This is a genomic window from Massilia puerhi, assembly GCF_009861485.1.
Genome location: NZ_WOFW01000001.1, coordinates 227,828 through 343,170, shown reverse-complemented (window position 1 = coordinate 343,170; position 115,343 = coordinate 227,828). Strand labels below are relative to the sequence as shown.

Here is a 115,343-nt window from a genome sequence, read left to right as displayed (position 1 = left end):
CTGCCCGGCTCTTGTCGCCTGCCGTCCCTGACCGCAGGCGATGTTGTAAGCCACGTCCGGCCTCTTGCAGAGCTGGACTAGCGCCTGGGTGCATATGGTTCGCATATGCGTCGCTGGGGCGTGATCAAATATTAAAGGAAATCTAACGTGGCACGTTATATCGGACCAAAAGCAAAACTGTCGCGCCGTGAAGGCACCGACCTGTTCCTCAAGAGCGCACGTCGTTCGCTCGATTCGAAGTGCAAACTGGACGTCAAGCCAGGCCAGCACGGTGTCAAGTCGGGTGCCCGCACCTCGGACTACGGCAACCAGCTGCGCGAGAAGCAAAAAGTCAAGCGCATGTACGGCATCCTGGAACGCCAGTTCCGTCGCTACTTCGCAGAAGCATCGCGTCGCAAGGGCAACACCGGCGAAACCCTGCTGAAGCTGCTGGAAGCGCGCCTGGACAACGTCACCTACCGCATGGGCTTCGGCTCGACCCGCGCTGAAGCGCGTCAGCTGGTGAGCCACAAGGCCTTCACCGTGAACGGCAACGTCGTGAACATCGCGTCGTACCAGGTCAAGACCGGCGACGTCGTCGCTGTGCGCGAAAAAGCCAAGAAGCAAGTGCGTATCGCTGAAGCCCTGTCGCTGGCCGAGCAAGTCGGTTTCCCGAGCTGGGTCTCGGTCGACGCGAAGAAGCTGGAAGGCACCTTCCGTTCGTTCCCAGAGCGTAACGAAATCGCTGCTGACGTCAACGAAGCGCTGATCGTCGAACTGTACTCGCGTTAATCGATGCGCGAGAGGGGCGGCTTGCCGCCCCTGTTGCCATCCCGGCGGGAAGGGCAGTGCGGCCGCAGCAACCTCGGGTTGGCGCCGCAGCGGGCTCAGGCTCCTGTCTTTCCCGCCGCAAGCATCTGTTTTACCGCCTGCCATCGCGCAGGCGTTCTCTTTAAAGCCATCAGCCTTATCGGTGTAACGAGCCGAGGGTATTGAAAAGGACTCATTCATGCAAAATAGTTTGTTGAAGCCACGTATCATCGACGTCGAAGCACTGGGCGCCGGCCACGCGAAAGTCGTCATGGAACCGTTCGAGCGTGGCTATGGCCACACCCTCGGCAACGCCCTGCGCCGCGTGCTGCTGTCGTCGATGGTGGGCTACGCGCCGACCGAAGTGACGATCGCTGGTGTCGTGCATGAATACTCGTCGCTCGATGGCGTCCAGGAAGACGTCGTCGACCTGCTGCTGAACCTGAAGGGCGTGGTCTTCAAGGTCCACAACCGCGACTCCGTCAACCTGACCCTGAAGAAGGAAGGCGAAGGCGCCGTCCTGGCATCGGACATCGACCTGCCGCACGACGTCGAACTGGTCAACCCGGATCACGTGATCGCTCACCTGACCGCCGGCGGCAAGCTGGACATGCAGATCAAGGTCGAAAAAGGCCGCGGCTATGTGCCGGGCAACGTCCGTCGCCTGTCGGAAGACACCAACAAGACCATCGGCCGCATCATCCTGGACGCGTCGTTCTCGCCAGTGCGCCGCGTGTCGTACGCCGTGGAGTCGGCCCGTGTCGAGCAGCGTACCGACCTGGACAAGCTGATCATCAACATCGAAACCAATGGCGTCATTACCCCGGAAGAAGCGATCCGCCAGTCGGCCCGCGTCCTGGTTGACCAGCTGAACGTGTTCGCCGCCCTGGAAGGCACCGAAGCCGCTGCCGAAGCACCATCGCGCGCACCGCTGGTCGATCCGATCCTGCTGCGTCCAGTCGACGACCTGGAACTGACCGTCCGTTCGGCCAACTGCCTGAAAGCAGAAAACATCTACTACATCGGCGACCTGATCCAGCGTTCGGAAAACGAACTGCTCAAGACGCCAAACCTGGGCCGCAAGTCGCTCAACGAAATCAAGGAAGTCCTGGCTTCGCGCGGCCTGACCCTGGGCATGAAGCTGGAAAACTGGCCACCAGCCGGTCTCGAGAAATAAGATAGTCACCCGAAAGTAGACACCTACTTTCGGCTGGAAACAGCCAAAAAGGACTGGCCAAGCCAGATCCTTTTTGGAGGAAAAAGCGTAGTAAAAAAACCTAAACAGAACCGGTCCGCGGACGTGCTCATCAAGAACACGAACGATCGAAGAACTGGATTTGAAAACACCCGAAAGGAAATACCATGCGTCACCGTCACGGCCTTCGTAAACTGAACCGTACCTCGTCCCACCGTCTGGCAATGCTGCGCAACATGACTGTTTCGCTGCTGCGTCACGAAGCCATCAAGACCACCGTCCCAAAAGCCAAGGAACTGCGTCGCGTCATCGAACCGATCCTGACCCTGGGCAAGACCGACACCCTGGCGAACAAGCGCCTGGCCTTCGCTCGCCTGCGCGACCGCGAAATGGTCCTGAAGCTGTTCGCTGAGCTGGGTCCTCGCTACGCAAACCGCAACGGCGGCTACCTGCGTATCCTGAAGATGGGCTTCCGCGTTGGCGACAATGCTCCTATGGCCTACGTCGAACTGCTGGACCGTCCAGAAGTCACTTCGGCTGAAGAAGCACCGACCGCCGAGTGATCGGTAGTCAGACGACTGAAAAACCAGGCTGCCAGCCTGGTTTTTTTTCGACTATTCAAAACGAGTTCCGGCGTGAAACAGTGGTCGGGTGTACCATGCCGGTGCGCTTCACAAACTCTCCGACACCATGCTTCGATTCTCCGTTCGCGGCCTGCTGCAGGCTTGCCTGACGCTGTTCGCCGTCTTCTTCCTGTTCTGTGCAACGCCAGCCCGCGCCCAGCAGGACTTCCTGGACCCCGCCGTCGCCTTCAAGTTCGAGGCGCGCATGGCCGATCCGCAGACCGCCGAGATCACTTACGTCATCGCCCCCGCTTACTACATGTACCGCGAGCGCTTCGCCTTCAAGGCCAGCGGCGCCGGCGTCACGCTGGGCGAACCGCAGATCCCGCCGGGCAAGGTCAAGTACGACCCGACCTTCGAGAAGGATCTCGAGACCCATACCGGCACCCTGACGATCCGGATCCCGGTCGAAGGCAGCGGCCCGTTCACCTTGGTCGCCACCAGCCAGGGCTGCGCCGACGCCGGTCTGTGCTATCCGCCGCAGGAGCACAGCTTCAATCTCGGCGCAGGCGGTGCGCAAGCGGCGTCTGGCCTGCCGATCGGCGCCGGGCAGGGGGGCATGTCGACGCCGCTGGAGTCGGCTCCTGCAGCCCCGGCAGGCGCGCCGCCATCCGATCTGTCGACGATCGCCGGCATCCTCGGCGGCGGCAGCCTGTTGGCCATCGTGCCGGCCTTCATCCTGCTCGGCCTGGGCCTGGCCTTCACGCCGTGCGTATTGCCGATGGTGCCGATCCTGTCCTCGATCATCGTTGGCGAAGGCAAGAACGTGCGCCGTTCGCGCGGCTTCGTACTGTCGCTGACCTACGCGCTGGGCATGGCCATCGTCTACACCCTGCTCGGTATCGCCGCCGGCCTGGCTGGCGAAGGCCTGGCCGCGGCGCTGCAGAACCCCTGGGTGCTGGGCACCTTCGGGCTGCTGATCGTGGCCATGTCGCTGTCGATGTTCGGTTTCTATCAGTTACAACTGCCTAACACCTTGCAGACCCGTTTGACGCAGGCGTCCAACAGCCAGCAGGGCGGCAAGCTGCTTGGCGTGTTCATCATGGGCGCGATTTCAGCCCTGATCGTGGGCCCTTGCGTGGCCGCGCCGCTGGCCGGCGCCCTGGTCTACATCAGCCAGACGCGTGACGTCTTCATCGGCGGCGCGGCGCTGTTTTCGATGGCGGTGGGGATGAGCATCCCGCTGCTGCTGGTGGGGTTGTCGGCCGGTTCGCTGCTGCCGCGCGTGGGGCCGTGGATGGAGTCGGTCAAGCGCCTGTTCGGCGTGCTGATGCTGGCCATGGCGATCTGGCTGGTGTCGCCAGTGCTGCCGCCGGTGGCCGAGATGCTGCTGTGGGCGGCGCTGCTGCTCGGTTACGGGTTTTATCTGCTGCGTCATACCCGCCACTGGGCGGCAATGGCGTTCGGGGCGGCGTTCGCGGTGCTGGGGGCGACGCAGCTGGTCGGCCTGGCCAGCGGCGGCCGAGACGCCTGGGCGCCGCTGGCCCACCTGGGCGGCGCGCCGCAGCACCAGGGGCTGGCGTTCACCCGCGTCAAGACCGTGGACCAGCTCGATGCGGCGCTGGCGGCCAATGCCGGCAAGACCGTGATGCTCGATTTTTATGCCGACTGGTGCGTGTCGTGCATCGAAATGGAAAAATTCACCTTCGTCGATCGGGCGGTGCAGCAAAAGCTGGCCGATACCGTGTTGCTGCAGGTCGATGTGACGGCCAACGATGCCGATGACAAGGCCATGCTCAAGCGCTTTGGCCTGTTCGGGCCGCCGGGGATCATCCTGTTCGATGGGCAGGGCAAGGAAATCGCGGATAGCCGGGTGATTGGCTTCCAGAATGCGGAGAAGTTCCTCGGCTCGTTACAGCGCCTGGAACGGTAGGGTCGGCGGCCTGGCCGCCGACCCGACGATCATGCGTTGGCCCGCTGGCCGTGATGGGCGCGGTGGCCATGATGACGCGGTCCCTTGCGCTGCTGGGACTGCGCATCGAAGGTCTTGCGCTGCTCGGGCGTGAGCTGGGCATAGAACGTGTTCAGCGCGGCCAGGCGCTGCTCCATGCGGGCGGTGCGCTGCTTCTGCAACTCGATCCCTTTCTGCATGCGCTCCGGCGCGCTCAGGCTGGCCCAGGCGGCGCGGTCCGGACGGGCGCCACGCTCACCTTTCTTCTGCGGCGCCTGGCTGGCGACAAACGCGTCCCAGGCCGGCTGCTGCTGTGCATCGAGCTTGAGTGCGTCGCGCAGCTTGGCCTGGCGTTCGGCGCGCTGCCGCTGCATGTTGGCGCGGCGCTCGCCGGCCTTGGCCTGCCACTCGGCCTTCTTGGCCAGGCGCTGCTCGGCGGTCAGGGCCGGACGCGTTTCAGGGGCCGCAGTCTGGGCCTGGGCGCCGAGGGTGGCGCCGAACAGGCCGGCGGCGGTGAGGGCGATCACGAGGTTCTTGCGGAGGGTGTTCATGGTTCTTCCTTTGGTGAGAGTCGGGGTGACGTGCATCCGAATCACTCGCTGCACGGTTCCCATCTTGCGCACAAACTGTAAGCATGAGGTTTCCCCTGTCGCGCACTTTGTATCAATATGTTTCGGGTCTATTCGCTTATACACAGCGATACAAAATGCTTTTCCGGCCTTGTCATAAACTCGGATAATTGCGGTTATGGACAATCCCTCTACGATTCTGATCGTCGACGACGACCGCGACATCCGGACCCTGCTGGCCGACTACCTCGAGTCGAACGGCTACCGGACGCTGGCCGCCGCCGACGGCAACGCGATGTGGAAAGCGCTCGACGAAACGCGTCCCGATCTCGTGGTGCTCGACCTGAACATGCCGGGCGACGACGGCCTTACCCTGTGCCGCAAGTTGCGCGCCACCTCGACCCTGCCGGTCATCATGCTCACCGCCCGCAACGAGCCGCTCGACCGCATCCTTGGCCTGGAGATGGGCGCCGACGACTACCTGCCGAAACCGTTCGAGCCGCGCGAACTGCTGGCGCGCATCCGCAGCGTGCTGCGCCGGTCGCACGCCATGCCATCGAACACCCCGTCCGAGAACGTCCAGCAGATGCGCTTCTCGGGCTGGACCCTGGACCTGACCGCGCGCCACCTGCTCAACCCGGACGGCATCGTGATCATGCTGTCGGGCGCCGAGTTCCGCCTGCTGCGCGTGTTCCTCGAGCATCCGAATCGCGTGCTCAACCGCGACCAGCTGCTCAACCTCACCCAAGGCCGCGACGCCGACCCGTTCGACCGTTCGATCGACATCCAGATCAGCCGCCTGCGCCAGAAGCTGGGCGAAGACGCGCGCATGCCCCAGATCATCAAGACAGTGCGCAACGGCGGCTACGTGCTGGCCGGCCAGGTGGCGGTGGAGCCGGCGGCGTGAAGGATTTCTTCGGGTCGATGACCGGCCGCGTGTTCCTGACCCTGCTGCTGGGGGTGTGGATCTCGGCCGCGCTGACCCAGCTGGGCGCCGACTACCAGCGCCTGCGCGACTGGGAACGCCAGCGCGAGCAGCACCTGTTGGAACGCGCCGAGCAGCTGACCATGGCCACCGAGATCGTGCCGGCCTCGGCGCGCTCGATCTACCTCGAAGTGGCCAACCGCCCGGGCCTGGAGCTCGAAGTGAGCGACACGCTGCCGGCGCCCGGCCCGGCCACGCCGTTCGCGCAGGCCCTGGCCGCGCGCCTGGGCAAGGGCTACAAGGTCGAATCGGTCACCGCCCGTCCGGCCGCCTGCGACAGCGCCCAGCGCCTGCCGATGATGTTCGGCCTGCTCAGCATGGAATACCAGGGCGCCTGCGAATCGCTCAATATCCACCTGCGCGACGGCGCCGAGCTGCGCCTGTCGGTGTTGCCGCCGCGCCAGTCCGCGGCCAGCGACCTCGATTTGCGCAACCTGGTGGCCCTGTTCATGGTCAGCATCGCGGTACTGGCCTACCTGGTGGCGCGCATGACCGCGCGTCCGTTCCGGCAACTGGCGCAGGCCGCGCAAGACCTGGGCCAGGACATCAACCGTCCGCCGCTCGACCTGCTTGGGGCCAGCGAGATCCGCCAGGCCAGCGCCGCCTTCAATGCGATGCAGGCGCGTATCCGCCAGTACATCTTTCAGCGCACGCAGATGCTGGCCGCGATCACCCACGACCTGCAGACGCCGCTCACCCGGATGCGCCTGCGGCTCGAAAAGGTTTCGGACGCCGAGCTGCAGGAACGCCTGATCGGCGACCTGTCGGCGATGCAGGAAATGGTGCGCGAGGGCCTGGTGCTGGCGCGCAGCATGGACACCACCGAGGCGATGCAGATGCTGGACCTCGATTCGCTGCTCGGCTCGGTCGTCGACGACGCCACCGATGCCGGCCAGGAAGTCACGCTCGAAGGGAAAGCCTCGATGGCGGTGCTGGGCCGGCCGCTCGACCTGCGCCGCTGCCTGGTGAACCTGATCGACAACGCGGTCAAGTACGGCCACGATGCGCGGGTGTGCGTCGACCGCATCAACGGCACCGCGCGAATCCGTATCCGCGACAGCGGACCGGGGATTCCGCGCAGCGAACTGGGACGGGTATTCGATCCGTTCTACCGGGTCGAGACCTCGCGCTCGCGCGCGTCGGGCGGCACCGGCCTGGGGCTGACGATCGCGCGCAACGTGACCGAACAGCATGGCGGCAGCATCAGCCTGGCGAACCACCCGGAAGGCGGCCTCGAGGTGACCCTGATGCTGCCGGCCTACTACCCAAACAAGTAAGACGAATCATAAACCGGTAATAACAATGTGGGACAATGCGGCGCCCCTTTCACCGGGGGGCGGCAAGCCACCACGATCAATGATGGAGTCGCCGGAAACGGGCGGCAAGGGACAAGCATGAACAAGAAGAACGCCGGCGTCATCGCCGGAATCGCGGCGCTGGCCGTGGCTGGCGGCTGGTATCTGAACCAGGGCAACGATGCCAAGGCCGAGGGGCCGGGCGGACCGGGCGGCGCGGGCGGCCCGCCGCCGGTGGCCGTCAATGTGATCGCGCCCGAACGGCGCGACGTCGGCGTCGAGCTGTTCGCCAACGGCACCGTGACCCCGGTGAAAACCGTCAACCTGCATCCGCAGACCGTCACCACGATCCGCCAGGTGCATATCCGCGAAGGCCAGTTCGTCAAGCAAGGCCAGCTGATGTTCTCGCTCGACGACCGCGCCGACCTGGCCAATGTGGCGCGCGCCGAAGCCCAGGTGGCGCGCGATTCGGCCACCCTGGCCGACCTCGAGCGCCAGTACAAGCGCAGCCAGGAACTGGTGGCCCAGAACTTCCTGGCCCAGAGCGCCCTCGATTCGCTGCTCAGCCAGGTGGAAGCCCAGCGCGCGCTGGTGCAGTCGAACCAGGCCGCGGCCCGCGCCACCCAGGTCAGCGCCAGCTACACCACGATCCGGGCGCCGATGTCGGGCCGGGTCGGCGCCATCGATGTCCACCCGGGCGCCCTGGTGCAGATGAGCACCTCGCTGACCACCGTCACCCAGCTCGACCCGATCCACGTGTCGTTCACCTTGCCGGAATCGACGCTCGGCGCGCTGCTGGCGGCCCAGAAGCAGGGCAATGTCGAGGTGCGTGTCAATCCGGGCAGCGGCAACCAGGATGCCGCCCCGGTCGTGGGCCGCCTGAGCTTCATCGACAATGCGGTCGATCCGCAGGCCGGCACCATCCGCGTCAAAGGCGAGTTTTCCAACAGCGACACCTCGCTTTGGCCGGGCCAGTATGTGACCGCTAACGTCGTGGTGCAGACCCTGAAGAATGCAGTGGTGATTCCGCAAACGGCCATCATCACGGCCACCAACGGCACCTTCGTGTATGTGCTGGCCGAAGGCAACTCGGCGCGCCAGGTGCCGGTACAGCGCGTGTACGCCTTCGGCGACCGCGCCGCCGTCACCGGCCTGAAGGGCAACGAGCAGGTCATCACCGAAGGCAAGCAGAACCTGCGTCCGGGCGGCAAGGTGCGCCTGGCCGGGCAGGGCGCCACACCAGCGCCGGCGCCGGCCGCGAAACAGGGCGAGCAGGCATGAATCTGTCCGAACTGTGTATCCGCCGTCCGGTGATGGTGGTGCTGCTGTCGCTCAGCCTGGTGCTGGTCGGCATCCTGTCGTATATGCAGATCCCGGTCGCCGCACTGCCCAGCTATAACACGCCGGTCATCAACGTCTCGGCCAACCTGCCCGGCGCCAGCCCGGAAACGATGGCGTCGTCGGTGGCGCTGCCGCTCGAGAAGCAGTTCTCGACCATCGCCGGCATCAAGCTGATCACCTCCAGCAATACCCAGGGCGACACCAATATCACGCTCGAATTCGACAACGATATCGACGTCGACAAGGCGGCGGTGGACGTCCAGGCCGCGCTGCTGGTGGCCCAGCGCCGGCTGCCGCTCGAGATGACCGAATTGCCGGCCTACCGCAAGGTCAACCCGGCCGACGCCCCGATCCTGTTCATGCACCTGACCTCGCCGTCGATGGACTTGTCGGAGCTGAACGATTACGCCGAAAACCTGATCTCGCCGGCGATCTCGACGGTACAGGGCGTGTCGCAGGTCTCGATCAACGGCGGCAAGCGGTTCGCCGTGCGCGTGCGTGCCCGTTCCGACCTGATGAACGCGCGCAATATCTCCATGGACGAGCTGGCAGCCGCCTTGCGCGCCGCCAACTCCAACACGCCGCTCGGCATCCTCGACGGCCCGACCCAGGCGCTGACCATCCAGGGCGGCGGCCAGCTGATGAAAGCGGCCGACTTCGCCGACCTGATCATCGCCACCCGCGACGGCCTGCCGGTACGCCTGCGCGACATCGCCGAGGTGCAGGACAGCTACCAGTCGGTCAAGGCGATGGGCAGCCTCAATGGCGAACGCTCGATCTCGCTGATGGTGCAGCGCCAGCCGAACGCCAACACGGTGCAGGTGGTCGACGCGGTGCGCGCGCTGATCCCGCGCTTCGAAGGCCAACTGCCGGCCTCGATCAAGATCGAACTGGTCAACGACCGTTCGCTGTCGATCCGCGAAGCGATCCACGACGTCAACCTGACGCTGGCCGGCACCGTGCTGCTGGTGATCCTGGTGATCTTCCTGTTCCTGCACCGCGCGGCGGCGACCTTCATCCCGGCGGTGACGGTGCCGATCTCGCTGCTGGGCGCATTGTCGCTGCTCTACTGGTTCGGCTACAGCCTGGATAATATTTCGCTGCTGGGCATCACGCTGGCGGTCGGCCTGGTGGTCGACGACGCGATCGTGGTGCTCGAGAATATCGTGCGCCATATGGAGATGGGCAAGAAGCCGATGGCCGCCGCCCTGATCGGTGCGCGCGAAGTGGGCTTCACCATCATCTCGATCTCGATCTCGCTGGTGGCGGTGTTCATCCCGATCTTCTTCATGCCGGGCGTGATCGGCCTGCTATTCCGTGAATTCGCCGTCGTCGTCGGCCTGGCGGTGCTGGTCTCGGCCCTGGTCTCGCTGACCCTGGTGCCGATGCTGTGCTCGCGCCTGCTCAAGGATGGCGGCCACGTCGAGCCGAAGGACATGTCGTGGATCGGCCGCCGCTTCGAGGCCGGCTTCACCAGACTACGTAATGGCTACGGTAAGACCCTGGACCTGGCGCTGCGCTTCCGCTTCGTGGTGCTGATGCTGGCGCTGGGCACCTTCGTGCTGACCGGCGTGCTGTACACCACCATGCCCAAGGGTTTCTTCCCTGAAGAAGACATCGGCCAGATCCGGGTGACGGTGGAAGCCTCGGAAGACACGTCGTCGATGGCGCTGGCCGAGTTGCAGGGCAAGGTGGTCGACATCGTGCGCGCCAACCCCTATGTGAAAGACACGACCTCGTTCAGCGGCGGCGGCAATGTCGGGCGCATGTTCCTGGTGCTCAAGGACCGCGGCGAACGTCCGCCGATGGACCTGGTCATCGACGACCTGCGCAAGGCCACCCGCGCCGTGCCGGGCGTACAAGTGTTCATGTCGGCCCAGCAAAACCTGCAGCTGGGCGGGCGCCAGAGCAAGGCGCGCTACCAGTACACGCTGCAGAGCGTGTCGGGCGGCGAGATTGGCGGCTGGGCCGAGCAGTTCCTGGAAGGCATGCGCCAGGACGAGCGCTTCCGCGACGTCAACAGCGATTCGCAGAATAAGGCGCTGCAGGCCACGGTCGACATCGACCGCGACAAGGCGGCGCTGCTGGGCGTGACGATGAACGATATCCGCACCGTGATGTACGCCTCGTTCGGCGAACGCCAGGTATCGACCATCTATTCGACCGCCGCCAGCTATTACGTGATCCTGGAAGCGGCCGCGAGCGACCGCTACTATGACGAAGCGCTGTCGCGGGTCTCGGTGCGCAGCAAGAGCGGCGAACTGGTGAAGCTGTCGAGCATCGCCAGCGTGCGCCGCACGGTCGGACCGCTGCAGGTGAACCACCAGGGCCAGTTGCAGGCGATTACCCTGTCGTTCAACCTGGCGCCGGGCGTGTCGCTGGGCGACGCCACCGCCGCCATCGACGACATGGGTCGCGCCATGAAGCTGCCAGCCTCGGTGATCGCGACCTATGGCGGCGACGCCGCCGTGTTCCAGGATACGCAATCGAGCCAGCTGATCCTGATCATCACGGCGATCGGCGTGATCTATGTGCTGCTCGGCGTGCTGTACGAGAGCTATATCCACCCGCTGACCATCCTGGCCGGCCTGCCGTCGGCCGCCGTCGGCGCCCTGATCACCCTGTGGATCTTCGACAAGGACCTGACCCTGATCGCCATGATCGGCATCCTGATGCTGATCGGTATCGTCAAGAAGAACGCGATCATGATGATCGACTTCGCGCTCGACGCCCAGCGCAACCTCGGCATGAGCCCGCAAGAGGCGATCCGCGAGGCCTGCATCCTGCGTTTCCGTCCGATCCTGATGACGACCCTGGCCGCGCTGATGGGCGCGCTGCCGATCGCGCTGGGCATCGGCGCCGGCGCCGAGCTGCGCCAGCCGCTGGGCCTGGCGGTGTGCGGCGGCCTGATCTTCTCGCAGGTGATTACCCTGTACATCACGCCGGTGATCTACCTGTACCTGGACCGCTACAGCGGCACCGGTCCGATGACCGACGAGCAGATCGCCAGGGCGGACCAGGATGCGCCGGCGCATCCGGCCCACCACCCGGCCTGAGCCGGGGAACACGGTAGCGCGCCCGCCGGCCGCCAGTCACGGAAGCGATATGTTCCGATACTGGCGGCCGGAAACATTTGGTAACATCCATCAACCGATGGAACAGGGCGGCCGGGCCGCTAGCGTGATGCGGTTGCGGCGCAAAACGGTTAGACTGCGGCTCTCTGCCGTTTTTTTAGACGTAGCTTCCAGGAAATCGATCCATCTTGCGTGACCATTCCCACACCTACGACCAGGACAGTGAAGTGTGTTCTCACTGCGGGCAGCCCTTGCCGCCCTCGGGGCCGCGCTACGGGCTGGGAATGACGTATGGCCGCAAGGGGCCGAGCCGCTTCGGCGTGGGCGGCACGATCGCGGTCCACCTGTTGCTGGTGCTGCTGTGGTTTTACGAGCCGAAGGAGCCGGAGCAGCGCACGGCGCGGCCGGCTTCCGAAGAGCAGGGCGACAGCCAGGTCGTGTATGTCGCGCCGCTGCAGGAAACCTCGCCGGTCGAGTCCACGCCAAGCCCGACGCCGCGCCCGCTACCGGCGCCGCCCGTGCCGCGCGTGGAGCAGGAGCGCATCATCGTCCAGCGCCTGCCGGACACGATCACCATCCCCAACGAGCGCCCGGCGCCGCCAGCGCCGCCGCAGCCGCAGCGCCAGCAGCCGCCGACCGAAGTCCCGCCCGACATGGACATGGCGGCCTACGTGAAAGCCCAGCGCGAGCGCCGCGGCGCCCCGACCGGCAGCGAAGTGCAGGCCCAGGAAAGCGACGCCGCGCGCGGCACCCGCAACGCGCTGGCCAATATCGCCGCCATCAACGGCCGCGGCACCGACGACAGCAACGAGACCGGCGGCATCTTCTCGGTGACGAACAAGACCTTCAATACGATGGATCTGAAGTTCCGCGGCTGGAACCCGAGCTTCAAGCGGCGCTGGCTGACGGCGGTGACGGTGGAGCAGGGCAGCGAGCGCGATATCGAGACCGCGGTCATCAAGAAAATGATCGAGCTGATCCGGCGTGAGAAGAAGGGCGATTTCGAGTGGGATTCGCACCGGCTGGGGCGGGTTGTAAAGCTGAGCGCAAGGCCGCAGGATACCGATCAGCTGGTGGAATTCTTGTACAAGGAAATGTTCCCGGATTATCGGCCGATTCCAGGCAGGTAATCAGGCTGCAACCGCGTCCTCGCCTTCATCGAGCTCGATTTCGGATTTCCACTTCGATCGTGATTCGGAAACAATGATCCTGGCATGACCGATGCGGTCGAGCGTATTGAGCATGTCCAGCAGGGAGGACACGGTCTTGTCTCCGCTATGTTTGCGTGCAAATAGCATTCTCAGCATCAGATCAATGGCCTTTGGCACCTTGCCACTTTTCTCCCACTTTGCGACGGCCTGCTCGGTGTAACCCACTGCTTGCCCCAGCGATTTTTGTGAAAGTAGTAGCGCGTTTCGGACGTAACGAAACTCGGCGCCGGTCAGCTTGCCCGGTTTGTTGATCAAGGCGTTACAGATAGCAAGAACAAGTCCATCCAGATCGTGAAACGACACGGCCTTGCCATATGGCGTGTTGCGCTCGACGTAGCCGTTTCTCAGCCACACATTGCGCAGGCCACCGTCGGTGAAGCGGTACATGATTTTCCCCTGGAGATGCATTGCTGTGACTACGACCATCGTGGGATCAGCATCGCTGCTTCATCTGAGTCACCTATACAAAATATAGGCTAAGTTGCAGGGTGACACAACAATTTCTCATCCTGTTGAGGTTTGAATCTGCGCCATGTCGCCGGAAAAGCTGAAGCGAGCTCCAAATAAAAATGCCGTTCAGTCTCCACTGAACGGCATGTGTGTCATAACACTGACCTGCCTGGAGCGATCAGCCCGCCTTCAGCTTGCGCGCGATATCCAGCGCAAAATAGGTCAGCACGCCATCGGCGCCAGCGCGCTTGAACGCCATCATCGATTCCATCATGACCTTGTCGTGATCGAGCCAGCCATTCTGTGCCGCCGCCTTGAGCATCGCGTACTCGCCGCTGACCTGGTAGGCGAAGGTCGGCACCTTGAACTCGTCCTTCACGCGACGCACGATGTCCAGGTAGGGCATGCCCGGCTTGACCATCACCATGTCGGCGCCTTCGGCCAGGTCGAGCGCCACTTCGCGCAGGGCCTCGTCGCTGTTGGCCGGGTCCATCTGGTAAGTGTTCTTATCGGCCTTGCCCAGGTTGGCGCTGGAGCCGACCGCGTCGCGGAACGGGCCATAGAAGGCGGATGCATACTTGGCCGAATAGGCCATGATGCGGGCATGGATGTGACCCTGGGCCTCGAAGGCATTGCGGATCGCGCCAATGCGGCCATCCATCATGTCCGACGGCGCCACGATGTCGACGCCGGCCTCGGCGTGGGTGAGCGCCTGCTTGACCAGCATCTCGATCGTCTTGTCGTTGACGATGTAGCCATTCTCGTCCGGCAAGCCATCCTGGCCGTGGGTGGTGTACGGGTCGAGCGCGACGTCGGTGATCACGCCCAGCTCCGGAAAATGCTTCTTCAGTTCGCGCACCACGCGCGGCACCAGCCCATCCGGATTGGTCGCCTCGATGCCGTCATAGGTCTTGACCGACTGGTCGACCAGCGGGAACAGCGCCATCGCAGGGATGCCCAGCTGCACGCACTCTTCGGCAACCTTGAGCAGCAAGTCGAGCGAGACGCGCTCGACGCCCGGCATCGACGCTACCTGCTGGCGCTGGTTCTGCCCCTCGAGTACGAACACCGGGTAGATCAGGTCGGCCGAGGTGATGGTGTTTTCGCGCATCATGGCGCGCGTGAACGGGTCACGGCGCATGCGGCGCGGGCGGGCCGCCGGATAGGCGGAAGCGATAGTGGTCATCTTGAACGTCCTTGCAAAATCAGGCGGAAGGATGATCGTCGTCAGCCGACGGCGCAACGCCTCCATCGACGCCGCTGTCTTCCCCTGCTGCTTCTTCAGATTCTTCCTCGTCACCGTCAGTCAAGCCGGCCAGTTCCAGGATCTTGGCGTCCGCCTCGTCGATGCCGATGCGCTTGAGCGCCGAGAACAGCTGCACCGTGAACGGGAAGCCATTGCCGTCTTCATCCACGTAGCTGTCGAGCACGCCGCGCGCTTCGCGCAGGGCATTGGTCGATTCGTTGCGGTTGAGCTTATCGGCCTTGGTCAGGATGCAGTGAATTGGTTTGCCGGTCGGGGCGAACCATTCCAGCATCTGCACGTCGAGGTCGGTGAACGGACGGCGCGAATCCATGATCAGGATCAGGGCTGCCAACTGGTCACGGCGCTGGACGTAGTCGCCCAGCAGCTTTTGCCAGTGCAGCTTGGCCGTGCCCGAGACTTCGGCATAGCCATAGCCCGGCAGGTCGACCAGCAGCGCTTCGATCTCGTCGACGCGCACGGCGTCCTTGCGGTGCTGGCCCACATGGGCGCCGCCGATCGAGAAGTAATTGATGTGCTGGGTACGACCGGGCGTCTTGGAAGCGAAGGCCAGACCCTTTTGGTTGGTCAGGATATTGATCGCCGTGGATTTGCCGGCGTTCGAGCGTCCGGCGAAGGCGATTTCCGGCACTTGCGTGTCGGGCAAATCGCGCAACTGATTAACGGTCGTGAAGAACCGGGCTTGCCATAATCTGGACATTGGGGAGAGGGATAAGAGGCTACGAAATGGCGTTTGGGAAACAAAGCTATTGTACAATAAGGGGTTGATTGCTGCTCCGCCGCCGGCGGTCACGATCTAGAGGCGCTGCACTGAACTTTCCAACTTTTTCAAGGTGCGTTTATGAATCGCTTGTCGTCCCCCCTGCTCACAACACTGTTGGTCACATCACTCACTGTGTTCGGGGGATTACCGACGGCGATGGCGGCGTCCGCGGTAGCGACCGCCGCCGCCCCCGCACCAGCGGTCAAAGCCGATCCAGCCAAGGGCGGAACCTTGTACGAAAACGGCGACCCGGCACGCGGCCTGCCATCGTGCCTGTCGTGCCACGGCGCGGCCGGCAATTCGTCGATCGCGATCAATCCCAAGTTGTCCGGCCAGTTTGCCACGTATACGCATAAGCAGTTGGTCGATTTCACGACCGTACACCGCCAGCAGCCGATCATGACGACCTACGCCAAGATGCTGACGGAGCAGGAAAAGAAGGATATCTCGGCCTGGCTGGCCACGCAGGTGCACAAGCCAGGCGCGGCGAAGAATAAGGAGACCGTCGAACTGGGTCGCAAGATCTATCGCGGCGGGATCGCGGAAAAAGGCGTGGCAGCCTGTGCCAGCTGTCATGGCGCCACCGCCAACGGTATCCCGGCGCAATACCCGCGCCTGGCCGGCCAGCACCAGGATTACACCACCGCCCAGCTCGAGGCATTCAAGACCGGCACGCGCGCCAACAGCCCGCAGATGACGGTGCTGTCGCAGCGCATGTCGCCGGAAGAGATGCGCGCCGTGGCCGACTATATCGCCGGCCTGCGCTAACGTTCCTGTCAGCGCAAGGCATGGGCATGAGATGAACGGAAAGAGGGCGGCAGCGACGAGCTGGCGCCCTTTTTCCACGCGCAGACTCCTGCTCCGCGCAAGATGAAAGTTGTAGGTTATGAGTACCACCGGAATTGAACTGAATACCCGCCGCCGCTGGCTGGCCGAGGCGGTCGAGCTGATCTCGTCGATGCGTTTCGCGATCAGCCTGCTCACCATTATCTCGATCGCCTCCGTCATCGGCACCGTGCTCAAGCAGAACGAGCCGATGCCCAATTACGTGAACCAGTTCGGGCCGTTCTGGTTCGAGATCTTCGGCAAGCTCGGCCTGTACAACGTCTACTCGAGCTGGTGGTTCCTGGTGATCCTGGTGGTCCTGATCGTCTCGACCGCCCTGTGCGTGGTGCGCAATACGCCCAAGATGCTGCGCGATATGCGCAGCTGGCGCGAGAACGTGCGGGTCGAGTCGCTGCGCAATTTCCACCACAAGGCCGACTGGCAGGCGCCGCTATCGCGCGCGGCACTGGCCGAGCAGAGCGCGCTGCGCCTGCGCCACGCCGGCTACGCCACGAAAATCGTCGACAAGGACGGGGCGGTCCTGGTCTCGGCCAAGAAGGGCGCCGGCAACAAGTTCGGCTATATCTTCGCCCACAGCTCGATCATCGTGATCCTGCTGGGCGGCATGCTGGACTCGGAACTCCCGGTACGCGCTCAACAATGGTTCTTTGGCAAGACGCCGTTCACCGGCAGCGGCGTGATCGCCGACATCCCGGCCCAGCACCGCCTGGGCACGGGCAACCCTAGCTTTCGCGGCAATACCGCGATCGCCGAGGGCCAGACCAGCCACACCGCGATCCTGAACCAGCCATCTGGCGTGCTGGTGCAGGAATTGCCGTTCGGGATCGAGCTCAAGAAATTCCACATCGAGTTCTATTCGACCGGCATGCCCAAGCTGTTCGCCAGCGACGTCGTGGTGCACGACCTGGAAAACGGCCACAAATTCGAATCGACCATCAAGGTCAACCACCCGCTGATCTACAAGGGCATCGCCGTTTACCAGTCGAGCTTTGACGATGGCGGCAGCAAGCTCAAGTTGACCGGTTTCCCGATGACGGGAGCGCGCGCCAGCAGCTTCGCGATCGAGGGCGTGGTCAACGGTGAAACCGAACTGAAATTCGGCAAGGACACCTATTCGGTCGAGTGGTCGGGTTTCCGTCCCTTCAACGTCGAGAACATCGCCCAGGGCAACGATGCGCGCGCGGTGAGCAAGAATACCGGCTTCAATGCGCAATTGTCGGCCACCCTGGGCAAGGCCTCGGGCGCGGCGGCCGACCTGGACGCCGACAAGGACTTGAAGAACGTCGGCCCCAGCGTGCAATACAAGCTGCGCGACCATACCGGCCAGGCGCGCGAATACATGAACTACATGCAGCCGCTGACCCTCGACGGGGCGCAGGTCTACCTGGCCGGCGTGCGCTCGAATCCATCCGAGAACTTCAGCTTCCTGCGCATCCCGGTGGACGAGCGCCACGGCGTGGGCGACTGGATGCGCCTGCGCGCGGCCTTGTCCGATCCAGCCTTGCGCGCCGAAGCCGCCGCCCGCTACGCCGGCCGCGCACTGGGCGCGCAGCAGGGCGAGGGCGGTGCGCTGGCCGGCCAATTGAAGGATTCGGCGGCGCGCACGCTCGATATCTTCTCTGGCAGCAATGGCCGAGGCGGCTTCATCGGCGTGGCCCGTTTCTTGGAGCAAATTCCCCAGGCCGAACAGGAGAAGGCCGCCGGCATCTTCATGAAGATGCTCAACGGCGCATTATGGGAGTTGTGGCAGGTGGCGCGCGAAAAGCATGGCGACGCCGCGGCCGAGCCGCTCGAAGCCAACGGCCGCTTCCTGCAACTGGCCACCAATGCCTTGTCGGACAGTTTCCTGTATGGCGCGCCGGTGTATTTGCAGCTGGACGAATTCGTCGAGGTAAAAGCCTCAGTGCTTCAGATGACTCGCTCGCCGGGCAAGAATGTGGTCTACTTCGGCTGCCTGCTACTGACCCTGGGCGTGTTCGCGATGTTTTATATCCGCGAACGGCGCGTCTGGATCTGGATTCGTGACGTAGATGGTGGTGCCGAGGCCCTGATGGCGATGAGCACCCAGCGCAAGACGCTCGATTTCGAGCGCGAATACGAAGACTTGTCGGTCAAGCTGCCGCAACCGGCGTAAGCTGGCGACGATCTGGAGGAAATGATGGAATTGTCCCAAACCAAAACCGGCGCTGCGGCGCGCTCGACCGATCAATACCAGGAAAAGGTCGGCTACTTCCGGCGCCTGACCGTGGGCGACTGGCTGTACGCCCTGGCCCTGTGCGCGGCGGCCCTGTATGCCCAGCTGCAGTACGGCCACTTCATGGACATCTATGAAGAGGTGATCCTGATCTGTACCGCCCCGGTGTTCGCACTGCTGGGCTGGTACTGGAAGCCGATGCGCTGGCTGGTGCCGCTGGTCGGCGTGGTCTCGCTGGCCGCGATCTCGATGTACAACGGCAACCTGGCGGCAGCCGAGCAGAAGTTCTTCCTGAAATACATGCTGTCGAGCGGCTCGGCCATCCTGTGGATGAGCGCGCTGTTCATGTTCTCGACCGTGTTCTACTGGGTCGGCCTGTTCAGCCGCGGCAAGTTCGGCGGCGGCGTCGGCGCCAACCTGTGCTGGGCCGCGGTCGTGATCGGCTCGGTCGGCATGATGGTGCGCTGGTACGAGAGCTACCTGATCGGGCCGGACGTCGGCCACATTCCGGTGTCGAACCTGTACGAAGTGTTCATCCTGTTCGCGATCATCACCGCGCTGTTCCACCTGTACTACGAAGAACACTACGCCACCCGCCAGCTGGGCCCGTTCGTGATGCTGATCATCGCCGCCGCGGTCGCCTTCCTGCTGTGGTACACGGTGTCGCGCGACGCCGCCCAGATCCAGCCGCTGGTCCCGGCGCTGCAGAGCTGGTGGATGAAGATCCACGTGCCGGCCAACTTCATCGGCTACGGCACCTTCGCCCTGGCGGCGATGGTGGGCAGCGCCTACCTGCTCAAGTCGCACGGCATCCTGGCCGACCGCCTGCCGCCGCTCGAGGTGCTCGACGACGTGATGTACAAGTCGATCTCGGTCGGGTTCGCGTTCTTTACCGTCGCCACCATCCTGGGCGCCCTGTGGGCGGCCGAAGCTTGGGGCGGCTACTGGTCTTGGGATCCGAAAGAAACCTGGGCCCTCATCGTCTGGCTCAACTACGCGGCCTGGCTGCACATGCGCCTGATGACCGGCCTGCGCGGCCGCGTGGCGGCCTGGTGGGCGCTGGTGGGCTTGCTGGTGACCACCTTCGCCTTCCTGGGCGTGAATATGTTCCTGTCGGGCTTGCACTCCTACGGCGAGCTGTAAGGCTGTGTGGGCGGCCTAACGCAGGCTTAAGGGAACTTCGTGTAATGTGAAGACTCTTAAGCTCGCGGGGCCTGCCATGCTGTTCAAACGTCATCCCAACGGACTCGATCTTCCGTTTCCGTCCGAAATCACGCCGCAAGAGGTCTATACCGGGCGGCGCCAATTCATCGCCCGCATGGCGGCCACGGTGGCAGTCGGCAGTGGCGTGTGGGAAATGGCCAACCGCGAAGCCTTGGCCCAGACCGCCGGCCAGAAACTGGCGGCGCGCGCCAACGTGGCCCTGTCGACCGACGAGAAGCAGACCCCGTTCAAGGACGCCGCCGGCTACAACAACTTCTATGAATTCGGCCTCGACAAGGGCGACCCGGCCGAGAATGCGCACACCCTGGTCACGCGGCCGTGGACCGTGCGCATCGAGGGCGAAGTCAAGAAACCGCTCACGCTCGATATCGATAGCCTGCTCAAGCTGGCGCCGCTCGAAGAGCGCATCTACCGCTTGCGCTGCGTCGAAGGCTGGTCGATGGTCATTCCCTGGGTTGGCTATTCGCTGTCGAACCTGCTCAAGCAGGTCGAGCCGACCGGCAACGCCAAGTTCGTCGAATTCACCACCCTGGCCGACCGCAAGCAGATGCCCGGCCTGCGTAGCGGCGTGCTCGACTGGCCCTATGTCGAGGGCTTGCGCATCGACGAAGCCATGCATCCCCTCACCCTGCTCACGATGGGCATGTATGGCCAGGTGCTGCCCAACCAGAACGGCGCACCGGTGCGCCTGATCGTGCCCTGGAAATACGGTTTCAAATCGGCCAAGTCGATCGTTCGGATCCGCCTGGTGTCGCGCCAGCCGCGCACCGCCTGGAACGATTCGGCGCCGCGCGAATACGGTTTTTATTCGAATGTGAACCCGAACGTCGACCATCCGCGCTGGTCGCAGGCGAGCGAGCGCCGCATCGGCGAGACCGGCCTGTTCCAGCCGAAGAAAAAAACCCTGATGTTCAACGGCTACGACCAGGTCGCGTCGCTGTACACCGGCATGGACCTGAAGCGCTATTACTGATGGCCTTGCAGTTGTCGAACACCCAGCTCAAGTGGCTCAAGGTCGCCGTCTTCGTGCTGGCGCTGCTGCCCTTCGCGCGCCTGGTGTGGGGCACGGCCAGCGGCGCCTTCACCGATCCGGTGGCCGAAATCACCGGCATCAGCGGCGAGTGGGCCTTGTACTTCCTGTGCATCACGCTGGCGGTCACGCCGCTGCGGCGCCTCTCGGGCTGGAACTGGCTGGTGAAATTGCGGCGCATGGTCGGGCTGTTCACCTTCTTCTATGCGTTCGTGCACTTCGTCGCCTTCCTGTGGTTCGACCATTTCTTCGACGTGGGGGAGATGCTGGCCGACGTGGTGAAACGGCCGTTCATCCTGGTCGGTTTCATTGCTTTCGTGCTCCTGATCCCGCTCGCGGCGACGTCGACCAACGCCATGATCAAGCGCCTGGGCGGCAAGCGCTGGCAGTGGCTGCACCGGCTGATCTACGCGATCGGGCCGCTGGCGATCCTGCATTACTGGTGGATGAAAGAGGGCAAGAGCGACTTCGCGCAGCCGATCCTGTTCGGCGCCATCGTGGCCACCTTGCTGGCGCTGCGCGTGTTCTGGCACTTCAGGCGCAAACCGCAGGCAGTACGCGCCTGAAAATGAACAGGCCCGCATCGCGCGGGCCTGTGTTTATTGGATCATCGTCTCGAGCGCGAACACCTCGGCCGGCGTTTCGCGCCGCCGTACCAGGTGAGTCACATCGCCATCGACGATCACCTCGGCCGCCCGGCCACGGGTATTGTAGTTCGACGCCATCGTCATGCCATAGGCGCCGGCCGTCATGATGGCCAGCAGGTCGCCCGGCGCGAGCGCCAGTTCACGCTCGCGCGCCAGCCAGTCACCCGACTCGCACACCGGGCCGACGATATCCCACACCAGTTTTTCGCCATCGCGTGGCACCACCGCCTGCACGCCCATCCAGGCCTGGTACAGGGTCGGACGCATCAAGTCGTTCATGGCGGCGTCGACGATGCAGAAGTTCTTTTCACTGCCCGGCTTCAAGAACTCGGTTTTGGTCAACAGCACGCCGGCGTTGGCCACGATCGAGCGGCCCGGCTCGAAGATCACCTTGACCGCCTGGCCGCCATGTTTCTCGGCGCGCCAGGCGTCGATGCGCTTGAACAGGCGACCCAGGTAGTCGCCCACCGGCACTGGCGGCTTGTCGCCGGCCACGCCGTAGTCGACGCCGATGCCGCCGCCGATGTCGAGGTGGTGCAGGTGGATGCCCTCGGCATGCAGGGTGTCGATCAGTTCGATCAGCTTGTCGAGCGCCTCGAGCAGCGGAGCGTCGTCCAGCAGTTGCGAACCGATATGGCAGTCGATGCCGACCACGTCCAGGTTGGGCAGGGAAGCCGCAGCGCGGTAGGTGTCGAGCGCATCGTCGAAGGCCACGCCGAACTTGTTGGCTTTCAGGCCAGTTGCGATATACGGGTGGGTCTTGGCGTCCACGTTCGGGTTCACGCGCAGCGAGACCGGGGCGCGCATGCCGAGCTTGGCGGCGACGTCATTGAGCCGGTGCAGCTCGGGGATCGATTCGACGTTGAAGCACAAAATGCCTTTTTCCAGGGCCAGCTGCATCTCTTCGACGGTCTTGCCGACGCCCGAGAAAATGGTCTTGCCCGGATCGCCGCCGGCGGCGATCACGCGCAGCAGTTCGCCGCCCGAGACGATGTCGAAGCCCGCCCCCTGGCGCGCCAGCAGGTCGAGCACGGCCAGGTTCGAGTTGGCCTTCATCGCGTAGCAGACCAGGGCGTCGCGGCCCTGGCAGGCGTCGTGGTAGGCGCTGAAGTTCTCGAGCAGGGCGGCCTTCGAGTAGACGTAGGTCGGCGTGCCGAATTGTTCCGCGATGGCGGACAGCGAAACGTTCTCGGCGTGCAGGACGCCGTCTTTGTGCGAGAAATGTGACATCAGCGGTGCGGTGCGGGCGTGGAGGTGTTGTTCGAAGGGACGGGCTGGAGGGGCTGTTCGACCGGCACCGGCGCAGGCCGGTTTGGCGGCGTCGGCATGTACAGGTCGCCGGTCTGGCCGCAGCCGGACAGGGCGCAGGCAAGCAAAACGGCGCCCGGGAAAAGCGCGAGAGAGGACTTCACGATTAGAATCACGGTTTGATTAGCGAATTTTGGAGTGTAGCATGACCGAAACCGAATTTTTGGACCTTGCCGACCTGACCCTCAAGCAGATCGAGGAAGCCTTCGACCGCCTCAACGACGAGGACGTGATCGATGTCGAATGCAAGCGTAGCGGCAACGTGCTCGAGATCGAGTTCATCGACAACGGCTCCAAGATCATCGTCAACAGCCAGGCGCCGCTGCAAGAGATGTGGGTGGCGGCGCGTTCGGGTGGCTTCCACTACAAGCGCGTGGGCGACCAGTGGCGCAATACGCGCGATGACAGCGAGTTCTTCGCGTCGCTGTCGAAGTATGCGGGTGAGCAGGGCGGGGCGGCGGTGTCGCTGACCTGACGGGGCAATCCCCCCAAATCACAAAGGCGGCCATTGGCCGCCTTTGTCGTTGATCACTACCCGGATCAGAACAACTCGTTCCTCACCGCATCGCGCTCTTTCTGCTGCTCGGGCGCCGGTGGCGGCCCCACGTCGAGCGCCTCGACCCCGCTGCCCGGCGGCGTCTCGGCATAGTAGTAATCCGCGCCATATTGCACCAGCCCGGCCGGCACCTCGCGCTCGACATTCGGCTCGCCCTTGAGCGCCTTTTGCATGTAGCCGATCCAGATCGGCAGCGCCAGGCCGCCGCCGGTCTCGCGCGCGCCCAGGTTGCGCGGCTTGTCGTAGCCCATCCAGGCGATGCCCACCACCTTCGGCTGGTAGCCGGCGAACCAGGCGTCGATCGAATCGTTGGTGGTACCGGTCTTGCCGGCCAGGTCGGTGCGCTTGAGCGCCATCGCCTTGGCCGCGGTGCCGTAGCGCACCACGTCCTTGAGCATGCTGTCCATCAGGAAGGCGTTGCGGGCGTCGATCACGCGATTGGCCTCGTCGCCGGCGCGCGCTGGACGCGCCTCGGACAGCACCTTGCCGTCGCTGTCGGTGACCTTCGAGATCAGGTAGGGGCTGATGCGGTAGCCGCCGTTGGCGAATACCGCATAGGCGCCGGCCATCTGCAGCGGGGTGGTGGCGCCGGCGCCCAGGGCCAGCGTCAGGTAGGCCGGATTACGTTCCGGCTCGAAGCCGAAGCGGGCCGCGTATTCCTGGCCGTAGCGCGCGCCGATCTTGTTCAGGATGCGGATCGAGATCATGTTCTTCGACTGGGTCAGGCCACGGCGCATGGTCATCGGGCCGTCGTACTTGTTGTCGTAGTTCTTCGGCTCCCACGCCTGGCCGCCGGTCTGGCCGGCGTCGAAGCTGATCGGGGCGTCGTTGACGATGGTCGCCGGCGACAGGCCGCGCTCGAGCGAGGCCGAATAGATGAACGGCTTGAACGAGGAACCCGGCTGGCGCCAGGCCTGGGTCACGTGGTTGAACTTGTTGCGGTTGAAGTCGAAGCCGCCGACCAGGGCGCGGATCGAGCCGTCCTCGGTATTGGCCGCCACGAACGCCGATTCGACCTCGGGCATCTGCGTGATCAGCCACTTCGATTCGTCGTCCTGCATCACGCGGATCACGGCGCCGCGGCGCACGCGGCGGTTGGGGGCCGCCTTGTCGGACAGCCAGGCGCGCGCGAAGGCCAGGCCCTGGCCCGAAATGGTGATCGTGTCGCCCGAGGCGATGGTCGCCTGGACCTGGGTGCTGGACGCCTGCAGGACCACGGCGGCGATGATGTTGTCGCTGTCCGGATGCTCGGCCAGTTCGGCCTCGATCGCCTCGTCGGCTTCGCCCTTGGCGCCCGGGATCTCGATGAACGATTCCGGGCCGCGGTACGGACGGCGGCGCTCGTAGTCCATCACGCCGCGGCGCAGGGCCAGGTAGGCGGCGTCCTGGTCGGCCTTGGTGATGGTGGTAAACACGTTCAGGCCGCGGGTATAGGTGTCTTCCTTGAACTGCTCGTACACCAGCTGGCGCGCCATCTCGGCCACGTATTCGGCGTGCACGCCGAAGGCGGTGCTGTCGGTCTTGATCTTGAGCGGTTCTTCCTTCGCCTGGGCGAACTGGGCGTCGTTGATATAGCCGAGCTGGTGCATGCGCTGCAGGATGTATTGCTGGCGCGTTTTGGCGCGGGTCGGGTTGACCACCGGATTGTAGGCCGACGGCGCCTTGGGCAGTCCGGCCAGCATGGCCGCTTCGGCCACGGTGATGTCGCGCAAGTCCTTGCCGAAATAGATCTGGGCCGCCGACTGGAAGCCGAAGGCGCGCTGGCCCAGGTAGATCTGGTTCATGTACAGCTCGAGGATCTGGTCCTTGGACAGGTTCTTTTCGATCTTCCAGGCCAGCATGGCCTCGTAGGCCTTGCGCTTGAAGGTCTGCTCCGACGACAGGAAGAAATTGCGCGCGACCTGTTGCGTGATGGTCGAGGCGCCCTGGCGCGCGCCGCCGGTGGCGTTGCGGAAGGCGGCGCGCAGGATGCCCAGGTAGTCGATGCCGCTGTGCTCGTAGAAGCGGTCATCCTCGATCGACAGCACGGCCTTCTTCATGACGTCCGGGATGTCCTTGAAGTGGACCAGGGTGCGGCGCTCCTCGCCGAACTCGCCGATCAGGACGTTATCGGCTGTAAAGATACGCAGCGGCATCTTGGGCCGGTAATCGGTGATCGTGTCCAGTGCCGGCAGGTTCGGGTAGGCCATGGCCAGGGCGAACACGAGCACCAGCACACCGATGGCGCCCAGGCCGAACAGGCCGGCAACGGCCATCAATACCAGGCGCCTGGGGCTGAACTTCGAGGAAGAAGAGGAGGCTGCTTGTTTCTCTTTCATGCTGACTTTCGCTTTGTTGATCCGCCTCATTATAAGGCAGCGGTTTGGTGCCCGATACTGGCCGGGGCTTAACTGAACTCAAGGGCAATATTGGCCTGGCAATGAAAACGCCAAAGTGTGGCGCGCACGCCCCGGAATAGGGTGTTTCAGTGCAGAAATTTCTTGTCCCTAGTCATCCTTTGTTGCTACGATCCTTGGCGGTGCTGCACGTAAGTACCGGATTTATAAAGAAAAGTTATAAGAAGTAAATAGCTGTTTTATTTACGACAACACCCGAATTCGGGGATATGCAAGCTCATTCTGTCCAAAAGACAGCCAAGGGAGTGGTGTGGTGATCAATCTGGGTGCCTTGTTCGGTAAAGCGAGTCCGCCAATGGTCGGGCTCGACATCAGCACGTCCGGCGTCCGCCTGGTCGAGTTGGCCGATGCGGGCAAGGGGATCGTGCGCCTGGAGCGCTACACCACCGAGACACTGCCGCGCGGCGCCGTGGTGGATGGCAATATCGAAAACATGGACCAGGTCGCCGATGCGGTGCGCCGGGTCTGGAAGAAAAGCGGCACCCGCGCCCGTCATGTGGCGCTCGGCATGCCGCCCGCCGCCGTGATCACCAAGAAGATCATCCTGCCGGCCGGCTTGTCGGAAGACCAGCTCGAGGTGCAGGTCGAGTCCGAGGCCAGCCAGTATATCCCGTTCGCGCTCGACGAGGTCAGCCTCGACTTCGACGTGATCGGCCCGGCCCCCAGCTCGATCGACGACATGGAAGTGATGCTGGCCGCCGCGCGCCGCGAAAAAGTCGAGGACCGGGTCGCGATCGCCGAAGCGGCCGGCCTGACGGCCACCGTGATGGACATCGAATCCTATGCCGCGCGCAGCGCGCTCGAACACGCCGCGCTGCCGCGCCAGGACCAGATCGTGGCCCTGTTCCAGATCGGCGCCCATGCCACCCATGTGTCCGTGGTGCTCAATGGCGAAGCGGTCTACGAGCGCGAGCAGCCGTTCGGCGGCAATACGCTGTCCCAGGACATCGTGCGCGCCTACGGCATGGCCTTCGAGGAAGCCGAAACGCGCAAGAAGGCGGGCGACTTGCCCGAGAACTACCGCGCCGACATCCTGGCGCCCTTCCTGGAAAGCGCGGCGCTGGAGATCACGCGCGCCATCCAGTTCTTCTATACCTCGACCCCGTACACCCGGATCGACCAGCTGTACCTGGCCGGCGGCTGCGCGCTGCTGCCGGGAATTGCCGACATCGTGGCCGGCCGCACCCGTCTGCCGGTCAGCCTCGCGGCGCCGTTCGAGGGCATGCAGCTTGGCGCCGGCGTGCGCGAGCACCAGTTGCGCCAGGACGGCCCGGCCTACCTGGTCGCCTGCGGCCTGGCGCTGCGGAGGTTCGGCTGATGATCCGGATTAACCTGCTGCCTCACCGCGAGGCCAAGCGCAAGCAGAAGCAGAGCGCCTTCATCGCCCTGCTGGCGCTGGGCGGCCTGGTGGGCGCGGCCATCGTGCTGCTGGTGGGCGCCTATAACGCCAGCCAGGTCTCGGTGCAGAACCAGCGCAACGAGGTACTGAAAAAGGCCAGCGCGGAGCTGGACAAGCAGATCAGCGACATCACCAACCTGAAGGAAGAAATCGCCGCCCTGCAGGCGCGCCAGCAGGCGGTCGAGGACCTGCAGGGCGACCGCAACCAGCCGGTCCACCTGCTCGACGAGCTGGTGCGCCAGACGCCGGACGGCGTGCACCTGAAGTCGGTCAAGCAGAGCGGCCAGCGCGTGATCCTGAACGGTAACGCGCAGTCGCAGGAAAGGGTGGCCGAAATGCTGCGCAACCTGACGGGCGGTTCGGAATGGCTGGAAAGCCCGGACCTGACCGAAGTGCGCGCCGTGGCCGTTACCCAGGGCAAGACCACGCGCCAGGTGGTCGATTTCACGCTCGCGGTATCGATCAAGCGCGTGCGCCCGGCTGACGCGCAAGAGGACGCCCTGGACGGCGGCAAGCCGGCCAAGTCGGCGTCCAGGCGCGCGGCGGAGAAGTCATGAACATCGATCTCAAAGACCTTGGCGCCCGGCTGGCCGCGCAGTTCCAGGATTTGCAGGGCCGCCAGCCCGGCCAGTGGCCGCTCGCGCCGCGCCTGTTGTGCGCGATCGGCGTGACCGTCCTGGTGGTGGGCCTGGGCTACTATTTTTACTGGAGCGACCAGTTCGCGGCCCAGGAACGCGGCGCGCGCGAGGAAGTCAAGCTGCGCGAGGAATACCAGACCAAGATGGCGCAGGCGATCAACCTCGAAGCGCTCAAGGCGCAAAAGGCGCAGGTCGACCAGTACGTGGTGCGCCTGGAGAAGCAGTTGCCGAGCAAGTCCGAGATGTACTCGCTGCTGTCGGACATCAACCAGTCGGGCGTCGGCCGCGGCCTGCAGTTCGAGCTGTTCAAGCCGGGCCAGGAAGTGGTGCGCGACTATTACGCCGAGCTGCCGATCGATATCAAGGTCACTGGCCGCTACCACGACATGGGGGCGTTCGCCGCCGACATGGCCAACCTGCCGCGCATCGTCACCCTCAACAACCTGACCCTGCAGACCGCCAAGGACGGCAGCCTCGGGATGCAGGCGGTGGCCAAGACCTTCCGCTATCTCGACCAGGAAGAACTGGCGTCCCAGCGCGAAGCGCGCGCGGCCGAGAAGAAGAAGGGCGCCAAGGGCAAGGGATCGGCCAAGACCAAGGCCAAGGCCAAGAGCGGAGGCAAGAAATGATGCGCACGCGATTGACTGTGCGACTCGGCGTCATGCTGCTGGCCAGTGGCCTGCTGGCCGCCTGCGGCGACGGCGGCGTGGGCCAGACCCGGGCCTGGATGAAGCAGATCGAAAAGCAGACGGTGCCGAAGGTCAAGCCGCTGCCGGAACCGAAGACCTTCGAGCCCTATGGCTACGACGCGCGCGAGGCGCCGGATCCTTTCGATCCGACCAAGCTGCTCGGCGAGCTGGGACGCATGGCGCAGGCCAGCGGCAACGCCAACCAGCCCGACCTGGAGCGGCCCAAGGAATTGCTCGAGAACTTCCCGCTCGACACGATGCGGATGGTGGGCACGATCGAGAAGGGCGGCGTCAAGTACGCCCTGCTGCAGGTCGAGCGCACGCTGTACCGGGTACGGCCCGGGCAGCGGATAGGACAGAACTACGGACGCATCACGCGCATCAGCGAGGGCGCCGTCGAGATCAGGGAATCGATGCAGGACGCCACTGGCGACTGGGTGGAGCGGATGGCCCACATCGAGCTGCAGCACAACAAGGAGAGCAGTAAATGAGCCCCAACGTCAAGATTCGCTTCGCCCCGCCGCCATGGCTGGTGCGCACCGCGGCCGCACTCATGGTCATGCTGTGCGCCGGCGCCGCCCTGGCCCAGGGCAATGCGATCGAGTCGATCACGGCCAACCAGCAGGGCAGCAACGTGGTGATCAACGTGACCATGCGCGAGACGCCGGCGCGCGCGCCGATCGGTTTCGCGATCACCAACCCGGCCCGCATCGCGCTCGACTTCGGCGCCACCGCCAACGCCACCGGCAAGTCGGCCCACGAGCTGAATCTGGGCGACGTGCGCAGCCTGAACGTGGTGCAGGCCGGCGAGCGCACCCGCCTGGTGCTGAACCTGGCGCGCGCCCTGAACTACGCCACCGCGATCGACGGCAAGTCGGTGATCGTGACGGTCGAAGGCAGCGGCGGCGTGGCGCGCGCACTCGATGCCGGCGGCATGCCGGCCGCCGCCAGGGCCGCGCCAGTGGCCGCTACCCCAGCGGCGCGTCCGCAGCTGCGCGACCTCGATTTCCGGCGTGGCGCCAATGGCGCCGGCCGCATCGTGGTCGACCTGCCGGCCAACCAGGTGGCGGTCGACGTGCGCCAGACCGCCAGCGGCGTGATCGTCGACTTCCGCGGCGCGCGCCTGCCCGAAGCGCTGCGCCGGCGCCTGGACGTGACCGATTTCGGCACTCCCGTCACCCGCGTCTCGACCGTGGCCCAGGGCGACGACGTGCGCATGACGGTCGACGCCCAGGGCAACTGGGAACAGTCGGTATTCCAGAGCGATACCCAGCTGGTGGTCGAGGTGCGCAAGGTCGAGGAAGACCCGAACCGCAACAGCACCGGCTCGCGCGACAATCCGCAGGGCTACCGCGGCGAGAAGCTCAGTTTCGACTTCCAGGACGTCGAGGTGCGCGCCGCGCTGCAGGCGGTGGCCGACATCTCGGGCCTGAACATCGTGGCCAGCGATTCGGTGTCCGGTTCGCTGACCCTGCGCCTGAAGGACGTGCCATGGGACCAGGCGCTGGACGTGATCCTGACCGCCAAGGGCCTTGACATGCGCAAGAACGGCACCGTGATCTGGATCGCACCCAAGGAAGAGCTGCTGACCAAGGAAAAGCTCGAACTCGAGCAGCGCGCCCAGATCGCCGAACTCGAGCCGCTGCGCTCCGAGATCTTCCAGCTCAATTACCAGAAGGCCGAATCGTTCCGCAATGTGTTCGGCCTCGATTCCGGCGGCGCGACCGCCAGCGGCGACGCGGGCGGGCGCAACCGCGTGCTGTCCAAGCGCGGCAGCGCGATCATCGATCCGCGCACCAACCAGCTGTTCGTGACCGATATCGCATCGAAGATCGAGGATATCCGCAAGCTGATCCAGAAAACCGACATCGCCTCCAAGCAGGTGCTGATCGAGGCGCGCCTGGTCGAGGCCAATGACGGCTTCTCGCGCAACCTGGGCGCCAAGCTGGGCTTCGCCGACCTGCGCACCCTGCGCGGCGGCGACTCCGGCTGGCAGGTCAAGGGCAACGAGCGGGTCGCCATCGGCGGCAACCTGACCGGCGTCGGCCAGGTCACCGGCCAGACCCCGGACGAAGGCGACGGCTATACCAACACCACCATGGTCAACCTGCCGGCCGCCGGCATCGGCGGCATCCCGGCCTCGTCGCTGGCGTTCTCGCTGTTCTCGTCGGCCGCCAACCGCTTCCTGAATCTGGAGCTGTCGGCGCTGGAAGCGGACGGCAAGGGCAAGATCATCTCGAGCCCGCGCGTGGTCACCGAGGACAAGCAGATCGCCGTGATCGAGCAGGGTGTCGAGCTGCCTTACGAACAGGCCACCAGCAGCGGCGCCACCTCGATCGCGTTCAAGAAGGCCAACCTGCGGCTGGAAGTGACGCCCCAGATCACCCCGGACGGCAACGTGGTGCTGGAGGTGGACGTCAACAAGGATTCGAAGGGCGAGGAAACCCGCGCCGGCTTTGCGATCAACACCCAGCACGTGAAAACCAAGGTGATGGTCGAGAACGGCGGCACCGTGGTGCTGGGCGGGATCTACCAGCAGACCGAGCGCAACAACGTGACCAAGGTGCCGCTGCTGGGCGACGTCCCGCTGCTGGGCTACCTGTTCAAGACCACTGGCCGCGAAAGCACCAAGACCGAGCTGCTGGTGTTCATCACCCCCAAGATCGTGAACGAGAACGTGGCGGGCACGCGTTAAACCAGATTCGACAACAAACGATAACAATATGAACAACCAGCACATCAAGTACGGCAGCCTGGCGCTGCTACTGGCCGCGACGCTTTCCGCCTGCGGCGGCGGCGGCGGCAATCCGGGTACCCCGACCGGCACCGGCGGCACCGGCAACGGCGGCACCGGCACCACGCCGGTGACCCCGGCCACCCCGAGCGTCGGCGTCAGCCTGGTCAATGCGGCGGGCAACACCAGCACGGCGCTCAGCGGCGCCACTCCGCTGGCGGTGCGCGCCCTGGTGCTCGACGCCAACAAGCAGCCGGTACCGAATGCGCTGGTGACCTTCACCACCGACGCCGAGCTGGCCGTGTTCACGCCGGGCGCCGCCACCGCCCTGACCGACGCCAGCGGCGTGGCCAGCATCACCATGCGCGTGGCCAGCCTGGCCGCCGGCGGCGCCGGCACCGTCACCGCCAGCGCCAGCGTGGCCGGCAGCGCCGTCACCAGCACCGCCAATTACTCGGTCAACGCCACCGCCCTGACCTTCAGCGCGCTGCGCCTGGAGCCGGCCAGCATCAATGCCTACGATTCGTCGCGGATCGCGGTCGACCTGCTGGCCAACGGCGCCAAGTACAGCGGCCAGGTCAACGTCAACTTCAGTTCGGCCTGCGTCGCCGCCGGCAAGGCCACCCTGGCCGCCGTCGTGGCCACCAATAATGGCACCGCCGAGACGGTCTACCGCGACCAGGGTTGCGGCAATACCGACACCATCACCGTCACCGCCGACGGCGTCACCACCCCGGCCACCGGGTCGCTGGTGATCGCCCAGCCGAGCGCCTCGTCGGTGCAATTCGTCGAAGCGCTGCCGACCGACAAGTCGATCGTGATCCGCGGCCAGGGCGGCATCAACCGCACCGAGACCGCGACCCTGCGCTTCAGGGTATTCGACCTGTTCAACCGTCCGCTGGCCAACAAGCAGGTCAATTTCGCCGTCATGCCGGCCGGCCTGGTCAACCTGAACAAGGCGACCGACCGCACCGACCAGAACGGCGAAGTCATCACCACCGTCAATTCGGGCACGGTGCCGACCACCTTCCGCGTGCAAGCGGTGCTGCCCGGTACCGCCGCCGGCAACAAGCCGGACATCTCGACCACCTCGGACACGATCGTCGTGACCACCGGCCTGCCGGTGCAGCGCGCCTTCTCGCTGTCGGTCACCCAGGGCAATGTGGATGGCTGGCGCTACGACAGCGGCACCACCACCCCTGCCGCCACCGTCAATGTGCTGCTGGCCGACGCCTTCGGCAACCCGGTCCCGGACGGCACGCCGATCGTGTTCCAGACCAATATGGGCGCCATCGGTTCGTCGGACAAGGGCGGCTGCACCACCGTCAACGGCGGCTGCTCGGTGCCGTTCCGCACCCAGTTGCCGCGCGTGGCGCTGCCGAACCTGCCTGCCACCCCGTGCAATACCGGTCCCGGCTCGAGCGCGGACACCACCCGCGCCGGCGTGGCGACGATCTGCGCCAGCACCACCGATGGCGTCAATACCCAGTTCGCCAGTACCACGATCACCTTCAGCGACGACATCGTGGCGCGGGTCTATGTGAATGGCGCGACCGCCCCGAGCAACCTGTCCGCGCCGATCAGCCTGGGCAGCGCCAGCGCCAACGCGTCGAAGGTCTTCACCCTGCAACTGACCGATCTGAACGGCAACCCGCTGCCGGCGGGCACCACGATCGCCGTGACCGGCGCGGTCAACGCCAGCGGCGTCGAGGTCACCCCGGAGACCGTGCCGAGCATCTTCGCCACCGGCGGCAACGGTCCCCAGGGCTCGAGCCACAGCATCACCGTGGCCGCCACCGGCGACAAGCCGTGCACCGTGGGCAGCGTGGCCAACTTCAGCGTGCGCGCCACCACGCCGCGCGGCCAGATCACCTCGATCCCGTTCACGCTGAACTTCACGTGCCCATAAGCGATCCGTAAAACTGGTGGATCGACAGGCGGCCAGTCTATACTGGCCGTCTTTTCATTTGAGCGGGTCCGGTAGTGCGACATCCCAAGAACGACAATATTTTCCTTGTTGGCCTGATGGGGGCAGGGAAGACCACGATTGGTCGCTTGCTTGCGCGCAAGTTGAATCGCCGCTTCGTCGATTCCGACCACGAGATCGAGGCGCGCACCGGCGCCACCATTCCGTGGATCTTCGAGATCGAGGGCGAGGGCTGCTTCCGGCGCCGCGAAGCGGACGTGATCCGCGACCTCACCAGCCAGCAGGGCCTGGTGCTGGCCACCGGCGGCGGCGCCGTCCTGAATCCGCACAGCCGCGCCTACCTGGCCGAGCGCGGCACCGTGATCTACCTGCGCGCCTCGATCGGCAGCATCCTGCAGCGCACCGCCCACGACAAGAACCGCCCGCTGCTGCAGACGGCCGACCCGCGCGCCAAGCTCGAGGCGCTGTGGGCCGAGCGCGATCCGCTGTACCGCGAGATTGCGGACCTGGTCATCGACACCGGCCGACCTAACGTACAATCGATGGTACAAACCATATTGGACCAGCTGGCGGCGCAAGAGAACGCACGCGCGCGCCGGCATGCAAGGACATCGATGAACGAACAGGCACAGATCACCCTCAACCTCGAACTCGGCGAGCGCAGCTACCCGATCGCGATCGGCCCCGGCCTGCTGGACGACGCCGCGCTCCTGGCGCGCCACATCGGCGGCAACAAGGTCGCCATCGTCACCAACACCACCGTGGCCCCGCTATACCTGGCCAAGGTGGCCGGCCACCTGCGCGCCGCCGGGCGCGACGTGCTCGAGATCGTCCTGCCGGACGGCGAAGAGCACAAGAACTGGCAGTCGCTCAACCTGGTATACGACGCGCTGCTGCAGCACAAATGCGACCGCAAGACCACCCTGGTGGCGCTGGGCGGCGGCGTGATCGGCGACCTGACCGGCTTTGCCGCCTCGAGCTATATGCGCGGCGTGCCCTTCGTGCAGATCCCGACCACCCTGCTGGCCCAGGTCGATTCCTCGGTGGGCGGCAAGACCGGCATCAACCATCCGCTGGGCAAGAACATGATCGGCGCCTTCTACCAGCCGCGCGCCGTGATCGCCGACACCGCCACCCTCGACACCTTGCCGGCGCGCGAGCTGTCGGCCGGCCTGGCCGAAGTCATCAAGCATGGCGCCATCCTCGACGCCGCCTTCTTCGACTGGATCGAGGCGAACATTGGCGCCTTGATGGCGCGCGAGCCGCAAGCCATCGCGCACGCGATCGCGCGTTCCTGCGAGATCAAGTCCGAGGTGGTGCGCAAGGACGAGCGCGAAGGCGGCCTGCGCGCGGTGCTCAACTTCGGCCACACCTTCGGCCATGCGATCGAAAACGGCCTGGGCTACGGCGCCTGGCTGCACGGCGAAGCCGTGGGTTGCGGCATGGTGATGGCGGCCGACATGTCGGCGCGCCTGGGCCTGATCGAGCCGGCCAGCGTGGAGCGCGTGCGCGCGCTGGTGCGCGCGGCCGGCCTGCCGGCCGTGGCCCCGGACCTGGGCGAGGCGCGCTGGATCGAACTGATGGAAGTCGACAAGAAGAACGAGGGTGGGGAAATCCGCTTCATTCTCCTCAAACCGCTCGGCAGCCCGTCGATCGCGAGCGCGCCGCTGGACGTGCTGCGCTCGACCCTGGCCGCGTGCAGCGCATGACGAACGCCACGCGCAGCTTCGACGCCGGCCTGGCGCCCTACGCCGCGCACTCGTCGCAGTCGCGCGGCCGCACCCACGCCGAACCGGGCCCGGGGTCGCGCAGCGAATACCAGCGCGACCGCGACCGCATCATCCACTCGACCGCCTTCCGCCGGCTCGAGTACAAGACCCAGGTCTTCATCAACCACGAGGGCGACCTGTTCCGTACCCGCCTGACGCACAGCATCGAGGTGGCGCAGATCGGCCGCACCCTGGCGCGCAGCCTTGGCCTGAACGAAGACCTGGTCGAGGCCACCGCGCTGGCGCACGACCTGGGCCACACGCCGTTCGGCCACGTCGGCCAGGACGTGCTCAACGATTGCATGAAGGATTTCGGCGGCTTCGAGCACAATCTGCAAAGCCTGCGCGTGGTCGACCACCTCGAAGAACACTACGGCGCCTTCGATGGCCTGAACCTGACCTTCGAGACGCGCGAGGGCATCCTCAAGCACTGCTCGCTGAACAATGCGCGCCAGCTGGGCGCGCTCGGACAACGCTTCATCGAGCGCAGCCAGCCGAGCCTGGAAGCGCAGCTGACCAACCTGGCCGACGAGATCGCGTACAACAACCACGATATCGACGACGGCCTGCGTTCGGGCCTGCTCACCATGGAGCAGATGCAAGAGGTCGAGCTGTTCGCCCGCCTGCGCAGGCAAGTCGAACAGCAATACCCCGGCCTGCAGGGACGGCGCGCGCTGTACGAGACGATCCGCCTGATGATCACGGCCATGACGGCCGACCTGGTCGAGACCTCGCGCCAGCGGCTGCTGGACGCCGGCGTGAACAGCATCGACGACGTGCGCGCCGCGCCACCCCTGATCCGCTTCTCGGACACCATGCGCGCCGAGACCACCGCCCTCAAGCGCTTCCTGTACGCCAACCTGTACCGCCACTTCCAGGTCAACCGCATGCGGGTCAAGGCGAGCCGCATCGTGCGCGAGCTGTTCGGGGCCTTCCTGGAAGATCCGGTGCTGCTGCCAAACGACTACCAGGTCGAGGGCGATCCGATGAAGCAGGCGCGCAAGATCGCCGACTACATCGCCGGCATGACCGACCGCTACGCCATCCGCGAGCATCGGCGCATCTTCTCGCTCGACCATTTCTGATCCGGGGCCGCCATGGACCGGATCGACGCGCTGCGCCTGCTGCTCGACGTCTCGGCCACCGGCAGCTTTTCCGGGGTGGCGCGCCAGCGTAACGTCGCCACCTCGACCGTCACGCTGGCGGTCGACCAGCTGGAGCAGGAATTCGGCGTCACCCTGTTGAAGCGCTCGACCCGGCGCCTGGCGCTGACCCACGAAGGCCAGCAACTGGTGGCCGACGCGCGCCGCATCGTGCTCGAGTGGGACGGCCTGCTGGCCGGCCTGAAGCAGGATGGGCCGCTGTCCGGCCCGATCCGCATCAGCGCCACCAACGACTTCGGCCGCCAGCAGCTGCGCCCCTTGCTGGACGCCTTCCAGGCAAGTCACCCGGGCCTGCGCCTGACCCTGTCGTTGAGCGACAGCACGGTCGACCTGATCCACGACAACGTCGACCTGGCCCTGCGCAGCGGCCCCTTGCCCGACTCCGGCCTGCATGCGCGCCTGCTGGTGCGCGGCGAACGCCTGGTATGCGCCGCGCCGCAGTACTGGGAAAGGGCGGGGACGCCCCTGCATCCGGGCCAGCTGGCCGGCCATAACTGCCTGGTGCTGGCGCGCCCCGATGCGCCGCTGGCGGCCTGGAATTTCGTCGATGGCGGCGCGCCGCTCAGCGTCAAGGTGGCGGGCGACCGCCAGGCCAGCGACGGCGAGGTGCTGCGCACCTGGGCGCTCGAGGGCGTGGGCGTGACCTTCAAGAACCGCTGGGACGTGCAGGCCGACCTCGATGCCGGCCGCCTGGTGCGCGCGCTGGAAGGATTCTCGGCCGGCCCGGTCGACCTGTATGCGGTGTTCGCGGCCAGCCCGCCCAGCCGGCGCGTGGCGGCGCTGGTGGACTACCTGGCGACGGCGCTCGCCGACTAAGGTTGACTAACGTCGAATCTCGAAAGGTGATTTGTCCTTTGGCCGATGTTTCGGCCGGCCGCACGGGTCTACCATGGTCCTTCTCACCAAACTGGAAGGAACCATCATGCACATCGATTTGACCGGCAAGACCGCCATCGTGACCGGCTCGACCCGCGGCATCGGCTATGCCATCGCGGCCGGGCTGGCGCGTACCGGCGCCACGGTGGTGATCACCGGCCGCGCGCAGGAGCAGGTCGAGCGCGCCCTGGGTCTGCTGCGCGCCGCCGTCCCCGGCGCCCTGGTACGCGGCGTCGCCGCCGACCTGGGCACCGCCGCCGGTGTCGCGGCGCTGCAGGCGGCCGAGCCGCAGGCCGATATCCTGGTCAACAATGTCGGCATCTTCAATCCGCAACCGTTCGCCGAGATCCCTGACGAAGAATGGACCCGTTTCTTCGAGATCAACGTGATGTCCGGCGTGCGCGCCAGCCGCGCCTATCTGCCGGGCATGCAGGCCAGGGACTGGGGCCGGATCGTGTTCATTTCGTCCGAGTCGGCGCTGAACATCCCGGCCGACATGATCCACTACGGTTTTACCAAGACCAGCAACCTGGCCATCTCGCGCGGCCTGGCCAAGAGCCTGGCCGGCACCGGCATTACCGTCAACGCGGTGCTGCCCGGACCCACCTTGTCCGAAGGCGTGCAGCAGATGGTCGCGCCAGGCGGCGACCAGGCCAGCGCGCTGGCGGCGGCCAACGCTTTCGTCAGGGAGCATCGCAGTTCGTCGATCATCCAGCGCGTGGCCACGCCCGACGAAGTGGCGAACATGGTGGTGTATGTGTGCTCGCAGCAGGCCTCGGCCACTACCGGCGCGGCGCTGCGGGTCGATGGCGGGACGGTCGATACGATCGCCTGAGACCGTATTAGCCGAAGAGATTGGGTTGTGCCAGGTCCAGCAACAGCTTCTTGACCGGCGCCGGCAGCGGCGCCTTGCCAATCTCGTCCAGTTTCCACCAGACGTGACTGGATGGCAGCGGAGCACGCGCCGCCAGCGTTACCGCGAACGGTGCGATATGCAGCTTGTAGTGGGTGAACACATGCACCAGGGGGCTCAATGGCCGCACTTCGTCGAGCGTCCCGAAGACGCCGGCCGCCGCAGCCACGTCCGAGGTACAGACCGGGTCCGCATCGGCGTCCAGCGCCACGTGCCCGTCCACTTCCGGCAGCGACAGCAGCCCGCCCCAGATGCCGGTCTGCGGCCGCTGTTCCAGCAACACTTCACCACCATCGATCACGACCAGCATGGCGGTGCGCTTCTCCGGCGTCGCTTTCTTCGGTTTGCGCACCGGCAGTTCGGCCGTGCGGCCGGTGGCGAAGGCCACGCAGCGCGCCTGCAGCGGGCAGCGGCCGCAGTCGGGACGCGAACGGGTGCACAGGGTAGCGCCCAGGTCCATCAGACCCTGGGTATACGACTCGATGGCGCCCGGGTTGCCGGCCACCTCGGGCAGCAAGGCGTCGGCGCGGCGCCACAGCGCATCCTCGACCGGCTTGATGCCCGGATAGGCGTCGATCCCGAACACGCGCGCGAACACGCGCTTGACGTTGCCGTCCAGAATGGCGGCGCGCACGCCGCCCGAGAACGCGGCGATCGCCGCCGCGGTCGAGCGGCCGATGCCGGGCAGGTCGGCCAGCAGCGCCGGGTCGCTCGGGAACACGCCATCGTAGTCCTGCACCACGCGGCGGGCCGCGGCGTGCAGATTGCGCGCGCGGGTGTAGTAACCCAGGCCGCTCCAGTGCGCCATGACGTCTTCCGATGGCGCCTCGGCCAGCGCGTGCACGGTCGGGAAGCGTTCCAGGAAGCGCGCGTAATAGCCCAGCACCGCGGCCACCTGGGTCTGCTGCAGCATGATCTCGGACAGCCAGACGCGGTAGGCATCGGTGGTGTTTTGCCAGGGCAGGGTGTGGCGGCCATGGCTGCGCTGCCAGTCGATCACGGCCTGCGAGAAGGTGGGATCGGCCAGCTGGTCAAACTCGGTGAGGCGTTTCATGCGGTGTCTTTTAGCGGGCGCTAGGCCGCGAGAGTGGTGGTGACGCCGGCCGCGATGGCGGCCAGGCGCAGGCGCGTGGTTTCCAGCTCGGCCTGGCCGTGCTCGAAGGCGCCGATTCTTTGCTCCAGGCTGTCGCTGGCGTCATGGATGCGCTGGACCGTGGCCTGGCGCTGGCGCAGGTTGTCGCGGTGCTGGCGGATCAGCGCTTCGAGCGGTGCATTGGCCACCTTCAGCCAGGCCTCGGTATCGGCATTGGCGGCGCGGTACACGCGCCGCACGCGCGAGGCGATCGAATCGAAGAAACGCTCGAGCAGGGTCGCGCGGCTGGTCATGAGCAAGGTGGCGGTGCCGAACTGGCGCACGAACAGCGCTTCGATGGCGTCGATCTCGTCGCCATGGCGCGCCAGCGACAAGGTTTGCGGCGGCGCCATCGACAGGCCGTGTTCGGCCGCGAACTTGCGCTGCATGGCGTCGAGCATCGCCTTGATCTCGTCGACCTTGGCGCATGCTTCGTCAAGGGCGGCGCGCGCGCCGGCGAAGTAGTTGCGCACCGGTGCGCGCATGCCGGTGGCGAAGCGGCTGGCCGCCATCGCGGCGCGCACCGTCTCGGTCCTGTCCTGCAGGGCATCCATGCCGATCAGGGTATACAGCTCGGTCGACAGGCGCGTAAACACGGCGCGCGTGCCCTGCAGCTTGAACAGGCCGGCGTCGAATTCCTTTTTTTCGGCCTCGACCCGGCGCACCATGTGGGCGATCATGGCCTGGTTCTTGCCACGCAGGCTGCGCAGTTCCTGCAACTGCTCGACCAGCTCGCGCAGGCGCGCCGCCACCAGCACCTGCTGGCCGGCCGCCAGCAGCTCGAGGTCGGCGCGTAGCTGGCGCGCATTGATGTCGCGCCGGGCCGGGATCAGGTGGTGGAACAGGGCCGACTCAAGCAGCCCGAGCCGGCTGCGCTCGAACAAGTCCATGTCGCCGCCGATGCGGCCGACCAGCGCCTTGTGGGCCGAGACCGGATACACCTGGCCGGCGTCCAGTCCGAGCAGGCGCGCGACGTCGTGCTGCTGGCGCGCGATCTCGGCATTGACGGCGCCCGGGGTCTTGAGCTCGTCCCACATGGTGTCGATCTTGTTCAGTACCGCCAGCCGTCCCGGCCCGGCGCCGATATGGGTGCGCCAGACATCGATGTCGCTGCGCGTCACGCCGGTGTCGGCGGCCAGCACGAACAGCACCGCGTGCGCGTTCGGGATCAGGTTCAGCGTCAGTTCCGGCTCGGTGCCGATCGCGTTCAGGCCCGGCGTGTCGAGGATCACCAGGCCTTGCTTGAGCAGCGGGTGCGGCAGGTTGATGATGGCGTGGCGCCAGCGTGGGATCTGAATCGTGCCGTCCACATCGAGACTGTCGGCCAGGTCGGGGTCTTGCGGGTCGAACAGGCCGTAGCGTTCGGCCTCGGCGGTCGCCACCTGGCGCGTCTGGCTGACCTGGCGCAGCGTCTCGTGCATGGCGGCCGGGTCGTCCAGATCGAGCGGCAGCACGGTCCAGGCGCCGGGCTCGTCGCGATAGTCTCCGGTGGACAGCTGGCCGGCGCGGGTCTCGATCGGCAGCAGGCGCACGCACGGCGGCAGTTGCGCATCCCACAGCAGTTCGGTCGGGCACATGGTGGTGCGGCCGGCGCTCGAGGGCAGGATGCGCTGGCCGTAATCGGCGAAGAACAGGGCGTTGATCAGCTCGGTTTTGCCGCGCGAGAATTCGGCCACGAAGGCGACCGACAGCCGGTCGTCGCGCAGGCGTCCGAGGGCGCGCGCCAGTACCTGTTCGCCGGCGGCGTCGATCAGCCCGGCGTCGCGCAGGGCATTGCCATAGCCTTCCAGGCTGGCGGCGACAGCCGTGCGCCACGTTCCATACTGTTGTAGATCCTGCATCGTTTCAGCCCCTGGTCGTCTAGCGCTGGCACTGCGCGCAATAGAAGGTGGAGCGCTGGCCCTGCTTGATCTGGCGCACCGGCGTTTCGCACTGGCGGCAAGGCACGCCAGCACGATCATAGACGAAATATGTCTGCTGGAAATATCCAGACTGCCCATTTACAGCAATAAAGTCACGCAGGGTACTGCCGCCCTGGACGATGGCGGCGGCCAGGATGTCGCGGATCGCTGCGGCCAGCCGGTCGTAGCGCGCACGGCTGATGCGCGAGGCCGCCGTCTTCGGGCTGATCCCGGCCCGGAACAGGCTTTCGCAGGCGTAGATATTGCCGACGCCTACCACGATGTCGCCGGCCAGCAGCACCTGCTTGATCGGTGCGCTGCGCCGGCGCGTCATGCGGTGCAGCAGGGCGCCGTCGAACCCTTCGCCGAGCGGTTCCACGCCCAGGCCGCGCAGCAGGATGTGTTGGTCGAGCTCGCCATCTTCGCTGGCATGCCACAGCACGGCGCCGAAGCGGCGCGGGTCGTGCAGGCGCAGCACTTGTACGCCATCGGGGCCATTGACGACCAGGTCGAAGTGGTCGTGCTTGCGCGGCTCGATACCTGGCGGCAGCACGCGCAGGTGGCCGGACATGCCGAGGTGGATGATCAGGGTGCCGTGCTCGAAGTGGATCAGCAAATATTTGCCGCGCCGGCCGGTGGCCAGGATGCGGCGGCCAGCCAGCAGCGCGGACAGGCCGGGCGGGAAGGGCCAGCGCAGGCCATCGCGGCGGCACACGACCTGTTCGACCACGCGGCCTTCGATATGGGGCGCGACACCGCGCCGGGTGACTTCTACTTCTGGTAGTTCAGGCATGGGAAAGGGAGATCGTGTAAAGTCGGGTAGCCGCCGCTACGGGCAGTCCCAGCTCATGCGCGGCGGGCGCCTGCGCATGAGCGTAGAATCAAAAAATCAATTCGGAATAGTGGACTTGCTTTGAAAAACGCTTTCGCCATTGTAACCCTCTCCGGGCTGCTTGCAGGCCTTCTCTCCGGATGTGCTGCCACGCCGCAACAGCAGTCCCTTGCAGCGGGCGAGCAGGCCGGGTCGGGCCAGCACCAAACCGCCGCGCAAGACGGCGAGCCCGTGCTCGACGACGAGGAGCTGGCGGCCAAGCAGCGGGCCGAAGAAGAAGCACGCCTGCCCAAGGTCGAGCTGACGCCGGTCATGCTGGAACAGATGATGAAGGCCGAATTCGCCTTCCGCAATGGCGACTGGCAGGGGCCGTACCTGACCGTCTACAACCTGGCCCAGCGCACCCGCGATCCACGCCTGGCGCGGCGCGCCGCCGAGATGGCGGTGGCCGCCAAGCAGGCCGACGACACCCTGGCCGCGGTGCGCCTGTGGTACCAGCTCGATCCGGAGTCCGACGAAGCGACCCAGTATTTCGTCGGCATGGTCGTCACCTCCGACAAGATCGCCGAACTGGAACCGATTTTCGAGCAGCGCCTGCGCGAAGCGACGCCGGCGCGGCGTGGCGTGCTGCTGTTCCAGGTCCAGCAATTGCTGGGCCGCGCCAAGGACAAGGAAGCGGCGATCGGCATGCTCGAACGCCTGATCGGGCCCTATGAAAACACGATGGAGGCGCGCATCGTGCGCGCCCAGATCGCGCTGGCGCGCGGCGACAAGGCGCTGGCCCGCGGCGAGGCGCAGGCGGCATTGGCCGCCAGGCCGGATGCCGAGCTCGCCCTCTTGATGCTGGCCCAGACCACCGAGGACGAGGCCCAGGTGGTGGCCATGATGCAGAAATTCCTCAAGAGCTATCCGAATGCGGCGGACGTGCGCGCGGCCTATGCCCGGGTGCTAGTCAACCGCAAGGATTATGTCGGCGCGCGGCGCGAGTTCGAGTTGCTGGTCAAGTCGCAGCCCGACAATGCTGCCCATCTGTATGCGCTGGGCATCCTGGCCACGCAAATGAACGACGCGCCTGGCGCCGAAATCTATTTCACCCGCTTCGTGGAAGTGCTGGGGCGTAACCCGGAAGACGAACGCGATCCTTCGCGGGCACTATTGATCCTATCGCAGCTGGCCGAAGAGCGCGGCGACCTGGTCGGCGCCCTGCAATGGCTGGACAAGGTGCCTGAAAACACCGATCCGCAAACCCGCTTCAATACCCAGCTGCGCCGCGCCCACGTGGTGGGCAAGGGCGGCGACCTGGGCAGCGCGCGGCGCCTGCTGGGCGAGATCAAGCCCGAGGAACCGGCGCGCCAGGCGCAAGTCATGGCGGCCGAGGCGCAATTGCTGCGCGAAGCGAACCAGCTCGACGCAGCCTATCAGGTGATGGAGGCGGCCACCGGGCGCTTCCCCAAGAACCCTGACCTGCTGTACGACTTCGCGCTGCTGGCCGAGAAGCTGGGCAAGGTCGATGTGATGGAAGCGCAATTGCGTGAGGTAATGGCGCAGGCGCCGGACAACCACCACGCCTACAACGCCCTCGGCTATTCGCTGGCCGAGCGCAATGTGCGCCTGCAGGAGGCCTACGGCCTGATCGCCAAGGCGCTCGAGATGGCGCCGGACGATCCCTTCATCATGGACAGCATGGGTTGGGTCCATTACCGGATGGGCAACCTGGCCGAAGCCGAGAAATACCTGAGCCGTGCCTACGGCCTGCGCAAGGATCCCGAGATCGCGGTCCACCTGGGCGAGGTACTGTGGCAGAAGGGGGACAAGACGGCGGCCCAGAAACTGTGGCGCGAGGCGCGCGCCAAGGATCCACAGAACGACACGCTGCGCACGACGCTGGCGCGCTTGCGGCTGTCCCTGTGAAATAATCCAGCCTGGCGGCGGCCGGCCTTGCGCTGTCCGCCGCGTTCGTTCAACTTTCGATCTTCCCTATGCCGCTGACCCGACGTCTTACCCTGCTTGCCTTCGCCGCCGCCCTGGCCGGTTGCGCCACCAGCACCGCCAAGCTGTCCACCGCCACGGTGGGCGATTACCGCGATACCATTGATTTGTCGGGCAAGCTGTCGGTCAATTATCAAAAAGATGGCAGGCAAGAGTCGATCACCGGCAATTTCAATTGGGAGCAGCGACCTGGGGCAATTGACGTTGCCCTGATCTCGCCGCTGGGCCAGACCGTGGCCACGATCAATGTCACGCCCAATTCGGCGACCCTGGTGCAGGGTGGCCAGGCGCCGCGCACGGCCGACGATATCGACAGCCTGACCCAGCAGGCCTTGGGCTGGCCGCTGCCGGTGTCGGGCCTGCGCGACTGGCTGCAGGGCTATGCGCTCGACGCGCAGGGGCAGCGCTTTCGCGCTTCGCCGGCCAACAATAGTGTGACGACCAGGGATGGCTGGCGCCTGCGCTTCGTCGAATGGCAGGATCCGGCGGCGCCGCAGCCGGCCCCGCGCCTGATCCAGGCCGAGCGCGCCGCCTCGGGCGACATCACGGACCTGGCGATCCGCATCGTTGTCTTGCCGGCGGCTTGATCCATGCGTTCGCTGCACGATTGCCCGGCCCCGGCCAAGCTGAACCTGTTCTTGCACGTCACCGGCCGTCGCGCCGACGGCTATCACTTGCTGCAAAGCGTGTTCCAATTGATCGACCGCGCCGACCGGCTGCACTTCGACGTGCGCGACGATGACGTCATCCACCGCACCAACGAGGTGCCGGGCGTGCCGGAGGACCAGGACCTGGTCATCCGCGCGCTGCGCCTGCTGCAGGCCGAGTACGCGCGCCGGCATGGCCACCTGCCGCCCGGCATCTCGGTGGCGGTGGAAAAAATCTTGCCCATGGGCGGCGGTCTCGGTGGCGGCTCGTCGGATGCGGCAACGGCGCTGATGGCGGCCAACGCCTTGTGGGATGCCGGCTTGACGCGCGAAGAGTTGATGGCGCTGGGCCTGCCGCTGGGGGCCGACATTCCGTTCTTCCTGTTCGGAGAGACCGCCTTCGCGGAGGGCGTGGGCGAGGCCTTGCAGGCGGTGCCGGGGCCGGATTGCTGGTATGTGGTGATCGAGCCTGGCGTGGCCGTGCCGACGCCCGCAATTTTTTCTGCGCCGGATTTGACAAGAGATTCAAAGCCGGTCAGAATAGCGGACTTTTCCAGGCACACCGATTCATGCACTACGGTTGGTTTTGGGAAAAATGATTTGCAGGACGTGGCGATGCGCCTGTTCCCGCCGGTGGCAGAGGCGGTTGAATGGTTGAGCAGCCATGGCGATGCCAGGATGACTGGCTCAGGGGCGTGCGTGTTTTGCGCGTTCTCCAGCGAAGACGCTGCCAACCTGGTGTTGGCGCAAGTGCCGGGCAGGTGGACGGCATGGAAAGCGAAGTCGTTGAAGACACACCCGCTGATGAAATCGCTCTTGCAAATCACTAGGTTGTAGAATAAAATCTTGCCTGTCGCAGCACTGGTAGCACTGGTAGCACGCAGCGGCAAGCAGTAAAGGTCGTGTAGGGGAATCGCCAAGCTGGTTAAGGCACCGGATTTTGATTCCGGCATACCAAGGTTCGAATCCTTGTTCCCCTGCCAAAGTTTTCTTGTCCTGTCGATGCCGTAGCGTCCAGCAAGAAGATTCGCGATGTGGTGCCGAGCGCCCCGTCAGCAAGCTAATCAGCCGGTTAATCCGGCTGATTGTTTTTCTACCGTATTAACGCTTCTTACCTTTTGGGACTCCCATGGCTTACGAAAACCTGATGGTTTTTACCGGCAATGCCAATCCGGCACTAGCAGAGGGGGTCGCAAAAAGCCTCGGCATTCCTCTCGGTAAAGCAGTCGTCTCGAAGTTCTCCGACGGCGAAGTCATGGTCGAGATCAACGAGAACGTGCGCGGCAAGGACGTCTTCGTCCTGCAATCGACTTGCGCCCCGACCAACGACAGCCTGATGGAAATCATGCTGATGGTCGACGCCCTCAAGCGCGCTTCGGCCGGCCGCATCACCGCCGCCATTCCTTACTTCGGTTACGCCCGCCAGGACCGCCGCCCGCGTTCGGCGCGTGTCGCGATCTCGGCCAAGGTCGTCGCGAACATGCTCGAAGAAGCCGGCGTCGAGCGCGTCCTGATCATGGACTTGCACGCTGACCAGATTCAAGGTTTCTTCGACATCCCGGTCGACAATATCTATGCGTCGCCGATCCTGCTGGGCGACCTGCAGAAGCGCAACTACGACGACCTGCTGGTCGTGTCGCCCGACGTCGGCGGCGTGGTGCGTGCCCGTGCCCTGGCCAAGCGCCTGGGCTGCGACCTGGCGATCATCGACAAGCGTCGCCCGAAGGCGAACGTGTCGGAAGTGATGAACATCATCGGTGAAGTCGAAGGCCGCAACTGCGTGATCATGGATGACATGGTCGATACCGCAGGCACGCTGTGCAAGGCTGCCGAAGTGCTCAAGGAGCGCGGCGCCAAGAAGGTGGTTGCCTACTGTACCCACCCAGTGCTGTCCGGCCCGGCGATCGATCGCATTGCGAACTCGCCGCTCGACGAGCTGGTCGTTACCGACACCATTCCACTCAGCGCCGCTGGCGCCGCCTGCGAAAAAATCCGCCAAGTGTCGTGCGCGCCGCTGCTGGCCGAGACCTTCAAGCGGATCGTCAAGGGCGACTCGGTGATTTCGCTGTTCGTCGACTAAGCTGATCAGTCGCTGGTTTTCGCGGCGCGCCTGGCTCCAAAAGCCGGCGCGCCGTTGTAGCATTCGGGATTTACCGTATTTCTTGAGCGCGCACGCTGGCGCTCGTTCTTGATTGTCCCTGGTCGCGGGGACGGTCACCACTGGGTAGCCGGGTCGTGGAAAATTCTGCGGCATTCGGGCCCGATTTATTTGGAGTTTCACATGAAAGTAGTCGCTTTTAACCGCACTCAACAGGGCACCGGAGCGAGCCGCCGCCTGCGCAACGCTGGCCAGACCCCAGGCATCATCTACGGTGGCACCGAAGCCCCGGCACTGATCGCCCTGGACGGCAACGCGTTGTACCACGCGCTCAAGAAAGAAGCATTCCACGGTTCCGTGCTGGATCTGGAAATCGACGGCAAGACCCAGCAAGTGCTGCTGCGTGACTTCCAGATGCACGCATTCAAGCAACTGGTCCTGCACGCTGACTTCCAGCGCGTCGACACCTCGAAGCCAATCCACACCAAGGTCACCCTGCACTTCGTGAACGCCGAGATCTCGCCTGCCGTCAAGCTGAGCAGCGCTGTGATCTCGCACGTGCTGAACGAAGTCGAAGTGTCCTGCCTGCCAGGTCAACTGCCAGAGTTCATCGAAGTCGACCTGTCGAAGCTGGAAGCCGGCCAGTCGATCCACACCGGCGACCTGGTCCTGCCAGAAGGCGTGACCGCGCTGACCCACGGCCAGAACCTGACCGTTGTCACCTCGTCGATCCCACGTGGCGCAGCCGCTGCTGCTGACGCTGCCGAGTAATATCGGCTGATCGCGCCGCTCCGGCGGCGCGTCGCATGAAAACCCGCCGTGGCTTGCCCGGCGGGTTTTTGTTTTTGCGATGGCGCCGGTTTGACGCCCGTTATGTACGCCGAGCACCGTGTTTAGGCGATAATCGATCTTTTCCCAAAAGACCCACGCATGTCCATTCGTCTGATCGTCGGCCTCGGCAACCCTGGCCCGGAATATGAACAAACCCGCCACAACGCCGGCTTCTGGCTGGTCGACAACCTGGCCAACAGCCTGCCTGGCTGCCGCCTGCAGCGCGAATCGCGTTTCAATGCGCTGGTGGCCAAGACCTCGATCTCGGGCAATGACGTCTGGCTGCTCGAACCGCAGACCTATATGAACCGTTCCGGCCAGTCGGTCGGCGCGCTGGCGCGTTTTTATAAAATCAATCCGGACGAAGTGCTGGTCGTGCACGACGAGCTCGACCTGATGCCGGGTGTCGCCAAGCTCAAGAAGGGCGGTTCTTCGGGCGGCCACAATGGCTTGAAGGACATCACCGCCGCGCTCGGCACCCAGGAATACTGGCGCCTGCGCCTGGGCATCGGCCATCCGCGCAGCCTGAGCCTGCAGCAAGCCGTCGCCGATTTCGTGCTGCACCGCCCGCGCCGCGACGAGCAAAGCCTGATCGAGGAATCGATCGACAAGAGCCTGCGCATCATCCCGCTGGTGTGCGAAGGCAAGCTCGATGTGGCCACGATGCAGTTGCACACAGCCTGAACCTCATCCGCCCCTGACCACGACCTGCGAGCGCAGGTCGCGCACCATGCGCTCGAGCGCTGGCCGCATGCGCCGGTAGTCGTCGGGCGAGCAGGTCGCCGCCGTATGCCGGAACTTGAGCTGGCGCTTGACCGTCACCAGCGCACCCCGCCGCTGGTAGTGCGAGCGATAGGCGAAATTGATATCTTCTACCTTGATGGCGCGCGGCAGGGCCAGCACCTGCGCGCGTTTCGGCAGGTAGAAGCGCAGTTCGTCCTCGGCATCGATCGATGGACACACGAAATCCTGGCGCCGCTCGGGCTCTTGCGTGAAGGCGAACACGGCGTCGCCCAATCCTCCCCAGAAATTGTAGGTGGTAGCCAGCCCGGCCGGGCCCGGCAATTGCGTGAAACCGCTGCTGGCGCCGCGGAACGACAGCGTATAGTCGTCGGCCACGCCCTCGGTATCGCCCGGCTCGAGCACGCCGCCGCCTTGCTGGCCGAGCCCTTGCAGCATCCGTTCGACGAAGCGGTCGCGCTCGGCCGGTGGCGTGGCGCGCACCACGCGCCGGTAGGGCTCGGCCTGGGCGCCGCTACTGGTGCGCGTGACCCTGAAGCGGCTGCTGCCATCGGACTGGATGTCGAACTGGGTAAACGTGCGGCTGCGCGCCGGCTGGAAGAAGGGGATCAGCGCGAACTGGCCGGAACGCGCCAGTACCGCAGGCTTGCCGAGCAGGGACGCGGGCAGGAAGCCGCCCGCCACCGATTCGGCGGTCGGGTCGAGATACAGCTGCAGCGAGGGGATATAGACGATCGCGTGGTTCAGCACGCCCAGCGTGGGCACATCGGGCAGGCGATAGGCGTCGCCATTGTTGACCAGCGCCACGGTGCTGTCGATGCCGGCACTGGCCAGCAGGGCCTCGAGCAGGGTGGCGTGGTCCTTGCAGTCGCCGTAGCGGTTGGCCAGCACGCTGGCCGCCGGGTGCGGCACCACGCCGCCGGGGCCGAGATAGACGCCGACATAGCGCACGTTCTTGCGCACCCAGTCGGACAGGGCGATCGCGCGGCTGCGGCGCTCGACCATGCCATTGGTGATGGTGGCCGCCAGCGCCGCCACGGTATCGTCGGGCAGCGCCTTGCCGGCGGCGCGTTCCTGGTAGGCGCGCGCGAAGGCGGCGTAGTCGGGGAAGGTCGACACCGCGAGCCGCTTGCCGTAGTCGAGATAACTGACCGACGCGGCCTCGAGGCGCGCGTTGTCGCCGTCGGCATAGCGCCAGGCGTAGCGGCGCTTGCCGACGGCGAGCGCGGGCGTGCTGGTGGCGGCGATCGGGTCGAAACCGGCCGCATCGGCGTGCAGCGGCATCGAGGCCGGCATGTCGTAGATCAGGCGGAAGTCGCGCTGGCGCTGGAAGCGCGCCGAGGTCAGGTCTTCGAAGTGGCCGGGAAACAGCGGCGTGTGGCGCCGCACGACGTAGCGCACCGCGACCTTGTCGCCGGCCTCGACGTCGGGGAAGACGACGATCTTGAGGCGGGTGTCCTGGAACATGGGGGCGTCGATCGAGGCGGCTTCTTGCTGGTCGCGGATCTGGTGCGGCTGCACCGCCAGGCGCCGGCCGTCGGCCTTGTGGGTATGCGCCTCGACGGAGATGACTTCGTCGAGCGACTGGTTGTAGCCGATGTAGAACTGGCCGTGCTCGTGCAGCGCCGCGCGGTTGACGATGGTCTTGGCCTGCTCGACCGTGAGCGTGTAGCCGCCGCCGGTCTCGACCACGAAGTGCTGGACGTGGCGGTCGACGATCACCGAGCGGTCGGTGCCGCTGTCGGCCTCGAGCGCACGCGCCGCTGCGGGCAGCAGACTCAGCAATGGGCATAGAAGCAGGCACAGCATGACGACGAAGCGCAGATGCATGACACTCTCCGGACACGCGACCGACTCATGGTACGCAGGGGGGACTCGGCAGATTTGATCGGGCACAAGCACGCGCTTGTTGCGATGTTGTCGCGATATTCCTGCGATAATTTCGGCATGAAGGCGCTCACATTTCACGCCGGGCCCCTGGCCATGGCGCAGATTGCAGAACACGGCTTGCGGGCCCAGGACGTGGCCATCGTGCCGGCCGCGGCCGGCGGGCCCAAGGGGCTGATCTTCCAGTCGCTGGACCAGTGGCTGTTTGGCGAGTGGTTTCCGGCGCAGCCGCGCGAACGCACGCTGATCGGCGCCTCGATCGGCGCCTGGCGCATGGCCGCGGCCTGCCAGAAGGATCCGGTCAAGGCGTTCGCCCTGCTGGGGCAGTTGTATGCGGGGCAGCGCTACGCGCGCCTCAAGCCGACGCCGCAAGACATCGACGAGGTCGTGCAGGGCCTGTTGAGTGAACTGGTGCGCGGGCATGAAGACGACATCATCAACCACGCGCATTACCGGCTGCATCTGCTGACCGTACGCGGCCTGCGTTCGCTGGCGGCGCCGGCGCACCGCCATGCCGAGCTGCGCGGCTTCGTGTCGGCCGCGCTGCACAATGCCGGTTCGCGCGCCTGGCTGGGACGCCTGATGGAGCGGGTCGTGATTGGCGATGCGCGTAGCCAGGCGCCCTGGCTGCGCGAGCGCTTCGACAGTTTCAATACGCATTTCTCGCGGCTCACGCGCGACAACCTGGCGCCGGGCTTGCTGGCTTCGGGCACGCTGCCGCTGCTCATGAAGGCGGTGACGGGCATCGCCGAGGCGCCCGCCGGCAGCTATTGGGATGGCGGCATCATCGACTACCACCTGGCGCTGCCGTATTCCAGGGCGCAGGGCGAGCTGGTCTTGTACCCGCACTTTACCCAGCACATCGTGCCGGGCTGGCTCGACAAGGGTTTCCCGTGGAGAAGGGCGGCGCGTGGGGCCAACCGTGGCTGGCTCGATAATGTCTTGCTGGTGGCGCCGTCCGAGGCATTCCTGCGCACGCTGCCGCGCGGCAAATTGCCGGACCGGGCCGACTTCAAGTTCCATGGCCTGGACCATGACGCGCGGATTCGCCACTGGAAGCGCGCGATCGGCGAAGGAGAGCGCCTGCGCGATGAGTTGGCCGAGTTCGCCTTGCGGCCGGACCTGGGCCGCGTCCAGCCGATCTAGCTTGTCAGAGTGAAAACTCGGGCGTTGTAGCAGCCATTGGCAGCGCCGTTTTTTGCGGCAGCTTCGCCGGTCCGGGTTACAATGCAGGGTTTAGAGCGGTTGCTTGATCGCTCGCGTTTATCGAATCTGAAAGAGTTCCCATGACCCTCAAATGCGGCATCGTCGGCCTGCCCAACGTTGGCAAATCCACCCTGTTCAACGCACTGACCAAGGCCGGCATCCCGGCTGAAAACTACCCGTTCTGCACCATCGAGCCGAACGTGGGCGTGGTCGAGGTGCCGGATCCGCGCATCGATGCGCTGTCGGCCATCGTCAAGCCGGAACGCGTGGTCAAGGCCATCGTCGAATTCGTCGACATCGCGGGCCTGGTGGCCGGCGCCTCGAAGGGCGAGGGCCTGGGCAACCAGTTCCTGTCGCACATCCGCGAAACCGACGCCATCGTCAACGTGGTGCGCTGCTTCGAAGACCCGAACGTGATCCACGTGGCCGGCAAGGTCAGCCCGATCGACGACATCGAAGTCATCCAGACCGAGCTGGCGCTGGCCGACATGGGCACCGTCGAGAAAGCCATCCACCGCGAGCAGAAGAAGGCGCGCTCGGGCGACAAGGACGCGGCCAAGCTGGTCGCCCTGCTCGAACGCGTGCTGCCGCACCTGAACGAAGGCCAGCCAGTGCGCACCATCGGCCTGGATGCCGAAGAAATGGCGATCATCTATCCGCTGCACCTGATCACCGCCAAGCCGGCGATGTTTGTGGCCAATGTGTCGGATACCGGTTTCAAGGACAACCCGCTGCTGGACCAGCTGACCGAGTTCGCCAACAAGCAGAACGCGCCGATCGTGGCCATTTGCGCGTCGATCGAATCGGAAATCGCCGAGATGGACGATGCCGACAAGGCTGATTTCCTGGGCGATATGGGTATGGACGAACCGGGCCTGGATCGTCTGATCCGCGCGGCGTTCAAGCTGCTGGGTCTGCAGACTTACTTCACGGCCGGTGTGAAGGAAGTGCGCGCCTGGACCGTGGCGATCGGCGCGACCGCGCCGCAGGCTGCCGGCGTGATCCACACCGACTTCGAGCGTGGCTTCATTCGCGCGCAGACCATTTCGTATGATGATTTCCTGACCTACAAAGGGGAGTCGGGCGCCAAGGAAGCGGGCAAGATGCGCGCCGAGGGCAAGGAATACATCGTCAAGGATGGCGATGTGTTGAACTTCCTGTTCAACGTCTGATCTTCAAAAGGGCTCTTCGGAGCCCTTTTTTGCGCCGGTACGAATTTCGCCATGCCAGGCCCCGGGTCGGCAATATGGTCAAAGAGCTATGCCAGCCACCCCGATTGCTGCCATACTATCCGCCTCCACCGTACGACCGCGACAGCATGGCCACTCTCTCCGAACTCGTCATCTACCCGATCAAATCCTGCGCCGGCCTGTCCGTCCCCGAAGCCCGCCTCGCCCTCGACGGCCTGTCGGCGGGCGGCGTGCACGACCGCGAATGGATGGTAGTCACCCGCGAAGGCCTGTTCCTGACCCAGCGCGAATACCCGCGCATGGCAACCGTCACTCCACGCATCGAGGCAAATGAACTGGTGGTCGACGCCCCCGGCTTGCCCGCCATCGGCCTGCCGCTCGCGCATGACCCGGATGCACCGGCCATCGAAGTGCTCATCTGGGACGACCATGTCATAGCCGCCGACTGCGGCGAGCATGCCGCCGCCTGGTTCTCCGACGCCATCGGCGCGCCATGCCGCCTGGTGCGCTTCCGCCCCGACGTCCACCGTCCAACCAGCACCAAATGGACGGGAACCGATGGCCCACCGGCAGCCTCCCGTTTCTCCGATGGCTACCCGATCCTGCTGATCGGCCAGTCCTCGCTCGACGACCTGAACACCAGGCTGAACAATGCCGGTCGCGAACAACTGCCCATGAACCGCTTCCGCCCCAATATGGTCGTGCAGGGCATCGACGCCTTCGAAGAAGACTTCGTGGCCGCCTTCACCGATGGCGACATCAGCCTGCGCCCCGTCAAACCCTGCGCCCGCTGCCCCATCCCCTCGGTCGACCAGTCCACCGGCGTCCCCGGCCCCGACCCGCTCGACATCCTGCAAACCTACCGCGCCAACGCCCGCATGGACGGCGCCGTCACGCTGGGCATGAATGTCGTCGTCCAGTCCGGCATCGGCCTCACCCTGCGCGTCGGCCAGGAGCTGGACGCCGAGCTCGCTTTCTAAGCCCCCGCACGCGCTCCGCCGCCGCCAGCGACACCGCGACACTGTCGCAAATTCGCCCATCCGCCGGTAAGGACAGGCGTTTTTTCATATCCAAGCAAGGGTGGATGGCGTAATGTTACGGTTATTGCTGAAAGGAATGCTCCATGCATGAGCCGAGCGCGTCGACGCGAGAACTGATGGCGGAAAACCAGACCTTGCGCGCGCGCATGGCGTACCTGCTCGAGCAGGCCGAACGCAACCACGAAATCATGTGCCGCCACCAGGCCTTCGACCTGCAGATCGTCGGCGCCGGCAGCTTCCCCGACCTGGTTGGCACGATCTTTCGCACCTTGCCGATCATCTCGGAACTCGACATCGTCACCCTGTCCCTGGTCGACCCCGATGCCGACATCTACACGGTCATGCACCGCCTGGGCGTCGATTTCGAACAGTTCCCCAACCTGATGTTCTGTGAACACGCGGTCGAACTCGGCTTCGACATGTCGCCCGAGCGGCGCCCGCTGCCGATCCTGGGCGCGTATGCGCCGTCCCGGCACTGCGCCATGTTCCCGCATCCGCCAGCCGGCCTGCAAAGCGTGGCCCTGGTGCCGCTGTTGCGCAACACGCGCCTGATAGGCAGCCTCAACCTGGGCAGCACCGATCCGACCCGCTTCACGCCGAGCCTGGGCACCGATTTCGTCGAGCACATGGGCTCGATCATCGCGATCTGCCTGGAAAACGTGATCAGCAACGAGATGCTCAAGTACATCGGCCTCACCGATTCGCTCACCGGCGTCTACAACCGCCGCTACATGGACCGGCGCCTGCAGGAAGAGATCGCGCGCGCGCGGCGCCAGGGCTATCGCCTGTCCTGCATGTATATCGACATCGACCACTTCAAGCGCGTCAACGATACCGTCGGCCACCAGGGCGGGGACGACGTGCTGCGCGAGGTGTGCGGCCGCATCAAGGCCGAGCTGCGCATGTCGGATGCGCTCGGGCGCTTCGGCGGCGAGGAATTCGTGGTGCTCCTGATCGATGCCGACCTCGACAGCGCGAGCATGGTCGCGCAGCGCATCCGCGCCAGCGTGGCCGCCCATCCGGTGGAGTTGAGCGGCGGCGAGCGGGTCGACGTGACGGTATCGATCGGGGTCGCCGCGCTGTCCGATTTTGCACGCGACAATGCGGTCGAAGGCGTGGCGCAAGACCTGGTGGCGTCGGCCGACGCGGCCCTTTACCAGGCCAAGGCCGGTGGCCGCAACAAAGTCGTCACCTTCGCATAAATTGCGGTACGGTTGGCGGTGCGGCCGCCAACCGTACGACGTCATAGCAGCCGATCTTCGGCCCGGCTGATCGCCTCGCCATCCCCCCGTACCACGATGACATCGCCCGCGGCCAGCACCACCTCCGGCCCCGGCGCCACATCCTCGCCAGCGCGCCGCACCACCGTCACCTCGGCCGCGAGATCCTCCAGACTTAGCTGGGCCAGGCTGCGGCCGACCGCGGCGGCCTGCGCATGCAGCCGCACCGAATGCAGCCGCACATACCCGGGCTCGAGATTGGCAAGGCTGTCGCCCGCCCCGTGGAAGTAGCCGCGCAAGCTCGCATAGCGCTCGTCGCGCGCCGCCTGCACCCGGTGCACCACGCGCCGCAGCGGCACGCCCAGCGTCACCAGCGCGTGCGAGGCCAGCATCAGGCTGCTCTCGAGCGCTTCCGGCACCACCTCGGTGGCGCCGGCCGCCTTGAGCACGTCCATGTCGCCGTCGTCATGGCTGCGCACGATCACCGGCAAGGACGGCGCCAGCTCGTGCACCAGGTGCAGCACCTTCAAGGCCTGGCGCGTATCGGCAAAGGTGATCACCAATGCACTCGCGCGATGAATGCCGGCCGCGACCAGGCTTTCGCGCCGCGCCGCATCGCCATACGAGACGGTGGCGCCGGCCGAGCGCGCCTCTTGCACCCGTTCCGGATCCAGGTCCAGCGCATGCCAGGGCAGCGCTTCTTCCTTGAGCAGGGTGGCCAGGCTCTGGCCGCTGCGCCCGAAGCCGGCGATGATCACGTGCTTCTGGGCCTGCATGGTGCGGGTGGCGATCTGGGTCAGCTGCAGCGACTGCATCATCCACTCGTTGGCCGCCAGCTTCATCGTGATCCGGTCCATCGATCCGATGATAAAGGGCGCGAGCAGCATCGACAGCACCATCGACGCCAGCACCAGCTGCAGCACGAACGGATCGACCAGCTTCGAGCCGGAGGCGTGATTCAATAGCACGAAGCTGAATTCACCGGCCTGGGCCAGCGCCAGGCCGGTGCGCATGGCGGTGCCGGGCGCGGCGCCGAAGGCGCGCGCGAGCAGGGCGATCAGACCGAATTTGAGCAGCACCGGCAACGCCAGCAACAGCAGCACCAGCCACCAGTGCTGGATCACCATGCGCAGGTCGAGCAGCATGCCGATGGTGATGAAGAACAGCCCCAATAGCACGTCGCGAAACGGTTTGATGTCTTCTTCCACCTGATGTTTATAGGGCGTCTCCGAGATCAGCATGCCGGCCACGAAGGCGCCCAGCGCCAGCGACAGGCCGGCCTGCTCGGTGATCCAGGCCGCGCCCAGGGTCACCAGCAGCAGGTTGAGCATGAACAGCTCCTGCGAGCGGCGCTTGGCGACGATCGTGAACCAGCGCCCCATCAGCTTCTGGCCGAAGAACAGCAGCAGCGCCAGTACCAGCGCCGCCTTGAGCGCCTCCACGCCGAGGGTGATGGCCAGGTCTTCCGGATCGCGCGCCAGCGCCGGGATCATGATCAAGAGCGGCACCACCGCCAGGTCCTGGAACAGCAGGATGCCCACGATGCGCCGTCCGTGCTCGCTCTCGAGTTCGAGCCGCTCGGTGAGCAGCTTGACCACGATCGCCGTCGACGACATGGCCAGCGCCCCGCCCAGCGCGAAGGCGGCCTGCCAGCCGAGGGCAATCCGCGGGAAGGCATAGGCCGCCAGCAGAGCGATCCCCATCGCCGCCACGATCGTCGACACCACCTGCGCCAAGCCCAGTCCGAACACGATGCGCCGCATCGCGCGCAGTTGCCCGAGCGAGAATTCGAGCCCGATCGAGAACATCAGGAACACCACCCCGAACTCGCCCAGTGCATGGGTGGTGGGGCTGTCCTCGGCCAGGGCCAGGGCATGGGGGCCGATCAGGACGCCGACGGCCAGGTAGCCGAGCATCGGCGGCAGTTGCAGGCTGCGGAACAGGACCACGCCCAGGACGGCGCAGCCCAGCAGGAGGAGGGTGAGTTCAAGACCGGAATGCATCGGCGGCGTAATGGGCAGGCGGGGCTGGATGTTGGTTTTCTTGCACGCCCGGCGTGTGGTGCGGACCGTGCTTGTTATCGTTTGTTACGACTGGCAAGTTTTTTGCTTTCCCAATTCGTTTATACTGCCAAAATGAGTGTAACCGATGAAAAAATAATGCTGAAAAGTTTTGACGAAACCCTGGCCCGGCGCGTGCTGGACCTGGGTCGCGAAACGCTGTCGATCGAAGCCGACGCCATCGGCGCGCTGCAGGCGCGCCTGGGCGACGACGACAGTTTCGTGAACGCGGCCCAGCTGATCATGTCCTGCGACGGCCGCGTGGTCGTCTCCGGGATGGGCAAGTCGGGCCACATCGGCCGCAAGATCGCCGCCACCCTGGCCTCCACCGGTACCCCGGCCTTCTTCATGCACCCGGGCGAAGCCGCGCACGGCGACCTGGGCATGGTCACGAAGAACGACGTGGTGATCGCGATTTCCAATTCGGGCGAATCGTCCGAGATCCTCGACATCCTGCCGGCCGTCAAGCGCCTCGGCGCGCGCGTGATCGCCATGACCGGCAAACCGGCCTCGCGCCTGGCCCGGCTGGCCGACGTCCACCTGAACATCGCGGTCGACAAAGAGGCCTGCCCGCTCAACCTGGCGCCGACCACCAGCACCACCGTGACCCTGGCCATGGGCGACGCGCTGGCCGTGGCGCTGCTCGACGCGCGCGGTTTCCGCGAACAGGATTTCGCGCTGTCGCATCCGGGCGGCGCCCTGGGCCGGCGCCTCTTGACCCATGTGCGCGACGTGATGCGCAGCGGTGATGCGGTGCCGAGCGTGGCGCCAGAGACCTCGCTGGTCGAGGCGCTGCTCGAAGTGACCCGCAAGGGCCTGGGCATGACCGCCGTCGTCGATGCCGAAGGGCGTCCGGTCGGCGTGTTCACCGACGGCGACTTGCGCCGCGTGATCGAGCGCATGCACGACTTTTCGAATATCCAGATCCGCGACGTGATGCACGCCAATCCGCGCCGCGTGCGTCCCGACCAGCTCGCGGTCGACGCCGTCGCCGTGATGGAAGAATTCCGCATCAACCAGATGCTGGTGGTCGACGACGACGATCGCCTGGTCGGTGCGCTGCACATCCACGACCTGACCCGCGCCAAGGTGATCTGATGAGCGACTCCTTTATCCCGGCCATCACCCCCCTGGCCCATATGGAACGGGCGGCGCGCGTCAAGGTCATGATCTTCGACGTCGACGGCGTGCTGACCGACGGCAGCCTGACCTATGGCCCGGACGGCGAAGTCACCAAGACCTTCAACGTCCTCGACGGCCTGGGCATCCAGCTGTTGAATAAAACCGGGGTGCAGACCGCGATCATCAGCGCGCGCCTGTCGCCGATCGTCGTCAAGCGCGCGGCCGACCTGGGCATCTCGCACGTCCACCAGGGCATCCACGACAAGCGCATCGGCTTTGCCAAGCTGCTCGAAGCCACCGGCTTCACGGCCGAGCAGTGCGGCTATATCGGCGACGACGTGATCGACCTGCCGCTGTTCGCGCGCGTCGGCTTCGCCGTCGCCGTGCCGTCCGGCCATCCCGAGGTGCAGCACCGCGCGCACTACGTCACCAAAAATGGCGGCGGGCGCGGCGCGGTGCGCGAGGTGTGCGACCTCGTGATGCGCGCCCAGGGCACCTACGACCAGGCGCTCGCGCCGTACTTCGCCTGAGGCCACGCAGCATGGCCACCATCGTCCAAAACAAGCGTACCGCGCATCGCTGGAATCTCCTGGCGATGATCGTGATCGGCACCTTCTTCGCCTTCGGCAGCTTCTGGCTGCTGCAGCTGATGCAGGCCTCCGACATCGACGCCCAGCTGGGCGGACCGCCGGACGAACCGGACTACATCGTCGAGAATTTCTCGTTCGTGCGCATGACCGAGAACGGCCAGCCGAGTTATCTGTTGTCGGGCAAGCGCCTGGCGCATATCCCCAATGGCGACGTGTCGCACGTCGATGCGCCGGTGCTGCGCGGCGTCGAGCCGGGCCGCCCGCCGATGACGGTGGTCGCCAGGAACGCGCAGGTGTTCCACCAGGAGCATCGGGTCGAACTGATGGGCGACGTCGACCTGCAGCGCCCGAAGACGGCGCAGAGCGAGTCGCTGCACTTGCGTACCCAGGCACTGACCGTGCTCCCCGACGAAGAGATCGTCAAGACCGACCTTCCGGTCGACATGCAGCTTGGGGCGTCGAGCGTGAAAGGCACCGGCATGGTCGCCAACAACGCCACCCAGCAAGTGCACATGTCCAGCCGCGGCCGGATCGTCTATCCGCCACGCTCACGCCAGTAAGCCCCGCGCCGCGTGATAACCCAGGATCAGCATTCCCATCATGAATAAATTATTTGCCGCCGTACTCCTTTCCCTGCTGTCGCTGACGGCAGCCGCCGAACGCGCCGATTCGCTCAAGCCCGCGCAGGTCGAATACGATTCCGCCGACCTCGATGGGGTCAACGGCGTGCGCACCCTCACCGGTAACGTGATCCTCACCCGCGGTACGCTGTTGCTCAAGGCCGACCGCGCCGTGGTCCGGGAAACGCCCGAAGGCTACATGACCGTGACGCTCACCGCCAACAACGGCAAGCTCACCACGTTCCGCCAGAAGCGCGACGGTGGCCCCAACCTGTGGGTCGAAGGCCAGGCCGAGCGCATCGAGTACGACGAGCGCGCCGAGCTGGTGCGCCTGTATTCGAACGCCCTCATCAAGGAACTGGAAAACGACCGCCTGAGCAACCAGGTCACCGGCCCGTTCATCTCGTATGACAGCCGCAAGGAAGTGGCCACCGTGCGCAACGACGTCAGCGGCCAGACCAAGGCCGGCGGCGGGCGCGGCACCCTGATCCTGTCGCCCAAGCGCACTCCGGCCGGAGGAGCCCAATGACGGCAGTCCCGATGGAACTGGGCGATTGCAGCACCCTGGTGGTCAAGGGTCTGCAGAAAAGCTATGGCAAGCGGCTGGTGGTGCGCGACGTCTCGCTGCAGGTCGAATGCGGTGAAGTGGTCGGCCTCCTGGGCCCCAACGGCGCCGGCAAGACCACCTCGTTCTACATGATCGTCGGCCTGGTGCCGTCCGATGCCGGCTCGATCGACATCAACGGCACCGACATCACCAGCCTGCCGATCCACCGCCGCGCGGTGCTGGGCCTGTCGTACCTGCCGCAAGAGGCGTCGGTGTTTCGCAAGCTGACGGTCGAAGAGAACATCCGCGCCGTGCTCGAGCTGCAGAAGGATAACGGCAAGCCGCTGTCCCGGGACCAGATCAACGAGCGCCTCGACACCCTGCTGGCCGACCTGCAGATCGAGAAGCTGCGCGAGAACCCGGCGCTGTCGCTGTCGGGCGGCGAACGGCGCCGGGTCGAGATCGCGCGCGCGCTGGCCACCAATCCGCGCTTCGTGCTGCTCGACGAACCGTTCGCCGGCGTCGATCCGATCGCCGTGATCGAGATCCAGCGCATCGTGCGCTTCCTCAAGGAGCGCAAGATCGGGGTCCTGATCACCGATCACAACGTGCGCGAAACGCTCGGCATCTGCGACCGCGCCTACATCATCAACCAGGGCGCGGTGCTGGCCTCCGGCCGGCCCGACGACATCATCGCCGACGAGTCGGTGCGCCGCGTCTACCTCGGCGAACACTTCCGCATGTAAGTGATCGAGGCCCGATGAAACAGTCACTGCAACTTCGCACCTCGCAGCACCTGGCGCTCACGCCGCAACTGCAGCAATCGATCCGCCTGCTGCAGTTGTCGACGCTCGAACTGCACCAGGAAATCGAGCAGATACTGGGCGATAACCCCTTGCTGGAACGGCTCGACGATCCGCTCGACCGCTCGGTGCGCCTGCTGGCCGATGGCGCCATCAACAACGCGCCACCCAGCGCCGAGGCGCCGCCCGCGCCCGGCCCGCAGGCCGAGGGTGACGCCGCGCCGGCGCCGACGGCGGAGGGCGAGGCCTTCGAGGGCGGCGCCGACGGCGAGCGCGGCGATGCCGACTGGAGCGAAGGCGGCGGTTCGGGATCGTCCGGCGGCGGCGGCGAGGACGAAGACGGCCGTCCGCAGCTCGAGGCCTGCGCCATCACCCTGCGCGAACACCTGATGGAGCAGGTGCGCGAAGCGACGCTGTCGGCGCGCGACCGCGCCCTGGCCGAGCTGGTGATCGATGCGATCGACGACAACGGCTACCTGGAGGAGCCGCTCGACGAGATCCACGCCCGCATGCCCGAAGAACTCGAGATCGAGATCGAAGAACTGCGCTGCGCGCTGGCGCTGGTCCAGAGCATGGATCCGGTGGGCGTCGGCGCGCGCAGCGCGGCCGAGTGCCTGGCGCTGCAGATCCGGCGCATGCCGGGCGTGGCCATGGTGACGCGGCGCATGGCCCTGACCATCGTCGAAGGCTACCTGGGCTGGTTCGCGCAGCGCGAATACAGCAAGCTGAAAAAGGCGCTCGACTGCGACGACGAAGACCTGCGCGAGGTGCAGGCCGTGGTCCGCCAGTGCAATCCGCATCCCGGCGCGGCCTTTGCCGCCAACGTCTCGGACTACGTGGTGCCGGACGTGATCGTGCGCCCCGCGAAGAGCGGATGGGCTGTCACATTGAACCCGGACGTGATGCCGCGCCTGCGCGTCAACAGCCTGTACGCCAGCCTGCTCAAGCAGGGCAAGAGCGAGGCGCAAATGGGCGCGCAGCTGCAGGAAGCCAAGTGGCTCATCAAGAATATGCGCCAGCGTTTCGACACCATCCTGCGTGTGGCGGAAGCGATTGTCGAGCGCCAGCGCAACTTTTTCTCCCATGGCGCGGTTGCCATGCGTCCCCTTGTTTTACGTGAGATTGCTGATACACTAGGCCTACACGAGAGCACCATTTCTCGTGTCACAACGCAGAAATACATGCTGACCCCGCACGGCATGTTCGAGTTGAAGTATTTCTTCGGCAGCCACGTTGCCACCGAGGCGGGAGGCGAAGCATCCTCGACGGCAATCCGTGCGCTCATTGCACAATTGACAGGAGCAGAAGACCCTAGGAACCCTTTATCCGACAGCAAGATCGCGGAGATGCTCGGGGAACAAGGTATGGTCATTGCGCGCCGCACGGTTGCAAAATACCGGGAAGCCCTCAAGATACCCCCTGTAAGCCTTCGCAAGTCCTTGTAACTGCGCCGTCCATCCGAACCGTGCCTTGTCGCGTTCTGGTGGTCCACACGGTGCAATATTTTCAAAGGAGTGTGTATGAACCTCACAATCAGTGGCCATCATCTCGAAGTAACCCCCGCCATCCGTGAATATGTTCAGAATAAGCTCGAACGCATTATTCGCCACTTTGACCAGGTAATTGACACCCATGTGTTCCTGGCCGTTGACAACCTCACTGAAAAAGAAAAAAGGCAGAAAGCAGAAATCAACGTCCAGGTGTCGGGCAAGACCCTGCACGTGGCGAGCGTCGCGCAAGACCTGTATGCCGCGATCGATACGCTGATGGACAAGCTGGACCGTCAAATTCTCAAACACAAGCAAATGCTGAAGGACCATAGCCGCACGTCGATTAAACGCATGCCGGAACACGGCGGCGAAGAAGACGCTGCTGTCGCCTGATCAGGCGCAGGGCACACTAGCTGAGGGCGTCTGAGGGGACGCCCTTTTTGCATCCAGCCTCCCGGTGTTGCGCGTGGCGTCGGTTCGGTAAAATGCTTGTCTCTCCATTACGGACCATGCCATGACCGACCACGTCCTGACCCGCATCGCCAACCGCACCGGCATCATCACCCTGGACCGCCCGAAGGCGCTCAATTCGCTGTCGCTCGAGATGGTGCGGGCGCTGACCGCCATCCTGCGCGACTGGCAAGCCGATGCCGCGCTCGACGCGGTCGTCATCGCCAGCAGCAGCGAGAAAGCCTTGTGCGCCGGCGGCGATATCCGCTTCTTCCATGAGGTGGGGCATGCGACGCCGATGGGCGGCAGCGCGCTGCTCGAGGATTTCTTCACCGAAGAATACGCGCTGAACCACCTGATCCATTTCTATCCCAAGCCGTATATCGCCATCATGGATGGCGTGGTGATGGGCGGCGGCATGGGCATCGCCCAGGGCGGCCCGGCGTGCGGGCTGCGCATCGTGACCGAGCGCACGAAAATGGCGATGCCCGAAGTGAATATCGGCCTGTTCCCGGATGTCGGCGGCAGCCATTTCCTGTCGCATGCGCCGGGCCGTCTTGGCCACTACCTGGGCCTGACCGGCTTGACGATCGGCGCCGCCGACGCGCTGTATATCGGCCTGGCCGACGTGTTCGTGCCAGGCGCCGAACTGGCCGCCCTGCAGGCGCTGATCGCAGCCACGCCCGGCGCCGACCTGCCGGCGGCGATCCGCGCCTTCGCGGCCCCCTTCGCGCAAGCGGCGGGCGAGAGTCGATTGCAGGCGCAGCGTGCGCTGGTCGATACGCACTTCGACGCCGGGTCGGTGGCCGCGATCATGGACTCGCTCGAAGCCGACCCGACGCCGTTCGCCCAGAAAGCCTTGGCGGCGATGCGCCAGCGCTCGCCCCTGATGATGTGCGTCACGCACGAGTTGCTGGCGCGTGGCGCGGTGCTCGGCGTGGCCGACTGCCTGCGCATGGAGCGTTCGCTGGTGCGCCGCAATTTCGAGCATGGCGAAGTGCTCGAAGGGGTGCGCGCGCTGGTGATCGACAAGGACAATGCGCCGCAATGGAATCCGCCGACGCTCGGGCAAGTCACGCCCGAGATGGTGGCGCGCTTCTTCGCGCCGGTGTGGCCCGAGCACGCGCATCCGCTCAGGCATCTCGCATAATCCACGATGTGCATATCCATTTTTGCGTGACAGTGCGTGGATGAGGTGTGACCATCGGGTCTTCATGAGCCGAAAGGAAGACCGATGCGCCTGCTTGCCCTGTTGATCCCGATGACCTTGTGCGGGGCCGCCGCCGCGCAGGATTACCAGCCGGCCTTCGATCCGAGCCGTCTCAAGGGGCCGGCGGCGGGGCCGGTCAACGAGATCATGGTGCTCGGTTCGCCCCACCTGTCGCAGCTGCCCAAGACCTTCCAGCCGTCGAGCCTGGCCTTGCTGAACGAGCGGCTGGCGGCCTGGAAACCGCAGGCCATCGCAGTCGAAGACCGCTCCGGATTGCAGTGCGATGCCATGCGCCGCTATCCAGAGCGCTACCGGGAGGCGGTCGACGGCTATTGCCCGGATACGGCGCCGGCCAGGGCCGCGACCGGGCTCGATGTGCCGCAGGCGAGCGCCGAAGCCGAGAAACTGCTGGCCGCATGGCCCGCGGCGCCGTCGGCCGTCCAGCGGCGGCGCCTGGCGGCCGTGTTCCTGGCCGGCGGCGAAGAGGCGTCGGCCGTGGTCCAGTGGCTGCGTTTGCCCGCCGCCGAGCGGCGCGCCGGCGATGGCCTGGACCGGGTCCTGGTCGAGCGGCTGCGGGCGCTGGAGGTTGCTCCCAATGAAAGCGTGATGATCGCGGCGCAGCTGGCGGCCCGCCTGGGCCATGAACGCGTGTACGCCATGGACGACCAGACCGCGGGCCGTCCGTATGCCGATCGCAAGGCCGCTGGCGCGGCGATCGAGAAGGCTTGGGACAATCCGGCCAATGCCCGGCGCAAGCACGAGGACGAGATCCTCGACCGGGGCGTGGGCAGCGCGCAAGGCCTGCTGGCGATGTACCGCGCCTACAATTCGCCGCCGCATGTGGCGGCGAGCTTCGAGATCGACTTCGGTGCGGCGCTGAACGAACCGTCGGCGCAGCGCTTCGGCCGCAACTACGTGGGTTACTGGGAAACGCGCAACCTGCGCATGGCGGCGAATATCCGCGATGTGGTGGGCGTCATGCCGGGCACGCGCTTGCTGGTCATCGTCGGGGCCTCGCACAAGGGTTACCTGGAAGCCTACCTGCACCAGATGCATGATGTGCGGCTGGTCGATACGGCGCCGTTGCTGCGTTGATCCGGCGCTGGCCAGTCCTTACGCCGTCGGATTCTTCGGCTGCTCCCGATGCCGCACGATCACGCGCTCGGTCTCGGCGAAGTGCGCACCGAGATGTTCGGCCATGTACACCGAGCGATGCTGGCCGCCGGTGCAGCCCACCGCCACCGTCAGGTAGCTGCGGTTGTCGGTCTTGAACGACGGCAGCCACTTGGCGACGAAGGCGCGGATATCGGCCAGCATCTCGATCGCGCTCGGCTGGGCATCCAGGAAGGCGATCACCGGCTGATCCTTGCCCGTGAGCGGACGCAAGGCCAGGTCGTAGTACGGATTCGGGATCGCGCGCACGTCGAACACGAAGTCGGCGTCGAGCGGCACCCCGACCTTGAACGCGAACGACTCGAAGAACAGCGTCAGCGGCGCATGGTCGACCTCGGCGAGCTCCTTGATCCAGCCGCGCAGCTTGTTGGCCGAGAGTTCCGAGGTGTCGATCACATGGCCCAGGTTCTCGATCGACGACAGGCGCTCGCGCTCTTCGGCGATGCATTCGATCAGGGTGCGGCGCGAGGCTGGATTCTCGCCGGGCCGCAGTTCGTGCGACAGCGGATGGCTGCGCCGGGTTTCCGAAAAGCGCGCCACCAGCGAATGGGTGCTCGAGGTCAGGAACATGACCTTGACCGCGTGGCCATCCTCGCGCAGGCGGCGCACGTTGACGGGTAGCTCGACCAGCGATTCGGCGCTGCGCGCGTCGACCGCGACCGCGATCTTGCCGGCGCCGGTCTCGTTGACGGTATGGATCAGGGCCGGCAGCAGGGCCGGCGGCAGGTTGTCGACGCAGTAGTAACCCGCGTCTTCCAGGACATTCAGGGCGACCGACTTGCCCGAGCCCGAGATGCCGGTGATAAGGACGATGTGCATGCGGCGATGATACCGCAACCGCGAGCACATGGCACACCGCAACAATGGACTGGCTGGTTCAGTCGGCGCTCATGGCCTGGCGCTGGCGTTCCATGAATTCCTGCAGGGTGTCGATGCCGCGCAGTTGCAGGATGGTGTTGCGCACGGCCGCCTCGAGCAGCACCGCGATATTGCGGCCGGCCGCCACGGGAATGACGACCTTGCGGATCGGCAGGCCCAGCACGTCCTCGGTCGGGAAGTGGAAGGGCAGGCGCTCGACCTCTTCGTCCAGCGCGCCGCGCTTGACCAGGTGCACGATCAGCTTCAGGCGCATCTTGCGTCGCACCGCCGTCTCGCCGAAGATCGCCTTGATGTCCAGCAGGCCCAGGCCGCGCACCTCGAGCAGGTTCTGCAGCAGCGGCGGGCAGCGGCCCTCGATCATGTTCGGCGCGATGCGCGAGAATTCCACGGCGTCGTCGGCCACCAGGCCGTGCGAGCGCGAGATCAGTTCCAGGCCCAGTTCGCTCTTGCCGAGGCCCGAATCGCCCGTGATCAGCACGCCCACGCCCAGTACGTCCATGAACACGCCGTGCATGATCACGCGCTGGGCCAGCTTCTTGGACAGATATACGCGCAGGAAGTCGATCACCTGCGCCGCCGGCAACGGGGTCGAGAATAGCGGGATGTTCTGCTCGTCGCAGATGGCCAGGATGTCGGGCGGGGTTTCCAGGCCCTGCGCGATGATCAGCGCCGGCGGGCCGCCGCCGATCAGTTCGCCGACCACGTGGCTGCGCGAATTGGCCTTGAGGCGGTGGTAGTAATCGAGTTCCTGGTGGCCGAATACCTGGATGCGGCCCGGGTGGATCAGGTTCAGGTGACCGACCTGGTCGGCGGCCGAGGCGGCGTCGCCGGCAATCTGGCGTTCGCCGCCGGGAAAGCCCGCGAACCAGCCAAGTTGCAGGCTGTCGCGGTTGTCGTCGTACAGCCGTTGAATGGTCAGCGGAGACTGCAGCATGGGCATTGTCGTCGTCGCAAATAATGACGCGCGGCCCGATGCCGCGCGTTCAGCAGACGGTCAGTTTAACCCAGAGCCTGCAGGCTGGGTTGCCAGTTGATAATGCGGTCATGCACCGATTTCGGATCGGGATCGGTCGCCAGGGCGGTGCGCACCGACTCGTCGGAGAACAGTTCGGCGATCTCGGACAGGATCTCGAGGTGCTGCTGGGTAACGTGGTCAGGGATGAGCAGGAAGAACAGCAGGCTCACCGGCTGGCCGTCGGGCGACTCGAACGGAATCGCTTCTTTCAGGCGCACGAAGGCGGCCAGCGGCGACTTGAGGCTCTTGCTGCCCTTGATGCGGCCGTGCGGGACGGCGACGCCATGGCCGAGGCCGGTCGAGCCGAGGCGTTCACGGGCGAACAGGTTGTCCGAGACGATCGAGCGGGCGATGCCGCAGTTGTTCTCGAAGATCAGGCCGGCTTGCTCGAAGGCCCGTTTTTTGCTCGACACTTCGATGTCGAGCTGGACGTTCTCGAGCGAGAGGATTTTGCTTAGGTTCGTCATAACGTGGGTGCGATGCACGCGTGGAGTGCTTGCGAGCACGGATTATAGGCCTGTTTGAGACCCGAGACACTCGAATTCGCGACAGTTTGGCCTTCTCGCCAGACTACCGCACGATACCCGTCGAAACGGGATAACCAAGTAGTTGATTAACATCAACGGCGTTACGCAATTTCCTCAACGAATCAGCAACCCGGGCCAGCAATCGTATGCCGGTGGTCCGATTGGCCGATGAATGCTCAGTGTTTTGCTTAAAAAACAGGCGGCGGGTTCAATATCGTATAGCAAAAGGTGATGCCATGCACGGCGCATGGCTGTCGCCTAAAACGTACAAGCGTGCGTGGAGTATCCTGTCAGAAACTCGGTATTTACTGGCGCGCGCCACGCAGGTTGCCTGGTTTGCCAGTACTGAAATTCGCCCGCCACGGGTTGATGTCCAGGCCGCCGCGCCGCGTGTAGCGGGCATAGACCGCCAGCTTGCTCGGCTGGCACTGGCGCAGCACGTCCATGAAGATGCGCTCGACACACTGCTCATGGAACTCGTTGTGCTCGCGGAAGCCGATCAGGTATTTCAGCAAGCCTTCCTGTTCGATTTGCGGGCCGATATAGCGGATCTGCACCGTGCCCCAGTCGGGTTGCCCGGTCACCAGGCAGTTGGACTTGAGCAGGTGCGACACCAGGGTTTCCTCGACCGGCGCGTCGTCGTGGTTCGCCTTGAGCAGTTGCGGGGCCGGCGAATAGGCGTCGACCTCGATGTCGAGCCGGTCCAGCAGCGTGCCTTCGAGTTCGCCCATGCGGATGGCGCCGAAGTTTTCCGGACTGGTCAGGGTGACGTGGACCGGCGCGCCGAAGCCGTTCGACAGGTCGTCGCGCAGCAGGGCCAGCAGGGCGTCCGGGCCGGCCAGGCGGGTCTGGTTGAATGAGTTCAGGTACAACTTGAACGATTTCGATTCGATGATATTGGGCGAATCGGCCGGCGCCGTCACGGTCGCGATCGCGACCTGCGGCTTGCCGCGCATGTTCAGCCACGACAGCTCATAGGCGTTCCAGATGTCGACCCCGAAGAAGGGCAGGGTACCGGCGCCAGCGGTCAGGCCGAGCTCGTCGCGCTTTTGCTGGCGCGCGATCGGGAACAGCAGGTCCGGCGCGTACTGGCTCTGGTAAGCAGAAGATTTGCCAAGTGGCGATTGATCAGGAGTATTCATAGTAGGGTGGACGGCTCTGCCGTCCACGCGTTCAACAGGGGCATCAACGCCCCAACAGTAAGCCGAGGCCTAAGCCCCCAAAAATAATTTGTACACAGGATTGCCGCTCTCATCCCAGTACCGGTAACCCAGCGAGGCCAGGAACTGGCGGAATTCATCCATCTCCGCCTGCGGCACCTGCAATCCGACCAGGATGCGGCCCACATCGCCGCCCTGGTTACGGTAATGGAATAGCGAGATATTCCAGTTCGGCGCCATGCTGTCCAGGAAGCACATCAGCGCACCCGGCCGTTCAGGGAACTCGAAACGATACAGCAATTCGTCATGCGCCAGCGAACTTTTACCGCCCACCAGGTGACGGATATGCAGCTTGGCCAGCTCGTCATAGGTCAGGTCGAGCGTCTTGTAGCCATGTTCCTCGAAGGTGCGCGTCAGCAGTCCCGATTCGCTGCGGCTGCTCACCTGCGCGCCGACAAAGACATGGGCCTCGTTCGCATGGCTGATGCGGTAATTGAACTCGGTGATATTGCGCGGCCCGACCAGGGCGCAGAAACGGCGGAAGCTGCCGCGCTGCTCGGGCACGGTCACGGCGAACACCGCCTCGCGCGATTCGCCCAGCTCGGCGCGTTCGGCCACGAAGCGCAGGCGGTCGAAGTTCATATTGGCGCCGCAGGCCACCGCCACCAGGGTTTCGTTCCTGATCGGCTCGCGGTTCATTTGCGAACGCTCGATATAGGCCTTGGCGCCCGCCACCGCCAGCGCGCCGGCCGGCTCGAGGATGCTGCGCGTATCCTGGAACACGTCCTGGATCGCGGCGCAGATGGCGTCGGTATCGACCAGGATGATCTCGTCGACCACCTGCTGGGCGATGCGGAAGGTTTCCTCGCCCACCAGGCGCACCGCGGTGCCGTCCGAGAACAGGCCGACGTCGGTGAGCGTGACGCGCTCGCCCGCCTTCAGGCTGCGCGCCATGGCGTCCGAGTCGAGCGTTTGCACGCCGATGATCTTGATGTCGGGCCGGATCTGTTTCACATACGCGCCAATGCCCGCGATCAGGCCGCCGCCGCCGATGGCCACGAAGATCGCGTGGATCGGGCTCGACAGCTGGCGCAGGATTTCCATGCCAATCGTGCCCTGGCCGGCGATCACGTCCGGATCGTCGAAGGGGTGGACGAAGGTCAGGCGCTGTTCCTTTTCCAGCAGCAGGGCGTGGTTGTAGGCGTCGGTGTACGAGTCGCCGTGCAGCACCACCTCGACGCTGGCGCCGCCACGCGCCTTGACCGCGTCGATCTTCACTTGCGGGGTGGTGGTCGGCATCACGATCAGGGCGCGGCAGCCGAGGCGGCAGGCCGACAGCGCCACGCCCTGGGCATGGTTGCCGGCCGAGGCGCAGATCACGCCGCGCTTGAGCTGCTCGGGCGTCAGGTTCGCCATCTTGTTGTAGGCGCCGCGCAGCTTGAAGCTGAACACGCTCTGCATGTCTTCGCGCTTGAAATAAATGCGGTTGCCCATGCGTTCGGACAGGGTCGGGGCCAGGTCGAGCGGCGTTTGTTCAGCCACGTCGTAGACGCGGGCGGTCAGGATTTTTCTGAGATAGTCGGTAGTCATGGTCGGAGTGCAAAAGTCAGCCAGTAAAGCCGGCGGGACGGACGACGCGAACTGTTCCGCTAGGGTGGGTGACCGTGGCGCAAAGGTCGATACGAGTGGCTGGATGACAGGCTCGTCGTATCGTGTCGTGACGAATATACCGGATCATTATAATGGAGCCCTATTATCACCACCAGGCAACCGCGAGGGCGCCAATCGAGCCCGCATGATCGAATCCGCTGTTCAATGGTTGCTTGACTTCCTGGCTGCACCGACCGTCGGGCTGACGTCCATCTTCATCGTCAGCTTCGTCTCGGCCACCTTGCTGCCGCTCGGGTCCGAGCCGGCCGTGTTCGCGGTCATCAAGGCCAATCCTGACATGTTCTGGCCGGCAATCCTGGTCGGTACCCTCGGCAATACGCTGGGCGGCGCCTTCGATTACTTTCTCGGCTACCGCGCCAAGGTCGCCTTTGCCAAGGAGCGCCAGAGCCGCTGGTTCGGCTGGCTCAAGCGCTATGGCGCCAAGACCATGCTGCTATCGTGGCTGCCGGGCATCGGCGATCCCTTGTGCACCCTGGCCGGCTGGCTGCACCTGCCATTCTGGCCCAGCGTGCTGTATATGGCGATCGGCAAGTTCATGCGCTACCTGACCATGACGCTGGCGCTGCTGTATATCCCGGACAGCTTCTGGACCAATCTGGGCGCCATGCTGACCCGGATCACCGGTTGAGCGCAGCGCATTCACCGATGTGCAACGCCGGATGACATATGCTGTTTGGATCGTGCGGCATGATGAATGATGCATCACAGGACTTGCCGGCAAATTAAGTTTGGTATTTATAACTAGTATAGACATTTTGTTGTGACGTCCGGAATGGCGTGCCGGGCATTACCCGAGCGTGGTGCAACGCAATAAGCTAGAATGAACGTCCTTCGGGCCTGTCCGATCGTCGACCAGAATTCATGAACGCCCCCGCACACATCCATACCCTGCTTGCCGATAATGCTCCTGCGCGCCTGCGCGAGATCCCCTATAACTACACTTCGTTCTCGGACCGCGAAATCGTGATCCGCCTGCTCGGTGAGTCGTCGTGGGCCTTGCTCGACAGCCTGCGCGGCGCGCGCCAGACCGGCCGTTCGGCGCGCATGCTGTACGAGGTGCTGGGCGATATCTGGGTGGTGCGCCGCAATCCCTACCTGCAGGACGACATGCTGGACAACCCGAAGCGCCGGGCCAAGCTGATCGAAGCGCTGCACCACCGCCTGGCCGAGATCGACAAGCGCCGCACCACGGTCGATGCGCTCGACGCCTCGGCCGACAGCGACCCTGCCATGGTGGCTACCCGCAGCGCCGCCGTCGAACAACTGCTGGCGGCCGCGCGCCGCGCGGTGGACGACTTCGGGCGCGAGTTCGCCGAGACCTACGACCTGCGCAAGCGCGCCGTGAAGGTGCTGGGCGCCTACACCGACAAGCGCAATATCCGTTTCGACGGCATGCACCGCACCTCGCACGTGACCGACGCCACCGACTGGCGCGTCGAATATCCCTTCCTGGTGCTGGTGCCCGACACCGAAGACGAGATGGCGGGCTTGGTCAAGGGCTGCATCGAACTCGGATTGACCATTATCCCGCGCGGCGGCGGCACCGGCTACACCGGCGGCGCGATTCCGCTCACGCCAATGTCGGCCGTGATCAACACCGAGAAGCTGATCGGCATCGGCGAGGTCGAGATGACCGCCATGCCGGGCCTGGACCGCGAATACGCGACCATCCACACCTATGCCGGCGTGGTCACCCAGCGCGTGTCGCAGGCGGCCGAGAAGGCCGGCTTCGTGTTCGCGGTGGACCCGACCTCGGCCCATGCCTCTTGCGTGGGCGGCAATATCGCGATGAACGCGGGCGGCAAGAAGGCCGTGTTGTGGGGCACGGCGCTGGACAACCTGGCCTCGTGGCGCATGGTCGACCCGAATGGCGACTGGCTTGACGTCACCCGCATCGGCCACAACCTGGGCAAGATCCACGACGCGCCGACCGCCGAATTCCTGCTCGAATGGACCCATCCCTCGCTCAAGGGCGCCCCGAAAGGCGCGCCGTTTCGCACCGAGACGCTGACCATCGAGGGCAGGCGCTTCCGCAAGGAGGGCCTGGGCAAGGACGTCACCGATAAATTCCTGGCCGGCCTGCCCGGCATCCAGAAAGAGGGCACCGACGGCCTGATCACGTCCGGCCGCTGGATCCTGCACAAGATGCCCAAGTTCACCCGCACCGTGGCGCTGGAGTTCTTCGGCCAGGCGCGCGACGCGATCCCGTCGATCGTCGAGATCAAGGATTACCTGGACAGCCTGCCGAAGAACGGCGACCCGGCGTTTTCCACGCTGCGGCTGGCCGGCCTGGAACACCTGGACGAGCGCTACCTGCGCGCGGTCGGCTACGCCACCAAGTCGAAACGCGGCGTACTGCCCAAGATGGCGCTGTTCGGCGACATCGTGGGCGACGACGAGAACGCGGTGGCGATCGCCGCCTCGGAAGTCGTGCGCCTGGCCAATACCCGCGTGGGCGAAGGCTTTGTCGCCGTCAGCCCGGAAGCGCGCAAGAAATTCTGGCTCGACCGCGCCCGCACCGCGGCCATCGCGCGCCACACCAACGCCTTCAAGATCAATGAAGACGTGGTCATCCCCTTGAACCGGATGGGCGAATACACCGACGGCATCGAGCGCATCAATGTCGAGCTGTCGATCAAGAACAAGCTGCAGCTGGTGGACCAGCTGCGCGCCTATCTCGCCAGCGACCACCTGCCGCTCGAGAAGAGCGACGACGCCAGCGGCGACGCGGTCGACCGCGACGAGATCATGGGCGACCGCCCGCTGCAGGCGCGCGCCCTGGTCGACCTGGTCGACAAGCGCTGGACCTTTATCCTGGCCAACCTCGATGCGCGGCTGGGCGAGGTGCGCCATCAGCTCGAGTCGCTCGGCCTGGACCACCTGTCGGCGGCGATCGATGCGCGCCTTGCGATCCAGCCCGATGCGCGCCTGTTCGACGCGGTGCAAGACCACACGGTGCGCGTCTCGTGGAAGGCCGAAGTGCGCGCGCCGCTGCGCCAGATCTTCAATGGCGCGGCCTACAAGTGCATCCTCGACGAGGCCACCGCGATCCACAAGCGGGTGCTGCGCTCGCGCGTGTTCGTCGCCCTGCACATGCACGCCGGCGACGGCAATGTGCACACCAACCTGCCGGTGAACTCGGACGACTACGCGATGCTGCAGGACGCGCACAAGGCGGTCGAGCGCATCATGAAGCTGGCCCGTTCGCTGGACGGCGTGATCTCGGGCGAGCACGGCATCGGCATCACCAAGCTCGAATTCCTGATGGACGAAGAAATCCAGGAATTCCGCGACTACAAGGCGCGGGTCGATCCGGAAGGCCGCTTCAACAAGGGCAAGCTGCTCAATCTCGATGGCGCCCACGCCGACCTGCGCAACGCCTACACGCCGTCGTTCGGCCTGATGGGCCACGAATCGCTGATCATGCAGCAGAGCGATATCGGCGAGATCGCCCACAGCATCAAGGACTGCCTGCGCTGCGGCAAATGCAAGCCGGTGTGCACGACCCACGTGCCGGGCGCGAACCTGCTGTATTCGCCGCGCGACAAGATCCTGGCCACGTCGGCGCTGATCGAGGCCTTCCTGTACGAAGAACAGACCCGGCGCGGCGTCTCGCTGCGCCACTGGGAAGAATTCGAGGACGTGTCCGACCACTGCACCGTGTGCCACAAGTGCGTCACGCCCTGTCCGGTCAATATCGACTTCGGCGACGTGTCGATGAATATGCGTAACCTGCTGCGCAAGATGGACAAGCGCAGCTTCAAGCCGGCCAACCGCGCGGCGATGTTCTTCCTGAACGCGACCGATCCGACCACCATCAACGCCACGCGCAAGGTGATGATCGACTTCGGCTTCAAGGCCCAGCGCTTCGGCAACCGCATGTTGAAATCGCTGTCGAAGCCGCAGACCGCGGCGCCGCCGCCGACGGTCGGCAAGGCGCCCGTGCGCGAGCAGGTGATCCACTTCATCAACAAGAAGATGCCGGGCAACCTGCCCAAGAAGACCGCGCGCGCGCTGCTCGACATCGAGGACGACAAGATCGTCCCGATCATCCGCAACCCCAAGAAGACCACGGCCGACACCGAAGCGGTGTTCTACTTCCCGGGCTGCGGCTCGGAGCGCCTGTTCTCGCAGGTGGGCCTGGCCACGCAGGCGATGTTGTGGGAAGTGGGCGTGCAGACCGTGCTGCCGCCGGGCTACCTGTGCTGCGGCTATCCGCAGCGCGGCGCCGGCCAGTACGACAAGGCCGACAAGATGATGACGGATAACCGCGTGCTGTTCCACCGCATGGCCAATACGCTCAACTACCTCGACATCAAGACCGTGCTGGTCTCGTGCGGCACCTGCTACGACCAGCTGGCGACCTATGAGTTCGACAAGATCTTCCCCGGCTGCCGCATCATGGACATCCATGAATACCTGCTGGAGAAGGGCATTAAACTAGAGGGCGTCAGCGGTACCCGCTATATGTACCACGACCCCTGCCACGGGCCGATGAAGCTGCAGGATCCGATGAAGACGGTCAACGCGCTGGTCTCGACGGTCGATAACGTCAAGATCGAGAAGAACGATCGCTGCTGCGGCGAGTCGGGCACGTTCGCCGTGTCCCGTCCCGACATCTCGACCCAGGTGCGTTCGCGCAAGGAAGTCGAGATGGTCAAGGGCGCCGATAAACTGCGCGCCGACGGCTTCACGGGCGATGTGAAGATCCTGACCAGCTGCCCGTCCTGCCTGCAGGGCCTCTCGCGCTACAACGACGATTCGGGCACCACCGCCGACTACATCGTGGTCGAGATCGCCAAGCACCTGCTGGGCGAGAACTGGCTGCCGGACTACGTGGCGCGCGCCAATAACGGCGGCATCGAGCGGGTGCTGGTATGAGCGCCAGGGAGCCTGGCTGCGAGCTGTGCAACCTGTCCGTGCCTGCGGCCTGGGCCGGCGACAAGTTCAGCGTCATCGTCGTGGACGACGCCAGCTATCCCGGCTTTTGCCGGGTGATCTGGCACGATCATGTGCGCGAGATGAGCGATCTATCGCGCGCCGACCGCCTGCTGGTGAACGAGGCCGTGTTCCAGGTCGAACAGGCGGTGCGCGACGTCATGCAGCCGCTGAAGGTCAATCTGGCCAGCCTGGGCAATGTGGTGCCGCACCTGCACTGGCATATCATTCCGCGCTATGCGGACGACGCCCACTTCCCGGCGCCCGTATGGGCGCAGGCGGTGCGCACGACCGAACACGACATCCTGGCCGCGCGCCGCGCGCTGGCCGAACAACTGGGCGCCGCCATCGCGCGCCGTCTTAACCAAGTAGAGAATTGATTCATGCCTAACCCAACCGAACTGACCGTCCACCAGAAATCGCGTGTGCTCGACATCGCCTATGACGACGGCAGCGCCTATTCGATCCCGTTCGAACTGATGCGCGTGTACTCGCCGTCGGCCGAAGTGAAGGGCCATGGCCCGGGCCAGGAAGTGCTGCAGGTCGGCAAGCGCGACGTCGGCATCGCCGATGTCGAGCAGGTTGGCAACTACGCGATCAAGCCGACTTTCTCGGACGGCCACGACACCGGCATCTTCAGCTGGGATTATTTGTACGAGCTGGGCCGCAGCCAGGCATCGCTGTGGCAGCAGTACCTGGGCCGGCTGCAGGCGGCGGGCTTTGACGAAGCATCCGGACGTGCGCCGGGCACGGTGCTGCCGGGCAGCCAGCCTGCCACGGGTGGCGGCGGTGGTTGCGGCTCTGGCGGCTGCGGCTGCAAGTAAGAATCCAGGCGCTCTTCGGGGCGCTTTTTTCATGGGCACGCCGCGCCTGGGGCGGCTCAAAAACGGTCGTCGGACGACCAGCTGCTGCCGCTGTCGAAACTGCTGCCGCTATCGAAACTGCTGCCGGACGACCAGCTGCTGTCGGACGACCACCCACTGTCGGATGACGAATCGCTGAACGAATAATCGCTCGTCACCCCATATGGATTACCGTTGATGTCGAAGTCGCCCATCATCATGGCGCCATCGATATTGAATGCCGGTTCGTCGAAACCGCTCGCGTGCGAGCTGGTGACGCCGAAGGGATTGCCATGGATGTCCGTATCGCCGATCATCGGCGTGCCATCGACATTCACGGCGGGCGAGAAATCCATCATGGAATCGCTGTCGCTGTCCGTCGCCGCCGCGCCCAGGGTGAACAAGGGAGTCACGGTACTGCTGTTGTCACTCTTCAACATTTTTTCATATTCAGCGGGACTCCAGCTTTCATCTGTCCATCCAGCAGGTGTAGAGTGGCTATTCTTTGCACTAAAGAAAGATTTCAGCTGTTTTAACATGCGCCGCCCCTATTAATACAACAATCAACAATGACCGATCTTAACAAGATTATTGCCGGTGCGAAATCTATTGAGCGAATCCTGACTGAACAGTTTGGTGGCACCGGGCGCGGGATGCGCGAAAAACTCGACAGCGCGCGTTATCAGATCCCGCAGCCACTGCAGCAGCGCATCGCCTATCTGGCGCGGGTGCGCAACCGCAGCGTGCACGAGGAAGATTTCGTATTGGAGGATAGCGACGACTATCTTGGCAAATGCCAGGCCGTGTGCGCTGAGCTGCAGCAGGTGCACGCCATCGCCATGCGCGTGGAGCAAGAGCGGGCGCAGCATAAGGCGCGCGCCAGGCGCCGCCAGCACCCCTTGAAAACGCTGCTGGTGCTGGGACTGGTGCTGGCCATTGCATGGTGGGTGTTGCGGCCCTTGCCGTCGAGAGCGCCCGAGCTCGCCGACCCGCACGGGCAATTGGCCGGCGGCGCGCCCGATGCGGTGACCCCGCCGGCCGTGCGCCAGCCGGCCGAGTCCAGGCGGGAAAGCCGTGTGAGCGCCGAGGCCGCTCCCACACAGCGCGCCAGTCCGGCGCCGGTGGCGCCGGCTCCATCCTCCAGGCACATTGGCCTGGGCAACGACGTGCTGGCGCTGGAGGCGGTCGAATTCACTTACGCCAAGGACCGCTTCGACCGGCTCGAGCCCAGGATCACCGTCACGGTGCGCAATACCTCGGAGCGCACCATTGCCTCGGCCAAGCTGGAGGCGCGCCTGTACGTGAACGGCGAATCGACGCCGGTGGTCGATACCGGCAACGGTCGCGGCCTGGGGGCGCGCGCACTCTACCTGGGACTGGGCGACAGCGGCCTGGCCCCAGGCGCCAGCGCGACCAGCCGGATCGGCCTGTTCGGCAACGACAGCTTCAGCGTGCCGGACGCCATCAATGGATCAGAGCGCGTCCTGGTATTGCGCGTGGCCGAGGTGTCCGATGGCCGCCGGCAGGCATTCGGCGCAGATGCACCGGCCTGGCCGGCCATCGGCGGCGAGCGCGAGGCCGCCGCCTTGCGGCCGGCCCAGCCGACGCTCGACGTGGCCGCCTACCGCGAACGCTTCGCGGCGGGCGAACACGTGGTGCTGGGCGATAGCCGCATCGACGTGAACAAGCTCGCGCTGCGGCTCCACAAGGACAGCTGGGGCAGGGACAAGGTCGGCATCTTCCTTGACCTCACCAACCGGTCGGGGGTGACCCTGGCCCATGCGCGCTTCGACGCCCAGCTGTTCGTGAAGGGGGAGCAGGCGCCGCTGGCCGAGTCCGGGCGCCGTCCGCTCCACGCCTTCTTCGGCAACAAGGGATTGGCGGACGGGGCCAGCGCCAGCACCGGCAATATCAGCGGGTCCTTCATGGGCGAATGGGATGCGCCGGACGTGCTCAACGCGGTGCGCGAGGGCCGGGCCCAACTGGTCCTGCGCCTGGCGTCGTTGACCGACGGCCGCAACGCATCGCATGACAGCGCGGCGATCGGTTTGAACCGGCGCTAAAGACGCTGTTCGCGTCGGTGCTGAAGAAAGCAATTGCGCAGCCTGATGCGAGGTACGGTCAAACAAAAAGAGCACATCCGCGGATGTGCTCTTGTCTTTTGCAAGCCCGCCGTGGCGGGCTCGTGCAGCATCAAGCCTGTGGCTGGATGTTTGCGGCTTGCTTGCCCTTAGGGCCGGTGGTGACATCGAAGGTCACGCGCTGGTTTTCCTGCAGCGATTTGAAGCCATTGGCGTTGATCGCCGAGAAGTGTGCAAACAGATCTTCGCCGCCGCCGTCAGGCGTGATGAAACCAAAACCTTTTGCGTCGTTGAACCATTTGACGATACCAGTAGCCATGTTTATTCCCTCAAAAAAAAATTATTTGTCGTTGATGCCCTGTTTGCGTACCTAGGACAAAAACCAGGGTCACGCGCTACATTGCAAAACTGATTATAAGGACAAATTCTTAAAACGGAAGCAAGATTTTTCAATCGTATACGTATTTACCACAAGTCACGCGGGCCCGCATGTTATCCACGCGGGCTTGACGCCGATCAGAACGTCATAGGAACCCGTAAGGTAAGGGTTACATCAGGCGTATCGCGGGTCACGCCGGCGCCCACCGCGATATTGAGTGTACGCTTGGGGCTCAAGCGGTATGAATAGCCCAGAAGCAGGGTACCGAGCTGGGTGCGCACCGAGCCGGCCACGGGCGAACCGTTCTGCTTCATGCGCGCGATCGTGCTGTGGTCGTAGCCCAGGCTGAGCGATGCCTTGTCGTTCAGCGCCAGTCCCATGCCGAAGTTAAAGCCGAGCACATAACCCGGTTCCAGTTCGCCCAGGGGTTCGCGCACGCCGTTGCGCACCAGGCGCGTCACATTGTCGCGCTTGAAATTGTGGACGTAGCTCAGGTTGCCGAAGAAGACCGCCGGATCCGATGGATACAGCCAGGTCAGGGTGCCTTGCAGCGAATGGAAGCCCGAGCCGGTCGGCAGGTCCAGCGGCAGGCCGGTGCCGGTCACGTTCTCGCCGATGCAGCGCTGGTCGCAATCGGTGACGACCTCGAACGGATCGCGCCCGGTGCGGCTCTTGTAGCGCAGGCCGGCGATGTAATAGCCCTTGTCGGCGCCGCCATTATTGAGCTGGTAGCGGCCGGCGACCTCGATGTCGCCCAGGCCCTTGCCGCTGGTGTCGAACACGCGCTCGACCGCGGTGCCGGTAAACAGCTCGCGGCTGACGGTGGCGTCCGAGCGGTACACATACGGCACCTTGACCTCGACTTCCATCCGGTTGTTGATGCCGGTGCGGCCGGTGATGGCGGTGGTGAAGGTGTTGCGCTTGATCTCGCGCACGTCGACCAGGCCGATCAGGATCGCGGGAATCACCGTGTAGCCGACCAGGGCCACGCGGTTGCTCGACGAGTAGCCATACTGCACCGACGGCTCGAGCACATAGGTGCCACGCTGGGTCAGCACGCCCGGCGTATCGCCGATCGGCGCGACTTCGGGCGGCCGGTTCGGCTCCTGGCGGTTGGTGTTCTGCGCCGTCTGCGGCGCCTGCTGGGCCGGACCGGGCGCCGGCACGGTCGGCTGGTTCGGACGCGGCTGCGGCGGCAATGGGGCCGCCACGCCGCTTTCGGCCGGCGGCAGCACCGGCGGCTGGGCCACCGGCGCCTGGCCCGTCATCGACATGCCGGTGCCGCGCTGCTGCGACAGCAGCACGCCGTCGGCCAGCGCGGTCGGGATGGCGAACGGAGCGCCGGCCAGCGGCGTGGTTTCTTCGACGATGCGCTCGCGCGCCGCCACCATCGGCGGCGCCGTGGCCGGCGCCTGGATTTTTTTCAGCTGTTCGCGCTGCTCCTGCAGTTCCAGCACCAGACGATTCACCAGTGCCCGCTGTTCGGCCAGTTCGTCCTTGAGTTGGGACAGCTCGGTCTGTTGGTCCTGCATGCCTGGCTCGGCAGCAGCTTGTTGGGCGAGCACGGGCGGCGCCAGGAGGGCGGCCGCCAGGCCGGCGGCGCCGAGCCGCGCGACGTGTGGATACATCCAGATCTCCAGTAATGTTAACTATATTGCAATGCTACAGTGTTCCTGGGGAACGCACCACTGCATCCCGTATCGTGCTCTGGAAATTCATGTCTTTTAGTAAGGACATGCTATTCACGGTCGATGTGATGGTCGTGGCGGTGCGGATGTCTTGCCCATTGAGTGTGTTCTGCACCAGGGTCGCGCCATTGGGCAGGTTCAGGTCGGCTGCGGCATAGTTATTGCCGCCGATCTGGATCAGCTGGGCCGCGCCGAGGGCGTTCTGGGCCAGGCGGGCCTGGTCGCCGGTCATCGCGGCCAGGTCGGGGATGGCGATATTGGTGCGCGCCAGGATTTCGCCGTTGACCGAGACCACGCGCTCGATGCCGAGCGATAGCGACAGGCCGCCGGCGATCTCGAAGCCGCCGCGCAGATCGTCGAGTACCTCGGGGCCGACCGCTGCGCCGAAGGCCGACGGGCCGGCCGCCTGCACCGCGGGCATCGCACCGCATGCGGCGCACACCGCCAGCAGCAGGGCGGACCGTTGTAAGTTGAAGGTTGGCCAGCGCATATCACATCCTTTAGTCAAAAGTCGCCAGGGCCGAATTTCGGCAGCGAGGCACTGAGCTGGTCCTGGTGCATGCCGGTGCCGAGCGGCGCGCGCGGGGCGCCACGCCAGTCGGCCGGATTGTTGAAGGCGATGCCTTCTTTGTGGCTATGGATCACGAACAGGATCTTGCTGCGCCAGATTTCCTGGAACCGCTCCATGCTCACCACCCGGTTGCCGGTGGACGGGTCGCCGATCAGGATGCGGCCGTCTTCAGCGCCTTTCACGACCACGAAATGGTTGAAGCCGCGGTCGGTGATCAGCACGATGGCCGGCAATTTTTCTTCGATCAGTTTTTCGATCGGCAGCTTGAAACCGTCGGCGCGAAAACCGCGCGAAGCCAGGAAGCGCTGCATGTCGAGCAGCGAAAAGCCTTCCTTGTGAATCTTGGTCTTGTCACCCTTTTCGTACATCTGCTGGAACACGTCCTGTTCCGGCACCGGGGTGGCGTAGTGGTGCGACAGCAGGGTCGACACGGCGGCGGCGCCGCAACTGTAGTCGTATTGCTGGCGTACGGTACGCTGGAACTTGATGTCCTTGAGGCTGGTGACCGGCACGTTGACGCGACCGACCACCGCCAGTTCGAGCGCTGGCGCCGGGGCCGGCGCCAGCAGGATGCCGCACAGCGCGGCAAGGAAGATGCCTCGTTTCATACTTATTGCAGTTGCAGGTTGATGACGGTCGCGTTCTGGATCAGGACGTTCGCGCCGGAGTTCTGGATCACGACCGGCAAGCCCGAGGAATTGGCGAACGAGCCGTTGTCGATGACGTTGAAACCGGTGGTGACGTTGTTGGCCGTGTTGTAGCCAACCGTGCCGCCGAGTGTCGCTTCGGTGGTGACGATGTCGGCGCCGCCACGCAGTCCACCCAGTTCTTCGGCGCCGGTGGTCTTGCCCCAGCCCTTGGCCAGGTCGTCGGCGCCGCCTGGCGCCACATTCACTTTCGACAGGAAGGCGATATTGACCGGCAATGGCGCAGGTTCCGCCGCCTGGGCCGCCATCGGCAGCGCCATGCAGGCTGCCAGCAGGAGAGAGCTAATCCGGGTAATCCGTTTCATGATGCCTCGCTCGAAAAACCGCCACGCGGGCAAGCCGCGTGGCGGTGCGGTGCGGGATGGCGCATGAGCCGTCCCGCACCGCTGGTTTGCCGCTTATTGGCCGGAGCCGCCGACGTTCATGTTCGACTGAACGTTGACGCTTTGCTGGATCAGCGAGGAGAAGCCGTTGTTCTGGCTGATGATCGAGATACCAGCTGCCGATTGGGCGATGTTGCTCATCGAGTTCGACATGTCGAAGTTACCAGCCGACACGTTGTTGGTGCCGCCGTTGCCGCCGGTGCCAGCGCCGCCGAAGCCGCCGGTGCCTGCGCCCGCCACCATTTCGCCGGTCGAGCCGCCAGCACCGCCGGTGCTGGTACCGCCCGCGCCGCCTGCGCCGCCAGCGCCCGAGGTTGCGTCGCCCGAAGTCGCCGAACCGCCGGTGGCCGAGCCGCCGGTCGATGCGCCGCCGGCGCCGCCGGTGCCGGTCGATGCGGTCGCTTCAGCGCCCGCGCCGCCCGCGCCGCCGGTGCCAGCCGTGCCACCCTGGCCCGCGCCGCCTGCGCCGCCGGTGCCTTCGGCACCGTTACCGCCGGTGCCAGCCGTGCCAGCCGCGCCCGAACCGCCAGCGCCTGCCGTGCCGGTGGCGCCTGCGCCGCCGTTGGCGGCCAGAGCCGCGCCAGCACCCGAGGTGCCGCCGGTGGCTGCGCCGCCAGCTGCGCCAGCGCCCGAGGTATTGGTGCCAGCCGCGCCCGAACCGCCTGCGCCGCCGGCTGCGCCGGCGCCGCCGGCGCCGGCCATCGAGTCACCCGCGGTGCCGGAGCTGGCGCCGCTGGTTGGGCTGCCTGCGGTCGAAGTGCCGCCGGTGTTGCCGGCAGCGCCGCTGGCGCCGCCCGAACCTGCTGGGTCCGAACCTGGGGTGCCGCCTGCGCCGGTCGAGGCGGTAGCGTCGCCGATCGATGCACCGCCGCCGCTGGCGCCGTTCGATGCGGTCAGGGTCGAGCCCGACGATGCGCCGCCGGTGCCGCCTGCGCCGCCCAGGCCACCTGCTGCGCCTGCGCCGCCGTTCGATTCGCCCGCGCCGCCCGTGCCGCCAGCACCGGTGCTGATGGCGCCGTTCGCGCCGCCGTTGCCGCCAGCCAGCGAACCGGTCGCGCCACCGGCGCCGCCGGTTGCGCCGCCGCCTGCCGCGCCATTGCCGCCGTTGGCTGCGCCGCCCGATGCGCCAGCACCGCCGGTGCCTGCGCCGCCTGCCGCGCCGTTGCCGCCGGCAGCGTAGCCGCCAGCCGCGCCCGCTGCGCCCGAGCCGCCAGCCGAATCGGCCGCGCCCGATGCGCCGCCGGCGCCGCCGGCTGCGTTACCGACGGTCGACGCGCCGGTCGATGCGGTGCCGGCAGCAGCGTAGCCGCCTGCGCCGCCAGCCGCGCCAGTCGCGCCCGAAGCCGCGCCGCCAGCTGCGCCGGTGGCCGAGGTCGAGCCGCCGTTGCCTGCGCCGCCAGACGAGCCGGTGCCGGCTGCGCCGTTGGCGCCGCCGGTGTTCTGGGCGGTGTTGCCGATGTTGCTGATGGTGTTACCCGACACGGTGCCGGTCAGCGAGCTGGTGGCGTTGGCCGACGAGGTGTTGAACGAGTTGGCAACCGACGAGCTGGCATCGCCACCGTTGTTGGCCGCTGCTGCGCCAGCGGCTGCGGCACGTGCATCACCCGAGCTGTTGTTCTGGCCCGAGCTGTCGCGGCTGCTGTCGTTGGTGGTGGTGTTGCTGGTGGTGCTGGTGTCGTTGCTGTCGATCGTGATGGTATTGGTACGGGTATCCGTGCTCGTGTTGGTACGGGTGTCCGTGTTGGTGTTCGTGTTGGTCGCCGTGCGGTTGTCCGAGCGGTCGACCTGGTTGTTGTTGTTGGTCGTGTTGGTGCTGTTGTTGTTCTGCTGGCTGTTGTTGTTAGCCTGGCTGTTGTTGGTGTTGGTCGTGGTGTTGGTGTTGGTTGCGGTGTTGTTGCTGTCGTTCGTGCTGCTGTTGTTCTGCTGGCTGTTGTTGTTGGCCTGGCTGTTGTTGGTGTTGGTCGTGGTGTTGGTTGCCGTGTTGTTGCTGTCGTTGGTGCTGCTGTTGGTGTTGGTCGCGGTGTTGGTCGCCGTGTTGGTGTTGGTGTTGGTTGCCGTGTTGTTGCTGTCGTTGGTGCTGTTGTTGGTGTTGGTGCTGGTAGCAGTGTTATTGCTATCGTTCATGCTGCTGTTGGTGTTGCCGTTGTTCCGGGAGTCAGTGACAGTGCTGTTATCGGTATTCGTATTGATTGCGGAAGTCTGGGTGTTGCCGCCGCGAACGTCGTTGACGGAATTTTCTTGTGCGTGAGCCATGCTGAATGCCAGGGCGATCGCGGTTGCCAGGATAGTGCGCTTCATTGTTGCTCCCCTAATGTCACTGAGTTGAATTCCCGGGGTCCCATGACGCCCGGTCCATCTTCCTCTTAGCAGATCTCGTGCCAGCGCAAACCCGATTTTTAAGTCGTTGATTATGTAGGACTATTTTGATGAGTTCGTGTAGGACGAGGGAGGACAATGAAGGTGAACAATAGCGAAAGCACAATATGTCTCAATGATGTTACAGAGTTGCAAAAAAGATCATGAAACTGTATCAAATTGCAAGCGCCATGCCGTGTGCATAGCGTGACAAGCCCCGCCATGCGTGCTGCCTTGCCGCAAGCACGTGAAGGGGAAAAACCTGTCGAATCAAGGAGATGGCCGTAGGAACAGGCCGACGGAAGAAAAAGAAGGAGACTTACGGGGAAATCGAGTGCTTGGCCATCAGGCGATACAGTGTCATGCGCGATACACCGAGTTCGCGCGCGGCCTGGCTGATGTTATTGCCGCTGCGCGCCAGGCTTTCGCCGATGGCGACTTTCTCGGCGCTCAGGCGCGAGCTGCCGAGGCCTTCCTTGACCGGGCAGATGGGACCGGCCGTGGGCAGGTCGAGGTCGGCCGGCGTGATCAGGCGGTGCTCGGCCAGCACCATGGCGCGCCGCATGCGGTTGATCAGTTCGCGGACATTGCCTGGCCAGTCATAGCGCGCCATGGCCTGCAGCGCTTCACGGCTGATCCCCTTCAGTTGCGGACTGCGTTCCTCCGCATACCTGTTAAAGATGAGATCGGTCAGCAGGGGCAAGTCTTCCTTGCGCTCGCGCAGGGCGGGCACCCGGATCGGAAACACGCTGAGCCGGTAGTACAGGTCTTCGCGGAAGCGGCCCTCGGCAACCGCCTGCGGCAAGTTGACGTGGGTGGCGGTGATCACGCGTGCGTCGACGGCAATGGTACGGGTGCCGCCGACACGGTAGATCACGCGCTCTTGCAGGAAGCGCAGCAGGCTGGCCTGCAGGTCGAGTGGCAGGTCGCCGATTTCGTCGAGGAAGATACTGCCGCCCGAGGCTGCCTCGAGCAGGCCCTGCTTGTCGCGGGTGGCGCCGGTAAAGGCGCCGCGCTCATGGCCGAACAGTTCGGAGTGGATCAGCGCTGGCGCCACCGCCGCGCAATTGATGGCAATAAAAGGGCCGCTGGCGCGCTGCGAACGGCGATGGACTTCCTGGGCCGCGAGCTCCTTGCCGCTGCCGCTTTCGCCACACACCAGCACCGGGGCGTCGACCGCGGCGATCTTGTCGATGTGCGCGCGCAGGCGCACGATCGCGTCCGAGACGCCGTCGATGTGACTGGACTGCGATCCGATGCGGCGCTGCTGGGCCTTGTTCTTGGCCAGCGTGGCCATGCCGTGGGCGTGGCCCAGCGAGTGCTGCAGGCGCAGCGCGTCGACCGGACGGGTGTGGAAGTCGAACAGGTGGGCGGCGATCAGTTCGCGCAGGGCCGGCTGGTCGAGGCGTTGTGCATCGAATACGCCGACCCAGCGGGTTTCGTGGTGCTGGTTCAGGAAGCGCTCGATCCCGTCGTCGCCGCTGCCGTCGCCGCGGTCGAGCAGCAAGCCGACCCCGTAATGCTGCTGGGCCAGGACCTTGCGCGCCGCGGTCATGCTGTCGACCACGCATACATCCCATCCGGGCAGCTCCCCGCAGCAGGCGCGCGCTTGCGCACTGCCTTCGCTCGAAATGCATAAAAGACGTTTTACAGACACCGTTGTCCTCGTTTTCGCAAGCCATTGCCTGCTTCGTTGTGTGAGTCCCGGTGCGCCAAGGCATGACTCATCTAGGATGCCGACCGGCGTTCCGACTGGGAACGGGCGGCATGGAAGCAAGGCTCAATTAAACCTGAAACACGCCATGCATGTCGCACAAACATTATTAGAAAGCCAATGAGACGTGCATTGTTGAATTAAAAATTTGTTCTTTAACATTTATGTTAATACAAATTCGTTAATTCCTTGTTACCAATCTTACCGGGCACATCCTTATGCGGGAAGGGCATCCTGCATCCCGGCTCACTGCTGAGCATGCTGTTAGCGCTCCATGCGTTGTTCGCATCCAACAGCGATTTGGATTCAATTCTCCACAACAAAAATCGGACCGACGGCGAGGGCGCGAGCCGCCCGGCGCCAGTGCGGCGGTGCGCCGGCAGCGTGCTTGTATAATTGGGGCAACCCCCAACCTGCCTGTACATATGACTAACACTACCCACTTCGGCTACAAGACCGTCGCCGAGGACCAGAAGGTCCAGGAAGTCGCCAAGGTTTTCCACTCGGTCGCCGCCAAGTACGACGTCATGAACGACCTGATGTCGGCCGGCCTGCATCGCGCCTGGAAGATCTTCACGATCGCCCAGGCAGGCGTGCGGCCCGGCTTCAAGGTGCTCGACATCGCCGGCGGCACCGGCGACCTGGCCAAGGCCTTTGCCAGGCAGGCGGGCAAGAGCGGCGAAGTCTGGCTCACCGACATCAACGAGTCGATGCTGCGCGTCGGCCGCGATCGCCTCTTGAATAAAGGGATTGTCACCCCAACCATGTTGTGTGACGCCGAAAAACTGCCGTTCCCCGACAATTACTTCGACCGGGTCAGTGTCGCCTTCGGGCTGCGCAATATGACCCACAAGGACCAGGCCCTGGCCGAGATGCGCCGGGTGCTCAAGCCGGGCGGCAAGCTGCTGGTGCTGGAATTCTCGAAAGTGATCGCGCCGCTGCAGAAACCGTACGACGTGTATTCGTTCTCGGTGCTACCGTGGCTGGGGCAAAGAATCGCCGGCGATGCCGAAAGCTATCGCTACCTGGCCGAATCGATCCGCATGCATCCCGACCAGGACACCCTCAAGGGGATGATGGAAGAGGCGGGACTGGAGCGGGTCCAGTATTTCAACCTGACGGCGGGTGTGGCCGCATTGCACACCGGTATCAAACTGTAGTTTCAACGATAGGGACGGAGACAATGAAAAAATTCCTGGTCACGACGATGTTGGCAGTCACCGCGTTTTCGATGGTGGCGGACGCCTTCGCCCGACCAATGGGCGGCAAGCGGTCGGTGGGACGCCAGTCGCAATCGGTGCAGAAGATGCAGCAGCCGGCGCCGGCCCCCGCCCAGAGCATGCAGCGCCAGGGCCCGAATTCGGCGGCTCCCGCAGCCGCCGGTGCGGGCGCGGCCGGCGCCGCGGCCGCCGCCAAGAAACCGAGCATGATGCGCAATATCCTCGGTGGCGCGCTGCTCGGCCTGGGCCTGGGCATGCTGCTGTCGCACCTGGGCATTGGCGGCGCATTGGCCAGCGCGATCTCGGCGATCCTCATGATCGCGCTGATCGGCGGCGTGATCTTCTTCATCGTGCGCATGTTCCGCCGCAAGGACACGCCGGCCAATCCATCGGCGGCCACCTTCGGCGCGGGTTCGGGCTTCAAGCCGCAGGCCGCCGGCGCTGGCGCCACGCCAGAGATCGGCTCGGGCCTGCGTCATCAGCCCGCCGCCTTCCAGGGCAACGTCGGCCTCGATAAGGCTGCACCCGCAGCCTTCGGCGGCGCTGCCGCCGTGCCGGCGCACCAGCAATGGGGCGTGCCGGCCGACTTCGACAGCGAGAGCTTCCTGCGCCATGCGAAGTCGTCCTTCATCCGCATGCAGGCGGCCTGGGACCGCGGCGACACCAACGACCTGCGCGAGTTCACCTCGCCCGAGGTGTTCGCCGAGCTCAAGATGCAGATCCAGGAACGCGGCAACGTCGCCGACTTCACCGACGTGGTCAATATCGACGCCCAGTTGCTGGGCATCGAGCAGACCGCCACCGACTACCTGGCCAGCGTGCAGTTCAACGCCATGATCCGCAGCGCCAAGGACGCCTTGCCAGAGCCGTTCGTCGAAGTCTGGAACATGTCCAAGCCGCTGTCGGGCGCGGGCGGCTGGGTGCTGGCCGGTATCCAGCAAACCAACTGATGCCGTTCACCATTGGCGGAATTATTTTTCGATAAACATTCCGTGTCACCGGGTTTGCACCCGGTGAACTGGTAAGATCAAAACCGCCCGCATCAACCCGGGCGGTTTTGTTTTTTAAGGGTCAAATCCTGTCATGTTTCCGAGTTTTACGACCTTGTCGCCCCAGCGGTCCCTGTCCTTGCCGGCGGTCGCCGCGATCAACCACCTGCTGGCCCAGGAGCCCTGGGCGCGCAGCGCGCTGGCGCGCCATGCCGGCAAACAAGCGTGCATCGACGCCGGGCTGGCCCAGCTGCGCGTGCTGGTCGCGCGCGACGGCCTGCTCGAATCGAGCCAGGCCGACAGCGCCGCCCACGTGACGATCCGCATCAAGCCGGCCGACCTGCCGCTGATCGCCCAGGACCGCACGCGCGCGCTGTCGTACGTCAAAATCGAAGGCGATGCCGAGTTCGCCAATGTGATCTCGCAACTGGCCAATGGCCTGCGCTGGGATGCCGAGCACGACCTCGAACGGGTGGTGGGGCCGCTGGCGGCGCGCCGCCTGGCCGAGGGCGCCCGCAGCACGGCCCACGGCGCCACCGAAGCGGGGCGGCGCCTGGCCGAGAACCTGGCCGAATTCCTGGCCGAAGAACGGCCGGTCCTGGTGCGGCCGGCCCAGCGCGACGCGTTCGCCGGCGACGTGGTGCGCCTGCGCGACGACGTCGAGCGTACCGCCAAGCGCATCGCGCGGCTCGAACAAACGCTGGCCCGGCACGCCGCCGCCAGCCCCACCATCATTCTCCCCAGCGCAGAACACCACCCGGATCGTCGATGATATTGAAATTCCTGCGCCTGCTGCGCATCCTCACCGTTTTCACCAGGTATGGCCTGGACGAGATCGCCGTCACCAGCATCAATGCACCGCGCACCGCGCGCCTGATGAACACCTTCTTCTTCTGGCGCACGATCACCTCGCCGCGCGCGATCCGCCTGCGCCAGGCGCTCGAAGAGCTGGGCCCGATCTTCGTCAAGTTCGGCCAGGTGCTGTCGACCCGGCGCGACCTGGTGCCGCCCGACATCGCCGACGAGCTGGCGCTGCTGCAGGACCGGGTGCCGCCATTCGGTTCCGACCTGGCGGTGGCCCAGATCACGCGCTCGCTGGGCGCCCATCCCGACCAGCTGTTCGCCCGCTTCGACCGTGAACCGGTGGCCTCGGCCTCGATCGCCCAGGTCCACTTCGCCCAGCTCAAGGATGGCAAGGAAGTCGCGGTCAAGGTGCTGCGTCCCGGCATGAAGAAGCTGATCGACGAAGACATGGCCCTGATGCGCCTGGCGGCCAACCTGATCGAGCGCGTGTGGAGCGAAGCGCGGCGCCTGAAGCCGCGCGAAGTGGTGGCCGAATTCGACAAATACCTGCACGACGAGCTCGACCTGATGCGCGAGGCGGCCAATGCCAGCCAGCTGCGCCGCAACTTCGCCGGGTCCGACCTGCTGATGGTGCCCGAGATGTACTGGGACTACTGCTCGAGCAGCGTGATCGTGATGGAACGGATGTATGGCATCCCGATCTCGCAGATCGACCGCCTGGCCGCGGCCGGGGTCGACCTCAAGAAGCTCTCGAGCGATGGCGTGGAGATTTTCTTTACCCAGGTTTTCCGTGACGGCTTCTTCCATGCTGACATGCACCCAGGCAATATCCTGGTGTCGACCGCGCCGGAAACCCTGGGCCGCTATATCGCGCTCGACTTCGGCATCGTCGGCACCCTGAACGACTTCGACAAGGATTACCTGTCGCAGAACTTCCTGGCCTTCTTCCGGCGCGACTACAAGCGCGTGGCCGAGGCCCATATCGAGTCGGGCTGGGCGCCCGCGAATACCCGCGTGGACGAGCTCGAGGCGGCGGTGCGCGCCTGCTGCGAACCGATCTTCGACCGGCCACTGAAAGATATTTCGTTCGGCCAGGTGCTGCTGCGCCTGTTCCAGACCTCGCGCCGCTTCAATGTCGAGGTGCAGCCGCAACTCGTGCTGCTGCAAAAGACCCTGCTCAATATCGAAGGCCTGGGGCGCCAGCTCGATCCCGACCTCGACCTGTGGAAGACCGCCAAGCCGTATCTCGAGCGCTGGATGACCGAGCAGATCGGCTGGAAAGGCCTGGTCGATCGCCTGCGCGCCGAGGCCCCGCGCTATGCCCAGATCTTCCCGCAACTGCCGCGCCTGGTGCACCAGGTGCTGGAGCGCGAAGCGAACGGCCATGTGGCGCACTCGCATATCGGCAATAGCGACATGCTGGCGATGGTGCTGATCGAGCAGCGCCGCACCAATCGCATGCTGGCCTTCCTGACCTGCATGGCGACGGGGTTCGGGGTGGGGCTGGTGGCGCTGTATTGGCTGTGATTGGACGCGTCTACCCGACGCCGACGCCGGTACCGGCACGTATGGCGATTTGAAAAAGAAAAAGCCCGCAATCGCGGGCTTGGCAAGCTAGTGTTCTTTTATGGACCGCGCTGATGTCAACACCGCACAGTCTTCTGTTTCTTCTTTACGGGGAGCGACTGGGATTTCCCATCGCCAACATTCGGTGAAGAAGCCGTATTAAAACATCTGGCGCATGCTTGAGCAAACGAAACACCTGTTGACGATGGTGAAAAACAACATCGAACCGTGCGCACCTGGCCACGCGCCGGGTCCGTGCCAGCCGAGGTAGGCCGCAAACGGCAAATCCCCCTGTAAAAGCTTTATAATTCAGGGTTTTGACGATTTTTGCGGAGCACCGAGCATGCCGATTTACGCCTACCGCTGCGAAGAATGCGGTTTTACCAAAGATGTACTGCAAAAGATATCGGATCCGGTCCTGACCGTTTGCCCATCCTGCGCCAAGCCGTCCTTCAAGAAACAGGTGACTGCCGCCGGCTTCCAGCTCAAGGGTAGCGGCTGGTATGTGACCGATTTCCGTGGCGGCACGCCGCCCGCGACCGGAACCGCCACCAATGGCAACGGCGGCGCGGCCGCGCCCGCGCCGGCCGCTGCGAGCGAGGCCAGCGCGGCCCCGGCCACGCCGGCCACGCCGACAGTATCGGGCGGCAGTGGCGACAAGAGCAGCTGATCCGGCGCGGCCCGCGCCGCGCGCCAACAAGAACAAGGCCAATCCGATGCGCAAATATTTCATCACCGGACTGCTGGTCCTGGTGCCCCTGGTGATCACGGCCTGGGTCCTGAACCTGATCATCAGCACGCTCGACCAGTCGCTGCTGTTCGTGCCCGACGCCTGGCAGCCGCGCTCCATGTTCGGCATGGACGTGCCGGGCTTCGGCGCGGTGCTGACCCTGGCCATCGTGTTCCTGACCGGCCTGTTGACCAATAACCTGGTCGGCAAGTACATCGTGCGCCTGGGCGAACGCCTGCTCAAGCGGGTGCCGGTGGTCAGTTCGCTGTACGGCAGCGTCAAGCAGGTGTCGGACACGCTGTTTTCGCCCTCGGGCAATGCGTTTCGCCAGGCGGTGCTGGTGCCGTATCCGCATGCGGATTCATACACCATCGCCTTCCTGACCGGCGCGCCGGGCGGCGAAGTGGCGGGCCACCTGGGCGGCGACTTCGTGAGCGTGTACGTGCCGACCACCCCGAACCCGACCTCGGGCTTTTTCCTGATGATGGAACGCAGCCGGGTGAAAGAGCTGGACATGACGGTCGATGCGGCATTGAAGTACATCGTCTCGATGGGCGTGGTCGCGCCGGCGGAAGCGCCGGTCAGCGTAGCGCCCGTGGCGATCAAGTAATACCGAATCACAGACAATGGCAGCCGCCCTGGAAGGCGGCGCGAGCAAATCAACCAACCTGGAACGAAAACTATGTCCACCATGCGTACCAACTACTGCGGCCTCGTGACCGAGGAACTGCTGGGCCAAACCGTCAGCCTGTGCGGCTGGGTGCACCGCCGCCGTGACCACGGCGGCGTGATCTTCATCGACCTGCGCGACCGCGAAGGCCTGGTGCAGGTGGTGTGCCATCCGGACAATGCCGCCGTCTTCAAGGCCGCCGAAGGCGTGCGCAACGAGTACTGCCTGCGCATCGTCGGCACCGTGACCAACCGCCTGGAAGGCACGGTCAACAACAACCTGAAGTCGGGCAAGATCGAGATCAACGCCAGCGACGTCGAAGTGCTCAACGCTTCGGTGCCGGTGCCGTTCCAGCTGGACGACGACAACCTGTCGGAAACCACCCGCCTGACGCACCGCGTGCTCGACCTGCGCCGCGGCCAGATGCAGCACAACCTCAAATTGCGCTACAAGGTGTCGATGGAAGTGCGCAAGTACCTGGACAACCTGGGCTTCATCGACATCGAGACCCCGATGCTGACCAAGTCGACCCCGGAAGGCGCGCGCGACTACCTGGTGCCGTCGCGCGTCAATGCCGGCAACTTCTTCGCGCTGCCGCAGTCGCCGCAGCTGTTCAAGCAGCTGCTGATGGTGGCCAACTTCGACCGCTACTACCAGATCACCAAGTGCTTCCGCGACGAAGACCTGCGCGCCGACCGCCAGCCAGAATTCACCCAGATCGACTGCGAAACCTCGTTCCTGACCGAACAGGAGATCCGCGACCTGTTCGAAGAGATGATGCGCGTCGTGTTCCGCAACACCACCGGCATCGAATTGCCGAACCCGTTCCCGGTGATGGATTTCGCCACCGCGATGGGCACCTACGGCTCGGACAAGCCGGACATGCGCGTCAAGCTGCAGTTCACCGAACTGACCGAGCTGATGAAGTCGGTCGAGTTCAAGGTGTTCAACAGCGCCGCCAACCTGCCCAATGGCCGCGTGGTCGGCATGCGCGTGCCGCAGGGCGGTTCGATGCCGCGTTCGGAAATCGACGCATACACCCAGTTCGTCGCGATCTACGGCGCCAAGGGCCTGGCCTACATCAAGGTCAACGAGAAGGCCAAGGGCCGTGACGGCCTGCAGTCGCCGATCGTCAAGAACCTGTCCGACGAAGTTCTCACCCAGATCCTGGAGCTGACGGGCGCGCAAGACGGCGACCTGATCTTCTTCGGTGCGGATAAAGCGAAAGTCGTCAACGACGCCATCGGCGCGCTGCGCGTCAAGATCGGCCACTCGGAATTCGGCAAGAAGGCCGGCCTGTTCGACGACGTCTGGTCGCCGCTGTGGGTGATCGATTTCCCGATGTTCGAATACGACGAAGACGGCGATCGCTGGACCGCGACCCACCACCCGTTCACCGCACCGAAGGACGGTCACGAAGACATGCTCGAGACCAATCCGGGCGCCTGCATCGCCAAGGCCTACGACATGGTCTTGAACGGCTGGGAACTGGGTGGTGGCTCGATCCGTATCCACCGCGAGGAAGTGCAGAGCAAGGTGTTCCGCGCGCTGAAGATCGATGCCGAGGAAGCGCAGCTCAAGTTCGGCTTCCTGCTCGATGCGCTGCAGTACGGCGCGCCGCCGCACGGTGGCCTGGCCTTCGGCCTGGATCGCCTGATCACCCTGATGACCGGCTCCGAGTCGATCCGCGATGTGATCGCCTTCCCGAAAACCCAGCGTGCGCAGTGCCTGTTGACCAATGCACCGTCGGAGGTCGACGAGAAGCAGTTGAAAGAGCTGCACATCCGCCTGCGTAACGAGCCAAAGGTCGCGTAGGGTGGACGGCTGGGCCGTCCACGCGTTCATCCGACGCGTGGATGGCCCATCCGCCATGCTCTTGCATGAGCCCTTACAAGATCCCCGAATCGGTGCTGGTCGTGATCCACACTTCCGCCATGGAAGTGCTGGTGCTCGAACGCGCCGATCGTCCGGGGTTCTGGCAATCGGTCACCGGCTCGCTCGACAGCGTCGACGAGCCCTGGGCCGATACCGCCGCGCGCGAACTGTTCGAAGAGACCGGCATCGTGGCCGACGGCGAGCGTATCCGCCTGCGCGACTGGCAGCTCGCCAATCTCTACGAGATCTACCCTGTCTGGCGGCATCGCTACGCCCCCGGCGTGACCCACAATACCGAACACGTGTTTTCGGTCTGCGTGCCGCGCGACATCCCTATCCTGCTCAGCCCGCGCGAACACCTGCGCCATGCCTGGCTCCCGTTGCTGGAAGCGGCCGACCTCTGCTTCTCGTCCTCGAACGCGGAAGCGATCCTGCAACTGCCGCGCCATTTCCCATAAACATTGGTTTGGGAAAATAAAATTTCCCGAAAGCAGTTCTTTTGCGCAAAATCATCGTTGATGATCATATCCTTGCGCAATAAAATGACGTTTTTTAACAAAAGTACGTAGGTACTTTTTTTTCGATGCGTCTGTGCGCAGTCGCGCTTATGCGTACGCTCAAATCCGTTTTCTCCTATGAAAATACATTTGAATACAGTTGACATGTCATTTTCATAACAAGAGGAAATTTTGCGATATGGCATTTGCACGAGATTTGCAACGTTTGACAGCTGTAAATGTGTGGATTAAGGTCAACGGTTCACCCATGGTGAATTTTTGATGTGCAACTTTTAAGTGGATGATTCTGGGAGATAAAATGGATAACCTCGAACTGAATAGCGACAAGAAAGTGAAGGCAATCACCCTAGGGGACGACTGCATCTATATCGACCTCTTCGACGGGCTGCGCCTGTCCGGTCCGCTGGCGCCGCGCCAGCAGCAGACGCAAGAACGTCGCCCGCGCCGCATGATCGTGTCGGGCCACGAAGCGGTGTACGACACCTCGCTTGCCATCGCCTGAATCCACTATTCATTCAGAGCGCGACGGCATCAAGCTGGCCGCCGCGCTCCGCGCCAGACAGAGGCGCACGATTGGGCCCGTTTCACGAGAGCGGCGGTCCGATCCGGGTAGAATGTTCTTATGAAAATTCGTGTTGCCACCTACAATATTCATAAGGGCGTCTCGTCGCTGCGCAGCACGCCACGCGTGATCGCGCTCAAGAAAGCCATTGCCGAATTCGACGCCAATGTCGTCTTCCTGCAAGAAGTGCAGGGGCGGCACGACCGCTTCCAGGCCCGCTACGGCAGTCAAGACCGTGGCCATCGCCACTGGCCCGAAACCGCCCAGTACGACTATTTCGCGCCCGATGCCCACCACACGGCCTACGGCATGAACGCGGTCTACGACCACGGCCACCATGGCAACGCCTTGCTCAGCTGCTGGCCGATCGAGAACTCGCACAACCACGACGTATCCGACCATGCGTATGAGCAGCGCGGCATCCTGCACTGCATCCTCGGTGCGCCCGAATGCCAGGTGCACTGCTATGTGGTCCACCTGGGCCTGTTCGAAGGCAGCCGCGGGCGCCAGACGGCGTCCCTGATCGAGGCCGTCAACGCGTCCGCGCCGAACGGCGAACCGGTGATCATCGCGGGCGACTTCAACGACTGGCGCAATACGCTCAGCGACAAGCTGCGCACCGCCCTGGGCGTGGAAGAAGTGTTCGACAAGCTGGGCAAGCGTTCGCCGATGGGCGATATGGTGCGCAGCTGGGCCGGCCGCCAGCCGCGCCTGGCGCCGGCGCGCACCTTCCCGGCCATGCTGCCGTGGTTCAGGCTCGACCGCATCTACGTGCGCGGCTTCAAGGTCAACCAGGCCCAGGTGCTGCACGGTCCACTGTGGGCCAAGCTGTCCGATCACGCGCCCATCGTGGCCGAGCTCGAGCTCACACAAGGGCCATGCGCAGTCTGACCTTTGTCGACAACAACGACATCACGCTCCTGCAGAGCGGCATTGCTTACTTTCCGGCGCTGATCGAAGCGCTCGATGCCGCCCAGCACGAGGTGCTGTTCGAAACCTATATCTTTGCCGAGGACGAGACCGGCGCCGCCGTGCGCGACGCCTTGGCGCGCGCGGCGCGGCGCGGCGTGAAGGTGCGGGTACTGGTCGACTGGTTCGGCACCGGCCAGCGCTGCTGCGGCCGGCTGGGGCCGATCCTGCTTGATGCCGGGGCCCAGTACCGCGTCTTCAATCCCTGGTGCCGGCGCGGCATCGCCCGCTCGCACCGCAAGATCGCCGTGATCGACCGCACCGTCGCCTTTGTGGGCGGCATCAATATCAACGACGACTGGCTGTGCGACCACGCCGACGGCCACCGCCTGCCGGCCCCGCGCTGGGATTTCACGGTGCGCGTGCGCGGCCCGCTGGTGGCCCAGATCCACCACGAGGCGCAAGTCCAGTGGGCCAGGTCGGGCCGCCTGCGGCTGCGCAAGCGCCTGCAGCTGTTCCGGGAGATGCGCAAGCAGCCTGTTCCCTCATGCGCAAGCCCGGCCCGGGCGGCCTTCGTGGTGCGCGACAACCTGCGCAACCGCAGCACGATCCAGAAAGCGTATCTGCATGCGCTGGGCCACGCGCGCCACAGCGTGCTGCTGGCCACGCCCTATTTTGCGCCGGGCCGCAAGTTCCGCAAGGCGCTGGCGCACGCCGCGCGGCGCGGCGTGAAGGTGACCTTGCTGATCGGGGTAGGGGAGTTCAGGATCCAGGACGCGGTCGCGCATTCCTTCTATCCCAAGCTGCTGGCCGATGGCGTGCGGGTGGTCGAATACCGCAAGACCCAGTTGCACGCCAAGGTGGCGGTGGTCGACGACGACTGGGCCACGGTCGGTTCCAGCAACTGCGACGGCCTGTCGCTGTTCCTGAACCAGGAAGCCAATGTCGTGGTGGACGATCCGGTGTTCGCCGCCACCATGCGCGAGCACATCGAGCGCGGCATCGCCGACGGCAAGGAGGTGTGTCCGCAGGAGTTCGCGCATACCGGCTGGCTGCAACGCGTGACCTATGGCGTGGCCTATATGGCGTACAAGCTGGTGATGCGGGTGGTCACCTTCGGCTACACCTGAAACAGGCCGCGCGCACCGGCGCGCGGCCATCATCCCTTAGCCGTAGGGGGTATAGGTAAATCCTTCGCCGATCACCGGGGCCAGCGCGGCCTGGTTCTCGGGGCTCTCGCTGATCATGCTCAGTGCCTGCGCGGCCGTCACCACGCCGCGGTCGAGCGCACCCGTCCAGTATGCCAGGCCGCCCGGTTCGGCCGGGCGATGCAGCACGTTCAGGTAGATCTGCGAGACCAGGTCATGGTTGCTGGGGTTGGCGCCATAGGCCGCGATGAACTCGGGCGTCTGCATGAAACCGGCGGCGACCTCGGCCAGCGACAGGCCTTGGTCCATGACATTGATCCAGAACCCCAGGCCGCCCGAGTCCGGGGTGCGGTTGAACGCCGCCTGGTAGATGCGGTAGGCCTGGCCGCCGATGCCGTCGATGTCCAGCGCCACGTTCAGGTCGCCAAAGTCGATGCGTTCGATGCCGGTGAGCAGGTCGGTGCCGCCGGCGCCATTCTTGTGGCTGATCGTGAAGCCATCGGCGCCGCGATCGATCGTGTAGGCGTCGCGGTTGCCGGCGTAGTGCACGGTATCGATGCCGGCGCCGCCCTTGACATGATGGTAGGAGCTGCCGTCGACGATGGTCGCGCTGGCCGTGGTCTTGCCGATGGTCGCATTGGTCGCTGCCATCAGCCTGAGCGAGAAGCTTTCGCTCGCTTCGCCGAGGCTGTCGCTGACGATGGCGACGCGCACCGTCTGGGTCGTGACACCGGGCGCGAACACCAGCGTACCGCCAACGTGGCTGTAGTCGCCCGATGTGCCGGAAACCGCGGTGCCCTGGTCGGTTGCGTAGCCCACCGAGACTTGCGCGGTCGACGCCGCATCCAGGGTCACCACGAACTGCGCGTAGCCGTCCTTCTCGCCAACGATGATGTCGCCGACACTGATCACCGGCTGGCCGCCGGCGGCCGGACCATGCGCGCCGATCGTCGCGTGACCGCTGCTGCGGGCGATCGCCACCGCATCGGCGCCATTGCCCGTCACCGCGCCGAGCACCAGGCTGAAGGTTTCAGCCGCTTCGGCGGCGCCGTCGCGCGGCAGCACGACCGTCACGTTCTTGGCGGTTTCACCAGGACCGAAGGTCAGCGTCCCGGCGGCGGCCAGATAGTCGCTGCCGGCCTGGGCGCTGCCATTGGCGGTGCCGTAGGCAACGCTGAAGCTGGACCCGACCGCCTTGTCGAGCACGACCGCGAAGGTGGCGGTGCCGGCGCTGGCGTCGACCACCACGTCGTGCACCGACAGGCCGGCCGGGTTGGCGCGGTCGGCGATGCTGTCGTTGTCGACGATGGTGGCCATGCCGTAGGGGTTGGCGACGACGGCATTGCTGGCGCCGGTCAGCACCAGCCCGAAGGATTGCAGCGCTTCGGTCGCCAGGTCGTCGGGGAGCGACACGCGCACCGTCTGGGTCGTCACGCCAGGGGCGAATACCAGCGTGCCGCCGGTATGGATATAGTCGTGCGAGTTGCCCGAAAACGCGGTGAGGAAATCGGTCGCATAGTACACGCTCACCTGGCGCTCGGACGGCGCGTCGAGGCTGACCACGAAGTCGACATAGCCCGCGCTTTCGCCCACGGTCGGGTTGTTGATGGTCATCGTGGGCATCGCCTTGACCGTCTGGCCATGTGCACCGATGGTCGCCTGGCCGATGCCGTCGGCAATCCTGACCCCGTTGCCGGCGGGGCCGGACAGCGCGCCGAGCACCAGGCTGAACAGTTCGTCCGGCTCGGCCGTGCCGTCGCGGGGCAGCATGACCGTCACGTTCTTGACGGTTTCGCCGGCGCCGAAGGTGAGGGCGCCGCTGGCGGCCAGGTAGTCGCTGCCGGCACGGGCATTGCCGTCGAGGGTGGCGTAGTCGACGCTGAAGCTGCGCCCCAGCGCCTTGTCGAGCACGACGGCGAAAGTGGCGCTGCCGGCGCTGGCGTCGACCACGACGTCGCGCACCGACAGGTTGGCCGGACGGGCGCTGTCGGCGATGGTATCGTTGTCCACGATCGTGGCGATGCCCCGGCCATTGGCGAAGACGGCATTGCTCACGCTCGACAGCTGCAGCGCGAAGGTTTCGAGCGATTCGGCGGTGAGGTCGTTCGACAGCGCCACGCGCACCGTCTGGGTCGTGGTGCCGGGGGCAAATACCAGCTTGCCACCGGTATGCACGTAATCGAGCGACGTGCCCGAGAACGCGGTCTCGTAATCGGTCCTCAATTCCAGGCTCACTTCGCGCTCCGACGGCGCGTCGAGGCTGATCACGAAATCGACATACCCGTCGCCTTCGCCGACGTGCGGATTGTTCACGCTGATCGTCGGCAAGGCCTTGGGCGTCTGGCCATGGGCGCCGATCAGCGCCTGGCCGATGCCGTCGGCGACCACGACCTGGCTGCCGCCCGCGCCGGAGAGCGCGCCCAGCGCCAGGCTGAAGACCCCATCCGGCGCCGCCGCGGCGCCCTGCGGCAGCGCGACCGTCACCTGCTTGACGGTCTCGCCCGCGCCGAACGCCAGGGTGCCGCTGGCGCCGACATAGGCGCTGCCGGCCCGGGCATTGCCGTCGAGCGTGCCGTAGGCAACGCTAAAGCCACTGCCCACGGCCTTGTCCAGCACCACGGCGAAGGTGGCGCTGCCGGCGCCGGCGTCGACCACGACGTCGCGCACCGACAGGTGGGCCGGATTGGCGCTGCTGGCGACGCTGTCGTTGTCGACGATGGTGGCCGTGGCGGACGGCGTGGCGATCACCGCATTGACCGCGTTCGACAGCATGAGTTCGAAGCTTTCCAGCCTTTCGCTGACCAGGTCGTCGACCAGCGCGACACGCACCGTCTGGGTGGTGGTGCCGGGCGCGAAGACCAGGTTGCCATCGGTATGGATGTAGTCGTTCGATGCGCCGGAGACGGCCGACAGGTAGCTGGTGGCGTAGCGGACGCTGACCTGGTCTTGCGACGCGGCGCTGAGGGTGATCACGAAATCGACGTAGCCGTCTTTTTCGCCGACGACGACGTTCCTGGTGCTGATGTAGGTGGCCATGGCTGCTTGTTTTTCCGTTCAGGGGTTAAGGAGGGGCAGCGCATGTCGCGCCACGCTACCTGAACGCAGCCGGGCGGAAATTTTTAACTATTTCTGCATCGATGGGCGACTGTCATTCCTCTTGAATAATCGCTTCGATAGCCAAACATGGGTCAGGCGCGGGCAGGTCCCGTATCACGAACTGGAAGCTCAATGGATAGCGACAACGTAAGAATCGACAAATGGCTGTGGGCGGCGCGCTTTTTCAAGACCCGTTCGCTGGCCCAGGACGCGGTGGACCGCGGCCGGGTACGCATCGGCGGCGAACCGGTCAAGCCGGCGCGCGCGGTCAAGATGAACGACAAGATCCTGATCGACAACGGGTCGGACCGCTGGGAAGTGATCGTGGCCGCGATTTCCGGTTCGCGCGGCCCGGCGCCGGTGGCGCGCACCCTGTACTTCGAGACCGACGAGAGCATCGCACGGCGCGAGAACGACAAGACGGCGCGCCGCCTGTATCCCGAGCCGAGCCTGGACATCAAGGGCCGGCCGACCAAACGCGACCGGCGCGCGATGGAGCGCGTCGGCGACGACTGACGCCGTCGCGATGAAACACCGCAACGGGATAGGCGGTTGACGAAAAATGCTGTACCTTTATAGCTGAAACAACAAACTTCTGTCCGCCACCCGCGGTGGCCGGGCAGGAGCGCTGTGCGGCGCCTTCTCCAGGGGTCGATCGTTGTCTTGCATCAATAGAACGCCACCTCTAAGTTCCCGTTTGACATTCCTCGGCTGATAGATAATAGTACGAGCGTTCGGATTTTTTTCGATTCAGGGGAAGCTATCAGTACTTCAGCCAAATTCATGCGCAAGGGTGAGCAGACGCGGGCCGCGATTCTCGACGTCGCGCTCGAACTCGCCAGCCGCAACGGTCTCGAGGGCTTGACCATCGGCCTGCTGGCCGACCGGATGAGCATGAGCAAATCGGGCGTGTTCGCCCACTTCGGCTCGCGCGAAGACCTGCAGCTCGAGGTTGTCAAGCTCTACCACCACCGTTTCGAGCAAGAGGTGTTCTACCCGAGCATCAAGGAAGCGCGCGGCCTGCCGCGCCTGGTCGCCATGTACACGCGCTGGGTCAAGCGGGTGTCGGTCGAGATCGCGTCCGGCTGCATCTATATCAGCGGCGCGGTCGAGTACGACGACCGCGAAGGCCCGATCCGCGAGCAGCTGGTGTCGATGGTGCGGGCCTGGCAGGATGCCCTGCTGCGCAGCATCGAGCAGGCGGTCGAGGTCCAGCACCTGCGCGCCGACCTCGATGCCGCCCAGCTGGTATTCGAGATGCACGGCCTGATCCTGGCCCTGCACCACGATGCCCGCTTCCTGCGCAATCCCGGCGCGGTCGAACGCGCACGCGCCGCCTTCGAGCGCCTGGTCGAGAATTACCGCAATCCCCTACTACCGCAAGACCATCAGGCGGCATAAGCCGCCTGCCACGTCCAATATCTTTACCCTCGTTCAGGAGATCACCATGGGTCAGTACGTCGCGCCAATCCGGGATATGCAGTTCGTTCTGCACGAATTCCTCAACGTCACCGAAGAGTTCAAGCATCTGCCGAAATACGCGGAGATCGATGCCGACATCATCAACCAGGTGCTCGAAGAAGGCGCGAAGTTCACGCAAGAGGTGCTGTTCCCGCTGAACCACTCGGGCGACCGCGAAGGCTGCCATTTCAACGCCGCCGACAAAACCGTCACCACTCCGAAGGGTTTCAAGCAAGCCTATAAACAGTACGTCGAAGGCGGCTGGGCGGCGCTGGCGTGCGACCCTGAATACGGCGGCCAGGGCCTGCCGATCGCCCTGAACAATTCGTTCTACGAGATGCTCAATTCGTCGAACCAGGCCTGGTCGATGTACCCTGGCCTGTCGCACGGCGCCTACGAATGCCTGCTCGAGCACGGCACCGACGACCAGAAGCGCCTGTACCTGCCCAAGCTGGTCTCGGGCGAATGGACCGGCACCATGTGCCTGACCGAAGCGCACTGCGGCACCGACCTGGGCCTGTTGCGCTCGAAGGCCGAACCGCAGGCCGACGGCACTTACCTGATCACCGGCTCGAAGATCTTCATCTCGGCCGGCGAACACGATATGTCCGAGAACATCGTGCACCTGGTGCTGGCGCGCCTGCCGGACGCCCCGGAAGGCTCGAAGGGCATCTCGCTGTTCCTGGTGCCGAAGTTCCTGCCACAGCAAGACGGTTCGCTGGGCGAGCGCAACGGCATCGCCTGCGGCGCGATCGAAGAAAAAATGGGCATCCACGGCAACTCGACCTGCCAGATGAACCTCGATAACGCCCGTGGCACCCTGATCGGCCAGCCGCACAAGGGCCTGCAGGCGATGTTCGTGTTCATGAACGCGGCCCGCCTGGGCGTGGGCATGCAGTCGCTGGGCCTGACCGAAGTCGCGTACCAGAACGCGCTGGCCTATGCCAAGGACCGCATCCAGATGCGCAGCCTGTCGGGCCCGAAGGCGCCGGACAAACCGGCCGACCCGATCATCGTGCACCCGGATGTGCGGCGCATGCTGCTGACCGCGAAAGCATTCGCCGAAGGCGCGCGCGCGTTCTCGTCGTATGTCGCGCTGCAGATCGACCGCGAACTGAACCACACCGACGAAGACGTGCGCAAGGAAGCGGCCGACGAAGTGGCGCTCCTGACCCCGATCATCAAGGCCTTCATCACCGACAACGGCTGGATCGCGACCTCGGAAGCGATGCAGGTCTACGGCGGCCACGGCTACATCGCCGAGTGGGGCATGGAGCAGTATGTGCGCGACGCCCGCATCAACATGATCTACGAAGGCACCAACACCATCCAGTCGCTGGACCTGTTGGGCCGCAAGATCCTGATGGACAACGGCGCCAAGCTGCGCAAGTTCGGCGAGAAGATCAAGTCCTTCGTCGAAGACAACGGCCTGGACGAGCAGATGTCCGAGTTCGTGACCCCGCTGGGTGAACTGGGCGAGAAGGTCACCAAGCTGACCATGGAAATCGGCATGAAGGCCTTCCAGAACCCGGACGAAGTGGGCGCGGCCGCCGTGCCTTACCTGCGCGTGGCCGGCCACCTGGTGTACAGCTACCTGTTCGCGCAACAGGCCAAGATCGCGCTGTCCAAGCTCGACTCGGGCGACAAGTTCTATGAATCGAAACTGGCGACCATCCGCTTCTACTTCGCGCGCCTGTATCCGGAAACCGCGATGCTGATCCGCCAGGCGCGTTCGGGCGCGGCGAACCTGACGGCGCTGGACGCCGAGCTGTTCTAAGACCATCACGCTGAACCAAACAAGGAAACCTCACATGTCCAATTTCATCGTCAAGAAAGTCGCCGTGCTGGGCGCCGGCGTGATGGGTGCGCAAATCGCCGCCCACTGCGTGAACGCCAAGGTGCCGGTCGTGCTGTTCGACCTGCCTGCCAAGGACGGTCCAAAGAATGGCATCGTCCTGCGCGCCATCGAGAACCTGAAGAAACTGTCGCCGGCCCCTCTGGGCAACAAGGATGACGCCGCGCTGATCGAAGTGGCCAACTACGAGGACAACCTCGATGTGCTGGCCGGCTGCGACCTGATCATCGAAGCCATCGCCGAGCGCATGGACTGGAAACACGACCTGTACGCCAAGGTCGCCCCGCACATCGCGCCGCATGCGATCTTCGCCTCGAACACCTCGGGCCTGTCGATCAACAAGCTGGCCGAAGGCTTCGACGCCGAACTGAAATCGCGCTTCTGCGGCGTGCACTTCTTCAACCCGCCGCGCTACATGCACCTGGTGGAACTGATCCCGACCGAAGCTACCCGTCCTGAAATCCTGGACCAGCTCGAGACCTTCCTGACCTCGACCCTGGGCAAGGGCGTCGTGCGTGCGAAAGACACGCCGAACTTCATCGCCAACCGCGTCGGTATCTTCGGCATGCTGGCCACCATCGTCGAAGCCGAAAAATTCGGCCTGTCGGTGGACGTGGTCGACGACCTGACCGGCGCCAAGCTGGGCCGCGCCAAGTCGGGCACCTTCCGCACCGCGGACGTGGTCGGCCTGGACACCATGGGCCATGTGATCAAGACCATGCAAGATAATCTGAAGGACGACCCGTTCTTCAGCGTCTACAAGACCCCGGACATCCTGGCCAAGCTGATCGAGAAGGGCGCGCTGGGCCAGAAGACCGGCGCCGGCTTCTACAAGAAGGTCGGCAAGGAAATCCAGCGCCTGGACTTCGCCACCGGTGACTACGTCGCCGGCGGCGCCAAGGCCGCCGACATCGTCGGCCGCATCCTGAAAGAGAAAGACCCGGTCAAGAAGTTCAAGGCCATGCGCGATTCGACCAACCCGCAGGCGCAGTTCCTGTGGGCGATCTTCCGCGACGCCTTCCACTACATCGCGGTGCACCTGGAGTCGATCGCCGACAATGCGCGCGACATCGACTTCGCGATGCGCTGGGGCTTTGGCTGGAGCGTCGGTCCGTTCGAGACCTGGCAAGCGGCTGGCTGGACCCAGATCGCGCAGTGGGTGAAGGAAGACATCGATGCCGGCAAGGCACTGTCGGACGCGCCGCTGCCGGCCTGGGTGTTCGAAGGTCAGGTTGCCGAGAAGGGTGTGCACACCCCTGAAGGTTCGTACTCGGTCACCAGGAACGCGTATGTGCCGCTGTCGGACCTGCCGGTCTACGCGCGCCAGCAGTTCCGTGCGCCGGTGGTCGGCCTGGGCGGCGCCGATCCGAAAACCTTCGGCACCACCGTGTTCGAAGACGACTCCGTGCGCCTGTGGCACGCGGACGACGAGATCCTGGTCATCTCGCTCAAGACCAAGATGCACGTCATCGGCGATGGCGTCATCAAGGGCATCCAGCGCGCGTTGAAAGAAGCCGAGCAAGGCTTCAAGGGCATCGTGATCTGGAATACCGACGCGGCCGAAGGCGGCGCCTTCTCGGCCGGCGCCGACCTGCAATCGGCCCTGCCAGCCTTCATGGCCGGCGGCGCGAAGGCGATGGAGCCGATCGTGCGCGAGCTGCAGGACACCTTCATGGCGATGAAGTATTCGAACATCCCGGTGGTGGCGGCGGTTGCCGGCCTGGCGCTGGGCGGCGGTTGCGAGCTGGCGCTGCATGCATCCAGGCGCGTGGCCTCGATCGAGTCGTACATCGGCCTGGTCGAAGTGGGTGTCGGCCTGGTGCCGGCCGGCGGCGGCCTGAAAGAAGCGGCGCTGCGCGCGGCCAATGAAGCCAAGGGCAACGACATCCTGCAATTCTTGAAGAACGGCTTCATGAACGCGGCCACCGCGCAAGTATCCAAGTCGGCGCTGGAAGCCAAGGCCATGGGTTACCTGAAAGAAGACGACATCATCGTCTTCAATGCGTATGAACTGCTGCACGTGGCCAAGACCACCGCGCGCGCCATGTCCGACGCCGGTTACCGCGCCCCGGCGCGCCGCACCTTCCCGGTCACCGGCCGCTACGGCTGGGGCACGATCCGCGGCCAGATGGTCAATATGCGCGACGGCGGCTTCATCTCGGCCTATGACTACCAGCTGGGCGACACCATCGCCGAAATCGTGACCGGTGGCGACATCGACCAGGGCAGCGTGGTGAGCGAGCAGTGGATCCTCGACCTGGAACGCAAAGCCTTCGTGGCGCTGCTGAACAATCCGAAGACCCAGGAACGCATCATGGGCATGATGCAGACCGGTAAGCCGGTGCGCAACTAAGCTGACGACAGAACAGGACTACTGACATGAGCAAACAACTTCAAGACGCATACATCGTCGCAGCGACCCGTACCCCGATCGGCAAGGCGCCGCGCGGCATGTTCAACAAGACCCGCCCGGACGACCTGCTGGTGCACGCCATCCGCGGCGCCATGGCCGCCGTGCCGAACCTGGACCCGGCCCTGATCATCGACGCCATCATCGGCTGTTCGTTCCCCGAGGCCGAGCAGGGCTTCAACGTGGCGCGTAACGCCGTGGTGCTGGCCGGCCTGCCCAACACCGTGGGCGGCGTCACCGTCAACCGCTACTGCGCCTCGGGCATCACCGCGCTGGCGATGGCGGCCGACCGCATCCGCGTGGGCGAAGCCGACGTGATGATCGCCGGCGGCGTCGAGTCGATGTCGATGGTGCCGATGATGGGTCACCACCCGTCGATCAATATGGAGACCTTCAAGGACGAGAACGTGGGCCTGGCCTACGGCATGGGCCTGACCGCCGAGAACGTCGCCAACCAGTGGAAGATCTCGCGCGAAGACCAGGACGCCTTCGGCCTGGAATCGCACCGCCGCGCGATCGCCGCCCAGCAGGCCGGCTACTTCAAGGACGAGATCACCCCGGTCGAAGTCATCACCCGCACGCCGAACCTGGCCACCGGCGAGATCAGCATCAAGAAACGTGTTGTCGACAGCGACGAAGGCCCGCGCGCCGACGCCAGCCCGGAAGGCATGGCCAAGCTCAAGCCCGTGTTCGCGGCCAAGGGCTCGGTCACCGCCGCGACCTCGTCGCAGATGTCGGACGGCGCCGGCGCCCTGATCGTGGTCAGCGAAAAAATCCTGCGCGAGCACAACCTGACCCCGCTGGCCAAGTTCTCGTCGTTCGCGGTGCGCGGCGTGCCGCCTGAAATCATGGGCATCGGTCCGAAGGTGGCGATTCCCGCCGCGCTGGCCGCGGCCGGCATCACGCAAGACCAGCTCGACTGGATCGAGCTGAACGAAGCCTTCGCCGCCCAGGCGCTGGCCGTGATCCGCGACCTGAACCTGGACACCAGCAAGGTCAACCCGATGGGCGGCGCGATCGCCCTGGGTCACCCGCTGGGCGCGACCGGCGCGATCCGCGCCGCGACCGTGGTGCACGCGCTGCGCCGCAACAACCTGAAATACGGCATGGTGACGATGTGCGTCGGCGCCGGCATGGGCGCCGCGGGCATCATCGAGCGCGTCTAACGCATCAAGGGCGGTGCCAGCACCGCCTGGTTTCACAGCGTGGGCGGGAAATCCAACGACCCGACGTCAATGCCGCGAGCGTGACGTGGGGTGGGCGGGTCTCCCGCCCACGCGTCCAAGCGGCCCACGAATCATTCTGGAGACAACACCATGACCATCCGCCTCACCAAAGCCGACGGCATCCTCACCATCGAATTGAACCGCGTCGAACGCAAGAACGCCATCACCGGCGCGATGTACCAGGCCATGGCCGACGCGCTGCGCGAGGCCGAGCAGGACGCCGCCGTGCGCGCCATCCTGATCACCGGCCAGCCCGAGATCTTCACTGCTGGCAACGACCTCGACGACTTCCTGAACAACACCGGCGAAGGCGCGATGACGCCCGAGCGTCCGGTGTTCCAGTTCATGACCGCGCTCGAAGGCGCGACCAAGCCGGTGGTGGCGGCCGTCGCCGGCGCCGCGGTCGGCATCGGCACCACCCTGCTGATGCACTGCGACCTGGTCTACGCCGCCGACAACGCCAGATTCTCGATGCCGTTCACGCAGCTCGGCCTGTGCCCCGAATTCGCCTCGTCGCTGCTGGTGGCGCAATCGGCTGGCTACACCCGCGCGGCCGAAAAACTGCTGCTGGGCGAACCGTTCGTGGCCCAGGAAGCGCTGGAAATGGGCATCGTGGCGCGCGTGCTGCCGGCCGCCGAACTGCTGTTCTTCGCCCAGGGCCAGGCCGCCAAGCTGGCCAAGCTGCCCCCAGCATCGATCCGCACCACCAAGGCGCTGATGAAGCGCGCGCGCGGCACGCTGGTAAAGGACACCATCGCGGCCGAGAACGAGCACTTCAGCGCCATGCTGACCGGCGCCGAAGCCAAGGAAGCGTTCACCGCCTTCTTCGAGAAGCGCAAGCCCGATTTCAGCAAGTTCGACTGACGGCGAGCGGCGGGCCTCGGTGCGTCTTATTGCGCCTCGCGCGGCGGCTCGAGGCTCTTGCTGTAGTAGCCCGACGGGTCGAAACAGCAGACCCGCTTCTTGCCCGATGCGAGCATGTCGACGGCATCGGCGATGCGGCTTGCGCGGGTCCTGGCCTGCCTGGCCGATTCGATCCAGTGGATCCAGTCGATGCGGGCGATGGTGGTGGTGGCGTTCCAGCTGGCCCTGGCCGGCGCCGATGCGGCGAGCGCTTCGCCGAACTCGGGCGGCATGTCCGGTTCAGCCTCGGTCGGGGATGGAGAAACATCGAGGCTGACGCTGTCTCCGATCGCCACGCCCGCATCCTTCATCAACTGCGCCGGCAGCTTGAACCAGTGGCTCAACTGGCCGTCGGGCTCCAGCACGGCCTGGAACGCTCGTCCATTGAGCGTGCCTTGCATGCTGGTCCTGCCGCGTCGCGGGAATGCGTCACTGACCGCCTTCGGCAGGACCACGAAGGCCCAGTCATCCCCGCCCGGTGGAGCAGCGGGACGGCGCAAGCTTGCTGTAAAGCGCAATTCGGTGTGGGCATCTTCCATGGCGGCTCCGCTTGGCGACCATCGCAGTGTAGGTAGGCAGTTCGGCCACTGTCAATGCCGGCGCCTGCACATCAGCGCCGCTGCGTGACGTGCGCCTCGCGCAGCGGCCGCCAACCCAGCCGCGCTTCGATGGCGCGCCGGTAGGCGGTGTCGATATGGGCCGGCGTGCGCCGGATATAGTCTTCGGCCGCCGCGCGCTGTTCGCCGCTGCAGCCCTCCAGCCATGCAACCACCTGGTCCGCCGTCGGCACGTGGCCGTTGCGGCCATCGAACTTGGGCGGAATCGCCGTCCAGACCGCGGCGTCGATGCGGCGCGCGCGCAGCCAGGCCTTGACGCGCGGGTCTTCGCGGGCGCCATCCACGGCGGGAATGCTGCCGATCCACTCGGGCCGTTCAAGCGTGATCTTCTCGCGCGCGCCCAGCATCGCGCGGGCGTGATCGAGGTCGGTGGTGGCGAGATAGGCCCAGTAGGTCGGCGCCAGGCGCGCGCGTTCGCACAGCACCAGCGCCAGCTCGGGGCTGTCGTCGCTCTGGCGCGCGAATTCGAGGGGAAGCGGCGGGCCGCCGGGGTGCCAGCCGGAGGCCAGCTTGAGACCCTGGGGCTTCCACAACAGCGAGCCCCAGGCGATACAGACGATGTTCATGAAGGTAGGCCGGCAGTGAAAAAGCCAGTCTAGCCGGTCAACCGAAATCGGCGAGCACGGCTAGTCTTCCTTGGCGTCCTTGGCGTCCTTGCCCGCCGCGGCGCCGAACAGGCGGTCCTTGGCCGACAACAGCTTCTGCACTTTGGAACCCATCTTCATCAGCTGCGACATCGATTCGGGCGACAGGCGCTGCAGGTCGTCGAACCAGTTGTTGGCCAGGTCGACCAATTCATGCATCTCGCGCATGCGCTCCTGGGCGAACTGGTCCTCGGGCGTCTTGGCATTGGCCATCAGCGATTCGCGCAGCACCGACAGGGTGGGCGCCACTTCGCGCCGGCGCCGCTCGGCCGCGACCACGCGGAAGATTTCCCACACGTCGCCCAGCGAGGTGAAATACTCGCGCCGGTCGCCGGGGATGCGCGACAGGCGCACCAGCCCCCAGGACTGCAGTTCCTTGAGCCCGATGCTGACGTTGGAGCGCGAGATGCCGAGCTTCTCGCCGATGTCGTCGGCATGCAGCTGTTCCTCGGTCACGAACAGCAGGGCATAGATCTGCCCCACCGTGCGGTTGATGCCCCAGCGGCTGCCCATCTCACCGAAGTGACTGACGAATGTGTGGACCAGTGGCGTCATGATTGAGAGCTTTTCGATACTTTTGAAAGAGGGATTATCCCACGTGATGCCGACCTGCACACGGCATGTCGCACCATGACAGGGCAGGGCACTGCCAACAGATGCGTAATTCCCGACCAAGCCACTCGTCTATCCTGACAAACCCGGCGTTTCGGTGCATAATTTCACTGTTTTCTGAAAATTCAAAAGATTTAGAAGGTTTGACGTCAGCCAGGCAGCACGGCAAAGCATCGGCTTCACCGCAGAACTGAACACCATGAACGCGCAACGCAACCGCTCCCCCGTCCTCTGGCTCGCCGTCCTGGCGCTCCTGTGGGGCGTGCTTGCACCATCCCTCGGGTCGACCCTGGCCACGCACGAGGGCCAGGCCTGGACCGAAGTCTGCACGGCGACCGGCGCCCGGCTGGTGGCGCTCGACCCCGCTGGCGCGACCCAGGACCAGGCCATCCACCCCGGCATGCATTGCCCGGCCTGCGTGACCCCATACGACCTGGCCGTGGTTGCCCATCCGCCGGGCAGCCTGGTGCTGCACGACGCCTCGCGCGAGCGCATCCTGCGTTGCGACTGGTCGATCCTGCCGCCGGCCGCCGCCATCCGCAGCGCTCACCGCAGCCGCGCCCCGCCGTTGCCGGCCTGACCCGGTTCCAACGCGGCTTCGCCGCATCCGATCATCCATCTGGAGAAGAGCATGCTTCGCCGCCAAGGCCGTGGCCCGGCCACGCACGTCCCTGCACCCCGCAACGCCACTGTCGCGATGAGCGCGGCGGCCCTGCTATGGATACCGCAGGCAGCGCTGCTGGCCTGGGCGGTACAGCGGCTGGCCACCGGCGCCGGGCTGGCCGAGATGCTGCTGCCGGCCGGCGCCTACCTGGCATTGGGCGTGCTGCGCGCCAGCAGCGAGGCCTGGGGCGCGCGCCGCCTGTTCGCGGCCGCGCGCCCGCAGCTGGCGACCTTGCGCAACCAAGCAGCGCAAGCGCTGGCGGCGCGCTCGCCACTGGACCGCGAGCGCCTGGCCAGCGGCCGCGCCGCCAGCGCGCTGGCCGAGCAGGCCGAAGCCGTGCTGCCCTGGCTGCTGCGCTACCAGCCGGCGCGCATGCGTACGCTGCTGGTGCCGCCGCTGATCGCGCTGGCCGTGCTGTATTACTCGTGGACCGCGGCCCTGATCCTGGTGCTGGCCGCACCCCTGATTCCGGTCTTCATGGCCGTCATCGGCTGGCGCGCCAAGGCCGCCAGCGAGGCGCAACTGCAGGTCATCGGCGGCATGAGCGGCCTGCTGCTCGACCGCTTGCGCGGCTTGTCGACCCTGCGCGCCCTGGACGCGGTGGACGCCACCGCGCAGCGCGTGCGCGCCAGCGCCGACAGCGTCCGCGCCAGCACCATGCGCGTGCTGCGCATCGCCTTCCTGTCGTCGACCGCGCTGGAACTGTTCTCGGCGCTGGGCGTGGCGCTGGTGGCGGTGTATGTGGGCTTTCATTTATTGGGCGAGATCGGTCCGGGCAGCTGGGGCGTGCGCCTGAGCCTGGCCGAGGGCCTGTTCATCCTGCTGCTGGCGCCAGCCTTTTTCGAGCCGCTGCGCGAACTGGCGGCGGTGTGGCACGACAAGGCCGCGGGCGAAGCGGCGCTGGAGGCACTGCAAGAACTGCGGCATGCCGGCCTGGCGCTGCCGGGTGCGCTGGCGCCGCAACAGCAGCCAGCGCGCCCCGGTCACGCACCGGTCGCGCCGTCGGTCGATATCGAAGGCCTGCGGTTCCTGCACCCCGGCGAAGCGCCGCTGTTCGACGGCGAAGACCTGTATGTCGGCGCCGGCGAGCACGTCGCCCTGGTCGGCCCCAGCGGCAGCGGCAAGACCACGCTGCTGGCGGTGATCGCCGGCCTGGCGCCCGCCAGCGGCGGCGCCGTGCGCATCGGCGGCGTGCCGCTCGATCGGCACTCGGCCGCCGGCCTGCGCGCGCGCATGGCCTGGATCGGCCAGAAGCCGCATGTGTTTTCCGGCTCGGTGCGGGCCAATGTGTCGCTCGAGCGCGACGGCATCGACAGCGCGGCGGTCGGCGCCGCCATGCGTCGGGCGGGCCTGGGCCATGTGGGCCACGCGACGCCGGGCGCCAGCCTGGGCGAGGGCGGCCTGGGACTGTCGGGTGGCGAGCTGGTGCGCCTGGCGCTGGCGCGCGCGATGTGCGCGCCGCAGGCCGGCCTGTTGCTGGCCGACGAGCCCACGGCCCACCTCGACCACGACACGGCCGCCGGCGTGATCGATGCCCTGGTGACGCTGGCGCAGGGCCGGACCCTGATCGTCGCCACCCACGACCTGACCCTGGCCGCGCGGCTGGGACGCGTGGTGCGCATCGGCGAACCTTTCACCAAACGGAGCGCGGCATGAAATCGCACGATGACCTGACACTTATCCTGGCCCTGTTCCTTCGCACCGGCGGGCGCCGCATGGCGCTCGGCGCTTTCCTTTCCACCCTGGTGGTGCTGGCCGGGATGGCGCTCCTGGGCATCTCGGGCTGGTTCATCACCGCCACCGCGCTGGCCGGCCTGGCCGGGGCCATGTTCAATGTGTTCCTGCCGAGCGCCACGATCCGCCTGCTGGCGCTGGGCCGCACCTTCGGCCGTTACGCCGAGCGCATCGTGACCCACGACGCCACGCTGGGCGTGCTGGCCGCGCTGCGCGAACGCCTGTTTCTCGGCTGGGCCGCTCCGCAGGCGGCGCGCGCCTTGCTGCGCCGTCCCGCGCGCCTGCTGTTTCGCCTCACCGGCGACATCGATGCGCTCGAATCGATCTATCTGCGCCTGATCGTGCCGGCCGTCGCGGCCCTTGGCGCGGCGCTGCTGGCCGGCGTGGTGCTGGCCAGTCTCGACTGGCGCCTGGGGCTGGCGATCTGCACCTGGCTGCTGGCCTTCGGCTGGGGCACGGGCGCCGTCGTCGCCCGCCTGGCGCGGCCGCTGGCGCTGCGCCGCGCCCAGGCGCTGGAACGGCTGCGGGCGCGGGCGATCGACCTGGTCGCCGGCCAGACCGACCTGGCCATGGCGGCACGCCTGCCGGCCCAGTGCCAACGGCTGGCGCGCACCGACGGGCAACTGGCGCGCCAGGATGCCGCGCTGCAGCGCCTGGACACCGGCGCCGGCTGGACCTATGCGGTCGGCGGCCACCTGACCGTGGCCGCGACCCTGCTGGCGGTGGCCGCGCTGGGATTGCCGGCGCCGGCCGCGGCGCTGGCCCTGCTGATCGCCCTGGCCGCGCTGGAACCATTCGCCGCGCTGCGGCGCGGCGCCATCGAGGCCGGCCGCAGCTGTCTGGCGGCGCGCCGGATCGCGCCGCGCCTGCGACCGCAAGCCAATGCCGGCTTCGCCCCCGGCGCGCCCGGGATCGACGAGGCGCTGCTGCTGTGCGACGCCAGCGTGGCGCATCCGGGCCGCGCGGGCGCCGCCCTGCACGAGATCAGCCTGCGCATCGCGCGCGGCGAGCGGGTGGCCGTGGTCGGCGCCAGCGGGGCCGGCAAGTCGACCTTGCTGGGGCTGGTCGCCGGCGAACTGGCGCCGCACGCGGGACAGGTGAGGGCCTTGCCCGCCACCTGGCTGACCCAGCGCACCGAACTGTTCCAGGACAGCGTGCGCGACAACCTGCGCCTGGCCGATCCGCGGGCGGGCGACGAGGCGCTGTGGAATGCGCTGCGCGGCGCCGGCCTGGAAGTCGACGTGCGCATGCTGGCGCGCGGCCTGGACACCGCGCTGGGCGAGGGCGGCCTGGGCCTGTCGGGGGGCCAGTCGCGGCGCCTGGCGCTGGCGCGCCTGCTGCTGTGCCGGGCCGACCTGTGGCTGCTGGACGAACCGACCGAGGCGCTCGACGCGGCCACCGCCGCCGACGTGCTGGCGCGCCTGCAGCGTCATGCCGGCGCACGCACGGTGTTACTCGCCACTCACCTGCGGCGTGAGGCTGAACTGGCCGACCGCCTGCTGGTGCTGCGCGCGGGAAGGCTGGTCGCCGATCACCGGCGCGGCACACATGGATTCGACGCGGCACTCGGCGCGCTGCGTCCCGACTGAAACACCACCATCGATTCATTGAAGAAGAAAGGACTCCACCATGGATCTCGACGTCGTCGGGCTCTCCCGACTGCAGTTCGCCCTCACGGCGCTGTATCACTTTTTGTTCGTCCCCCTGACACTGGGGCTGTCGATGGTCATCGCCATCATGGAAACCGTGTACGTGATGACCGGCCGCCCGATCTGGCGCCAGATGACCAAGTTCTGGGGCGTGCTGTTCGGGATTAACTTCGCGATCGGTGTCTCCACCGGCCTGGTGATGGAGTTCCAGTTCGGGATGAACTGGAGCTACTACAGCCACTATGTCGGCGACGTGTTCGGCGCCCCGCTGGCCATCGAAGGCCTGATGGCGTTCTTCCTCGAAGCGACCTTCGTCGGCCTGTTCTTCTTCGGCTGGGACAGGCTGTCGAAGCGCCAGCACCTGATGGTCACCTGGTTGACCGCGATCGGGACCAACTTCTCCGCCCTGTGGATCCTGATCGCCAACGGCTGGATGCAGAATCCGGTCGGCGCCATGCTCAATCCGCAGACCATGCGCATGGAAGTAACCGACTTCGGCGCGGTGCTGACCAATCCGGTGGCGCAGGCCAAGTTCGTGCATACGGTGTCGGCCGGCTACGTGATCGCCGCGCTGTTCGTGCTCGGCGTCTCGGCCTGGTACCTGCTCAAGGGGCGCCATATCGAGCTGGCCAAGCGCTCGATGACGGTGGCCGCCGCGTTCGGCCTGGCCGCCTCGCTGTCGGTGGTGGTGCTGGGCGATGAAAGCGGCTACCTGGCCACCGAGCACCAGCACATGAAGCTGGCCGCGGTCGAAGCCATGTGGGACACCCAGCCGGCGCCGGCCGCCTTCACCGCGGTCGGCTTTCCCGACCAGGAAGCGCGCGAGACCCATTATGCGATCCACATCCCGTGGGTGATGGGCCTGATCGGCACCCGCTCGATCTCGACCGAGATCCCGGGCATCAACGACCTGGTGGCGCTGGCCGAGGTGCGCGTGCGCCAGGGCATCCTGGCCTATGACGCGCTGGAACGGATCCGCGCGCTTGGCGGCAAGGGGCCGGTGCCGGCCGAACTGCAGGCCCGGTTCGAAGAGCACGGCAAGGTGCTGGGCTATGCGCTGCTGCTCAAGCGCTATGTCGACGATCCGCGCCAGGCCACCGAGGCGCAGATCAAGCAGGCCGCCAACGACACCGTGCCGCAAGTGGCGCCGCTGTTCTGGTCGTTCCGCATCATGGTCGGCCTGGGCCTCTATTTCATCGTGCTCACCGCCGTCTTCTTCTGGCTGTCGGCGCGCCGTCGCCTCGATGCCCATCCGTGGCTGCTGAAGATGGCGGTGTGGTCGATCCCGCTGCCCTGGGTCGCCGCCGAAGCCGGCTGGATCGTGGCCGAGCTGGGGCGCCAGCCATGGGCCGTCGAGGGCGTGCTGCCAACCGCGGTCGCGGTCTCGAACGTCGGCATCCAGACCGTCCTGACCACCTTGCTCGGCTTCGTGGTGCTGTACACGATCCTGATCGTGGTCGAGATGAAGCTGATGCTCAAGGCGATCCGGAAGGGCCCTGACACCGAGGTCGGGTATTCCCCGGGCGTCCACAGCCCCCTGGTCGGCAGTACGCCGGCAATGCGCACCGCGCCAATGATCACTGCGGAGTAAACCATGATTCTTCATCTGCTTCTGGACTACGACACCCTGCGTGTCATCTGGTGGGCGCTGCTGGGCGTGCTGCTGGTCGCCTTCGCCGTGACCGATGGCTTCGACCTCGGCACCGGCACCCTGCTGCCTTTCGTGGCCAAGACCGACCTCGAACGGCGCGTCGTGATCAACACCGTCGGCCCGGTCTGGGAAGGCAACCAGGTCTGGCTGGTGCTGGGCGGCGGCGCCATCTTCGCCGCCTGGCCGCAGCTGTACGCGGTCTCGTTCTCGGGCTTTTACCTGGCCATGGCGGCCGCGCTGCTGGCGCTGGTCCTGCGCCCGGTCGCCTTCAAGTACCGCAGCAAGCGTGACAGCACGCGCTGGCGCGCTACCTGGGACGCGGCCCTGTTCGTCGGCGGCTTCGTGCCGGCCCTGATCTTCGGTGTCGCCATGGGCAATGTGC

At 65.3% G+C, this 115,343-nt stretch carries 100 protein-coding genes and 1 tRNA gene (1 of these 101 cut by a window edge); 72 read left to right on the top strand and 29 right to left on the bottom strand.

Annotation, left to right across the window (positions count from 1 at the left end; translation table 11 throughout):
* Positions 1-147 precede the first annotated feature (147 nt).
* The 4 genes from rpsD (at position 148) to dsbD (ending at position 4,480) form a co-directional block, all read left to right on the top strand.
* Positions 148-771, top strand: coding sequence for a 30S ribosomal protein S4 (gene rpsD, locus GNT67_RS01480; RefSeq protein WP_159627932.1), 624 nt, complete (start codon positions 148-150; stop codon positions 769-771).
* Positions 772-988: 217 nt separating this feature from the next.
* Entirely contained in the window at positions 989-1,966 is a 978-nt protein-coding gene (locus GNT67_RS01475) for a DNA-directed RNA polymerase subunit alpha (protein ID WP_159627930.1), read from the top strand.
* A 185-nt stretch (positions 1,967-2,151) separates the two neighbouring features.
* The gene (gene rplQ / locus GNT67_RS01470) at positions 2,152-2,547 is read left to right on the top strand and encodes a 50S ribosomal protein L17 (RefSeq protein ID WP_159627928.1); all 396 of its coding nucleotides are present in this window, start codon (positions 2,152-2,154) and stop codon (positions 2,545-2,547) included.
* 127 nt (positions 2,548-2,674) lie between these two features.
* On the top strand, positions 2,675-4,480 hold the full coding sequence (gene dsbD, locus GNT67_RS01465) for a protein-disulfide reductase DsbD (RefSeq protein WP_159627926.1): 1,806 nt from the start codon (positions 2,675-2,677) through the stop codon (positions 4,478-4,480).
* A gap of 29 nt (positions 4,481-4,509) precedes the next feature.
* Here the strand turns inward: dsbD and GNT67_RS01460 are convergent, their stop codons facing one another.
* Positions 4,510-5,049, bottom strand: a complete 540-nt coding sequence (locus GNT67_RS01460; RefSeq protein WP_159627924.1) for a Spy/CpxP family protein refolding chaperone — start codon at positions 5,047-5,049, stop codon at positions 4,510-4,512.
* Between the two features lie 196 nt (positions 5,050-5,245).
* Between GNT67_RS01460 and GNT67_RS01455 the strand changes: the two genes are divergently transcribed.
* The 5 genes from GNT67_RS01455 to GNT67_RS01435 all read left to right on the top strand — a co-directional run bounded on the left by GNT67_RS01455 (position 5,246) and on the right by GNT67_RS01435 (position 12,892).
* Positions 5,246-5,974: a response regulator gene (locus GNT67_RS01455; RefSeq protein ID WP_159627922.1), complete on the top strand. Its 729-nt coding sequence runs from the start codon at positions 5,246-5,248 to the stop codon at positions 5,972-5,974.
* On the top strand, positions 5,971-7,329 hold the full coding sequence (locus GNT67_RS01450) for an ATP-binding protein (RefSeq protein ID WP_159627920.1): 1,359 nt from the start codon (positions 5,971-5,973) through the stop codon (positions 7,327-7,329). Before GNT67_RS01455 ends, GNT67_RS01450 begins: the two co-directional genes overlap by 4 nt.
* A gap of 117 nt (positions 7,330-7,446) precedes the next feature.
* Positions 7,447-8,628, top strand: coding sequence for an efflux RND transporter periplasmic adaptor subunit (locus tag GNT67_RS01445; protein WP_159627918.1), 1,182 nt, complete (start codon positions 7,447-7,449; stop codon positions 8,626-8,628).
* Positions 8,625-11,744 carry an efflux RND transporter permease subunit gene (locus GNT67_RS01440; RefSeq protein WP_159627916.1) on the top strand — a complete coding sequence of 1,040 codons (3,120 nt, stop codon included), beginning with the start codon at positions 8,625-8,627 and terminating at the stop codon, positions 11,742-11,744. Before GNT67_RS01445 ends, GNT67_RS01440 begins: the two co-directional genes overlap by 4 nt.
* A gap of 206 nt (positions 11,745-11,950) precedes the next feature.
* Entirely contained in the window at positions 11,951-12,892 is a 942-nt protein-coding gene (locus GNT67_RS01435) for a hypothetical protein (protein ID WP_159627914.1), read from the top strand.
* On the opposite strand, the gene GNT67_RS01430 is transcribed toward GNT67_RS01435, so the two are convergent.
* From GNT67_RS01430 to yihA, 3 genes are all read right to left on the bottom strand, one after another.
* Positions 12,893-13,360 carry a hypothetical protein gene (locus GNT67_RS01430; RefSeq protein ID WP_159627912.1) on the bottom strand — a complete coding sequence of 156 codons (468 nt, stop codon included), beginning with the start codon at positions 13,358-13,360 and terminating at the stop codon, positions 12,893-12,895. It abuts the gene before it with no gap.
* A gap of 241 nt (positions 13,361-13,601) precedes the next feature.
* Positions 13,602-14,609 carry a porphobilinogen synthase gene (hemB, locus tag GNT67_RS01425; protein WP_159627910.1) on the bottom strand — a complete coding sequence of 336 codons (1,008 nt, stop codon included), beginning with the start codon at positions 14,607-14,609 and terminating at the stop codon, positions 13,602-13,604.
* A gap of 19 nt (positions 14,610-14,628) precedes the next feature.
* Positions 14,629-15,387: a ribosome biogenesis GTP-binding protein YihA/YsxC gene (yihA, locus tag GNT67_RS01420; protein WP_159627908.1), complete on the bottom strand. Its 759-nt coding sequence runs from the start codon at positions 15,385-15,387 to the stop codon at positions 14,629-14,631.
* A 141-nt stretch (positions 15,388-15,528) separates the two neighbouring features.
* On the opposite strand from yihA, the gene GNT67_RS01415 reads away from it, so the two are divergent.
* From GNT67_RS01415 to msrQ, 5 genes are all read left to right on the top strand, one after another.
* Positions 15,529-16,218: a c-type cytochrome gene (locus GNT67_RS01415; RefSeq protein ID WP_159627906.1), complete on the top strand. Its 690-nt coding sequence runs from the start codon at positions 15,529-15,531 to the stop codon at positions 16,216-16,218.
* A gap of 118 nt (positions 16,219-16,336) precedes the next feature.
* A complete protein-coding gene (locus GNT67_RS01410; RefSeq protein WP_159627904.1) occupies positions 16,337-18,430 on the top strand; it encodes a cytochrome c biogenesis protein ResB in 2,094 nt (697 codons plus the stop codon).
* Positions 18,431-18,454: 24 nt separating this feature from the next.
* A complete protein-coding gene (gene ccsB, locus GNT67_RS01405; RefSeq protein ID WP_159627902.1) occupies positions 18,455-19,633 on the top strand; it encodes a c-type cytochrome biogenesis protein CcsB in 1,179 nt (392 codons plus the stop codon).
* A 76-nt stretch (positions 19,634-19,709) separates the two neighbouring features.
* Positions 19,710-20,687, top strand: coding sequence for a protein-methionine-sulfoxide reductase catalytic subunit MsrP (gene msrP, locus GNT67_RS01400; protein ID WP_159627900.1), 978 nt, complete (start codon positions 19,710-19,712; stop codon positions 20,685-20,687).
* Positions 20,687-21,310 carry a protein-methionine-sulfoxide reductase heme-binding subunit MsrQ gene (gene msrQ / locus GNT67_RS01395; RefSeq protein ID WP_159627898.1) on the top strand — a complete coding sequence of 208 codons (624 nt, stop codon included), beginning with the start codon at positions 20,687-20,689 and terminating at the stop codon, positions 21,308-21,310. Before msrP ends, msrQ begins: the two co-directional genes overlap by 1 nt.
* Before the next feature lie 33 nt (positions 21,311-21,343).
* Here msrQ and lysA read toward each other — a convergent pair whose 3' ends face one another.
* Both lysA and lptM read right to left on the bottom strand, forming a co-directional pair.
* Positions 21,344-22,621, bottom strand: a complete 1,278-nt coding sequence (gene lysA, locus GNT67_RS01390) for a diaminopimelate decarboxylase (RefSeq protein ID WP_159627896.1) — start codon at positions 22,619-22,621, stop codon at positions 21,344-21,346.
* Positions 22,621-22,803, bottom strand: a complete 183-nt coding sequence (lptM, locus tag GNT67_RS03055; protein WP_370659213.1) for an LPS translocon maturation chaperone LptM — start codon at positions 22,801-22,803, stop codon at positions 22,621-22,623. Before lptM ends, lysA begins: the two co-directional genes overlap by 1 nt.
* 41 nt (positions 22,804-22,844) lie before the next feature.
* On the opposite strand from lptM, the gene cyaY reads away from it, so the two are divergent.
* Positions 22,845-23,174, top strand: coding sequence for an iron donor protein CyaY (cyaY, locus tag GNT67_RS01380; protein WP_159627892.1), 330 nt, complete (start codon positions 22,845-22,847; stop codon positions 23,172-23,174).
* 65 nt (positions 23,175-23,239) lie between these two features.
* Here the strand turns inward: cyaY and GNT67_RS01375 are convergent, their stop codons facing one another.
* A complete protein-coding gene (locus GNT67_RS01375; protein ID WP_159627890.1) occupies positions 23,240-25,573 on the bottom strand; it encodes a penicillin-binding protein 1A in 2,334 nt (777 codons plus the stop codon).
* Positions 25,574-25,904: 331 nt separating this feature from the next.
* Between GNT67_RS01375 and GNT67_RS01370 the strand changes: the two genes are divergently transcribed.
* The 10 genes from GNT67_RS01370 (at position 25,905) to GNT67_RS01325 (ending at position 37,681) form a co-directional block, all read left to right on the top strand.
* Positions 25,905-26,969 (top strand): pilus assembly protein PilM, encoded by a 1,065-nt coding sequence (locus GNT67_RS01370; RefSeq protein ID WP_159628439.1) that lies wholly within the window; start codon positions 25,905-25,907, stop codon positions 26,967-26,969.
* Positions 26,969-27,607, top strand: coding sequence for a PilN domain-containing protein (locus GNT67_RS01365; protein WP_159627888.1), 639 nt, complete (start codon positions 26,969-26,971; stop codon positions 27,605-27,607). The genes GNT67_RS01370 and GNT67_RS01365 overlap by 1 nt, the downstream gene beginning before the upstream one ends.
* Positions 27,604-28,317 (top strand): type IV pilus inner membrane component PilO, encoded by a 714-nt coding sequence (locus GNT67_RS01360; protein WP_159627886.1) that lies wholly within the window; start codon positions 27,604-27,606, stop codon positions 28,315-28,317. Before GNT67_RS01365 ends, GNT67_RS01360 begins: the two co-directional genes overlap by 4 nt.
* A 17-nt stretch (positions 28,318-28,334) precedes the next feature.
* On the top strand, positions 28,335-28,868 hold the full coding sequence (locus GNT67_RS01355; RefSeq protein ID WP_229407907.1) for a pilus assembly protein PilP: 534 nt from the start codon (positions 28,335-28,337) through the stop codon (positions 28,866-28,868).
* Positions 28,865-31,072: a type IV pilus secretin PilQ gene (locus tag GNT67_RS01350; protein ID WP_159627884.1), complete on the top strand. Its 2,208-nt coding sequence runs from the start codon at positions 28,865-28,867 to the stop codon at positions 31,070-31,072. Before GNT67_RS01355 ends, GNT67_RS01350 begins: the two co-directional genes overlap by 4 nt.
* Before the next feature lie 28 nt (positions 31,073-31,100).
* Positions 31,101-33,020: an Ig-like domain-containing protein gene (locus GNT67_RS01345; RefSeq protein ID WP_159627882.1), complete on the top strand. Its 1,920-nt coding sequence runs from the start codon at positions 31,101-31,103 to the stop codon at positions 33,018-33,020.
* Positions 33,021-33,136: 116 nt separating this feature from the next.
* Entirely contained in the window at positions 33,137-34,747 is a 1,611-nt protein-coding gene (gene aroKB, locus GNT67_RS01340; protein ID WP_229407874.1) for a bifunctional shikimate kinase/3-dehydroquinate synthase AroKB, read from the top strand.
* Entirely contained in the window at positions 34,744-35,892 is a 1,149-nt protein-coding gene (locus tag GNT67_RS01335) for a deoxyguanosinetriphosphate triphosphohydrolase (RefSeq protein WP_159627878.1), read from the top strand. Before aroKB ends, GNT67_RS01335 begins: the two co-directional genes overlap by 4 nt.
* Positions 35,893-35,904: 12 nt before the next feature.
* Positions 35,905-36,786: a LysR family transcriptional regulator gene (locus GNT67_RS01330; RefSeq protein ID WP_159627876.1), complete on the top strand. Its 882-nt coding sequence runs from the start codon at positions 35,905-35,907 to the stop codon at positions 36,784-36,786.
* 106 nt (positions 36,787-36,892) lie between these two features.
* A complete protein-coding gene (locus GNT67_RS01325) occupies positions 36,893-37,681 on the top strand; it encodes an SDR family NAD(P)-dependent oxidoreductase (protein ID WP_159627874.1) in 789 nt (262 codons plus the stop codon).
* Positions 37,682-37,688: 7 nt separating this feature from the next.
* On the opposite strand, the gene mutY is transcribed toward GNT67_RS01325, so the two are convergent.
* From mutY to mutM, 3 genes are read right to left on the bottom strand one after another with little or no spacing between them, the layout of a single operon-like run.
* Positions 37,689-38,813: an A/G-specific adenine glycosylase gene (gene mutY / locus GNT67_RS01320; protein WP_159627872.1), complete on the bottom strand. Its 1,125-nt coding sequence runs from the start codon at positions 38,811-38,813 to the stop codon at positions 37,689-37,691.
* A 20-nt stretch (positions 38,814-38,833) separates the two neighbouring features.
* Positions 38,834-40,732: a dynamin family protein gene (locus GNT67_RS01315; protein WP_159627870.1), complete on the bottom strand. Its 1,899-nt coding sequence runs from the start codon at positions 40,730-40,732 to the stop codon at positions 38,834-38,836.
* A 19-nt stretch (positions 40,733-40,751) separates the two neighbouring features.
* Positions 40,752-41,585, bottom strand: a complete 834-nt coding sequence (gene mutM / locus GNT67_RS01310; RefSeq protein ID WP_159627868.1) for a bifunctional DNA-formamidopyrimidine glycosylase/DNA-(apurinic or apyrimidinic site) lyase — start codon at positions 41,583-41,585, stop codon at positions 40,752-40,754.
* Between the two features lie 120 nt (positions 41,586-41,705).
* On the opposite strand from mutM, the gene GNT67_RS01305 reads away from it, so the two are divergent.
* From GNT67_RS01305 to pth, 7 genes are all read left to right on the top strand, one after another.
* Positions 41,706-43,535, top strand: coding sequence for a tetratricopeptide repeat protein (locus GNT67_RS01305; RefSeq protein ID WP_159627866.1), 1,830 nt, complete (start codon positions 41,706-41,708; stop codon positions 43,533-43,535).
* Positions 43,536-43,603: 68 nt separating this feature from the next.
* Positions 43,604-44,200, top strand: coding sequence for an outer membrane lipoprotein LolB (locus tag GNT67_RS01300; protein ID WP_159627864.1), 597 nt, complete (start codon positions 43,604-43,606; stop codon positions 44,198-44,200).
* A 3-nt stretch (positions 44,201-44,203) separates the two neighbouring features.
* Positions 44,204-45,097 carry a 4-(cytidine 5'-diphospho)-2-C-methyl-D-erythritol kinase gene (gene ispE / locus GNT67_RS01295; protein WP_159627862.1) on the top strand — a complete coding sequence of 298 codons (894 nt, stop codon included), beginning with the start codon at positions 44,204-44,206 and terminating at the stop codon, positions 45,095-45,097.
* A 69-nt stretch (positions 45,098-45,166) separates the two neighbouring features.
* A tRNA-Gln gene (locus GNT67_RS01290) sits at positions 45,167-45,243 on the top strand.
* Between the two features lie 146 nt (positions 45,244-45,389).
* A complete protein-coding gene (locus tag GNT67_RS01285; RefSeq protein ID WP_159627860.1) occupies positions 45,390-46,340 on the top strand; it encodes a ribose-phosphate pyrophosphokinase in 951 nt (316 codons plus the stop codon).
* A 201-nt stretch (positions 46,341-46,541) separates the two neighbouring features.
* Positions 46,542-47,129 (top strand): 50S ribosomal protein L25/general stress protein Ctc, encoded by a 588-nt coding sequence (locus GNT67_RS01280; protein ID WP_159627858.1) that lies wholly within the window; start codon positions 46,542-46,544, stop codon positions 47,127-47,129.
* Positions 47,130-47,288: 159 nt separating this feature from the next.
* Positions 47,289-47,873 (top strand): aminoacyl-tRNA hydrolase, encoded by a 585-nt coding sequence (pth, locus tag GNT67_RS01275; protein ID WP_159627856.1) that lies wholly within the window; start codon positions 47,289-47,291, stop codon positions 47,871-47,873.
* 3 nt (positions 47,874-47,876) lie between these two features.
* Here the strand turns inward: pth and GNT67_RS01270 are convergent, their stop codons facing one another.
* Positions 47,877-49,760 carry a DUF3857 domain-containing transglutaminase family protein gene (locus GNT67_RS01270; RefSeq protein WP_159627854.1) on the bottom strand — a complete coding sequence of 628 codons (1,884 nt, stop codon included), beginning with the start codon at positions 49,758-49,760 and terminating at the stop codon, positions 47,877-47,879.
* Between the two features lie 153 nt (positions 49,761-49,913).
* On the opposite strand from GNT67_RS01270, the gene GNT67_RS01265 reads away from it, so the two are divergent.
* The 4 genes from GNT67_RS01265 to GNT67_RS01250 all read left to right on the top strand — a co-directional run bounded on the left by GNT67_RS01265 (position 49,914) and on the right by GNT67_RS01250 (position 54,455).
* A complete protein-coding gene (locus GNT67_RS01265; protein ID WP_159627852.1) occupies positions 49,914-50,963 on the top strand; it encodes a patatin-like phospholipase family protein in 1,050 nt (349 codons plus the stop codon).
* A 140-nt stretch (positions 50,964-51,103) separates the two neighbouring features.
* The gene (gene ychF, locus GNT67_RS01260) at positions 51,104-52,195 is read left to right on the top strand and encodes a redox-regulated ATPase YchF (protein WP_147936429.1); all 1,092 of its coding nucleotides are present in this window, start codon (positions 51,104-51,106) and stop codon (positions 52,193-52,195) included.
* A 146-nt stretch (positions 52,196-52,341) separates the two neighbouring features.
* Complete coding sequence (locus GNT67_RS01255; RefSeq protein ID WP_159627850.1) at positions 52,342-53,193, top strand: MOSC domain-containing protein; 852 nt, start codon at positions 52,342-52,344, stop codon at positions 53,191-53,193.
* 143 nt (positions 53,194-53,336) lie between these two features.
* Positions 53,337-54,455 carry a DUF484 family protein gene (locus tag GNT67_RS01250; RefSeq protein ID WP_159627848.1) on the top strand — a complete coding sequence of 373 codons (1,119 nt, stop codon included), beginning with the start codon at positions 53,337-53,339 and terminating at the stop codon, positions 54,453-54,455.
* Between the two features lie 41 nt (positions 54,456-54,496).
* On the opposite strand, the gene GNT67_RS01245 is transcribed toward GNT67_RS01250, so the two are convergent.
* The gene (locus GNT67_RS01245) at positions 54,497-56,476 is read right to left on the bottom strand and encodes a monovalent cation:proton antiporter family protein (protein WP_159627846.1); all 1,980 of its coding nucleotides are present in this window, start codon (positions 56,474-56,476) and stop codon (positions 54,497-54,499) included.
* Between the two features lie 132 nt (positions 56,477-56,608).
* On the opposite strand from GNT67_RS01245, the gene GNT67_RS01240 reads away from it, so the two are divergent.
* From GNT67_RS01240 to GNT67_RS01200, 9 genes are all read left to right on the top strand, one after another.
* On the top strand, positions 56,609-57,631 hold the full coding sequence (locus tag GNT67_RS01240) for a KpsF/GutQ family sugar-phosphate isomerase (RefSeq protein WP_370659212.1): 1,023 nt from the start codon (positions 56,609-56,611) through the stop codon (positions 57,629-57,631).
* Entirely contained in the window at positions 57,631-58,185 is a 555-nt protein-coding gene (locus GNT67_RS01235; protein WP_201447550.1) for a KdsC family phosphatase, read from the top strand. Before GNT67_RS01240 ends, GNT67_RS01235 begins: the two co-directional genes overlap by 1 nt.
* A gap of 11 nt (positions 58,186-58,196) precedes the next feature.
* The gene (lptC, locus tag GNT67_RS01230; protein WP_159627842.1) at positions 58,197-58,805 is read left to right on the top strand and encodes an LPS export ABC transporter periplasmic protein LptC; all 609 of its coding nucleotides are present in this window, start codon (positions 58,197-58,199) and stop codon (positions 58,803-58,805) included.
* A gap of 40 nt (positions 58,806-58,845) precedes the next feature.
* Positions 58,846-59,394 carry a lipopolysaccharide transport periplasmic protein LptA gene (gene lptA / locus GNT67_RS01225; protein ID WP_159627840.1) on the top strand — a complete coding sequence of 183 codons (549 nt, stop codon included), beginning with the start codon at positions 58,846-58,848 and terminating at the stop codon, positions 59,392-59,394.
* Between the two features lie 11 nt (positions 59,395-59,405).
* The gene (lptB, locus tag GNT67_RS01220; protein WP_159628436.1) at positions 59,406-60,158 is read left to right on the top strand and encodes an LPS export ABC transporter ATP-binding protein; all 753 of its coding nucleotides are present in this window, start codon (positions 59,406-59,408) and stop codon (positions 60,156-60,158) included.
* A 14-nt stretch (positions 60,159-60,172) separates the two neighbouring features.
* Positions 60,173-61,660: an RNA polymerase factor sigma-54 gene (locus GNT67_RS01215; RefSeq protein WP_159627838.1), complete on the top strand. Its 1,488-nt coding sequence runs from the start codon at positions 60,173-60,175 to the stop codon at positions 61,658-61,660.
* 75 nt (positions 61,661-61,735) lie between these two features.
* On the top strand, positions 61,736-62,098 hold the full coding sequence (gene hpf / locus GNT67_RS01210) for a ribosome hibernation-promoting factor, HPF/YfiA family (RefSeq protein WP_159627836.1): 363 nt from the start codon (positions 61,736-61,738) through the stop codon (positions 62,096-62,098).
* A gap of 121 nt (positions 62,099-62,219) precedes the next feature.
* Entirely contained in the window at positions 62,220-63,305 is a 1,086-nt protein-coding gene (locus GNT67_RS01205; RefSeq protein WP_159627834.1) for an enoyl-CoA hydratase/isomerase family protein, read from the top strand.
* Positions 63,306-63,389: 84 nt separating this feature from the next.
* Complete coding sequence (locus tag GNT67_RS01200; protein WP_159627832.1) at positions 63,390-64,460, top strand: DUF5694 domain-containing protein; 1,071 nt, start codon at positions 63,390-63,392, stop codon at positions 64,458-64,460.
* 18 nt (positions 64,461-64,478) lie between these two features.
* Here the strand turns inward: GNT67_RS01200 and rapZ are convergent, their stop codons facing one another.
* The 5 genes from rapZ to ilvA form a co-directional block, all read right to left on the bottom strand.
* The gene (gene rapZ / locus GNT67_RS01195; protein WP_159627830.1) at positions 64,479-65,357 is read right to left on the bottom strand and encodes an RNase adapter RapZ; all 879 of its coding nucleotides are present in this window, start codon (positions 65,355-65,357) and stop codon (positions 64,479-64,481) included.
* A gap of 58 nt (positions 65,358-65,415) precedes the next feature.
* A complete protein-coding gene (gene hprK / locus GNT67_RS01190) occupies positions 65,416-66,351 on the bottom strand; it encodes an HPr(Ser) kinase/phosphatase (protein WP_005663306.1) in 936 nt (311 codons plus the stop codon).
* 65 nt (positions 66,352-66,416) lie between these two features.
* On the bottom strand, positions 66,417-66,899 hold the full coding sequence (locus tag GNT67_RS01185; RefSeq protein WP_159627828.1) for a PTS sugar transporter subunit IIA: 483 nt from the start codon (positions 66,897-66,899) through the stop codon (positions 66,417-66,419).
* 365 nt (positions 66,900-67,264) lie between these two features.
* Positions 67,265-68,101 (bottom strand): NADPH-dependent 7-cyano-7-deazaguanine reductase QueF, encoded by an 837-nt coding sequence (queF, locus tag GNT67_RS01180; protein ID WP_159627826.1) that lies wholly within the window; start codon positions 68,099-68,101, stop codon positions 67,265-67,267.
* A 69-nt stretch (positions 68,102-68,170) separates the two neighbouring features.
* Entirely contained in the window at positions 68,171-69,709 is a 1,539-nt protein-coding gene (gene ilvA / locus GNT67_RS01175; RefSeq protein ID WP_159627824.1) for a threonine ammonia-lyase, biosynthetic, read from the bottom strand.
* Positions 69,710-69,914: 205 nt separating this feature from the next.
* Here ilvA and GNT67_RS01170 point away from each other — a divergent pair, with 205 nt between their 5' ends.
* The 4 genes from GNT67_RS01170 (at position 69,915) to GNT67_RS01155 (ending at position 75,552) form a co-directional block, all read left to right on the top strand.
* On the top strand, positions 69,915-70,418 hold the full coding sequence (locus tag GNT67_RS01170) for a YqaA family protein (protein WP_159627822.1): 504 nt from the start codon (positions 69,915-69,917) through the stop codon (positions 70,416-70,418).
* Between the two features lie 233 nt (positions 70,419-70,651).
* The gene (locus tag GNT67_RS01165; RefSeq protein WP_159627820.1) at positions 70,652-74,671 is read left to right on the top strand and encodes a DUF3683 domain-containing protein; all 4,020 of its coding nucleotides are present in this window, start codon (positions 70,652-70,654) and stop codon (positions 74,669-74,671) included.
* Positions 74,668-75,108: an HIT family protein gene (locus GNT67_RS01160; protein ID WP_159627818.1), complete on the top strand. Its 441-nt coding sequence runs from the start codon at positions 74,668-74,670 to the stop codon at positions 75,106-75,108. Before GNT67_RS01165 ends, GNT67_RS01160 begins: the two co-directional genes overlap by 4 nt.
* Positions 75,109-75,111: 3 nt before the next feature.
* Positions 75,112-75,552: a gamma-butyrobetaine hydroxylase family protein gene (locus GNT67_RS01155; RefSeq protein ID WP_159627816.1), complete on the top strand. Its 441-nt coding sequence runs from the start codon at positions 75,112-75,114 to the stop codon at positions 75,550-75,552.
* Between the two features lie 56 nt (positions 75,553-75,608).
* On the opposite strand, the gene GNT67_RS01150 is transcribed toward GNT67_RS01155, so the two are convergent.
* Positions 75,609-76,010 (bottom strand): hypothetical protein, encoded by a 402-nt coding sequence (locus GNT67_RS01150; protein WP_159627814.1) that lies wholly within the window; start codon positions 76,008-76,010, stop codon positions 75,609-75,611.
* Positions 76,011-76,223: 213 nt separating this feature from the next.
* Between GNT67_RS01150 and GNT67_RS01145 the strand changes: the two genes are divergently transcribed.
* Complete coding sequence (locus tag GNT67_RS01145) at positions 76,224-77,633, top strand: hypothetical protein (protein ID WP_159627812.1); 1,410 nt, start codon at positions 76,224-76,226, stop codon at positions 77,631-77,633.
* A gap of 130 nt (positions 77,634-77,763) precedes the next feature.
* Here the strand turns inward: GNT67_RS01145 and GNT67_RS01140 are convergent, their stop codons facing one another.
* The 7 genes from GNT67_RS01140 to GNT67_RS01110 all read right to left on the bottom strand — a co-directional run bounded on the left by GNT67_RS01140 (position 77,764) and on the right by GNT67_RS01110 (position 85,391).
* On the bottom strand, positions 77,764-77,970 hold the full coding sequence (locus GNT67_RS01140; protein WP_147937319.1) for a cold-shock protein: 207 nt from the start codon (positions 77,968-77,970) through the stop codon (positions 77,764-77,766).
* Positions 77,971-78,167: 197 nt separating this feature from the next.
* Complete coding sequence (locus tag GNT67_RS01135; RefSeq protein ID WP_159627810.1) at positions 78,168-79,658, bottom strand: autotransporter outer membrane beta-barrel domain-containing protein; 1,491 nt, start codon at positions 79,656-79,658, stop codon at positions 78,168-78,170.
* Between the two features lie 34 nt (positions 79,659-79,692).
* Positions 79,693-80,208 carry a hypothetical protein gene (locus GNT67_RS01130; protein WP_159627808.1) on the bottom strand — a complete coding sequence of 172 codons (516 nt, stop codon included), beginning with the start codon at positions 80,206-80,208 and terminating at the stop codon, positions 79,693-79,695.
* A gap of 14 nt (positions 80,209-80,222) precedes the next feature.
* A complete protein-coding gene (locus tag GNT67_RS01125; RefSeq protein WP_159627806.1) occupies positions 80,223-80,897 on the bottom strand; it encodes a C39 family peptidase in 675 nt (224 codons plus the stop codon).
* 2 nt (positions 80,898-80,899) lie between these two features.
* Positions 80,900-81,301, bottom strand: a complete 402-nt coding sequence (locus GNT67_RS01120) for a hypothetical protein (RefSeq protein WP_159627804.1) — start codon at positions 81,299-81,301, stop codon at positions 80,900-80,902.
* 93 nt (positions 81,302-81,394) lie between these two features.
* A complete protein-coding gene (locus tag GNT67_RS01115; protein ID WP_159627802.1) occupies positions 81,395-83,677 on the bottom strand; it encodes a hypothetical protein in 2,283 nt (760 codons plus the stop codon).
* 376 nt (positions 83,678-84,053) lie between these two features.
* A complete protein-coding gene (locus tag GNT67_RS01110) occupies positions 84,054-85,391 on the bottom strand; it encodes a sigma-54 dependent transcriptional regulator (protein ID WP_159627800.1) in 1,338 nt (445 codons plus the stop codon).
* Between the two features lie 482 nt (positions 85,392-85,873).
* Here GNT67_RS01110 and ubiE point away from each other — a divergent pair, with 482 nt between their 5' ends.
* The 11 genes from ubiE (at position 85,874) to clsB (ending at position 96,421) form a co-directional block, all read left to right on the top strand.
* Positions 85,874-86,608 (top strand): bifunctional demethylmenaquinone methyltransferase/2-methoxy-6-polyprenyl-1,4-benzoquinol methylase UbiE, encoded by a 735-nt coding sequence (gene ubiE / locus GNT67_RS01105; RefSeq protein ID WP_159627798.1) that lies wholly within the window; start codon positions 85,874-85,876, stop codon positions 86,606-86,608.
* A 23-nt stretch (positions 86,609-86,631) separates the two neighbouring features.
* Positions 86,632-87,618: a Tim44 domain-containing protein gene (locus GNT67_RS01100; RefSeq protein ID WP_159627796.1), complete on the top strand. Its 987-nt coding sequence runs from the start codon at positions 86,632-86,634 to the stop codon at positions 87,616-87,618.
* A gap of 133 nt (positions 87,619-87,751) precedes the next feature.
* The gene (locus tag GNT67_RS01095; RefSeq protein ID WP_159627794.1) at positions 87,752-88,429 is read left to right on the top strand and encodes a ubiquinone biosynthesis accessory factor UbiJ; all 678 of its coding nucleotides are present in this window, start codon (positions 87,752-87,754) and stop codon (positions 88,427-88,429) included.
* Positions 88,426-89,988: a ubiquinone biosynthesis regulatory protein kinase UbiB gene (ubiB, locus tag GNT67_RS01090; RefSeq protein WP_159627792.1), complete on the top strand. Its 1,563-nt coding sequence runs from the start codon at positions 88,426-88,428 to the stop codon at positions 89,986-89,988. Before GNT67_RS01095 ends, ubiB begins: the two co-directional genes overlap by 4 nt.
* Positions 89,989-90,370: 382 nt before the next feature.
* Positions 90,371-90,697, top strand: coding sequence for an FmdB family zinc ribbon protein (locus GNT67_RS01085; protein WP_159627790.1), 327 nt, complete (start codon positions 90,371-90,373; stop codon positions 90,695-90,697).
* A gap of 46 nt (positions 90,698-90,743) precedes the next feature.
* Positions 90,744-91,367, top strand: coding sequence for a DUF502 domain-containing protein (locus GNT67_RS01080; protein ID WP_159627788.1), 624 nt, complete (start codon positions 90,744-90,746; stop codon positions 91,365-91,367).
* Positions 91,368-91,439: 72 nt separating this feature from the next.
* A complete protein-coding gene (gene aspS, locus GNT67_RS01075; RefSeq protein ID WP_159627786.1) occupies positions 91,440-93,242 on the top strand; it encodes an aspartate--tRNA ligase in 1,803 nt (600 codons plus the stop codon).
* 65 nt (positions 93,243-93,307) lie between these two features.
* Complete coding sequence (gene nudB, locus GNT67_RS01070; RefSeq protein ID WP_159627784.1) at positions 93,308-93,760, top strand: dihydroneopterin triphosphate diphosphatase; 453 nt, start codon at positions 93,308-93,310, stop codon at positions 93,758-93,760.
* 358 nt (positions 93,761-94,118) lie between these two features.
* On the top strand, positions 94,119-94,322 hold the full coding sequence (locus GNT67_RS01065; protein WP_159627782.1) for a hypothetical protein: 204 nt from the start codon (positions 94,119-94,121) through the stop codon (positions 94,320-94,322).
* 120 nt (positions 94,323-94,442) lie between these two features.
* The gene (locus GNT67_RS01060) at positions 94,443-95,273 is read left to right on the top strand and encodes an endonuclease/exonuclease/phosphatase family protein (protein WP_159627780.1); all 831 of its coding nucleotides are present in this window, start codon (positions 94,443-94,445) and stop codon (positions 95,271-95,273) included.
* A complete protein-coding gene (gene clsB / locus GNT67_RS01055) occupies positions 95,261-96,421 on the top strand; it encodes a cardiolipin synthase ClsB (protein WP_159627778.1) in 1,161 nt (386 codons plus the stop codon). Before GNT67_RS01060 ends, clsB begins: the two co-directional genes overlap by 13 nt.
* A 36-nt stretch (positions 96,422-96,457) precedes the next feature.
* On the opposite strand, the gene GNT67_RS01050 is transcribed toward clsB, so the two are convergent.
* Positions 96,458-99,475: a Calx-beta domain-containing protein gene (locus GNT67_RS01050; protein WP_159627776.1), complete on the bottom strand. Its 3,018-nt coding sequence runs from the start codon at positions 99,473-99,475 to the stop codon at positions 96,458-96,460.
* 192 nt (positions 99,476-99,667) lie between these two features.
* On the opposite strand from GNT67_RS01050, the gene GNT67_RS01045 reads away from it, so the two are divergent.
* From GNT67_RS01045 to GNT67_RS01020, 6 genes are all read left to right on the top strand, one after another.
* Positions 99,668-100,051 carry an RNA-binding S4 domain-containing protein gene (locus GNT67_RS01045; protein WP_159627774.1) on the top strand — a complete coding sequence of 128 codons (384 nt, stop codon included), beginning with the start codon at positions 99,668-99,670 and terminating at the stop codon, positions 100,049-100,051.
* A gap of 267 nt (positions 100,052-100,318) precedes the next feature.
* A complete protein-coding gene (locus tag GNT67_RS01040) occupies positions 100,319-100,936 on the top strand; it encodes a TetR/AcrR family transcriptional regulator (protein ID WP_159627772.1) in 618 nt (205 codons plus the stop codon).
* 46 nt (positions 100,937-100,982) lie between these two features.
* On the top strand, positions 100,983-102,773 hold the full coding sequence (locus GNT67_RS01035) for an acyl-CoA dehydrogenase C-terminal domain-containing protein (protein WP_159627770.1): 1,791 nt from the start codon (positions 100,983-100,985) through the stop codon (positions 102,771-102,773).
* Between the two features lie 34 nt (positions 102,774-102,807).
* Positions 102,808-105,204, top strand: coding sequence for a 3-hydroxyacyl-CoA dehydrogenase/enoyl-CoA hydratase family protein (locus GNT67_RS01030; protein WP_159627768.1), 2,397 nt, complete (start codon positions 102,808-102,810; stop codon positions 105,202-105,204).
* 26 nt (positions 105,205-105,230) lie between these two features.
* Positions 105,231-106,427, top strand: a complete 1,197-nt coding sequence (locus tag GNT67_RS01025) for an acetyl-CoA C-acyltransferase (RefSeq protein ID WP_159627766.1) — start codon at positions 105,231-105,233, stop codon at positions 106,425-106,427.
* Positions 106,428-106,577: 150 nt separating this feature from the next.
* A complete protein-coding gene (locus GNT67_RS01020; RefSeq protein ID WP_159627764.1) occupies positions 106,578-107,351 on the top strand; it encodes an enoyl-CoA hydratase in 774 nt (257 codons plus the stop codon).
* A 26-nt stretch (positions 107,352-107,377) separates the two neighbouring features.
* On the opposite strand, the gene GNT67_RS01015 is transcribed toward GNT67_RS01020, so the two are convergent.
* From GNT67_RS01015 to GNT67_RS01005, 3 genes are all read right to left on the bottom strand, one after another.
* A complete protein-coding gene (locus tag GNT67_RS01015) occupies positions 107,378-107,929 on the bottom strand; it encodes a YdeI/OmpD-associated family protein (protein WP_159627762.1) in 552 nt (183 codons plus the stop codon).
* Positions 107,930-108,000: 71 nt separating this feature from the next.
* Positions 108,001-108,573 (bottom strand): hypothetical protein, encoded by a 573-nt coding sequence (locus GNT67_RS01010; RefSeq protein ID WP_159627760.1) that lies wholly within the window; start codon positions 108,571-108,573, stop codon positions 108,001-108,003.
* 60 nt (positions 108,574-108,633) lie between these two features.
* Positions 108,634-109,206: a GbsR/MarR family transcriptional regulator gene (locus tag GNT67_RS01005; protein ID WP_159627758.1), complete on the bottom strand. Its 573-nt coding sequence runs from the start codon at positions 109,204-109,206 to the stop codon at positions 108,634-108,636.
* 256 nt (positions 109,207-109,462) lie between these two features.
* Between GNT67_RS01005 and GNT67_RS01000 the strand changes: the two genes are divergently transcribed.
* The 5 genes in view from GNT67_RS01000 to cydB are tightly spaced (at most 51 nt apart) and all read left to right on the top strand, a layout consistent with a single transcriptional unit that may run on beyond the window.
* Positions 109,463-109,843 (top strand): DUF2946 family protein, encoded by a 381-nt coding sequence (locus GNT67_RS01000; protein WP_159627756.1) that lies wholly within the window; start codon positions 109,463-109,465, stop codon positions 109,841-109,843.
* A 51-nt stretch (positions 109,844-109,894) separates the two neighbouring features.
* Entirely contained in the window at positions 109,895-111,583 is a 1,689-nt protein-coding gene (cydD, locus tag GNT67_RS00995) for a thiol reductant ABC exporter subunit CydD (RefSeq protein ID WP_159627754.1), read from the top strand.
* Positions 111,580-113,250 (top strand): amino acid ABC transporter ATP-binding/permease protein, encoded by a 1,671-nt coding sequence (locus tag GNT67_RS00990; RefSeq protein WP_159627752.1) that lies wholly within the window; start codon positions 111,580-111,582, stop codon positions 113,248-113,250. The genes cydD and GNT67_RS00990 overlap by 4 nt, the downstream gene beginning before the upstream one ends.
* Before the next feature lie 40 nt (positions 113,251-113,290).
* Entirely contained in the window at positions 113,291-114,901 is a 1,611-nt protein-coding gene (locus GNT67_RS00985) for a cytochrome ubiquinol oxidase subunit I (RefSeq protein ID WP_159627750.1), read from the top strand.
* Positions 114,902-114,904: 3 nt separating this feature from the next.
* Positions 114,905-115,343 carry the start of a cytochrome d ubiquinol oxidase subunit II gene (cydB, locus tag GNT67_RS00980; RefSeq protein ID WP_159627747.1) on the top strand. It continues 719 nt past the right edge of the window, so only the first 439 of its 1,158 coding nucleotides appear in the window; its start codon is at positions 114,905-114,907; the stop codon falls past the right edge of the window.

Excerpts from the sequence above, each read along its gene's own strand:
- GNT67_RS00985 (WP_159627750.1), top strand. The coding sequence starts at position 113,291 with ATGGATCTCGACGTCGTCGGGCTCTCCCGACTGCAGTTCGCCCTCACG.
- lptA (WP_159627840.1), top strand. The coding sequence starts at position 58,846 with ATGAATAAATTATTTGCCGCCGTACTCCTTTCCCTGCTGTCGCTGACG.
- GNT67_RS01095 (WP_159627794.1), top strand. The coding sequence starts at position 87,752 with ATGTTTCCGAGTTTTACGACCTTGTCGCCCCAGCGGTCCCTGTCCTTG.
- cyaY (WP_159627892.1), top strand. The coding sequence starts at position 22,845 with ATGACCGAAACCGAATTTTTGGACCTTGCCGACCTGACCCTCAAGCAG.
- GNT67_RS01415 (WP_159627906.1), top strand. The coding sequence starts at position 15,529 with ATGAATCGCTTGTCGTCCCCCCTGCTCACAACACTGTTGGTCACATCA.
- ccsB (WP_159627902.1), top strand. The coding sequence starts at position 18,455 with ATGGAATTGTCCCAAACCAAAACCGGCGCTGCGGCGCGCTCGACCGAT.
- GNT67_RS01100 (WP_159627796.1), top strand. The coding sequence starts at position 86,632 with ATGAAAAAATTCCTGGTCACGACGATGTTGGCAGTCACCGCGTTTTCG.
- GNT67_RS01050 (WP_159627776.1), bottom strand. The coding sequence starts at position 99,475 with ATGGCCACCTACATCAGCACCAGGAACGTCGTCGTCGGCGAAAAAGAC.
- cydD (WP_159627754.1), top strand. The coding sequence starts at position 109,895 with ATGCTTCGCCGCCAAGGCCGTGGCCCGGCCACGCACGTCCCTGCACCC.
- GNT67_RS01060 (WP_159627780.1), top strand. The coding sequence starts at position 94,443 with ATGAAAATTCGTGTTGCCACCTACAATATTCATAAGGGCGTCTCGTCG.
- GNT67_RS01300 (WP_159627864.1), top strand. The coding sequence starts at position 43,604 with ATGCCGCTGACCCGACGTCTTACCCTGCTTGCCTTCGCCGCCGCCCTG.
- GNT67_RS00990 (WP_159627752.1), top strand. The coding sequence starts at position 111,580 with ATGAAATCGCACGATGACCTGACACTTATCCTGGCCCTGTTCCTTCGC.
- GNT67_RS01000 (WP_159627756.1), top strand. The coding sequence starts at position 109,463 with ATGAACGCGCAACGCAACCGCTCCCCCGTCCTCTGGCTCGCCGTCCTG.
- GNT67_RS01460 (WP_159627924.1), bottom strand. The coding sequence starts at position 5,049 with ATGAACACCCTCCGCAAGAACCTCGTGATCGCCCTCACCGCCGCCGGC.
- GNT67_RS01410 (WP_159627904.1), top strand. The coding sequence starts at position 16,337 with ATGAGTACCACCGGAATTGAACTGAATACCCGCCGCCGCTGGCTGGCC.
- GNT67_RS01235 (WP_201447550.1), top strand. The coding sequence starts at position 57,631 with ATGAGCGACTCCTTTATCCCGGCCATCACCCCCCTGGCCCATATGGAA.
- GNT67_RS01025 (WP_159627766.1), top strand. The coding sequence starts at position 105,231 with ATGAGCAAACAACTTCAAGACGCATACATCGTCGCAGCGACCCGTACC.
- ilvA (WP_159627824.1), bottom strand. The coding sequence starts at position 69,709 with ATGACTACCGACTATCTCAGAAAAATCCTGACCGCCCGCGTCTACGAC.
- ubiB (WP_159627792.1), top strand. The coding sequence starts at position 88,426 with ATGATATTGAAATTCCTGCGCCTGCTGCGCATCCTCACCGTTTTCACC.
- ispE (WP_159627862.1), top strand. The coding sequence starts at position 44,204 with ATGCGTTCGCTGCACGATTGCCCGGCCCCGGCCAAGCTGAACCTGTTC.
- GNT67_RS01120 (WP_159627804.1), bottom strand. The coding sequence starts at position 81,301 with ATGAAACGGATTACCCGGATTAGCTCTCTCCTGCTGGCAGCCTGCATG.
- queF (WP_159627826.1), bottom strand. The coding sequence starts at position 68,101 with ATGAATACTCCTGATCAATCGCCACTTGGCAAATCTTCTGCTTACCAG.
- GNT67_RS01245 (WP_159627846.1), bottom strand. The coding sequence starts at position 56,476 with ATGCATTCCGGTCTTGAACTCACCCTCCTCCTGCTGGGCTGCGCCGTC.
- GNT67_RS01065 (WP_159627782.1), top strand. The coding sequence starts at position 94,119 with ATGGATAACCTCGAACTGAATAGCGACAAGAAAGTGAAGGCAATCACC.
- GNT67_RS01115 (WP_159627802.1), bottom strand. The coding sequence starts at position 83,677 with ATGAAGCGCACTATCCTGGCAACCGCGATCGCCCTGGCATTCAGCATG.
- GNT67_RS01445 (WP_159627918.1), top strand. The coding sequence starts at position 7,447 with ATGAACAAGAAGAACGCCGGCGTCATCGCCGGAATCGCGGCGCTGGCC.
- GNT67_RS01165 (WP_159627820.1), top strand. The coding sequence starts at position 70,652 with ATGAACGCCCCCGCACACATCCATACCCTGCTTGCCGATAATGCTCCT.
- msrQ (WP_159627898.1), top strand. The coding sequence starts at position 20,687 with ATGGCCTTGCAGTTGTCGAACACCCAGCTCAAGTGGCTCAAGGTCGCC.
- GNT67_RS01350 (WP_159627884.1), top strand. The coding sequence starts at position 28,865 with ATGAGCCCCAACGTCAAGATTCGCTTCGCCCCGCCGCCATGGCTGGTG.
- GNT67_RS01375 (WP_159627890.1), bottom strand. The coding sequence starts at position 25,573 with ATGAAAGAGAAACAAGCAGCCTCCTCTTCTTCCTCGAAGTTCAGCCCC.
- hpf (WP_159627836.1), top strand. The coding sequence starts at position 61,736 with ATGAACCTCACAATCAGTGGCCATCATCTCGAAGTAACCCCCGCCATC.
- GNT67_RS01020 (WP_159627764.1), top strand. The coding sequence starts at position 106,578 with ATGACCATCCGCCTCACCAAAGCCGACGGCATCCTCACCATCGAATTG.
- GNT67_RS01330 (WP_159627876.1), top strand. The coding sequence starts at position 35,905 with ATGGACCGGATCGACGCGCTGCGCCTGCTGCTCGACGTCTCGGCCACC.
- mutM (WP_159627868.1), bottom strand. The coding sequence starts at position 41,585 with ATGCCTGAACTACCAGAAGTAGAAGTCACCCGGCGCGGTGTCGCGCCC.
- mutY (WP_159627872.1), bottom strand. The coding sequence starts at position 38,813 with ATGAAACGCCTCACCGAGTTTGACCAGCTGGCCGATCCCACCTTCTCG.
- GNT67_RS01265 (WP_159627852.1), top strand. The coding sequence starts at position 49,914 with ATGGCGCAGATTGCAGAACACGGCTTGCGGGCCCAGGACGTGGCCATC.
- GNT67_RS01325 (WP_159627874.1), top strand. The coding sequence starts at position 36,893 with ATGCACATCGATTTGACCGGCAAGACCGCCATCGTGACCGGCTCGACC.
- GNT67_RS01130 (WP_159627808.1), bottom strand. The coding sequence starts at position 80,208 with ATGCGCTGGCCAACCTTCAACTTACAACGGTCCGCCCTGCTGCTGGCG.
- dsbD (WP_159627926.1), top strand. The coding sequence starts at position 2,675 with ATGCTTCGATTCTCCGTTCGCGGCCTGCTGCAGGCTTGCCTGACGCTG.
- GNT67_RS01155 (WP_159627816.1), top strand. The coding sequence starts at position 75,112 with ATGCCTAACCCAACCGAACTGACCGTCCACCAGAAATCGCGTGTGCTC.
- GNT67_RS01475 (WP_159627930.1), top strand. The coding sequence starts at position 989 with ATGCAAAATAGTTTGTTGAAGCCACGTATCATCGACGTCGAAGCACTG.
- GNT67_RS01085 (WP_159627790.1), top strand. The coding sequence starts at position 90,371 with ATGCCGATTTACGCCTACCGCTGCGAAGAATGCGGTTTTACCAAAGAT.
- GNT67_RS01345 (WP_159627882.1), top strand. The coding sequence starts at position 31,101 with ATGAACAACCAGCACATCAAGTACGGCAGCCTGGCGCTGCTACTGGCC.
- GNT67_RS01185 (WP_159627828.1), bottom strand. The coding sequence starts at position 66,899 with ATGACGAACCTAAGCAAAATCCTCTCGCTCGAGAACGTCCAGCTCGAC.
- GNT67_RS01160 (WP_159627818.1), top strand. The coding sequence starts at position 74,668 with ATGAGCGCCAGGGAGCCTGGCTGCGAGCTGTGCAACCTGTCCGTGCCT.
- rapZ (WP_159627830.1), bottom strand. The coding sequence starts at position 65,357 with ATGCACATCGTCCTTATCACCGGCATCTCGGGCTCGGGCAAGTCGGTC.
- GNT67_RS01040 (WP_159627772.1), top strand. The coding sequence starts at position 100,319 with ATGCGCAAGGGTGAGCAGACGCGGGCCGCGATTCTCGACGTCGCGCTC.
- GNT67_RS01140 (WP_147937319.1), bottom strand. The coding sequence starts at position 77,970 with ATGGCTACTGGTATCGTCAAATGGTTCAACGACGCAAAAGGTTTTGGT.
- hemB (WP_159627910.1), bottom strand. The coding sequence starts at position 14,609 with ATGACCACTATCGCTTCCGCCTATCCGGCGGCCCGCCCGCGCCGCATG.
- GNT67_RS01205 (WP_159627834.1), top strand. The coding sequence starts at position 62,220 with ATGACCGACCACGTCCTGACCCGCATCGCCAACCGCACCGGCATCATC.
- GNT67_RS01365 (WP_159627888.1), top strand. The coding sequence starts at position 26,969 with ATGATCCGGATTAACCTGCTGCCTCACCGCGAGGCCAAGCGCAAGCAG.
- aspS (WP_159627786.1), top strand. The coding sequence starts at position 91,440 with ATGTCCACCATGCGTACCAACTACTGCGGCCTCGTGACCGAGGAACTG.
- GNT67_RS01430 (WP_159627912.1), bottom strand. The coding sequence starts at position 13,360 with ATGTACCGCTTCACCGACGGTGGCCTGCGCAATGTGTGGCTGAGAAAC.
- GNT67_RS01270 (WP_159627854.1), bottom strand. The coding sequence starts at position 49,760 with ATGCATCTGCGCTTCGTCGTCATGCTGTGCCTGCTTCTATGCCCATTG.
- GNT67_RS01440 (WP_159627916.1), top strand. The coding sequence starts at position 8,625 with ATGAATCTGTCCGAACTGTGTATCCGCCGTCCGGTGATGGTGGTGCTG.
- GNT67_RS01455 (WP_159627922.1), top strand. The coding sequence starts at position 5,246 with ATGGACAATCCCTCTACGATTCTGATCGTCGACGACGACCGCGACATC.
- GNT67_RS01030 (WP_159627768.1), top strand. The coding sequence starts at position 102,808 with ATGTCCAATTTCATCGTCAAGAAAGTCGCCGTGCTGGGCGCCGGCGTG.
- GNT67_RS01080 (WP_159627788.1), top strand. The coding sequence starts at position 90,744 with ATGCGCAAATATTTCATCACCGGACTGCTGGTCCTGGTGCCCCTGGTG.
- GNT67_RS01170 (WP_159627822.1), top strand. The coding sequence starts at position 69,915 with ATGATCGAATCCGCTGTTCAATGGTTGCTTGACTTCCTGGCTGCACCG.
- hprK (WP_005663306.1), bottom strand. The coding sequence starts at position 66,351 with ATGCTGCAGTCTCCGCTGACCATTCAACGGCTGTACGACGACAACCGC.
- GNT67_RS01015 (WP_159627762.1), bottom strand. The coding sequence starts at position 107,929 with ATGGAAGATGCCCACACCGAATTGCGCTTTACAGCAAGCTTGCGCCGT.
- GNT67_RS01145 (WP_159627812.1), top strand. The coding sequence starts at position 76,224 with ATGCGCGAAAAACTCGACAGCGCGCGTTATCAGATCCCGCAGCCACTG.
- lptB (WP_159628436.1), top strand. The coding sequence starts at position 59,406 with ATGGAACTGGGCGATTGCAGCACCCTGGTGGTCAAGGGTCTGCAGAAA.
- msrP (WP_159627900.1), top strand. The coding sequence starts at position 19,710 with ATGCTGTTCAAACGTCATCCCAACGGACTCGATCTTCCGTTTCCGTCC.
- GNT67_RS01005 (WP_159627758.1), bottom strand. The coding sequence starts at position 109,206 with ATGACGCCACTGGTCCACACATTCGTCAGTCACTTCGGTGAGATGGGC.
- GNT67_RS01285 (WP_159627860.1), top strand. The coding sequence starts at position 45,390 with ATGGCTTACGAAAACCTGATGGTTTTTACCGGCAATGCCAATCCGGCA.
- aroKB (WP_229407874.1), top strand. The coding sequence starts at position 33,137 with ATGGGGGCAGGGAAGACCACGATTGGTCGCTTGCTTGCGCGCAAGTTG.
- GNT67_RS01135 (WP_159627810.1), bottom strand. The coding sequence starts at position 79,658 with ATGTATCCACACGTCGCGCGGCTCGGCGCCGCCGGCCTGGCGGCCGCC.
- ubiE (WP_159627798.1), top strand. The coding sequence starts at position 85,874 with ATGACTAACACTACCCACTTCGGCTACAAGACCGTCGCCGAGGACCAG.
- GNT67_RS01010 (WP_159627760.1), bottom strand. The coding sequence starts at position 108,573 with ATGAACATCGTCTGTATCGCCTGGGGCTCGCTGTTGTGGAAGCCCCAG.
- GNT67_RS01150 (WP_159627814.1), bottom strand. The coding sequence starts at position 76,010 with ATGTTGAAGAGTGACAACAGCAGTACCGTGACTCCCTTGTTCACCCTG.
- clsB (WP_159627778.1), top strand. The coding sequence starts at position 95,261 with ATGCGCAGTCTGACCTTTGTCGACAACAACGACATCACGCTCCTGCAG.
- GNT67_RS01125 (WP_159627806.1), bottom strand. The coding sequence starts at position 80,897 with ATGAAACGAGGCATCTTCCTTGCCGCGCTGTGCGGCATCCTGCTGGCG.
- GNT67_RS01360 (WP_159627886.1), top strand. The coding sequence starts at position 27,604 with ATGAACATCGATCTCAAAGACCTTGGCGCCCGGCTGGCCGCGCAGTTC.
- GNT67_RS01240 (WP_370659212.1), top strand. The coding sequence starts at position 56,609 with ATGAGTGTAACCGATGAAAAAATAATGCTGAAAAGTTTTGACGAAACC.
- GNT67_RS01315 (WP_159627870.1), bottom strand. The coding sequence starts at position 40,732 with ATGCAGGATCTACAACAGTATGGAACGTGGCGCACGGCTGTCGCCGCC.
- lysA (WP_159627896.1), bottom strand. The coding sequence starts at position 22,621 with ATGTCACATTTCTCGCACAAAGACGGCGTCCTGCACGCCGAGAACGTT.
- GNT67_RS01215 (WP_159627838.1), top strand. The coding sequence starts at position 60,173 with ATGAAACAGTCACTGCAACTTCGCACCTCGCAGCACCTGGCGCTCACG.
- pth (WP_159627856.1), top strand. The coding sequence starts at position 47,289 with ATGTCCATTCGTCTGATCGTCGGCCTCGGCAACCCTGGCCCGGAATAT.
- GNT67_RS01250 (WP_159627848.1), top strand. The coding sequence starts at position 53,337 with ATGCATGAGCCGAGCGCGTCGACGCGAGAACTGATGGCGGAAAACCAG.
- GNT67_RS01335 (WP_159627878.1), top strand. The coding sequence starts at position 34,744 with ATGACGAACGCCACGCGCAGCTTCGACGCCGGCCTGGCGCCCTACGCC.
- GNT67_RS01255 (WP_159627850.1), top strand. The coding sequence starts at position 52,342 with ATGGCCACTCTCTCCGAACTCGTCATCTACCCGATCAAATCCTGCGCC.
- GNT67_RS01280 (WP_159627858.1), top strand. The coding sequence starts at position 46,542 with ATGAAAGTAGTCGCTTTTAACCGCACTCAACAGGGCACCGGAGCGAGC.
- lptC (WP_159627842.1), top strand. The coding sequence starts at position 58,197 with ATGGCCACCATCGTCCAAAACAAGCGTACCGCGCATCGCTGGAATCTC.
- GNT67_RS01200 (WP_159627832.1), top strand. The coding sequence starts at position 63,390 with ATGCGCCTGCTTGCCCTGTTGATCCCGATGACCTTGTGCGGGGCCGCC.
- GNT67_RS01035 (WP_159627770.1), top strand. The coding sequence starts at position 100,983 with ATGGGTCAGTACGTCGCGCCAATCCGGGATATGCAGTTCGTTCTGCAC.
- GNT67_RS01045 (WP_159627774.1), top strand. The coding sequence starts at position 99,668 with ATGGATAGCGACAACGTAAGAATCGACAAATGGCTGTGGGCGGCGCGC.
- ychF (WP_147936429.1), top strand. The coding sequence starts at position 51,104 with ATGACCCTCAAATGCGGCATCGTCGGCCTGCCCAACGTTGGCAAATCC.
- nudB (WP_159627784.1), top strand. The coding sequence starts at position 93,308 with ATGAGCCCTTACAAGATCCCCGAATCGGTGCTGGTCGTGATCCACACT.
- rplQ (WP_159627928.1), top strand. The coding sequence starts at position 2,152 with ATGCGTCACCGTCACGGCCTTCGTAAACTGAACCGTACCTCGTCCCAC.
- yihA (WP_159627908.1), bottom strand. The coding sequence starts at position 15,387 with ATGTCCAGATTATGGCAAGCCCGGTTCTTCACGACCGTTAATCAGTTG.